This is a genomic window from Streptomyces sp. NPDC043870 (genome assembly GCF_056435785.1).
Window position 1 is genome coordinate 1 of sequence record NZ_JBWKDT010000026.1, and the last position, 115,343, is coordinate 115,343.

Annotated in this window: 96 protein-coding genes, 1 tRNA gene, 2 pseudogenes and 1 riboswitch (1 of these 100 running past the window's edge); of the genes and pseudogenes, 65 read left to right on the top strand and 34 right to left on the bottom strand. The window is 70.7% G+C overall.

What is annotated here, in order from left to right; all coding sequences use genetic code 11:
• Positions 1-248: 248 nt before the first annotated feature.
• Both AC0699_RS26885 and AC0699_RS26890 read right to left on the bottom strand, forming a co-directional pair.
• Positions 249-764, bottom strand: a complete 516-nt coding sequence (locus AC0699_RS26885; protein WP_478664948.1) for a hypothetical protein — start codon at positions 762-764, stop codon at positions 249-251.
• Positions 757-1,287, bottom strand: a complete 531-nt coding sequence (locus AC0699_RS26890) for a SigE family RNA polymerase sigma factor (protein WP_478664950.1) — start codon at positions 1,285-1,287, stop codon at positions 757-759. Before AC0699_RS26890 ends, AC0699_RS26885 begins: the two co-directional genes overlap by 8 nt.
• A 192-nt stretch (positions 1,288-1,479) precedes the next feature.
• Here AC0699_RS26890 and mfd point away from each other — a divergent pair, with 192 nt between their 5' ends.
• Together mfd and AC0699_RS26900 are read left to right on the top strand one after the other, a co-directional pair.
• Positions 1,480-5,034 carry a transcription-repair coupling factor gene (gene mfd, locus AC0699_RS26895; RefSeq protein ID WP_478664952.1) on the top strand — a complete coding sequence of 1,185 codons (3,555 nt, stop codon included), beginning with the start codon at positions 1,480-1,482 and terminating at the stop codon, positions 5,032-5,034.
• Positions 5,031-5,420: a cupin domain-containing protein gene (locus AC0699_RS26900; RefSeq protein ID WP_478664955.1), complete on the top strand. Its 390-nt coding sequence runs from the start codon at positions 5,031-5,033 to the stop codon at positions 5,418-5,420. The genes mfd and AC0699_RS26900 overlap by 4 nt, the downstream gene beginning before the upstream one ends.
• A gap of 196 nt (positions 5,421-5,616) precedes the next feature.
• Here AC0699_RS26900 and AC0699_RS26905 read toward each other — a convergent pair whose 3' ends face one another.
• Entirely contained in the window at positions 5,617-6,192 is a 576-nt protein-coding gene (locus tag AC0699_RS26905; RefSeq protein WP_478664957.1) for a TetR/AcrR family transcriptional regulator, read from the bottom strand.
• Between the two features lie 100 nt (positions 6,193-6,292).
• On the opposite strand from AC0699_RS26905, the gene AC0699_RS26910 reads away from it, so the two are divergent.
• From AC0699_RS26910 to AC0699_RS26920, 3 genes are all read left to right on the top strand, one after another.
• On the top strand, positions 6,293-7,159 hold the full coding sequence (locus AC0699_RS26910; protein WP_478664959.1) for an SCO6745 family protein: 867 nt from the start codon (positions 6,293-6,295) through the stop codon (positions 7,157-7,159).
• A 26-nt stretch (positions 7,160-7,185) separates the two neighbouring features.
• Complete coding sequence (locus AC0699_RS26915; protein WP_478664961.1) at positions 7,186-7,956, top strand: HNH endonuclease family protein; 771 nt, start codon at positions 7,186-7,188, stop codon at positions 7,954-7,956.
• A gap of 89 nt (positions 7,957-8,045) precedes the next feature.
• Positions 8,046-11,411, top strand: coding sequence for a hypothetical protein (locus AC0699_RS26920; protein WP_478664966.1), 3,366 nt, complete (start codon positions 8,046-8,048; stop codon positions 11,409-11,411).
• 158 nt (positions 11,412-11,569) lie between these two features.
• Here the strand turns inward: AC0699_RS26920 and AC0699_RS26925 are convergent, their stop codons facing one another.
• Positions 11,570-12,172, bottom strand: a complete 603-nt coding sequence (locus AC0699_RS26925; protein ID WP_478664969.1) for a Type-2Aa cytolytic delta-endotoxin — start codon at positions 12,170-12,172, stop codon at positions 11,570-11,572.
• A gap of 103 nt (positions 12,173-12,275) precedes the next feature.
• Between AC0699_RS26925 and AC0699_RS26930 the strand changes: the two genes are divergently transcribed.
• From AC0699_RS26930 to AC0699_RS26950, 5 genes are all read left to right on the top strand, one after another.
• Positions 12,276-13,040, top strand: a complete 765-nt coding sequence (locus tag AC0699_RS26930) for an N-acetyltransferase (RefSeq protein WP_478664972.1) — start codon at positions 12,276-12,278, stop codon at positions 13,038-13,040.
• 174 nt (positions 13,041-13,214) lie between these two features.
• Complete coding sequence (locus tag AC0699_RS26935; RefSeq protein ID WP_478664975.1) at positions 13,215-13,508, top strand: hypothetical protein; 294 nt, start codon at positions 13,215-13,217, stop codon at positions 13,506-13,508.
• Entirely contained in the window at positions 13,505-14,143 is a 639-nt protein-coding gene (locus AC0699_RS26940) for a BMP family ABC transporter substrate-binding protein (protein WP_478664976.1), read from the top strand. Before AC0699_RS26935 ends, AC0699_RS26940 begins: the two co-directional genes overlap by 4 nt.
• 235 nt (positions 14,144-14,378) lie before the next feature.
• Positions 14,379-25,046: a LamG-like jellyroll fold domain-containing protein gene (locus AC0699_RS26945; protein WP_478664978.1), complete on the top strand. Its 10,668-nt coding sequence runs from the start codon at positions 14,379-14,381 to the stop codon at positions 25,044-25,046.
• A gap of 6 nt (positions 25,047-25,052) precedes the next feature.
• Complete coding sequence (locus AC0699_RS26950) at positions 25,053-25,628, top strand: suppressor of fused domain protein (RefSeq protein WP_478664981.1); 576 nt, start codon at positions 25,053-25,055, stop codon at positions 25,626-25,628.
• A gap of 299 nt (positions 25,629-25,927) precedes the next feature.
• On the opposite strand, the pseudogene AC0699_RS26955 reads toward AC0699_RS26950, so the two are convergent.
• From AC0699_RS26955 to AC0699_RS26965, 3 genes and pseudogenes are all read right to left on the bottom strand, one after another.
• A pseudogene (locus tag AC0699_RS26955) lies at positions 25,928-26,331 on the bottom strand (XRE family transcriptional regulator); the annotation flags it as partial.
• A gap of 92 nt (positions 26,332-26,423) precedes the next feature.
• Positions 26,424-26,870, bottom strand: coding sequence for a lamin tail domain-containing protein (locus AC0699_RS26960; RefSeq protein ID WP_478664984.1), 447 nt, complete (start codon positions 26,868-26,870; stop codon positions 26,424-26,426).
• 226 nt (positions 26,871-27,096) lie between these two features.
• Positions 27,097-27,810: a hypothetical protein gene (locus AC0699_RS26965; protein WP_478664987.1), complete on the bottom strand. Its 714-nt coding sequence runs from the start codon at positions 27,808-27,810 to the stop codon at positions 27,097-27,099.
• Positions 27,811-27,987: 177 nt separating this feature from the next.
• Between AC0699_RS26965 and AC0699_RS26970 the strand changes: the two genes are divergently transcribed.
• From AC0699_RS26970 to AC0699_RS26980, 3 genes are all read left to right on the top strand, one after another.
• A complete protein-coding gene (locus tag AC0699_RS26970) occupies positions 27,988-30,021 on the top strand; it encodes an N-6 DNA methylase (protein ID WP_478664991.1) in 2,034 nt (677 codons plus the stop codon).
• Positions 30,022-30,149: 128 nt separating this feature from the next.
• Positions 30,150-30,800, top strand: coding sequence for a hypothetical protein (locus AC0699_RS26975; RefSeq protein ID WP_478664993.1), 651 nt, complete (start codon positions 30,150-30,152; stop codon positions 30,798-30,800).
• Entirely contained in the window at positions 30,797-32,320 is a 1,524-nt protein-coding gene (locus AC0699_RS26980) for a protein kinase domain-containing protein (RefSeq protein ID WP_478664996.1), read from the top strand. Before AC0699_RS26975 ends, AC0699_RS26980 begins: the two co-directional genes overlap by 4 nt.
• Before the next feature lie 127 nt (positions 32,321-32,447).
• Here the strand turns inward: AC0699_RS26980 and AC0699_RS26985 are convergent, their stop codons facing one another.
• Positions 32,448-33,341 carry a class I SAM-dependent methyltransferase gene (locus AC0699_RS26985; protein ID WP_478665000.1) on the bottom strand — a complete coding sequence of 298 codons (894 nt, stop codon included), beginning with the start codon at positions 33,339-33,341 and terminating at the stop codon, positions 32,448-32,450.
• A gap of 9 nt (positions 33,342-33,350) precedes the next feature.
• Positions 33,351-35,897, bottom strand: a complete 2,547-nt coding sequence (locus AC0699_RS26990; RefSeq protein ID WP_478665002.1) for a YfhO family protein — start codon at positions 35,895-35,897, stop codon at positions 33,351-33,353.
• 126 nt (positions 35,898-36,023) lie between these two features.
• Between AC0699_RS26990 and AC0699_RS26995 the strand changes: the two genes are divergently transcribed.
• The 14 genes from AC0699_RS26995 to AC0699_RS27060 all read left to right on the top strand — a co-directional run bounded on the left by AC0699_RS26995 (position 36,024) and on the right by AC0699_RS27060 (position 51,351).
• The gene (locus AC0699_RS26995) at positions 36,024-37,004 is read left to right on the top strand and encodes a glycosyltransferase family 2 protein (protein ID WP_478665004.1); all 981 of its coding nucleotides are present in this window, start codon (positions 36,024-36,026) and stop codon (positions 37,002-37,004) included.
• Complete coding sequence (locus tag AC0699_RS27000; RefSeq protein WP_478665006.1) at positions 37,001-37,441, top strand: GtrA family protein; 441 nt, start codon at positions 37,001-37,003, stop codon at positions 37,439-37,441. Before AC0699_RS26995 ends, AC0699_RS27000 begins: the two co-directional genes overlap by 4 nt.
• Positions 37,442-37,526: 85 nt before the next feature.
• A complete protein-coding gene (locus AC0699_RS27005; RefSeq protein ID WP_478665009.1) occupies positions 37,527-38,180 on the top strand; it encodes a SurA N-terminal domain-containing protein in 654 nt (217 codons plus the stop codon).
• Positions 38,181-38,210: 30 nt separating this feature from the next.
• Positions 38,211-39,209, top strand: a complete 999-nt coding sequence (locus AC0699_RS27010) for a nucleoside triphosphate pyrophosphohydrolase (RefSeq protein ID WP_478665012.1) — start codon at positions 38,211-38,213, stop codon at positions 39,207-39,209.
• Positions 39,210-39,274: 65 nt separating this feature from the next.
• Entirely contained in the window at positions 39,275-40,534 is a 1,260-nt protein-coding gene (locus AC0699_RS27015; RefSeq protein WP_478665014.1) for a cytochrome P450 family protein, read from the top strand.
• A gap of 162 nt (positions 40,535-40,696) precedes the next feature.
• Positions 40,697-41,653 (top strand): transglycosylase family protein, encoded by a 957-nt coding sequence (locus AC0699_RS27020; protein ID WP_478665017.1) that lies wholly within the window; start codon positions 40,697-40,699, stop codon positions 41,651-41,653.
• 257 nt (positions 41,654-41,910) lie between these two features.
• A riboswitch (cyclic di-AMP (ydaO/yuaA leader) is annotated at positions 41,911-42,075 on the top strand.
• Between the two features lie 3 nt (positions 42,076-42,078).
• Positions 42,079-42,741, top strand: a complete 663-nt coding sequence (locus AC0699_RS27025) for a transglycosylase family protein (protein ID WP_478665020.1) — start codon at positions 42,079-42,081, stop codon at positions 42,739-42,741.
• Between the two features lie 417 nt (positions 42,742-43,158).
• Positions 43,159-44,439 carry a phosphopyruvate hydratase gene (gene eno, locus AC0699_RS27030; RefSeq protein ID WP_478665022.1) on the top strand — a complete coding sequence of 427 codons (1,281 nt, stop codon included), beginning with the start codon at positions 43,159-43,161 and terminating at the stop codon, positions 44,437-44,439.
• Between the two features lie 155 nt (positions 44,440-44,594).
• Positions 44,595-45,068 carry an FtsB family cell division protein gene (locus AC0699_RS27035; RefSeq protein ID WP_478665025.1) on the top strand — a complete coding sequence of 158 codons (474 nt, stop codon included), beginning with the start codon at positions 44,595-44,597 and terminating at the stop codon, positions 45,066-45,068.
• A gap of 75 nt (positions 45,069-45,143) precedes the next feature.
• Positions 45,144-45,743 carry a DUF501 domain-containing protein gene (locus AC0699_RS27040; RefSeq protein ID WP_478665028.1) on the top strand — a complete coding sequence of 200 codons (600 nt, stop codon included), beginning with the start codon at positions 45,144-45,146 and terminating at the stop codon, positions 45,741-45,743.
• Positions 45,740-46,654 (top strand): Ppx/GppA phosphatase family protein, encoded by a 915-nt coding sequence (locus AC0699_RS27045; RefSeq protein WP_478665029.1) that lies wholly within the window; start codon positions 45,740-45,742, stop codon positions 46,652-46,654. Before AC0699_RS27040 ends, AC0699_RS27045 begins: the two co-directional genes overlap by 4 nt.
• Before the next feature lie 392 nt (positions 46,655-47,046).
• The gene (locus tag AC0699_RS27050) at positions 47,047-48,426 is read left to right on the top strand and encodes an NAD(P)/FAD-dependent oxidoreductase (protein ID WP_478665030.1); all 1,380 of its coding nucleotides are present in this window, start codon (positions 47,047-47,049) and stop codon (positions 48,424-48,426) included.
• Positions 48,427-48,644: 218 nt separating this feature from the next.
• Positions 48,645-49,979 carry a class I SAM-dependent methyltransferase gene (locus tag AC0699_RS27055; protein WP_478665033.1) on the top strand — a complete coding sequence of 445 codons (1,335 nt, stop codon included), beginning with the start codon at positions 48,645-48,647 and terminating at the stop codon, positions 49,977-49,979.
• A gap of 106 nt (positions 49,980-50,085) precedes the next feature.
• A complete protein-coding gene (locus AC0699_RS27060) occupies positions 50,086-51,351 on the top strand; it encodes a phospholipase D-like domain-containing protein (RefSeq protein ID WP_478665035.1) in 1,266 nt (421 codons plus the stop codon).
• 63 nt (positions 51,352-51,414) lie between these two features.
• Here the strand turns inward: AC0699_RS27060 and AC0699_RS27065 are convergent, their stop codons facing one another.
• Complete coding sequence (locus AC0699_RS27065) at positions 51,415-53,940, bottom strand: ABC transporter permease (RefSeq protein ID WP_478665038.1); 2,526 nt, start codon at positions 53,938-53,940, stop codon at positions 51,415-51,417.
• A gap of 107 nt (positions 53,941-54,047) precedes the next feature.
• Positions 54,048-54,818: an ABC transporter ATP-binding protein gene (locus AC0699_RS27070; RefSeq protein ID WP_478665041.1), complete on the bottom strand. Its 771-nt coding sequence runs from the start codon at positions 54,816-54,818 to the stop codon at positions 54,048-54,050.
• Positions 54,819-55,195: 377 nt separating this feature from the next.
• Between AC0699_RS27070 and AC0699_RS27075 the strand changes: the two genes are divergently transcribed.
• The 4 genes and pseudogenes from AC0699_RS27075 to AC0699_RS27090 all read left to right on the top strand — a co-directional run.
• Positions 55,196-55,277: transfer RNA gene (locus AC0699_RS27075), tRNA-Leu, on the top strand.
• Positions 55,278-55,416: 139 nt separating this feature from the next.
• On the top strand, positions 55,417-56,151 hold the full coding sequence (locus AC0699_RS27080; RefSeq protein WP_478665046.1) for a maleylpyruvate isomerase family mycothiol-dependent enzyme: 735 nt from the start codon (positions 55,417-55,419) through the stop codon (positions 56,149-56,151).
• A gap of 146 nt (positions 56,152-56,297) precedes the next feature.
• Positions 56,298-57,185 carry a Bax inhibitor-1/YccA family protein gene (locus AC0699_RS27085; RefSeq protein WP_478665050.1) on the top strand — a complete coding sequence of 296 codons (888 nt, stop codon included), beginning with the start codon at positions 56,298-56,300 and terminating at the stop codon, positions 57,183-57,185.
• Between the two features lie 140 nt (positions 57,186-57,325).
• Positions 57,326-58,165 (top strand): annotated as a pseudogene (locus AC0699_RS27090) (Bax inhibitor-1/YccA family protein); the annotation flags it as partial.
• A gap of 156 nt (positions 58,166-58,321) precedes the next feature.
• On the opposite strand, the gene AC0699_RS27095 reads toward AC0699_RS27090, so the two are convergent.
• The gene (locus AC0699_RS27095) at positions 58,322-58,552 is read right to left on the bottom strand and encodes a DUF4287 domain-containing protein (protein ID WP_290349703.1); all 231 of its coding nucleotides are present in this window, start codon (positions 58,550-58,552) and stop codon (positions 58,322-58,324) included.
• A gap of 99 nt (positions 58,553-58,651) precedes the next feature.
• On the opposite strand from AC0699_RS27095, the gene AC0699_RS27100 reads away from it, so the two are divergent.
• Positions 58,652-58,975, top strand: a complete 324-nt coding sequence (locus tag AC0699_RS27100) for a hypothetical protein (RefSeq protein ID WP_469767291.1) — start codon at positions 58,652-58,654, stop codon at positions 58,973-58,975.
• 38 nt (positions 58,976-59,013) lie between these two features.
• Here AC0699_RS27100 and AC0699_RS27105 read toward each other — a convergent pair whose 3' ends face one another.
• From AC0699_RS27105 to AC0699_RS27115, 3 genes are all read right to left on the bottom strand, one after another.
• Positions 59,014-59,847: a hypothetical protein gene (locus AC0699_RS27105; protein WP_478665193.1), complete on the bottom strand. Its 834-nt coding sequence runs from the start codon at positions 59,845-59,847 to the stop codon at positions 59,014-59,016.
• 306 nt (positions 59,848-60,153) lie between these two features.
• Positions 60,154-61,374, bottom strand: coding sequence for an acetyl-CoA C-acetyltransferase (locus AC0699_RS27110; RefSeq protein WP_478665054.1), 1,221 nt, complete (start codon positions 61,372-61,374; stop codon positions 60,154-60,156).
• 227 nt (positions 61,375-61,601) lie between these two features.
• A complete protein-coding gene (locus AC0699_RS27115; protein WP_478665196.1) occupies positions 61,602-62,609 on the bottom strand; it encodes an SGNH/GDSL hydrolase family protein in 1,008 nt (335 codons plus the stop codon).
• A gap of 142 nt (positions 62,610-62,751) precedes the next feature.
• Here AC0699_RS27115 and AC0699_RS27120 point away from each other — a divergent pair, with 142 nt between their 5' ends.
• Positions 62,752-64,140 (top strand): cystathionine beta-synthase, encoded by a 1,389-nt coding sequence (locus tag AC0699_RS27120; RefSeq protein WP_478665056.1) that lies wholly within the window; start codon positions 62,752-62,754, stop codon positions 64,138-64,140.
• Between the two features lie 170 nt (positions 64,141-64,310).
• On the opposite strand, the gene AC0699_RS27125 is transcribed toward AC0699_RS27120, so the two are convergent.
• Positions 64,311-65,249 carry a helix-turn-helix transcriptional regulator gene (locus tag AC0699_RS27125; RefSeq protein ID WP_478665058.1) on the bottom strand — a complete coding sequence of 313 codons (939 nt, stop codon included), beginning with the start codon at positions 65,247-65,249 and terminating at the stop codon, positions 64,311-64,313.
• A gap of 133 nt (positions 65,250-65,382) precedes the next feature.
• Here AC0699_RS27125 and AC0699_RS27130 point away from each other — a divergent pair, with 133 nt between their 5' ends.
• On the top strand, positions 65,383-66,144 hold the full coding sequence (locus AC0699_RS27130; RefSeq protein WP_478665061.1) for an SDR family oxidoreductase: 762 nt from the start codon (positions 65,383-65,385) through the stop codon (positions 66,142-66,144).
• 38 nt (positions 66,145-66,182) lie between these two features.
• Here AC0699_RS27130 and AC0699_RS27135 read toward each other — a convergent pair whose 3' ends face one another.
• The gene (locus AC0699_RS27135; protein WP_478665063.1) at positions 66,183-66,599 is read right to left on the bottom strand and encodes a hypothetical protein; all 417 of its coding nucleotides are present in this window, start codon (positions 66,597-66,599) and stop codon (positions 66,183-66,185) included.
• Between the two features lie 262 nt (positions 66,600-66,861).
• Between AC0699_RS27135 and AC0699_RS27140 the strand changes: the two genes are divergently transcribed.
• On the top strand, positions 66,862-67,704 hold the full coding sequence (locus tag AC0699_RS27140; RefSeq protein ID WP_453660726.1) for a MurR/RpiR family transcriptional regulator: 843 nt from the start codon (positions 66,862-66,864) through the stop codon (positions 67,702-67,704).
• 187 nt (positions 67,705-67,891) lie between these two features.
• Positions 67,892-68,455, top strand: coding sequence for a hypothetical protein (locus tag AC0699_RS27145; protein ID WP_478665068.1), 564 nt, complete (start codon positions 67,892-67,894; stop codon positions 68,453-68,455).
• Between the two features lie 51 nt (positions 68,456-68,506).
• Here the strand turns inward: AC0699_RS27145 and AC0699_RS27150 are convergent, their stop codons facing one another.
• The 7 genes from AC0699_RS27150 to AC0699_RS27180 all read right to left on the bottom strand — a co-directional run bounded on the left by AC0699_RS27150 (position 68,507) and on the right by AC0699_RS27180 (position 74,053).
• The gene (locus tag AC0699_RS27150) at positions 68,507-68,881 is read right to left on the bottom strand and encodes a roadblock/LC7 domain-containing protein (RefSeq protein ID WP_478665071.1); all 375 of its coding nucleotides are present in this window, start codon (positions 68,879-68,881) and stop codon (positions 68,507-68,509) included.
• A gap of 26 nt (positions 68,882-68,907) precedes the next feature.
• A complete protein-coding gene (locus AC0699_RS27155; RefSeq protein WP_478665073.1) occupies positions 68,908-69,333 on the bottom strand; it encodes a roadblock/LC7 domain-containing protein in 426 nt (141 codons plus the stop codon).
• Between the two features lie 38 nt (positions 69,334-69,371).
• On the bottom strand, positions 69,372-70,118 hold the full coding sequence (locus tag AC0699_RS27160) for a transcriptional regulator (RefSeq protein WP_478665199.1): 747 nt from the start codon (positions 70,116-70,118) through the stop codon (positions 69,372-69,374).
• An 11-nt stretch (positions 70,119-70,129) separates the two neighbouring features.
• Positions 70,130-70,540 (bottom strand): hypothetical protein, encoded by a 411-nt coding sequence (locus AC0699_RS27165; RefSeq protein ID WP_478665076.1) that lies wholly within the window; start codon positions 70,538-70,540, stop codon positions 70,130-70,132.
• Positions 70,541-70,718: 178 nt separating this feature from the next.
• Complete coding sequence (locus AC0699_RS27170) at positions 70,719-72,086, bottom strand: APC family permease (protein WP_478665079.1); 1,368 nt, start codon at positions 72,084-72,086, stop codon at positions 70,719-70,721.
• Between the two features lie 158 nt (positions 72,087-72,244).
• The gene (locus tag AC0699_RS27175) at positions 72,245-72,706 is read right to left on the bottom strand and encodes an SRPBCC family protein (protein ID WP_478665081.1); all 462 of its coding nucleotides are present in this window, start codon (positions 72,704-72,706) and stop codon (positions 72,245-72,247) included.
• A 36-nt stretch (positions 72,707-72,742) separates the two neighbouring features.
• Positions 72,743-74,053 (bottom strand): type III PLP-dependent enzyme domain-containing protein, encoded by a 1,311-nt coding sequence (locus AC0699_RS27180; RefSeq protein ID WP_478665084.1) that lies wholly within the window; start codon positions 74,051-74,053, stop codon positions 72,743-72,745.
• A gap of 105 nt (positions 74,054-74,158) precedes the next feature.
• Between AC0699_RS27180 and hutU the strand changes: the two genes are divergently transcribed.
• The 6 genes from hutU to AC0699_RS27210 all read left to right on the top strand — a co-directional run bounded on the left by hutU (position 74,159) and on the right by AC0699_RS27210 (position 80,021).
• Positions 74,159-75,820 (top strand): urocanate hydratase, encoded by a 1,662-nt coding sequence (gene hutU, locus AC0699_RS27185; protein WP_478665086.1) that lies wholly within the window; start codon positions 74,159-74,161, stop codon positions 75,818-75,820.
• A gap of 173 nt (positions 75,821-75,993) precedes the next feature.
• The gene (locus AC0699_RS27190; protein WP_478665089.1) at positions 75,994-77,199 is read left to right on the top strand and encodes an allantoate amidohydrolase; all 1,206 of its coding nucleotides are present in this window, start codon (positions 75,994-75,996) and stop codon (positions 77,197-77,199) included.
• Positions 77,190-78,542 carry a formimidoylglutamate deiminase gene (locus tag AC0699_RS27195; protein ID WP_478665092.1) on the top strand — a complete coding sequence of 451 codons (1,353 nt, stop codon included), beginning with the start codon at positions 77,190-77,192 and terminating at the stop codon, positions 78,540-78,542. The genes AC0699_RS27190 and AC0699_RS27195 overlap by 10 nt, the downstream gene beginning before the upstream one ends.
• A gap of 129 nt (positions 78,543-78,671) precedes the next feature.
• Positions 78,672-79,208, top strand: a complete 537-nt coding sequence (locus AC0699_RS27200) for a hypothetical protein (protein ID WP_478665093.1) — start codon at positions 78,672-78,674, stop codon at positions 79,206-79,208.
• 171 nt (positions 79,209-79,379) lie between these two features.
• Positions 79,380-79,733: a DUF6247 family protein gene (locus AC0699_RS27205; RefSeq protein ID WP_478665096.1), complete on the top strand. Its 354-nt coding sequence runs from the start codon at positions 79,380-79,382 to the stop codon at positions 79,731-79,733.
• Between the two features lie 81 nt (positions 79,734-79,814).
• Positions 79,815-80,021 carry a DUF397 domain-containing protein gene (locus tag AC0699_RS27210; protein WP_478665098.1) on the top strand — a complete coding sequence of 69 codons (207 nt, stop codon included), beginning with the start codon at positions 79,815-79,817 and terminating at the stop codon, positions 80,019-80,021.
• Here the strand turns inward: AC0699_RS27210 and AC0699_RS27215 are convergent.
• Positions 79,931-81,283 carry a hypothetical protein gene (locus AC0699_RS27215; protein WP_478665100.1) on the bottom strand — a complete coding sequence of 451 codons (1,353 nt, stop codon included), beginning with the start codon at positions 81,281-81,283 and terminating at the stop codon, positions 79,931-79,933. The genes AC0699_RS27210 and AC0699_RS27215 overlap by 91 nt on opposite strands.
• 125 nt (positions 81,284-81,408) lie before the next feature.
• Between AC0699_RS27215 and hutI the strand changes: the two genes are divergently transcribed.
• Positions 81,409-82,593 carry an imidazolonepropionase gene (gene hutI, locus AC0699_RS27220; protein WP_478665102.1) on the top strand — a complete coding sequence of 395 codons (1,185 nt, stop codon included), beginning with the start codon at positions 81,409-81,411 and terminating at the stop codon, positions 82,591-82,593.
• A gap of 68 nt (positions 82,594-82,661) precedes the next feature.
• On the opposite strand, the gene AC0699_RS27225 is transcribed toward hutI, so the two are convergent.
• Complete coding sequence (locus AC0699_RS27225; RefSeq protein ID WP_478665105.1) at positions 82,662-83,624, bottom strand: S53 family peptidase; 963 nt, start codon at positions 83,622-83,624, stop codon at positions 82,662-82,664.
• Positions 83,625-84,000: 376 nt separating this feature from the next.
• Between AC0699_RS27225 and AC0699_RS27230 the strand changes: the two genes are divergently transcribed.
• The 8 genes from AC0699_RS27230 to AC0699_RS27265 all read left to right on the top strand — a co-directional run bounded on the left by AC0699_RS27230 (position 84,001) and on the right by AC0699_RS27265 (position 92,362).
• Complete coding sequence (locus tag AC0699_RS27230) at positions 84,001-84,477, top strand: cysteine/serine endopeptidase inhibitor (RefSeq protein WP_478665107.1); 477 nt, start codon at positions 84,001-84,003, stop codon at positions 84,475-84,477.
• Positions 84,478-84,609: 132 nt separating this feature from the next.
• The gene (locus tag AC0699_RS27235; RefSeq protein WP_478665109.1) at positions 84,610-85,302 is read left to right on the top strand and encodes an aspartate/glutamate racemase family protein; all 693 of its coding nucleotides are present in this window, start codon (positions 84,610-84,612) and stop codon (positions 85,300-85,302) included.
• 171 nt (positions 85,303-85,473) lie between these two features.
• The gene (locus tag AC0699_RS27240; RefSeq protein WP_478665111.1) at positions 85,474-86,550 is read left to right on the top strand and encodes a GNAT family N-acetyltransferase; all 1,077 of its coding nucleotides are present in this window, start codon (positions 85,474-85,476) and stop codon (positions 86,548-86,550) included.
• Between the two features lie 146 nt (positions 86,551-86,696).
• Positions 86,697-87,971: a glycosyltransferase family 2 protein gene (locus AC0699_RS27245; RefSeq protein WP_478665114.1), complete on the top strand. Its 1,275-nt coding sequence runs from the start codon at positions 86,697-86,699 to the stop codon at positions 87,969-87,971.
• Between the two features lie 14 nt (positions 87,972-87,985).
• A complete protein-coding gene (locus AC0699_RS27250; protein WP_478665117.1) occupies positions 87,986-88,792 on the top strand; it encodes a polysaccharide deacetylase family protein in 807 nt (268 codons plus the stop codon).
• Positions 88,793-88,893: 101 nt separating this feature from the next.
• Positions 88,894-90,801 carry a hypothetical protein gene (locus AC0699_RS27255; RefSeq protein ID WP_478665120.1) on the top strand — a complete coding sequence of 636 codons (1,908 nt, stop codon included), beginning with the start codon at positions 88,894-88,896 and terminating at the stop codon, positions 90,799-90,801.
• Positions 90,798-91,253, top strand: coding sequence for a hypothetical protein (locus tag AC0699_RS27260; protein WP_478665123.1), 456 nt, complete (start codon positions 90,798-90,800; stop codon positions 91,251-91,253). The genes AC0699_RS27255 and AC0699_RS27260 overlap by 4 nt, the downstream gene beginning before the upstream one ends.
• Positions 91,253-92,362, top strand: a complete 1,110-nt coding sequence (locus AC0699_RS27265) for a glycoside hydrolase family 26 protein (protein WP_478665125.1) — start codon at positions 91,253-91,255, stop codon at positions 92,360-92,362. Before AC0699_RS27260 ends, AC0699_RS27265 begins: the two co-directional genes overlap by 1 nt.
• Positions 92,363-92,428: 66 nt before the next feature.
• On the opposite strand, the gene AC0699_RS27270 is transcribed toward AC0699_RS27265, so the two are convergent.
• From AC0699_RS27270 to AC0699_RS27280, 3 genes are all read right to left on the bottom strand, one after another.
• Positions 92,429-94,612, bottom strand: a complete 2,184-nt coding sequence (locus AC0699_RS27270; protein ID WP_478665127.1) for a lipopolysaccharide biosynthesis protein — start codon at positions 94,610-94,612, stop codon at positions 92,429-92,431.
• Positions 94,605-95,846, bottom strand: a complete 1,242-nt coding sequence (locus tag AC0699_RS27275) for a DegT/DnrJ/EryC1/StrS family aminotransferase (RefSeq protein ID WP_478665130.1) — start codon at positions 95,844-95,846, stop codon at positions 94,605-94,607. Before AC0699_RS27275 ends, AC0699_RS27270 begins: the two co-directional genes overlap by 8 nt.
• Before the next feature lie 89 nt (positions 95,847-95,935).
• On the bottom strand, positions 95,936-96,907 hold the full coding sequence (locus AC0699_RS27280) for an RNA polymerase sigma factor SigF (RefSeq protein WP_478665133.1): 972 nt from the start codon (positions 96,905-96,907) through the stop codon (positions 95,936-95,938).
• 240 nt (positions 96,908-97,147) lie between these two features.
• Between AC0699_RS27280 and AC0699_RS27285 the strand changes: the two genes are divergently transcribed.
• The 6 genes from AC0699_RS27285 to AC0699_RS27310 all read left to right on the top strand — a co-directional run bounded on the left by AC0699_RS27285 (position 97,148) and on the right by AC0699_RS27310 (position 102,656).
• Positions 97,148-97,516, top strand: a complete 369-nt coding sequence (locus AC0699_RS27285; RefSeq protein ID WP_478665201.1) for an STAS domain-containing protein — start codon at positions 97,148-97,150, stop codon at positions 97,514-97,516.
• A gap of 135 nt (positions 97,517-97,651) precedes the next feature.
• Positions 97,652-98,155, top strand: a complete 504-nt coding sequence (locus tag AC0699_RS27290; protein WP_478665136.1) for an ATP-binding protein — start codon at positions 97,652-97,654, stop codon at positions 98,153-98,155.
• 169 nt (positions 98,156-98,324) lie between these two features.
• On the top strand, positions 98,325-98,999 hold the full coding sequence (locus AC0699_RS27295) for a peptidase (RefSeq protein WP_478665138.1): 675 nt from the start codon (positions 98,325-98,327) through the stop codon (positions 98,997-98,999).
• 17 nt (positions 99,000-99,016) lie between these two features.
• The gene (locus AC0699_RS27300; RefSeq protein ID WP_478665141.1) at positions 99,017-99,853 is read left to right on the top strand and encodes a COG1470 family protein; all 837 of its coding nucleotides are present in this window, start codon (positions 99,017-99,019) and stop codon (positions 99,851-99,853) included.
• 473 nt (positions 99,854-100,326) lie between these two features.
• Positions 100,327-101,277, top strand: a complete 951-nt coding sequence (locus AC0699_RS27305; protein ID WP_478665142.1) for a hypothetical protein — start codon at positions 100,327-100,329, stop codon at positions 101,275-101,277.
• Between the two features lie 14 nt (positions 101,278-101,291).
• Complete coding sequence (locus AC0699_RS27310; RefSeq protein WP_478665144.1) at positions 101,292-102,656, top strand: hypothetical protein; 1,365 nt, start codon at positions 101,292-101,294, stop codon at positions 102,654-102,656.
• Positions 102,657-102,823: 167 nt separating this feature from the next.
• Here AC0699_RS27310 and AC0699_RS27315 read toward each other — a convergent pair whose 3' ends face one another.
• Positions 102,824-104,347: a peptide MFS transporter gene (locus AC0699_RS27315; protein ID WP_478665147.1), complete on the bottom strand. Its 1,524-nt coding sequence runs from the start codon at positions 104,345-104,347 to the stop codon at positions 102,824-102,826.
• Positions 104,348-104,817: 470 nt separating this feature from the next.
• On the opposite strand from AC0699_RS27315, the gene AC0699_RS27320 reads away from it, so the two are divergent.
• Positions 104,818-105,495: a response regulator transcription factor gene (locus tag AC0699_RS27320; protein WP_478665150.1), complete on the top strand. Its 678-nt coding sequence runs from the start codon at positions 104,818-104,820 to the stop codon at positions 105,493-105,495.
• A gap of 60 nt (positions 105,496-105,555) precedes the next feature.
• On the top strand, positions 105,556-106,821 hold the full coding sequence (locus tag AC0699_RS27325) for an ATP-binding protein (protein WP_478665155.1): 1,266 nt from the start codon (positions 105,556-105,558) through the stop codon (positions 106,819-106,821).
• 123 nt (positions 106,822-106,944) lie between these two features.
• Here AC0699_RS27325 and AC0699_RS27330 read toward each other — a convergent pair whose 3' ends face one another.
• Positions 106,945-107,460 (bottom strand): GtrA family protein, encoded by a 516-nt coding sequence (locus AC0699_RS27330; protein WP_478665159.1) that lies wholly within the window; start codon positions 107,458-107,460, stop codon positions 106,945-106,947.
• Between the two features lie 210 nt (positions 107,461-107,670).
• On the opposite strand from AC0699_RS27330, the gene AC0699_RS27335 reads away from it, so the two are divergent.
• Genes AC0699_RS27335 through AC0699_RS27345 form a run of 3 tightly spaced genes read left to right on the top strand, consistent with a single transcriptional unit; the run spans position 107,671 to position 110,532 of the window.
• Entirely contained in the window at positions 107,671-108,810 is a 1,140-nt protein-coding gene (locus AC0699_RS27335) for a 5-(carboxyamino)imidazole ribonucleotide synthase (RefSeq protein ID WP_478665162.1), read from the top strand.
• Between the two features lie 32 nt (positions 108,811-108,842).
• Complete coding sequence (purE, locus tag AC0699_RS27340) at positions 108,843-109,340, top strand: 5-(carboxyamino)imidazole ribonucleotide mutase (protein ID WP_478665203.1); 498 nt, start codon at positions 108,843-108,845, stop codon at positions 109,338-109,340.
• 10 nt (positions 109,341-109,350) lie between these two features.
• Positions 109,351-110,532 carry a dipeptidase gene (locus tag AC0699_RS27345; protein ID WP_478665165.1) on the top strand — a complete coding sequence of 394 codons (1,182 nt, stop codon included), beginning with the start codon at positions 109,351-109,353 and terminating at the stop codon, positions 110,530-110,532.
• 50 nt (positions 110,533-110,582) lie between these two features.
• Here AC0699_RS27345 and AC0699_RS27350 read toward each other — a convergent pair whose 3' ends face one another.
• Positions 110,583-111,446: a helix-turn-helix domain-containing protein gene (locus tag AC0699_RS27350; protein WP_478665167.1), complete on the bottom strand. Its 864-nt coding sequence runs from the start codon at positions 111,444-111,446 to the stop codon at positions 110,583-110,585.
• A 185-nt stretch (positions 111,447-111,631) separates the two neighbouring features.
• On the opposite strand from AC0699_RS27350, the gene AC0699_RS27355 reads away from it, so the two are divergent.
• On the top strand, positions 111,632-112,387 hold the full coding sequence (locus tag AC0699_RS27355) for a nuclear transport factor 2 family protein (RefSeq protein ID WP_478665169.1): 756 nt from the start codon (positions 111,632-111,634) through the stop codon (positions 112,385-112,387).
• A gap of 143 nt (positions 112,388-112,530) precedes the next feature.
• Entirely contained in the window at positions 112,531-112,959 is a 429-nt protein-coding gene (locus AC0699_RS27360; protein WP_478665171.1) for a PPOX class F420-dependent oxidoreductase, read from the top strand.
• 387 nt (positions 112,960-113,346) lie between these two features.
• Here the strand turns inward: AC0699_RS27360 and AC0699_RS27365 are convergent, their stop codons facing one another.
• Complete coding sequence (locus AC0699_RS27365) at positions 113,347-113,853, bottom strand: CGNR zinc finger domain-containing protein (RefSeq protein WP_478665172.1); 507 nt, start codon at positions 113,851-113,853, stop codon at positions 113,347-113,349.
• 96 nt (positions 113,854-113,949) lie between these two features.
• Here AC0699_RS27365 and AC0699_RS27370 point away from each other — a divergent pair, with 96 nt between their 5' ends.
• The gene (locus AC0699_RS27370) at positions 113,950-114,312 is read left to right on the top strand and encodes a VOC family protein (RefSeq protein ID WP_478665177.1); all 363 of its coding nucleotides are present in this window, start codon (positions 113,950-113,952) and stop codon (positions 114,310-114,312) included.
• A 39-nt stretch (positions 114,313-114,351) separates the two neighbouring features.
• Here the strand turns inward: AC0699_RS27370 and AC0699_RS27375 are convergent, their stop codons facing one another.
• Positions 114,352-115,343 carry the 3' portion of a UDP-glucose dehydrogenase family protein gene (locus AC0699_RS27375; RefSeq protein ID WP_478665180.1) on the bottom strand. Its footprint extends 349 nt past the window's final position, so the window shows 992 of its 1,341 coding nt (coding positions 350-1,341); its start codon lies beyond the right edge, outside the window; its stop codon occupies positions 114,352-114,354.

A 115,343-nucleotide genomic window follows, 5' to 3' on the forward strand; every position in this document is an offset into this window, starting at 1 on the left:
CCGCATTCACCCTCCCCCCCCACCCCCCCCCCCACCCCCCCCCCCCCCCCCCCCCCCCCCCCCCCCCCCCCCCCCCCCCCCCCCCCCCCCCCCCCCCCCCCCCCCCCCCCCCGGGGCCGGGTCATTCACGGGCGGCGCTCCAGAGGTACGTGCCCGCCCGCGGCGGTCCTGACGGTGCAACGGGCCCGCGGATGCTGCTGTTTCGCACCGGCCCGCGGCCACGACCCGGTCGCTCCCGCGGAACGCGGTCAGCGGTCGCCGGGGGTGGGGGAGCCGGTGGCGTCACCCGGCGGCGGGGCGCTGGGAGTGACGGACCAACCGCCGTTCCACGGTGGTGTCGTGGGAGGCACGGACGGCGTCCCCGTGGGCGGGACCGTCGCCGTGGGCGGGACCGACAACGACGGCGGCGTCGTCGGGGACACCCACGTGGGCGGCACGGTCGGGGTGGGGGGTGCGGTCGGGGAGCCACTCGGGCTGCCCGGGGACGGCGCCGGGGACCTCCCGTTGCCCGAGTCGACGGGTACGGGCGGCGCGGCCGGAGCCGTGGGGCCGTCCGAGGTCAGCTGCACCGCGGCGACCGTGGCACCGCCCGCCAGTACGCACACCGCGGACGCGGCCGCCACGGCGGCCCTGCGGGCTCTGCGGCGCGCGCCCAGGGCGGATACGTGGGCGGCCGAGGCGGGCACGGCCCGGGCCCCGCCCGCCGTGGCCGCCCGCTTGAGTGCCGCCGACAGCGGGGCTTCCTGCTCGTCGAAGTCAGACACCGTGCTCCTCCGGCATGATCGACTCGATCGGGTCGATCGGGTCGATCGAATCGTCGAGATGGGGCGCGAGTGCGGCTCTCGCGCGGGACAGATGCGATTTCACGGTTCCGGCGGCTATGCCCGTCTCGGCCGCCACCTGCTCCACGGGCAGATCACAGACGTAGTGCAGGACGGCCACCCGCCGCTGCCGCTCGGACAGCCGCCGCAGCGCCGCGACCAGCGCCACCGTGCCGGGACCCGGCTCCGGCGCGGCCGGAACCCGGCCCTCTTGATGCCGCCGCCAGGCCTCCGCCGACCGCCCGCGGCGACGCCACCGGCTGACCGCGAGCCGCCAGGCGACCGTCCTGATCCAGGCCTCGGGCCCGGCGTCGCGGCGCAGCTTCGAGCGCCGCCCCCAGGCCCGTACGAACGCCTCCTGGACGACGTCCTGCGCCTCATGGAGGTCCCCGGTCATCAGGTACACCTGCCCGATCAGCCGTTTCACGGAAAGCGCGTAGAACTCCTCGAACTCCTCGGTGGTCACTTCGCGGCTCCGTAGTACTGGTCGGCGGTGAGATCTCACGCGGTATACGCCCCGGGACAGCGCCCCGGTTTACCCGCGCACCGAAAATCCCGGCGGTTTACCCTGGAGACCCCCGGCCCGTTCGACGTGTCGGGCGGTTCGCGTTGCCCACCCCCCTGCTCGCCCCCTTGGACTCCGGACGGAACCCCCTTCATGAGCCTGCACGGTCTGCTCGACGCCGTAGTCAAGGACCCCGCCCTCGCCGAAGCGGTCCAAGCGGCCACGGACGGTAACCGGACCTATGTCGATCTGGTCGGCCCGCCGGCCGCACGGCCCTTCGCGGTGGCCGCGCTGGCCCGGGAGGCCGGGCGGCCGGTGCTCGCCGTGACCGCGACCGGACGCGAGGCCGAGGACCTCGCGGCGGCGCTGCGCTCGCTGCTCGACCCGGACAAGGTCGTCGAGTACCCGTCGTGGGAGACCCTGCCGCACGAGCGGCTCTCCCCCCGCTCCGACACCGTGGGCCGGCGGCTCGCCGTGCTGCGCCGCCTCGCCCACCCGAGCCAGGACGACCCCACCGCCGGTCCGGTCAGCGTCGTCGTCGCGCCCGTACGGTCCGTGCTGCAGCCGCAGGTGAAGGGCCTCGGGGACCTGGAGCCGGTGGCGCTGCGCACCGGACAGACGGCCGATCTGGAAGAGGTCGTGGACGGGCTCGCGGCCGCCGCGTACTCACGGGTGGAGCTGGTCGAGAAGCGCGGTGAGTTCGCTGTGCGCGGCGGCATCCTCGACGTGTTCCCGCCCACCGAGGAGCATCCGCTCCGGATCGAGTTCTGGGGCGACGACGTCGAGGAGATCCGTTACTTCAAGGTCGCCGACCAGCGTTCCCTGGAGGTCGCCGAACACGGTCTGTGGGCGCCGCCGTGCCGTGAGCTGCTGCTCACGGACGAAGTACGGGAGCGGGCGGCGGCCCTCGCCGAGGCCCACCCCGAGCTCGGCGAACTGCTCGGCAGGATCGCCGAGGGCATCGCGGTCGAAGGCATGGAGTCCCTCGCCCCGGTCCTCGTGGACGACATGGAGCTGCTGCTCGACGTCCTCCCGGCGGGCTCGATGGCCGTGGTGTGCGACCCGGAGCGGGTGCGTACGCGGGCGGCGGATCTCGTCGCGACGAGTCAGGAGTTCCTGCAGGCGTCCTGGGCGGCGAGCGCGGGCGGGGGCAAGGCCCCGATCGACGTCGGCGCGGCCTCGCTGTGGGGCATCGCTGATATCCGGGACCGGGCGCGCGAGCTCGGGATGATGTGGTGGTCGGTGTCGCCGTTCGCGGCCGACGAAGCCCTGACGTCCGACGCCGGCGCGGCGGGCGACTCCGACACGCTGAAGCTGGGCATGCACGCGCCGGAGATGTACCGCGGCGACACCGCCCGTGCCCTCGCCGACACCAAGGGCTGGCTCGCGGACGGCTGGCGCACGGTCTTCGTGACCGAGGGACACGGCCCCGCGGCCCGTACCGTCGAGGTCCTCGGCGGCGAGGGCATCGCGGCGCGTCTCGATGCCGATCTGGACGCGGTCTCCCCGTCCGTCGTCCATGTCGCCACCGGCTCCATTGACTACGGCTTCATCGACCCCGGCCTCAGGATCGCCGTCCTGACCGAGACCGACCTGACCGGCCAGAAGGCCGCGGGCAAGGACGGCGCCCGGATGCCGACCCGGCGCCGCAAGCAGATCGACCCGCTCACCCTGGAGGTCGGCGACTACATCGTGCACGAGCAGCACGGCGTGGGCCGCTACCTGGAGATGGTGCAGCGCACCGTCCAGGGCGCGACCCGCGAGTATCTGCTCGTCGAGTACGCCCCGGCCAAGCGCGGCCAGCCCGGCGACCGCCTGTACATCCCCACCGACCAGCTGGAGCAGGTCACCAAGTACGTGGGCGGTGAGGCGCCGACGCTACACCGGCTCGGCGGCGCGGACTGGACGAAGACGAAGGCACGCGCGAAGAAGGCGGTCAAGGAGATCGCCGCGGACCTGATCAAGCTGTACAGCGCCCGGATGGCGGCGCCCGGCCACGCCTTCGGCACGGACACCCCCTGGCAGCGCGAGCTGGAGGACGCCTTCCCGTACGTGGAGACGCCCGACCAGCTGTCGACCATCGCCGAGGTGAAGGAGGACATGGAGAAGTCGGTCCCCATGGACCGGCTGATCTGCGGCGACGTCGGCTACGGAAAGACGGAGATCGCGGTGCGGGCGGCCTTCAAGGCCGTTCAGGACGGGAAGCAGGTCGCGGTCCTCGTCCCCACGACGCTGCTGGTGCAGCAGCACTACGGCACCTTCTCCGAGCGGTACTCCCAATTCCCGGTCGTGACCCGGGCGTTGTCCCGTTTCCAGTCCGACGCGGAGGCGAAGGCGACGCTGGAGGGGCTGCGGGACGGTTCCGTCGACATCGTCATCGGCACGCACCGCCTCTTCTCCTCCGAGACCACGTTCAAGGACCTGGGCCTGGTCATCGTGGACGAGGAACAGCGGTTCGGTGTCGAGCACAAGGAGCAGCTGAAGAAGCTCCGCGCGAACGTCGACGTCCTCACCATGTCCGCCACTCCCATCCCGCGTACGCTCGAAATGGCGGTCACCGGCATCCGCGAGATGTCCACGATCACGACGCCCCCGGAGGAGCGGCACCCGGTCCTCACCTTCGTCGGTCCGTACGAGGAGAAGCAGCTCGGTGCGGCCATCCGCCGTGAACTGCTGCGCGAGGGCCAGGTCTTCTACATCCACAACCGGGTGGAGTCGATCGACCGGGCCGCGGCCCGGCTGCGCGACATCGTGCCCGAGGCCCGCATCGCGACCGCCCACGGCCAGATGCCCGAGTCGCAACTCGAGCAGGTCGTGGTCGACTTCTGGGAGAAGAAGTTCGACGTGCTCGTCTCGACCACGATCGTCGAGTCCGGCATCGACATCTCCAACGCGAACACCCTGATCGTGGAGCGCGGCGACAACTTCGGTCTCTCGCAGCTGCACCAGCTGCGCGGCCGCGTGGGCCGTGGCCGCGAGCGCGGCTACGCCTACTTCCTCTACCCGCCGGAGAAGCCGCTCACCGAGACCGCCCACGAGCGGCTCGCGACGATCGCCCAGCACACCGAGATGGGCGCGGGCATGTATGTCGCGATGAAGGACCTGGAGATCCGCGGCGCGGGCAATCTGCTCGGCGGCGAGCAGTCGGGCCATATCGCGGGCGTCGGATTCGACCTGTACATCCGCATGGTGGGCGAGGCGGTCGCCGACTACCGCGCCGCGGTCGAGGGCGGCGTGGAGGAGGAGCCCCCGCTCGAGGTCAAGATCGAGCTTCCCGTCGACGCGCACGTCCCGCACGACTACGCGCCGGGCGAGCGGCTGCGCCTTCAGGCCTACCGGGCGATCGCGTCCGCCAACTCGGAGGAGGACATCAGGGCCGTACGGGAGGAGCTCACCGACCGCTACGGCAAGCTGCCGGAGCCGGTCGAGAACCTGCTGCTGGTGGCCGGTCTGCGGATGCTCGCACGGGCGTGCGGGGTCGGCGAGATCGTCCTCCAGGGTCAGAACATCCGCTTCGCGCCGGTGGAGTTGAGGGAGTCGCAGGAGCTGCGGCTGAAGCGGCTCCATCCGCGCTCGGTGATCAAGCCGGCGGTGCACCAGGTGCTGGTGCCGCGCCCGACGACGGGCAAGATCGGCGGCAAGCCGGTGGTGGGCCGGGAACTGCTCGCGTGGACGGGTGAGTTCCTGACGACCATCCTGGGGTCATGACGACACGCTTCAGCACGATGAGGGTCGACGAGGCAGCAGAAGTCACGGCACCGGACGGTGCGGCGGTGCGGCCGCTGTGCGTTCTGCCGGGGGCCGCGAGTTTCGCGCAGTTCGAACTCGCGCCGGGGCAGGTGTCCAAGGCGGTGTCCCACGCCACCGTCCAGGAGGTCTGGTACGTCATATCCGGAGGCGGTGAGATGTGGCGGAGCCAGGACGGTCGCGAGGAGATCACCTCGCTCGGGTCCGGCATCTGTCTGACCATTCCGCTGGGCACGTCGTTCCAGTTCAGGGCCCGGCAGGACGGACTGCGAGTCGTTGCGGCAACGGTCCCGCCATGGCCGTCGGACAGCCCGGACGAGGCCCGGCCGGAACAGGGCCGCTGGTGACGTCGTCCTGCGGGCCGGTCGACGTCGGCTCCCGCGCCCACCACTGTGCGTGGCGGCGCCGCTGAGGCAATGCGGATGAGGGCTCCCGCTCCGTGAGACCGGCCGTCGGGCCCCGGGGATCGACCTTCGGGGCCCGGGGATCGACCGACCGGCCCCGGAGAACCGGCCGTCGGGCCCCGTCATCCGGTGTTCCCGGTCATCCGGATGTTCTCGCGCGCCGCTTTTCCGGACCGAACATGGTCCGGGTCAGCGACCGGAACGTCTCCTCTGCGTCCTGCCCGTCCAGCGGGCCGTCCAGGTTGTGGGAGAGCAGCAGCGTCGCGAAGCCGTGCGCCATCGACCAGGCCGCGATGAAGCCGGTGGCTGGGTCGTCGCCGTAGCCCTCCACCGCGGCACGGAGCCGGTTCCGCGTCCGCTCGCGCGCCGCGCGGAGCTCCTGGTCGTCCGGACGCAGGAGTTCCGGGCGGAACATGACCTGGAAGTGCGCCGGGTGCGCGGTGGCGAAGCGTACGTACCGGACGCCCAGGTCGCGCAGATCCTCCGCCTCGCCGAGGGCGGCGGACAGGAGGCCGTAGCCCTCGGCCGCGATGGCGGTCAGCAGGCCCGCGCGGTCCTTGAAGTGGTGCGCGGGCGCGGCATGGGAGACGCCCGCACGGCGGGCGAGGTCGCGCAGGGACAGTGCCGCCGGTCCTTCGGCGGCGATGACGTCGAGGGCCGCGGTGAGCACGGCCCGTCGCAGGTCCCCGTGGTGGTAGGTGCGCTCGGTGGTCATGGTCAGCAGGTTACGCGCAATCTAGGCATTGACAAGTTCGGTCGCGGAGCTCAATCTAGTCAGCGTCAAGATTCATGGTGGTCGCGGAGAGGGAATCCTCATGGGCATCGACAACGGACGCATTCGCCAGATGTGGCACCTCCTGGAGCCCCTGCACGCCGTCGTCTACTACGCGCCCGAGGTCTTCGAGGAGGCAAAGGCGCTCGGCTACGACACCGGTGAGCGCTGGCCCGGCTACTTCGCCCTGCGGGCCGCGCCCCTCGGCACACCCGGCGCCCGTCAGGTGGCTTCCGCGTTCTACAGCTTCAGCCCGCGCATGGTCGCCGAGCACATCCCCGCCGCCTGGGACGTCGCCGCACCGGACAGGGTGCTGGCGGCCCGGACGCGCGGCGTCGACCGGGCGTACCGCACGCTCATCGGTGAGCGGACGGACGGCCCCGATCTCGCCGAGGCCGCCGTGCTCGCCCGCCGGGCGGCCGAGGCCGTGCACACCGAGGGCCGCCCGCTCGCTGCCGCCAATGCCGCGCTGCCCTGGCCCGAGGAGCCGCACCTCGTGCTGTGGCAGGCCGCGACGATCCTGCGCGAGCACCGCGGCGACGGCCATCTCGCCGCCCTCATGACCGCGGGACTCGACCCTGTGGAGACGCTGGTGTCGTTCGCCGCGATCGGCGCGGCGCCGGCCGAGGTCTTCACCAGCCGCGGCTGGAGCGAGCACGAGTGGGCCGCCGCCCGCGAACGGCTCGTCGCACGGGGGCTGCTGGACGCCGACGGCGCGGCGACCGACGCGGGCCGCGCCCTGCGTGCCGAGGTCGAGCGCCGCACCGACGAACTGGCCGCCGCCCCCTGGCAGGCGCTCGGCGCTGAGGACACCACCCGGCTCGCCGACCTCCTCGGCCCGCTCTGGCTCGAGGTCCTCGGCTCAGGAATGCTGCCCCGCGAGACCACGCTCGGCATCGGCAAGGTGTGACGCCACCCAGGCCCTACGATCCTTGCGTGCCCGACTCGATACGTACGCCGCGCGCCCTCCTGACCGCCGTCGCCCTGGTCTCCGCCCTCCTCACAGGCTGCACACCGGACGACGGCGGCGGCGACTCTCCGCGCGACGGCAACGCCCGTGGGCCGTCGGCCGGTCGCGCGGTCAGCCCGCTCGACAACCCGGAGGGTACGAAGCCGGGTCTCTCGCCGCTCACGTCCGAGGCGGACAGGGCAGCGGCCAGGAAGCTGATCGAGGCGGTGGCGACGAAGGGCCGCGGCCCGAAGACGGGGTACTCGCGAAGGGAGTTCGGGTACGCGTGGATGGACACGGCCGACGGCGTACCCCTCGCCCGTAACGGCTGCGACACCCGGAACGACCTGCTCGCCCGCGACGGCCGCGGCCTGCGCTACCGCTCCGGATCCGACTGCGTCGTCGTCGAGCTGACCCTGGACGATCCGTACACGGGCCGGACCATCGAGTGGCGGAAGCAGAAGGCCGCCGCCGTACAGATCGACCATGTGGTGCCGCTGTCGTACGCCTGGCAGATGGGCGCCGCCCGCTGGGCCGACGCCACGAGGGAGCGGATCGCCAACGATCCGCTCAACCTGCTGCCGGTGGACGGACCGGCCAACAGCGCCAAGAGCGATTCGGGTCCCGCGTCCTGGCTGCCGCCGGACAAGGGGATCCGGTGCTCCTACGCGGTCCGCTTCGCGCAGGTGGCGGTGAAGTACGAGATGCCGGTGACCGCGGGGGACAAGCGAATGATGCTGCGGCAGTGCGGCGGTTGAGGCGGTGCGACGCCTGAGGCCGCCCTGTGCCGGGCGTCGCCCGGAAATGCGTTGTGCCGGTGGCGACGACCCCCGGCAGAATCGCCGTCATGTCACGCACCGTCGAACGTCTGCTCGCCGCCCTCGAGCCGCTTGCGCACGCCCGCCGTCTGGAGCACCTCGCCCGCAGCGCCCAGGCCCTCGCCCTCAGCGGCGAGTTGCCGTCCGTGCTGGTGGAGCTCGACGGCCTCGGGGCGTACGAGCGCCGGCTGGCGGCCCTGGCCGCACTGGTCGGGCGGCAGACGGAGTTCCTGGCCGCGCGCCTGGGCGACCGGGACCTCGTGGTGAGCGGGTACGCGCTGCGGGCCATCCACACTCTGCCGGTTCCGGACGCGGCGATCGAGGCGGCGTACACCGACGCCTCCTCGGTGACGCGGCGCAGGCTCACCCGCGCCGTGACGGCCGGCCGGCGCACCGCGCTGGCCGAGCGCCTCGTGGTGCGTCTGCGCGAGGAGTGGGGGGACGGGGAGGCGGCCCGGCTGCTGCCGGCGTGTTCGGCGGAGTTCGTGGCCAGGCTGCTGCCCGAACTCGCGCACGCCGTCGAGTGCTGGACGCGGCTCGCCCGCCGGCACCCCGGCCCGGTCCTCGACCATGCCGAACAGGACCTCGCCGCTACGCCACGCCATCTGCGCGCGGCCTGGTGGCAGCAGTACGCGCAGGCCGTCGCTGCCGTCGCTCCGGTCCGTCCGGAACGCGTGCTCGCGCTGCTGGAGCGGCACGGCCCCGGCACGCTGCCGTGGCCGCTGCGGGACCGGCTGGGCGTACTCGTCACCGCCGATGCCGAGCGCACCGTCCGCTGGCTGATCTCCCCGGACCGGGAGGAGCAGCGTCACGAGCCGGTGCTTTCACCGTCCGTGCTGCGGCGGCTCGTCCGGGCCGACCCGCCGTCCCTGCCCGCGCTCGGCCGTCAGTGGTTCCGGCGCACAGGCCACTTCGCCGCCTTGCTCAAGGCGATGCCGCCGAGCCGCCGGAGCGACTTCTACGACGCGGCGACGGCCGGCATCGAGCTCGAGAGCCATCTGCCCGACGTGGGTCTGCTGCCGCGCGAACGCCGGTGGGCCGAGGTCCGCCGCTGGGTGTCCCGGGGCCACGCGGTGGAATGGTTCTGGGCCGACGTCCTGGACGTGCTCGCGTACGGCCCCGTCGCCGAGGCGCGGCCCGAACTGCTCGCCGCGCTCCGGCGGCCCGACGCAGGCGACCGGGCAGTGGTCTGGCCGCTGCTGGTCGCCAATGCGGGACGCTCCGGCGACCGGGCCGCGGTGCAGGACCTGCTCGTCCTCATGCAGCGGCTGCGCAACGAGCAGGACCCGGTCCGTGTCGCGGCCCTCGAAGCCCTCGCCGACGTGCGCCCGGACCTTTTCACCGCCGAGAGTGCCGAGCAGCTCGACCGGATCGTGCAGGACGCACTGGAGGCCCGCGACAGCTCGTACCGCACCAGGGACGCCGTGCGCCGCCTGGCTGTCGCGATGCTGCGCGAGCACGCGGTGGACGGCGAACCCGCGCTCCTGGAGTGGGCGTTGCGCACGCTGGAGCGGATCGTGGCGCACACGGGCGTCGCCGATCTCGGGCCGCTCCACCGCACCCTGCGGCGCGGCCAGGAGCACCAGGTCTTCGAGGCCCTGCGCCCCTGGCTGGAGACGGCCGGGCACAAGGCCGACCACCGTCTGCTCTTCGCACTCACCGCAGCGCTGGGCACCCGGGCCCACCGCATGCCCGCACTCCAGGAGATGCTGGAGCAGGCCCTGAAGTCCGGGGACGACGCCGCGTTCGCGACAGCGGCCCGGCTGTGGCTGGACGCCCCGTCGACCCGCCGTGAGCGGGTGGCCCGGATCCTCGCGCTCGAACCGTCGGCGGCCGTTCTGCCGCCCGTCCAGCAGATCCTGACGGCGAGCCGTACCGACCTGCTGGACATCCTGATCGGCGAGACCCCGCCGTACGGGCGCTTCCTGAAGCACGGCACCCGCAGGCCGCTGCCCGTGTGCGCGTACGCCGACCGGTGGCTGCCCCGGCAGCAGGCGGCAGTGGGCGCCCTCGCCGCCGCCGCGGCCGCCGACGCGTCCCTGCCCGCCTATGAACGGGCCGCCGCCATCAGGGCGGCCGCTCCGCTGCGGGTGCACGGGCAGGCGCTGGCGCTGCAGTACGCCGGCTCGCCGGACGTGGTGCTCGCCGAAGCCGCGCTCGGCGCGCTGGCGTGGACGGAGAGCCCGGAGGACGCCCTGCCGACGCTGCTCGCCCACGCCGGGGGCGACCGCGCCCGGATCGCGGTGTACGCGGCAACCCGGGCCGCACGGTTCGCCACGCCGACCGAACTGGCCGGGCGGCTGCGCGAGTTGCTGAACGCGACGCAGGGTGTGAAGGTGACCAGCCGCAAGGAGGCTGTCCGGCTGGCGGCCCGGCATCTGCCACCGCGACGGGCCGCCGCGCTGCTGGCCGCTGCGTACCGCGCGCCGGACGCGCACCCGGACGTGCAGGCCGCCGTCGTCGCCTTCTCCACCGAGCTGCTCTCCGAGGAGGGGACGTGGGCGGTGCTCTCCGAGGCCACGCGCGGGGCCCCGCAGGTGCTTCAGTCGCTGGTACGGGCCGAACCCTGGGCCCTCACGGCAGCACACCGGCCCAGGTACGCGCGGCTGGTGGGCGAGGTGTGCCGTGCCACGGGCACGGAGGTGGCCGAGGCCGGGCTGCGGGCACTGCCCCGCTGGGCGGGGTACGCGCCCGAGTCGGCGGGCGCGCTGCCCCGTATCGTCACCGACCTCGACAGGCGGGCCGGCTGGCGGGGCGCCGCCCAGGCGGTCGGCGAACTGGCCGCCTCGGGGCTGCCGCACCCCCTCGGCGGTGCGGCTCCCGGAAGCCTGTTCCACGAAACGCTGGCCGGACTGCTCGCGGCCGTCGGAGCGGGGGAGTACGAGGCGCTCGCGGACCGCGATCTTCCGGCACGGCAGCGGGTGGCGGCTCTGCTGGGGGCGCTGCCCCCACGGCCCGGGGACGAGGCGCGGCCGGTTCTGGAGGCCGCCGCCGCGCAGCTGGCGGACGAGCCTTCCCTCGCCGCCGACCGTATCGATCTGCTCCGCCGGCTCGTGGACCTGGATGCCGGACTGCCCGACCTCACCGAGCGGTTGCGGGCACTGGCGGAGGCTTCACGCGACCGGCCCGTGCTGGCTGCCGCGACGGCGTCCCGGTTGCCGTGGAACGCGGGCGGGCGGGCACTCCGGGACCCGGAGACCCTGCTGGCCGCCGCCGAAGAGCTCGCGGCCGCGGGAGAGCCGGCCGCGGGGCTGCTCGCCGCCGGACTGGTGGAGACGCTCGGCTGCCGGCTCGGCTGGCCCGATCATTGGCGGGCCGCACTGCGCTCGCTGCGGCGGCACCCGGCCGCCGACGTACGGGACAAGGCGCTGGCGGTGACCGTCCAGCGCGAATGAGATGGCTGGCGGTGACCGTCCAGCGCGAATGAGACGGGACGTGAGACGGGAGTGGGCGCCGCTCGACCTGTTGCCGGTGGACGGACCGGCCAACAGTGCCAGGAGCGACTCGGGACCCGCTGCTCAGGGCGGGGACCCCAGGGCCCGCAGGACGGGCGTCAGGCCGCGGACCGCAGGTCCTGACGCACGGTCATCGCGTTGAGGCGGATCGTGTACGGCGCGGTGTCCTCGACGCTCAGGGAGCGGACCTTGCCCTTCTCCAGCGCGAAGGTCACATCGATGCAGAACGCCATGGCGTAGAGGAAACCCTCGGTCTCCTCGCCCTGCAGTGCGAACAGCAGGTTGTAGAAGTAGCTCGTGCTGCCGTCCCCGCTGTCCTGGCGGAAGGCGAAGTGCGGTGCGTCCTCCTGTTCGTCCAGGCCGGTGAAGGCGCGGGTGAGCGCGTGCTCGGCCTTCTCCCAGAAGGCCGGACTGGTGAACGGTTGTGAGAGTGCCTGGCGTACGGACTCCTTGAGCGACAGGACGATGACGGAGACCGGTGTCGTCTCCTGGAGGCCGAACGCGGGGACGATCTTGACGAGGGAAGTGGCGGGGAGGGTGTCCGCCGCCTTCCGTACGTTCCCGAAGTCGAAGGCCCCAGCGGCCGGATCGATCGCCCGATGGAACGTGTCCTCGATCGCCTGCAACTGGTCCGCGCAGGACGGTTCCACTTCGGCGACCCTCCTGAATCTGCTCTTCCCCATGGTGGGCTGGTCGGCCATGCGTGCTCCTCGATGTGTCGGCGGTGATCACTCAGGTCGGAGCCAGTATGGCCAGGGCCGAAAAGCGTTTGGGGGACCGGGAGCCCGTCGCTAACCTGCCCCGATGGACACGGACCGCACCCCGGAACTGACGATCACCACGCTCGCCGAGCGCCCCGGACTGCGGGACCCCATGTGGCGGATGCTCGACACCTGGCCGGAATTCATCCTGAAGGACCCCGTGGGCTGGGCGAACATGGGCCGTATCGTCGCCGAGCTGCCCGAGTTCGTCCTGGTTGCGACCGACCCCGAGGGCGTCGTCGTGGCCCGGGGGTTCAGTGTGCCGTTCGAGCTGGACGTGGACGGGCGGCGGGAGCTGCCGGACACCGGCTGGGACCAGGCGCTGCTGTGGGCCTTCCACGACCTGAGGCACGGCCGGACGCCGGACACCGTGAGCGCGATCGAGATCACCGTGACGAAGGACATGCTGGGCCGCGGGATCTCCGCCGTGATGGTCGCCGCGATGCGGGACAACGCCCGCGCGCACGGTTTCAAGGAGCTCGTCGCCCCGGTCCGGCCGAGCGCCAAGAACCTCGAGCCGGAGGCGCCGATGGCCGAGTACGCCTTCCGTACCCGTGAGGCGGACGGCCTTCCGCACGACCCGTGGCTGCGCGTCCACGTCCGCGCGGGCGCCACGATCGAGGCGGTCGCCCCGGCCTCCATGACGGTCTCCGGCTCCCTGGAGCAGTGGCGCACCTGGACCGGGCTGCCGTTCGACACGGACGGGCCGGTGACCGTGCCCGGAGCGCTGGTCCCGGTGCAGTGCTCCACCCGGCACGGATACGCCGTGTACGTCGAGCCCAATGTGTGGGTGCGGCACCGGCTCTGACGTACGACGGATCGGGGCGCCCCGGGGTCGATGGCGTCCGGGACGGGATGTACCGTACGGCGTCCCGTCTTCGTGTACGTGTGCGAGCTGCGCGTACGCACGCTCCCCGAGAGGTAGCCGATCGTGAAGCCCGACGTCGCCGCCGTGAGTGCGGTTCAACCGACGAGCGGAGCCGTGCCCGGATTGTTTCCCAGGGTCCTGCTGGCGGCGGTGCCGGTGGTGAGCCTCGGGATGCTGGGCGCGGTTCCTTCGTACGTCATCGCCGCCCGCCGGGGCACCCGCGCCGACTGGGCCGCCGTGGTCGTCTTCACCGCCGCCACCGTCGGCTGGCTGCTGCAGGCCGTGCTCACTCCGGTTCAGACCCACGGCTGGCAGTTCGCCGCGGACTTCCTGCTGCTGGGCCTCGCCACGGTCGGCGCCGCGCTCCACTGCCTGCTCGTCAGACCGCCGGCGGGTGAGACCCGATGAAGACCCGGCGTACCTGGCGTACCACTGCGAAGACCTCCGGTTCCGGCGTCGGTGCGCGCGTCGGCAAGTGGCTGGCCGCCGCGCCCGGCCTGCTGCGCGGCCGCGCGGCCTGGGCCGCGGGCAGCTCCGCCGTCATCGTGCTCGGGCTGGTCGGCGTCTGGCTGTTCGCCGGCGATGAGGAGTCCGGGCCGCCCGACCCCAGGGCCCGCCAGTACAAGGAATTCGACGCCTGTCTGCTGACGGGGGAGAAGGGCATCGCGGCCGGTACGCCGGCCGCACCGGTGTGGGAGGGCATGCAGCAGGCCTCCCTGGAGACCCGGGCCCGGGTCAACTATGTGCCGGTCATGGGGCCGCAGTCGGCGGAGAACGCCCGTCCGTTCTTCAACAGCCTCGTCCAGCGTCAGTGCGATGTCGTGCTGGCGGTCGGCGCGCCTCAGGTGGAGGTCACCAGGGCCGGGGCGAAGCAGCATCCCAAGGTGCGCTTCGTCGTGGTCGACGGAGCGTCGGGCGCGGCTGCGGGCTCCGGAGCAGCCGCCGGGAAGAGCGGGAATCTCACGGTGGCGAAGCAGGGGGACGGGCTCAAGTCATCGGTGGCGGACGTCATCAGGCAGGCCGTCAAAGCATCCGAATCATGACAAGCAAGCATCGGGTTCCATTCGGAAGGTAAAGATCCGCTAAAGAGGCCGATCTTGAGTGGAACTCTTGTGCGGTCATCGGGCAGGCTCACGAAGCTTTTGTAGGCTTCGTGTAAGTAAAGGCTTGCCCATGCGCGTTCGCTGGGTCCGCAGCCCTCGCTTGTTCCCGCCGGGTCGTACCGGCAGACGCAGAGCGAGGGCTACGGCTCTATCCGTCCTTGTTTCCTTCTCCTTCATGCTCACCACGGAGACAGCCGCGGCCACGGGGGCCACGCTGCCGGCGCTGAGCATGCCCGAGCTGTCCCTCTCCGGCCTGTGGGACTGGGCCAACAAGTCCCCGCTCGACACCCCCGACCAGCAGAACGGCACCGCGAGGGGCAAGAGCCACGTCGCCTCCTCCGACGCCACCAGCGCCGACGGCGGCTCCGGCCGTAAGCCCGGAAAGGGCAAGGGGGAGCTCGACGCGTACAAGCGCGCCGAGGACCGGACCAGTACGTCCACGACCGGCAAGGCCTCCGGCACGGCGAAGAGTTTCGACGCCAGGACCAGCAAGCGGGACGCCAAGAAGTCCACGGCGACGTCGGACTACTACGTCAACGCCGACGGGTCCACCACCATCCGGCACTATTCCGGCCGGACCAACTTCAAGGGTGACGACGGCACGTGGAAGCCGATCGACACCGAGCTGGTCAAGGACAAGGACGGCAGGCTTCAGGAGCGCGCCAACTCGCTCGACGTCGAGTTCGCCCCGAACGCCGCCGACCAGCAGCTCGTCTCCGTCGACTTCGGAGACGGCCGTAGCCTCGCGTACGCGCTCCGCGGCTCCGCGAAGGCGACGCCCACCGTGGCCGCCGACGGCACCGTCATCTATCCCGGTGTGCTGCCCGAGACCGATGTGCAGCTCGTGCCGCTCGCCGAGGGCCTCAAGGAGAACGTCGTCCTGCACAGCAAGGACGCCGCCAACTCCTGGGTCTTCCCGCTCGACGTCAAGGGCCTCACGCCCCGCGTCGCGGCCGACGGCGACGTGGAGTTCACCGACGCCGACGGCAAGGTGATCGCCAGCATCCCCCATGCCTACATGGAGGACTCGAAGATCGACCGGCGCTCCGGCGACGCCGCGCAGTCCAGGGCCGTCAGCTACGAGCTGATCACCGTGGACGGCGAGCCGGCGCTGCGGCTGACCGCCGACCGGGAGTGGCTGGACGCCCCCGAGCGGGTCTACCCGGTCACCGTCGACCCGACCATCGTGGCGAGCAACTCGACGTACACGCAGAACACGATCTCCGGTGACCACTCCACCGAGAACCAGATCAAGATCGGTTCGTACGACTCGGGCACCAACAAGGCGAACTCCTTCCTGCAGTTCTCCTCGCTCGGCACCACCCTCGCCGGGCAGAAGGTCTCCGCGGCGACCCTCAACGTCTGGGCGCTCTGGTCCGCGACCTGCACCGCACAGGACTTCTCGGTCCACCCGGTGACGCAGTCCTGGACCCCGACCGGCGTGACCAGCTACCCCGGCCCGACCTACGGAGCGGCCATCGGCTCGGCCACGCCCGCGCCCGGCGCCTCCTGCTCCAACACCGACGGCGGTACCGACGTCGGTGTGAAGATGCCGGTGACACTCGGCACGAGCTGGTTCACCCAGGTCGCCACCGGCGGTGCCAACTACGGTCTCGCGATCACCGCGCCGACCTCGGACGGGCTGCACTGGAAGAAGTTCCACTCGGACAACTCCGCGACCGCGGGCTGGCGCCCGTCGCTGGACCTGACCTACGCGCCGAACACCAAGCCGCAGGTCAACGCCCAGTACCCGCCGGAGAACTTCCAGGCCAACACCCTTCAGCCCGAGCTGCTCGTCTACGCGAGCGACGCCGACAAGTGGCCGCAGACGGCGCTGACGTACACCTACGAGGTGTACGACGCCGACAGCGAGAGCACCACTCCGGTCGCCACCTCCGGTGCTCTCACCAAGAGCAACTGGAAGATCCCGGCCGGCAAGCTGAAGTGGAGCAAGAACTACCTGTGGTACGTGGCCGTCAGCGACGGCTACGAGGAAGTGACGTACTCCAGCCGCTTCACCACCGCCGTGCCGCAGCCGCCGGTCACCTCGGGCCTGGCCATGAACACCGACGGCCACGAGTTCGACCCGAGCGACGGCAACTACACCACCGAGGACACCGACGCCGACGTGGAGGTGGTCGGCCCCTCGCTGGAGATCGACCGCTCCTACAACAGCCTCGACCCGCGCGTCGACAGTGCCTTCGGAGCCGGCTGGTCGACGGTCGTCGACATGAAGGCCGCCGAGGTCAAGGACGGCGCGGGCACGGTCACCAGTGTCGTGATCACCTACCCGGGCGGTGAGCAGGTCGCCTTCGGCCGCAACACCGACGGCACCTTCGTGCCCCCGCTCGGCCGGTACGCCCGGCTCCAGGCCGTGACCGGCGGATACGCGATGACGGACAAGGACTTCACGGAATACGCCTTCAAGCAGGCGACCGCGAAGGCCGGCACGTACGCGATATCCAGCATCAAGGACTACGCGGGCCGCACGGAGACGTTCGCCTACGACACGAACAAGCGGCTGTCGAAGATCACCAACGACACCTCCAAGCGGTCCCTGACCTTCGCCTGGGCGCTGCAGACCGGAGGCACCTACCACGTCTCGACGGTCAAGACCGACCCGGCCACCCCGGGTGACACGAGCACGGAGCAGCTCTGGACGTACGGCTACTCGGGCGATCAGCTCACCTCGGTCTGCCCGCCCGGCGATCCGACCAAGTGCACGACGTACACGTACGCCACCGGCAACCACTACCGCACCACGGTGCTGGACGCCGACCCGTTCGCGTACTGGCGGCTCGGTGAGACGTCCGGCACCGTCGCCAAGGACACGGTCGACACCAACCAGGGCAAGTACAACGGCACGTACCGCAATGTGACCCTGGGCAGCTCGTCCGTCCTCGCCGGCTCCACGCAGAAGACGGCCACCTTCAACGGCACCACCTCGTACGTCGAGATGCCGAGCGCCCCCGGCGCCACGCCGTCGTACATGACGGTGTCCCTGTGGTTCAAGACGACCACGGCCGGCGGTGTCCTCTTCTACTACGGTGACAAGCCGCTGAGCGACCCCAACCCGGTCGCCAACACGACGAAGAACACCCCCGCGGTGTACGTGGGCATGGACGGCAAGCTGCGCGGCTGCCTGGCCATGTCGCCCGGCTGCATGTCGACGATCACGTCCGGCGCCACCGTCACCGACGGCCAGTGGCACAACGCCGTCCTCACGGGTGTGGCCAACAGCCAGACGCTGTACCTCGACGGTGTCTCCCAGGGCAACCTCCCCGGCACGATCAACGACTGGGTGCAGCCCTACATCTCGCTCGGCGCCGGTGTGAACACCGACGGCTGGCCGTCCATGAACCCGAACGACCAGCTCGGGCACTACACGGGCCAGATGGCCGAGGTCGCCATCTACTCCGAGCCGCTCGACCCCTCGGTGATCACCACGCAGTACCAGACCGCCAAGCGGTCCGCGGGCCTGCTCAACAAGATCACCACGCCGGGCGGCAAGACCCAGTCGTCCGTCGTCTACGGCACCACCGACGACCTGGTCCTGCAGGCCACGGACGGCGACGGCGGCACCTGGAAGCTCAACCCGGCCACCGTCACCGGCTCCTCGCAGGTGTACCGGTCGGCCGTGATGGGCTCCGCCCCGGGCGGCTACTGGCGCCTGGACGACACCCTCGGCGCACCGCAGGCGGCTAACGAACTGAACACCGGCTTCGGTACGTACAACACCGTCACGCAAGGTGTGGCGGGTCCGTTCGGTGCGGGCGATGTGACGGCGGCGCAGTTCAACGGAACGTCGTCGTACGCGGAGATCCCGTTCAACCCGTGGCACGGCTCGGGAGAGCGCGCCGTCGAGCTGTGGTTCAAGACCAGTTCGCCCGGTGTGATCCTTTCCGACCAGTCGCAGCTGCCGACCGGCGCCACGCCGACCGGCTCGTGGAACCCGCTGCTGTATGTGGGCGCCGACGGAAAGCTGCACGGTCACTGGTGGAGCGTCTCGGGCTCCGGCAGCACCGCCTTCGGGTCAACGGCCGCCGTCAACGACAACACGTGGCACCACGCGGTCCTGTCGGCCTCCGGCAGCACCCAGACCCTGTACGTCGACGGCGTCAAGCAGGCCGACTACAGCGGTGCCGCCAAGGACCAGTCCAACACCCGCACCTTCGTCGGCGCGGGCTTCGGCAAGTACTGGTACAGCTCTCCCGGTGACGTGAGCTTCTTCAACGGCTCCATCGCCGAGGTCGCCGCGTACGGTCACCCGCTGAGCGCCGACGAGGTCGAGCAGCACTGGTCGGCGTACAAGGCGTCCTCCGGTGTCGCCCCGGTGCGCACGGTCACGCTCACCGACCCGACCAACAAGACGCTGAAGTACGTGTACGACGCGGAGATGGGCAACCGTCTGCTGGCCGCGATCGACACCAACGGCAAGCGGACGACGTACGGCTACGACACGGCGGGCTTCCAGCACACCGTGACCGACGCCAACGGCAACCGCAGCATCACCGGCCACGACATCCGCGGCAACACGGTCTCCCAGACCGACTGCCAGGACACTGCGGCCGGCAGGTGCGCCACGGAGTACTACACGTACTACCCGGACGCGACCACGGCGTTCCCGGCGATGGACCCGCGCAACGACCTGCTCCTCACCGAGCGGGACGCCCGATCGACGGGTCCGACGGACAACACCTATCTGACCAGCTACAGCTATGACGCGGGCGGAAACCTCCTCTCGGTGACCACCCCGCCGGTGGCCGGTCATCCGAACGGCCGGACTGCCTCCACCACCTACACCACCACCACCACCCCGGCGGCGGAGGGCGGCACGGCGAAGGCGCCGGCCGGTCTGGTAGACACGGTGACCACACCGGGCGGCAAGACGACCAAGAACGTCTACTTCGCCAACGGTGACCCCGCCGAGATCACCGACGCCAACGGCGCCAAGGTGAAGTACACGTACGACGCGCTCGGCCGGAAGATCACCGAGACCGAGATATCGGACGCCAAGCCCAGCGGGCTGACGACCACCTTCACCTACGACAAGAACGACCAGGTCGCCACCGAGACCAGCCCCGCGGTCACCAACCGCGTGACGGGTGCGGTGCACCAGGCCAAGTCGACCACGGTGTTCGACCCGGACGGCAACGTCCTCTCGCAGACCGTCGCCGACCTCACCGGTGGTGACGCCTCGCGTGTGACGTCGATGACGTACGACGCGTACAACCGCGTGGCGACGAGGACGGACCCGGGCGGCGACACCACGTCGTTCGAGTACGACGTCTACGGCAACAAGGTCAAGGAGACGGACCCCGCGGGGACCGTCAACACCTACACCTTCGACGCCGAAGGCCGTCCGCTCACCACCAACCTGCTGAACTACACCGGCGACCCGCACAACCCGTCGGCTCCGACCACGCTGGTCCAGGAGTCCCGGGCGTACGACCCGGCCGGCCGGCTCGCGTCGATCACCGACGCGATGGGCTGGGTGACGGCGTACACCTACACCGACGACGGTCTGTCGGCGAGTGTGGTGCGCAAGGACCCGGCGAACGGCAAGCAGTTCACCGAGCAGTCCAACGAGTACGACATGGCCGGGAACCTGATCAAGCAGGTGACCAACGACGGCCAGACCACCTCAACGTTCGCGGTGGACGCGGCGGACCGTGTCACGTCGTCCGTGCTGGACCCGACCGGTGTGAACCGCACCACGAAGGTCTCCTACGACCCGGACGACAACGCCATTTCGGAGTCGGAGACCGACCCGGCGACGGGTGACGTCAGCACGTCGGACACGACGTACGACAACCTCGGCAACGTCACGGGCCAGACGGTGCACGACGGCACCACCGCTCCGGTGGCGCGCTGGAAGCTCGACGAGACCAGCGGCCTGACGGCCAACGACTCCTCGGGCGGCAACCGCAAGGCCACTCTCGGCAGCGCGGTCACCCGCTCCACCGAGAAGGGCGGTTCGGCGGTCTTCAACGGGACGGCGAACGCCTACGGCACCACGGAGGGCCCCGCGGTCGACACCGGCGGCAGCTTCACCGTCTCGGCGTGGGTCAAGCTGAACTCGACCTCGTCGAACTACACGGCGGTCGGCCAGGACGGCACCTACCACTCGGGCTTCTACCTGGGCTATGTCCAGTCGGCGAACAAGTGGGCCATCCGCTTCCCGACCCGTGACGACGCCTCGGGTGTGCTCGGGGACCAGTTGGTGTACTCCACCGCTGCCCCGGTGACCGGCCAGTGGACCCATCTGACGTCCGTCTACGACCAGTCGACCGGCAAGATCTCGCTGTACGTCAACGGCGTCCTGCAGGGCACCGACGACCGTACGTCGGTCTGGGCAGCCAACGGCAAGCTGCAGATCGGCCGGGTCAAGTACGCGGGCGCGTACGACGGCTTCTGGCCGGGTGGCATCGCGGACGTGCAGGTCTACGGCGAGGCGCTGAGCGCGTCGCAGGTGTCCGCGGTGAACGGTGGGACGCTTCCGGCGGCGGGCAGTTCTGTCCGCTCCACCACGTGGAAGCTGGACCAGCGTGGTCTGCCGCTGTCGATGACCGACTCGAACGGCAACACGACGGACTACGGCTACGACGAGGCTGCCCAGCAGACCATCGTCACCGAGCCCGCCGTGAACGCGGAGCAGAACGGCGGGACCCCGGTCTCTGTCCGTCCTGTCTCGATGACCGGCTACAACACGTTCGGTGAGACCACCGAGGTGTCCGACCCGCTCGGCAATGTCTCGGTCACGGCCTACGACGCCGAGGGCCAGGAGTCCTCGACGACAATGCCGAACTACACCCCGCCGGGCGGCACCCCGATCACGGCCACGGCCTGGAACGAGTACAACAAGCTCGGCCAGGTCACGGCGGAGGTCGACCCGCTGGGCAACCGCACCACCTACTCGTACACGCAGCTCGGCGATCTGGCCTCGGTCACGGAGCCGGGTGGCGGTACGACGCAGTACACGTACGACACCAACGGCGACCAACTGTCGGCGACGCGGCCCAACGGGGCGCGTCAGGAGAGCACCTGGGACTACCTGGGCAATGAGCTCACCAGCACGGACATCGTGCGGCAGCCGACGCAGCGGGCGTTCACGGCGATCAACGAGTACAACGCTCCGGGCGGCGAGCTGTCCCGGACCGTGAGCCCGACGGGCGTCGCGGAGTCGTACAAGTACAACGCGATCGGCGAGACCACCGAGGTCACCGACAGCGCGGGCCAGAAGTCCACGTTCACCTACGACATGGACGGCCAGGTCCTCACCTCGAAGGACCCGGACAACACCAGCACCAAGAACACGTACGACGGTTTCGGCCAGCTGGTCTCCACCAGCGACCTGGACGCGACCGGAGCGACGCTGCGCACGATGAGCTCCACGTACGACCGTGCGGGCAACCCGGTGACGGTGACCGACTACCGCGGTCACACGACGACGCTGACGACGGACGCCTCGGGTCTGATCACCCAGGCCGTGCAGCCGGTCTCGGCGACCGAGTCGATCACCACGACCTTCGGCTACGACGCGGCGGGCAACCGGACGCGCTTCACCGACGGGCGCGGCAATCCGTTCATCACCACCTACAACAGCTGGGGGATGCCTGAATCCCTGATCGAGCCGTCCACGCCGGCACATCCGGCCGCTGCGGACCGCACCTTCACCACGGTGTACGACGCCAACGGGCGGCCCAAGGAGGCGCGCTCCCCGGGCGGCGTGGTCATCAGCAACGAGTACGACGTCAAGGGCCGTCTGATCCGTCAGGTCGGCTCGGGTGCGGAGGTCGCCACGACCGACCACACCTACGACTACGACGCCGATGACCGGATCACGGCCGTGGCCGGTGTGGGTGAGGACAAGAACACCTTCACCTACGACGACCGCGGACAGCTCCTGACCACGTCCGGCCCGTCGGGCAACTCCTCCTTCGCCTGGAACGGCGACGGTGCGATGACCTCGCGGACGGACGCCTCCGGCACGTCGACCTACGGGTACGACACCGCCGGCCGGCTCAGAACGGTCAACGACGGGGTCACCGGCTCCGCGATGACCTACAACTACGACGTCAACAGCAAGGTCTCGTCGATCGACTACGGCGCCGGGAAGTCCAAGCGGAACTTCCAGTACGACGCCCTGGAGCAGCTGACCGAGGACAAGCTCACCTCGCCCACCGGTGCGGTGCTTTCCAAGATCAACTACACCTGGGACGAGAACGGCAACGAGAAGTCGAAGACGACGAGCGGTGTCGTGGGCGCGTCCACGAACACGTACACGTACGACTGGGCGAACCGTCTGACGTCCTGGAACAACGGGACCGCGACGGAGGTCTACGGCTACGACGCGTCCGGCAACCGGACCCGCGTGGGCGGCGACACGTATACGTACGACGCCCGCAACCGGCTCACGTCGGACGGGCACAGCACGTACCTGTACACGGCTCGCGGCACGATGAGTCAGGTCACGGACGAGGGCGGTGTCTCGACCGCGGTCAGGGCCGATGCCTTCAACCGTGTGATCAGCGAGGGCGACCGGACGTACACGTACGACGGTATGGACCGTGTCCTGAACGCCAAGGACGAGACCGGCAGTGAGCTGTTCTCGTTCAAGTACAGCGGCGCCGGCAACGACGTGGCCTCGGACGGTGTCTCGTCCTACAGCCGCGACGCGGACGGTTCGCTGCTGGGTGTGAAGACGGGCACGACGGCGGTGCTGGCCCTGACGGACCTGCACATGGACGTGATCGGTCAGTTCACCGATTCCGGTGAGGCGCTGACAGGCTCGACCACGTACTCGCCGTTCGGCAAGGTCCTCCAGACGGCCGGCATGCTCGGCAGCCTGGGGTACCAGTCCGGCTGGACCGACCCTGAGACGGCCAAGGTCAACATGGCCGCGCGTTGGTACTCACCGCAGACCGGCCAGTTCAACAGCCGCGACACGGTGAGCAACAGCCCGCTGCCGGAGTCGGTGAACGCGAACCGGTACGCGTACGCCAACCAGAACCCGATGACGGGTGTGGACCCGACCGGTCACTGGTTCGACTTCATCAAGAAGGCCGTCAAGAAGGTCGCCAAGAAGGTCAAGAAGGTCGCGAAGTCGGCCTGGAAGAAGACCAAGAAGGCCGTCAAGCGGGTCGCGAAGGCCGTCCGCAAGGCCGTCAAGAAGGTCAAGCGTGCGGTCAGGAAGGTGGCCCGGAGGGCCTACCGGGCGGTCCGCAAGACCGTGCGGTACGTGCGCGACAGCGTCCGCAAGGTCAAGAGATACGTCAAACGCACGTACAAGCGGGTCAAGCGCTACGTCCACAAGGTCGTCAAGCACGTCAAGAAGGCCGTGCGGAAGGTCGCCAAGGCGGTCAAACACGTAGCCAAGAAGGTGGTCAAGGCAGCCAAAAAGGTCGGCAGAGCCGTCAAGAAGGCGGCCAAAGCCAGCGCCAATTGGGTCAAGCATCACGCCGCTGACATCGCCTCGATCGCTGCCGGTGTCGCTGTCTTTGCGGGCTGTACAGCCCTCACGGCCGGTGCGGGTGCGATCGCCTGCGGAGCTCTCGCAGGTGCCGTGGCCAACGGCGTCGGCTACATGATGAGTGACGGCCCGAAGACGCTCGGAGGCTTCCTCGGCTCCGTCGGCATGGGCCTGGCCACCGGTGCTGTCGGTGGCGCCGTGGGCGGCTTCGCCGCCGGAGCGGCCGGCCGACTCATGGCCGGCGTCGGTGGCAAGGTGGCCCAGGGCGCAGCCCAGGGCGCTGCGGGTGGCGCTGCGGAAAGCGCTGTCGGTTATGGCGTCTCCTGCGCCAACAGCGAGGAGGGCTGCAGCGTCAGCGGCGTGGCCAAGGCCACGGTGGTGGGCGCTGCGGTCGGCGGTATCTTCGGCGCGGCGGCCAGCAAGTTCGGCCGCAAGGGCTGCACCCCGCACAGCTTCACCGGTCCGACCGGTGTGCTGATGGCCAATGGCATGACCAAACCGATCGCCGAGATCAAGGTCGGGGACTACGTCCTGACGGCGGAGCCCGGCAAGAAGAAGAAGGAGAAGCACCGGGTCAAGGCGGTGATCGTCACCAAGACGGACCGTGACTACGTCGATGTCGTCGTGGCTACGAAGTCGGGTCCGAAGACGATCCAGACCACCAAGCACCACCAGTTCTACGAGGCCAGCCGCAATGCCTGGACCCAGGCCGGCGACCTCAAGGCGGGCCAGAAGCTGCAGAGCGACGCGGGTGCACCGACGACGATCCTCAAGGTCAAGTCGTACACGGCACTGCGCGTCACATACGACCTGAGCATCGAGGACCTGCACACGTACCACGTGGCGGCAGGCGACACGGCCATCCTTGTGCACAACAACAACGGTGGTTCCGGGGACGCCGCGTGCCCGATCGGGGCTGCGGCTGCGCCGGACGCGCGCGGTCAGTGGCGGAGTTCCGGCAACGGACGCTTCGCGGCCAACCCAGACCGGGTGCAGCCGGGTACGCCTGATGCCGACGGCATGGTCTCCGGTACCAACGCCGATGGGCACACCACCAGCCGCGCCGGCTTCCGCGTCGGTACGCTGAGGGACGCGTGGGACGACGCCCAGACGGTGACGACCCGCAACGGCCAGGCGGGTAAGCTCTGTGAGCGGCGTGGACCGAAATGCGTCGGTGTCGTCTTCGGAAACCCGCATAACGGCGACGGCCGGGCCGGTGAATGGGATGGTGGCCACTTCCCGGAGTCCTGGACCAACCGGAAATTCCCTTCGGGTACCACTAGGGAAGAGGTCATCGACGACTATCAGCGGGGAGTCCGCGTCGAATGCATTCCATGCAATCGCGGCGCGGGAAACAGAGAGGACGGTTAGCGGGTCGTGGCTGTACTGATCAACCACATGGAGTCGCGGCTCGGGAGGCTCCTCGGCGCCTGGTCGCCGGGCGAAGGTGCCCCGGAGGGGGCACCCAAGGTCGGGTATTTCGCCGGCGGAACCCTGGAGGGGGTTCAGTCGTACGCGACGATCGGCCTGCACCGGACGCCTCTGACGTCGCGTACGTCGGGTCGCCACCTGCATCTCGAACTGCTGGGATGCAACCGGCCCGTGTCCGACGACGAGCCGGGCCCGTTCCCGGACGTGCTGGAGTACGTCGCGGAGCGCCTGGTGGCCGGCGGTGAGGCGGTACTGCGCGGGGACGTCCTGCGCCTGCCGATGCCGCTGACGCCCGGCGGTACCATGACGGCCCTCTACGCGGCGATCCCGGTCTATTTCGACGACGACTTCGGTTCTGTCGTCATCGAGAACGGGTCGGATGTCGCTCTCGTGTGGTTGGTCCCCATCGGCGACCGTGAGGCGCATTACGTCGAGCGAGAAGGCTGGGAGGCGTTCGAGCGCAAGCTAGTGCAGGAGGACCCGGATCTTCTCGATCTGAACCGTCCGGAGATTCGTCTCTGAGATGACCGGAAGCGCCCCACTGCGGAATTCCGCGGCGGGGCGCTTTCCGTTTCGCGTCAGCCGGTCTTGGTCCAGTCGCCGCAGCCCGTGGTCTTGAAGCAGGCGTCCGAGGTCGAGATCTTCACGATCGCCGCGCCCGACCCGTTGTTGTTTCGCCGGCATTGCGTCCGTGCTGTGGCTCGCGTCCTGCACGCGTTCCCAGTAGCAGCCGTTGTCCTTGTTGCGCAGACGGTGTAGCGGCCCTTCGCCTTCACTCTTCGCCTGTCTCGGGTCCCATGGTTGCCAGTGCGCCGCTGCCTTCACGATGTGCGGGGCACGCCCCTGCTCCACAGCTCCTCCGCGTGCTCAGCGAACCTGTCGAACATGCCGCCGTCACCCTGTCGCCGCAGATGCAGCAACGGGAGTCGTGACCGACGAGCCTCGCCAGGTGCGGGGTGACGAGGGCGTCCTGGTCGAAGCGGAACACGGACAACGAGGCGTGATTCACGGCATCGTCCGCGCTGCTCAGGCGGGTCTCCAGGCCGTCCAGGAGGCCAAGGCGGTCGAGGTTCTCCAGCGTGATCCTGATTCGTGTGGAGACACTTAGCGCCACGTCCTCGATTGTCTCGCGCTGCCGGGTCACCTCCCCATCAGGGTCGCCCAGCAGGAACCGCACGCTGCACCCCGATTCGGCCTTCCGGCGCAGGGCGTCCACGAACGCCGGCTGACGGCTACGACGCGACGGGAAACCAGGGCGGGGAACCGCAACCGGGCCGGCCGGAGTGAGGCGCGGCCCGGAACGGGAACGGGAGAGCGTCAGCAGTACTTGGAGGAGCCGCTCGAACCCCACGAGCACGAGTCGGCCAGCGCCCCTGTGGACTTCCGCAGATACGCCGTGTCCCCGGTGTTGTTCCACACGTACCAGGACCGGCCCCAGTAGCGGTACCCGGCCGTGTTGGAGCCCTTGCCGGTGTGGACCTTGATGTAGGACTTCGCGCCGATCTTGCCGCTGAAGGTGTACGTGTAGCCGGTGACGTCGCGCAGCTTCCATCCCTGGATGGAGATCGCTGACGTGCTGGAGTTGTAGAGCTGCACCCACTCGCCGTTCAGCGACGTGTTCGATCCGGTGTCGGAGCCCGGCGAGTTGTAGTACACGCGGTAGATGCTCACTCCACCGGCGGCCTGGGCCGGAGTGGCGGTCAGCAGACCACCGGCGACAACAGCGGCCACAGCGGCGGCCGAGGCGGCGTAACGGAGCTTCAAGGACCCTCCCCAGAGTTGAACAGTGCTCGAACGACGGAGTCCGAACGACGGAGAGAGTACATCCGGGTGTGAAGGAAATGTGGGGAGAGTCTGAAGGGATGTCAAAGGGGGTCGTTTTTGATCGCCCTGGTGCGCGACTTGATCTGTTGCCTGCCCGGATGCGGGCAACGGACCGCACCGTCGGCGTCGTGCCGGCGGTGCGGCCCGCCCATGTCCCCGTGCGGCGTCAGCCGGTCTTCGTCCAGTCCTGGCAGCCCGTCGTCTTGAAGAACCCGTCGCTCGCGCCGATCTTCACGATCGCCGTCCCCTTCGCGTTCTCGTTCGCCAGGATCGAGTCCATGCTGTGGGCGGCGTCCTTCGAGCGCTCCCAGTAGCACATGTCGTCCGTGTTGCCCGTGGACTTGTACGTGCCGGGGGCGATGTCGACGCCCACCTTGAACATGCCGCCGTTGCCCTTCATCCCGGACTTCGGGCTGCCCTTGGCCTTCTCGTCGACGGCCTCCCAGTCCTTGCAGCCGGTGGACTTGAAGATCTTGTCGGTGGCCTTGAGGGTCACGTAACTCGTCCCGCTGACGTTGTCGTTGGCGAGGATCGAGTCCACCTCGCCCTTGGAGTCCTTGGCGCGCTCCCAGTAGCACATGCCGTCGTCGTTGCCACTGGTCCGGTACAGGCCGGGCTTGATGTCCTTGCCGACCTCGAAGTCGCCGTCGCCCTCGATCGCGGCGGCCTTCTTCTTCTCTTCCTTCGGCTGGGCGGCCTGCTGCTTGCCCTTGCTGTCCATGGCGGCCGAGGCCCCCGAGGTCGAGTCGCTGTCGCCGCCGCCCCCGCCCGCCGCCGAGGCGATCGCGATCACCGCGACCACCGCGCCGAGGCCGGTGAGCACCTTGTGGCGGGCGAACCAGTTGCGCTTCTGCTGCGGGGCGTGCATGGGCTGAGACATGGATGTGGCACCTTCCGGGCGCTGTGGTGACTGCGTGAACCGATGCGTCAATGACAGCAGAGGCTGTGAACCGAGTCAACACGCTTCACAAGTTTTGATTCGGCTTACGCTGTGAATAGATCTGCTGAATCTGCTCGGTATGCTCGTCTTTCACAGCGGACGAGGGGAGACGGTCAGGTGCCGGACGAGCACGAAGCAGAAGTCACCGCCGCCGGTATCGCCCGGCTCGCGGGAGTGGGCCGTGCCGCCGTCAGCAACTGGCGGCGCAGGCATGCCGACTTCCCCAAGCCCGTGGGCGGTACGGAGACCAGCCCGTCCTTCGCGCTCGCGGACGTCGAGCAGTGGCTGCGCGAGCAGGGCAAGCTCGCCGAAGTGCCGCGCCGGGAACGGGTCTGGCAGCAGCTCTCCGCGCACCCCGCGGGAGCCGTCACCGCGCTCGTCCACGCCGGGGATGTGCTGCTCCTCGTACGGGACAGGCCCACGGCCTGGCTGGAGCTGGCCGCCGCCCCGGACGAGCGGCTCGCCGAGATGCTGCCGCACGCCCTGGACCAGGTGCTCGCCGCCCGCTTCGGCGCGCAGCGCGCCGTGCCGACGCCGCCGGCGGTCGAGCTCGCCGCGTCCGTCCCGCTCATCCGCGGGGCTGCCGAACTCGCCGCGGAGCTCGGCGCGCGCCAGGCCTTCGAGTTCCTGCTCGGGCGGCATCTGGACGCCAATCCCCGCCAGTACACGCTCACTCCGCCCGGGCCCGCCGAGCTCATGGCCGCCCTGGCCGCGGCGGACTGCCCCGCCAGGATCGTGCTCGACCCGGCGTCCGGCACCGGGGGACTGCTGCGTGCCGTACAGCACCCCGCCGCCCTCTACGCCCAGGACGCCGACCCCGAGCTGGCCGCGCTCACCGCCCTGCGCCTCGCCCTGCACGGTGACGCCGACATCCGCGCGGCCGCCGCCGACACCCTGCGCGCCGACGCCTTCCCCGAACTCACCGCCGACGCGGTGCTCTGCCACCCGCCGTTCAACGAGCGCAACTGGGGTCATGACGAACTCGGCTACGACCCTCGCTGGGAGTACGGCTTCCCGGCCCGTACCGAGTCCGAACTGGCCTGGGTGCAGCACGCCCTCGCCCGTCTGCGCCCCGGTGGCACGGCCGTCCTGTTGATGCCCCCTGCTGTCGTCTCCCGCCGATCCGGGCGCCGTATCCGCGCCGATCTGCTGCGCCGCGGGGCGCTGCGCGCGGTGATCGCCCTGCCCGCGGGCGCCGCACCCCCCTACGGCATTCCGCTGCACCTGTGGGTGCTCCGCAGGCCCGGCGCCGACCAGCGCCCCGACCCCGAGCTGCTGTTCGTCGACACCACCTCGCTCGTGCCGGACGGCGGCCGCGACAAGCTGCCCTGGCCCGCCGTGCAGAGCGCCGTGCTCGACGCGTGGCGGGACCGGGCCGAACAGCCCGGCGTCAGCAGGGCCGTACCCGTCATCGAACTCCTCGACGACGACGTCGACCTCGCCCCCGCCCGCCATCTGTCCGTCCCGGCCGCCGCCGGCTCGGCGGCCGAACTGGAAGCCGTGCGCCGGAGCCTGGACGGCTCGCTGCGCCGCACCATGGAGCTGACACCCCCGCCCGCCACCCCCGCCGCGCCCGCGCGACCCGGCGCCCGCACCCTGACCACGGTCGGCGAACTCGCCCGCGCCGGGGCGCTTCAGCTGCGCACCGGCGGCGCCGGCACCTCGCCCTCCGGCGGTCCCGTCCTCACCGAGCACGACGTGATCGCGGGCGCCGCACCGTCCGGAACGCTCCCGGACGGGCCCGCCGAGGAACCGGTGCTCACCGAGGAAGGCGATGTCGTCGTCCCGATCCTGGGCGGCGGTTCCGTCGCACGCGTCGTCGACGCGGGGACGGCCGGCGCGGCGCTCGGCCGCAACCTTCAGCTGCTGCGGCCCGACCAGGCGGCTCTCGACCCCTGGTTCCTGGCCGGCTTCCTGCGCGGCACGGCGAACAACCGGCAGGCCAGCAGCTACGCCTCCACCGCGACCCGGCTCGACGTACGGCGCATCCAGCTGCCCCGGCTGCCCCTCGCCGAGCAGCAGCGGTACGGCGAACGCTTCCGTGCCCTCGCGGAGTTCGAGGACGCACTCCGCCTCGCGGGCCGGCTCGGCGGACAGCTGGCGCAGAGCCTGTACGACGGGCTGGCGGACGGGACCGTCCTGCCGGAGTGACCTGAGTGATCAGCGCAACAGCAGTTGTGCACAACCCTGAGCCGGGTGTCCGAGTCGGTGTATACGCTCTGACCCATTGAGCCAACTGAGCCAACTGCTCGATTCCGTACGCCTCTCAGGAGTGACCCATGCACGGTCATGCGCCGATGACGCCACCGCGCCCCGCCGTGTCGGCGGGCGTGATCGCCGTGCGCGTGATCATCTGCATCCTGATCGTGCTGACGCTCGGATTTCTCGCCTGGGTGGCCATGCTGCGCATCGCGATCATGCGGCGCAGGGGCCGGGACTGGGCCTTGTTCTGGGGCCAGCTGGTGCTGAACATCGGCTGCCTGGCCACCCTGGAGCAGCACTTCGCGGACCACTGGATATCGAACGTCGGCATGGCGGGGCTGCTGGTGCAGATGGTCGTCGTGACCGTCTACTACCTGATCGTCGACATCCACTTCCACCAGCGTCCGTACGCGATGCCGGTCGCGCCGATGCCGCCCGTACCGCCGGTCGCGCACTACGGTCCGCCGCACGCGTCGCCCGCACCCATGCCCACGCCCCCGCCCGCACCCGCGCCGGGGTACGGCTACCCACCACAGCCGGTGCAGCCCCCGCAGCCGCAGCGGGCCCACTCGCCCCAGCCACACCAGGCCCAGCCGCCCGAGCAGCAGCCGCAGCAGGCCCACTCGCCCCGGCCCCAGCCGCACCAGCCCCGCATCGACCAGGTCCGCGCCGAGCTCGACGAGCTGAGTGAGTACCTGCGCAACGACCGCGGGGAGCACCTCCGGTGACCGGACGGATCATCGCCGGGCGGTACGAGCTGTCCACGGTCATCGGCCAGGGCGGCATGGGCCAGGTCTGGACGGCGTACGACGGACGCCTCGACCGCCGTGTCGCCGTCAAGCTGCTCCGGCCCGACCACATGGCACCGGCCACGGCCGCCGACGAGATGCGCCGGCGTTTCGTGCGCGAGTGCCGGGTCACCGCCCAGGTCGCCCACCCCGGCCTGGTCACGGTCCACGACGCGGGCAGCGACAACGACGACCTGTACCTCGTCATGCAGTACGTCGAGGGCGCGGACCTCGCGGACCATCTCGCCGAGCACGACCCGTACCCCTGGCCGTGGGCCGTCTCCGTCGCCGCCCAGCTGTGCGCGGTGCTCGCCGCCGTGCACGCCGTGCCGATCGTCCACCGCGACCTCAAGCCGCGCAACGTGATGGTGAAGCCCGACGGCACGGTCACCGTCCTCGACCTCGGCGTCGCGTCCGTGATCGACACCGACACCACCCGGCTCACCCACACCGGCTCCCCGATCGGCAGCCCGGCCTACATGGCCCCCGAGCAGGCGATGGGCGGCGCCGTCGGCCCGTACACGGACCTGTACGCCCTCGGTGTGCTGCTGCACGAACTGCTCAGTGGCAACGTGCCGTTCGCCGGTTCCACCGCGCTCGGCGTGCTCCACCGCCATCTGTACGAGCCGCCCGTCCCGGTCCGCCGGCTACGGCCCGAGGTTCCCGAGCAGCTGGAAGCGCTGGTGCTGCGGCTGCTCGCCAAGGATCCGCAGCACCGCCCGTCGGGCGCGCAGGAGGTGTACGAGGCCCTCGCCCCGCTGCTGCCCGCGCGCGGGATGCCGTCCGGACCGCTCGACCCCACCCGTCCCTTCCTGCGCCCGCACGCGCCCTGGCCCGACCGGGTCACCAGCCCGCCCCCGGACCCCCGAGTGGCGGCCCCGGTGGCCGGCCGCCCGGACGTCGCCGCCGCGGTCGACGAGGTCAAGCGTCTCCTCGGCGAGGGCAGCATCACCCGGGCCGTGGACATCCTGGGCGGCATTCTCCCGGCGGCCGCCGCCGAGCACGGCGAGCACTCACCGGTGGTCAGGATCCTGCGCAAGCAGTACGCGACGACGCTGATGGACGACGGCCAGTACCGGCGTGCCCTGCCCGAGCTGCGCAGGCTGGCCGACGACCGGGCGGCCGAGGCGGGCATGGGCGATCCGCAGACGCTCCAGTTCCGCTACGACGCGGCACAGTGCCTGGAGCAGCTCGGCGAGACGGCGGCCGCGCTCGCCGAGTACCGCGCGCTCCAGCCGTACTTCGAGAACCCGCAGTCGTCGGGCGCCGACCAGGGCCGCGCCTTCGAGATCCGGCATCGCATCGGTCATCTGCTGCTCGCGGCGGGCGATCACACGGCAGGACACCAGCAGCTGCAGAGCCTGCTCCACGACACGGAGCGCCTGTACGGCCCCGGCCATCCGCTGCCCGTCGAGCTGCGGCGCTCCCTGGACCGGCAGCGCCAGTTCCGCCCGGGCTGACTTCGGGGGCTCCGCCCCCGAACACCCGCGCCTCGAACGCCGCCGAGGCTCATGTTGGGCCTGTCCGGCGTTGAGGCGCGGCCGAAGGCCGTACGGGGTCCGGGGTACGGGGGCGAAAGTCCCCGGCTCAGCCCGCCCGCAGGAACGCCGTGCCCGCGACGAGCCCCATGAGCTTCAGCCGGGAGCCGTTCGCGAGGCGCTTCCCCAGGGCCTCACTTACACCCGGACGAGTGTCGTCGCCATGGCCGTCGAGGATGACGACCGCGCCCTCAGCGGCGAGTTCCTCGGCCCACTCCAGATCGCGGAGGACCCCCTGCACGGACGGGTCACCGGCCAGAACGATCACTCCGTAGCGGACGTCGGAGACCGCGGCCCGCACCTCCTGGTCGCCGGAAGCGCCCCGCTGGATCCGGGCCTCGGCACCGGAACGGCTGCCGCACAGCGCCAGGTTGGCGCGTACGACGTCCTCGCGCACCGGGACCGGAGCCCCTGCCGGCACGGCGACGCCCGCCAGCGGGTCGACGATCGTCAGCCGGGGCTCGACGCCCGCGCGGTGCAGCATGCGCAGCAGCGCCGTCGCGAACAGCCCGTGCTGGGTTCCGATCTCCAGCACGTTCTCGTTCGGCGGGGCCAGCAGCGGAACGGTCGCCAGCTTGCCGCACACATCGGAGGTGGAGCCCGCGATCCGGCCGACGCCGAGGGCCTCCAGCGCGACCACCGTCCGGTAGGCGACGGTGAGATCGCGCCGGGCGTGATCACCGGATGCTTCGGTCACCGTGGTCACCTCGCGCACCAGCGTGTCCAGCTGGGTCGCGGTGGGCATCCGGTGGCCGTCCCGCCCGGAGTGGTCGAGCAGCAGCCCGAGTCCGTAGCTCTGACGCCGCAGGTCGGCCACTTCGTGGTGGAGGGCGTCGAGGTCGGCCTGCAGGGCCGTGGTGGCGCGCTCCAGGCGCTGCTCCACCAGCGTGAACGCCGGACGCAGCACCCGCTTCGCCAGCCGGTTGCTCAGGAGGGAGGGCATGGCGGGAGATTACGCCGCGTCTCCTGCTCCGGGGGCCACCGGCGGATGCTGTGCGGGTGAAGTCTTGGTGGCCTTCCGTTGACGTGTGCGTGCGGCGGGCAGCAGAGCGACCGTCACCAGTACGAGAAGGGCGGCCCCGCCGGTCGCCGCACCGGCCCGCAGCCCTGGGGTACGGAACGAGCAGTCGACGGTGTCGGTCGTCCCGTCGAGGGGGACGGCGACCAGTCCGAGGTGCCGACCGGCCGGCTTCCCGTTGCAGCTCCAGCCGGCGATCCGGGGCGCGGCGAGGACGGCCGTGCCGGTGGAGCCGGGCGGCAGCTGCGCGCGTACGCCGCTGTCGGTGACCTCGACGGACACCGCCCCGGTGGACTTCAGCTGGGCCACGGCGGCCGCCAGCCTGCCGCGGTCCAGACAGCCCGCGCTCCAGTCGCGCGGCTCCTTCGCGCCGAAGGTGATCCGGGACTCCGGTCCGCCCGACGTGCCGAGCGAGGTCATCGGGGCACGCCGCTTGGGCAGTCCGCCGGTGAACCTGACCGGCTTTCCGTCGCCGAGCCGTGCCGTACCCCGGTAGTCGGGCGCCCACAGGAAGACCTCGGCGCCGGCCGGGCAGACACCGCCGACGGGGTCTCCGTACACCGCGGCGCCGAGCAGCAGCTCCTGGTTGCGGAACGGCGAGTCGCCGTAGCGCGGCTCGGGTCCCCGCGGACGCACCGTCACCAGCGGCGGCACCTCGGCCCGGGTGACCCCCGGCCGCGCGCCGGGCGCCGTGCGGACCCGCGCGCCCACCGAGAAGACCGCGTCGGTGACCGGGTTGTCCAGGCTCTGTACGTTGCGGCCGCGTGAGGTCCAGCCGGCTCCGAGCGCGGCCATCGTGCGGGTGAGCACGGCAGGGGTGTGGCTGCTGTAGTACGCGCCTCCCTCGCCGCCCATCAGCATCGGGTCGTTGCCGGTGATCTGCTCGCGCCCTGGGTCCGTCCGGTACGCGGGCCAGCCGTCGGCCCGGGCCACCGTGGCGGCGCGTGCGTCGTGGGCCGCGCTCCACGCCGGATAGTCGTCGAGCCGGCCGAGGCGCTGCCGGTCGGTGTACGCGATGGTTGCCGCCGCCTGTCCGACCAGGGCCGCGGCGAGCAGCAGCGCCGCGGGCACGACGTACCGGCGGCCCTTGGACCGTGCCAGCATCAGCCCGCCCGCCGCCCCGGCGAGGCCGAGTGCGAACAGCGGGTACGTCCATCCGGTGACCACATCACTGGGCGCCGCGCGGAGCGCGATCACCGCGAGGACCCCGGTGCCGCCGAGCAGTGCCCGCCGGCCCGGCCACGCGTGCGCCACGCACACCCATGCCGCGATCACGAGAACGCCGGCGAGGACGAAGGACTGCCGGTACGGACTGCCGTTGGGCGTGGCGAAGATGTGCCAGGCCAGATGGGTGGGCCCCCACTGCATCGACAGCGCGACGGCCACCGCCAGCCCGGTCCACCACCGGCGCTCGCGCCGCGGCGCGCCCCGGTGGAAGACCAGGGCGCAGGCGAGCAGCAACGTGCCCGTGCCGAGGAAGAGGGCCGGAGTGGAGAAGGTGTAGGTCGCCGGGAGCGTGCGGGCGAACACATCGGTCCACCCGGCGGGCGCGAAAGTGCGGATCACGCCGGGGTGGGCGTGCTTCGAGCCGAGGAAGACCGGGAGCAGCACGGGCGTCGCGAGCGCGACACCGAGCAGGGTGGTCCCGGCGGCTCGTGTCACCACCCGTATCCGGTCCCGTACCGTCGTCTCGTTCTCGTCCAGGACCAGCCGCAGCACCAGCACCAGCGCGGCGCCGAGGGTCGCCATGTATGCGGTGTAGAAGTTCGCGGTCCAGGCCACGGCGACGATCAGTGCGCCGAGGACGGGACGCTGCCGCGTACGAGCCCACTCGCCGACCAGGCAGAGCAGCGGGAAGGCGATCAGCCCGTCCAGCCACATCGGGTTGTACGAGGCCTCGATGACGGACCAGCCGCAGAGCGCGTACGAGGCGCCGAGCACCCCCGCCATCCACCAGCGGTCACCGCCGCGGCGAAGGGTGAGCAGCAGCCAGGTCATCGCGGCCGCCGCGGCGGCCATCTTCAGCACGGTGATCACGTACACCGCGAGATCGATGTCCTCGCGCGGAAAGAGCCCGACGAGCACGGCGAACGGGCTGGTCAGATACGTCCCGAGGTCGGGGAGGAAGCTCGTGCCGTACCCGGACAGCCAGTTGAGCAGCAGCCCGCCCCCGGCGCGGCCGTGCAGCAGGTCCCACAGATGGGCATGGAACGGGACGAACTGATTCCCCAGGTCGTTGACGCTGCGTGTCTTCGTTCCGAACGGGAAGCTCCGGGCGACGGCGTCACCGGCGCACACGGCCACGATGGTGAGCAGGGAGGCGAGCGCGGTGGCGCGGCCGCGGAGGGCGGGGGCGTCCCGGGTGGTGTCCGGGTCCGCGGTGCCCGGGCCCGTGGCGTCGCCGTCTGCGGTGGCCCGCGCGGTGCGCGCGTCCGATGCGGTGTTGTCCACGGCCGGTGCGGTGTTGTCCAAGGTCGGCATGGTTCCTCGAATATGCCAGGCCATGGATCGCGAATACGAGTCACCATGAGGCCAGTTCACGCAATGGTCGCCTGCCCGCCATGTGCGGAATCCGCCCCCGACATTCACGTCGGTTGTTGTTCTTCCGTGCTGATCTCGATTGTTGTCCCGTGCTTCAACGAAGAGGAGATCATCAACCGCTTCCATGAGCATGTGACCAAGGAACTCGTTCTGCTCGGCCAGGAATTCGAACTGGTCTATGTGGACGACGGAAGCCAGGACCGTACGCTCGCTCTCCTCGAGCAGATCGCCGCGGCCGACTCCCGTACCCGCTATGTCTCCTTCAGCCGTAACTTCGGCAAGGAGGCCGCGATGCTGGCCGGACTGCAGCACGCCGGCGGTGACGCCGTGGTCATCATGGACGCCGATCTCCAGCATCCGCCCGAGCTGGTGCACCGCATGCTGCGCCTGCACGAGGAGGGATTCGACCAGGTCATCGCCCGCCGCACCCGAAAGGGCGACCGGGTCACCCGTACCGTCACGGCGCGCGCCTACTACTGGCTCATCAACAAGCTGGTGGATGTGGAACTCGTCGACGGCGTCGGTGACTTCCGGCTGCTGTCCCGCCGCGCCGTGGACGCCATCCTCGGACTGACCGAGTACAACCGCTTCTCCAAAGGCCTCTTCGCCTGGGTCGGATTCCGTACGACGACCTTCGAGTACGAAAATGCGGTGCGTGAGCAGGGCCGCTCCAAATGGAGCTTCGGCAAGCTGCTCAACTACGGTCTCGACGGGCTGCTCTCCTTCAACAACAAACCGCTGCGGGCCGCCCTCTATCTGGGGCTGCTGCTGCTGTCCGTCGCCATGGCGTATGCGATCTGGATCGTCGGTGTCGCCCTGGTGAACGGGGTGGATACCCCCGGCTATGTCACACTTCTCGTGGCAGTGGTCGCTCTCGCCGGCGTCCAGATGGTGATGCTCGGCGTGGTCGGTGAGTACGTCGGCCGTATCTACTACGAGGTGAAGCGCCGCCCGCACTATCTGGTGGCGGCGACCAACGCCGGACTGCCGCGGCAGCAGCCGCGGCGCAGCGCGGGAGAAGAGCAGGGGGAGCTCGTACGCCGATGACGATCCAGGCGCAGATGTTCCGGTTCGCCCTGGTCGGCGTGGTCAACACCGCGACGTACTACGGCTGCTACCTGCTGCTTCTGCCCTGGATGCCGTACGTCGCGGCACACGTCCTGGCGTTCCTGTTCAGCATGGTCGGCTCGTTCTTCCTCAACTCGTACTTCACGTACCGGACCCGTCCGACCTGGCGGAAGTTCCTGCTCTTCCCGCTCACCAACGCCGCGAACTTCGTGATCACGACCTGCGGTGTGTATCTGCTGGTCGACGTTCTCCACTTCGGGAGCCGCTACGCCCCGCTGATCGCGGCCGCCGCGGCCATTCCGATCACCTTCGTGGTGTCCCGCACGATCATGCTCCGGCCCGAGCCCGGTCGCCGCCTGGCCGGCGCACCCGAACCGGCCGGCGGGTCGTTGACCGAATCAGTGGCTTCGAAGTAGTGGCCTGCGCCACGCCGACTGCCTACCATCGATCATCGCAAGGTCTTTGTGCGCCGCGTCACAATCACCACGCCGGGAGGCCCCTTTGCACCGCCGCCGTCGCACCGCGCTCGCCCTCTCCGCCGCGCTCGTCGCCGCGGGCCCCCTGCTCGCCGCCTGTGGCAACGAGGCACATCCAGGCGCCGCGGCCGTCGTCGGCGGTGACCGGATCGAGGTGTCGGCGCTCCAGTCCGAGGTCAAGGACGTACGGACGGCTCAGCAGGCGTCGCCCGAGTCCGGGCAGCTGATCAAGAACACGGGGCAGCTGAGCCGCGCCAAGCTGCACGGCATGATCCTCGACCGGATCCTGGAGCACGCCGCGGACGAGGCGGGCGTCACCGTCTCCCGCAAGGAGATCCAGGAGGCGCGGGCGGCCGCGGTGCAGCAGTCCGGCGGTGAGGAGCAGCTCGCCGCGATGCTGCTCCAGCAGCGCGGTGTCGCCCCCGGCCAGATCGACCAGGCCGTCCGCGAGGAGGTCCTGCTGACCAAGCTCGCCCAGGCCCTCGGGGCCGACCTCGGCAGCCCGCAGGGACAGCAGAAGGTCGGCGCCGCGCTCACCGAGGCGTCGAAGGGCCTCGACATCGATGTGAACCCCCGCTACGGCACCTGGGACGACACGAAGATCCAGCTCGGCGACTACAAGGCCCCGTGGATCACCCAGGTCACCAAGGAGCCGCAGGCGGTCCAGGCCGGGGCCTGACCGGCTCCCCCGGGGACGTAGGGTCGAGGGGTGAACGCTGAAGCCCCCGTCGAGCCCGGCCGTATCGTCCTGCTCACCGCCAGCCACCGCGTCGCGCCCGGACTGCTGTCCTGGCCGGCCTGGCAGACGCTGCGCGCCGCGGACCGGGTGCTGTGCGCGGACCCCGGCAATCCGCAGCTGCCGTATCTGCGTGAGGCGGGCGTCGACGTCGAGATCGCCGCGCCGGCCGCCCAGGAACTGGTGGACGCGGCCGCCGGCGGCCGGACCGTCGTGGTCCTGCCGTCCGGCGAGGGCGACCAGCCCCTCACCGACGGCCTGGCCCGGATGGCCGGATCCGGCCGCGTCCGGATGCCCGATCTGGAGCTGCTCCCCGGCTCCTACGACCTGCCGGGCGCCCGTCTCCTCGACCTCGTCCAGGTCATGGACCGGATCCGCCGCGAGTGCCCGTGGTCCTCGCAGCAGACCCACAAGGGCCTCGCCAAGTACGGCATCGAGGAGGCCTACGAACTCGTCGAGGCCATCGAGGACGGAGACCGCGACGAGCTGCGCGAGGAGCTCGGCGACGTACTGCTCCAGGTCGTCTTCCACGCTCGCATCGCACAGGAGGGCCGCGCCGAGGACGGGGACGAGCCGTTCTCGATCGACGACGTGGCCGGCACGATCGTCGACAAGCTCATCCACCGCCACCCGCACGTCTTCGGCGACGCCCACGCCGAGACCCCGGAGGACGTCAAGGAGCACTGGCTCCGCACGAAGGCCATCGAGAAGCAGCGCGACTCGGTGACGGACGGCATCCCGCTGGGCCAGCCCGGGCTGGCGCTCGCGGCGAAGCTCGCCTCACGCGTGCGGACGGCCGGTCTGGACGTCGAGCTGCCGTCCGCCGCCGGTGACCACGGCATCGGCTACGAACTGCTGGCCATGGCCGTACGGGCCGAGGCCGAGGGCCACGACCCGGAGGCCGCGCTGCGGGCCGCGGCCCGCGCCTACCGGGACGCGATCCTGGCGGCGGAGGCCAAGCCGGCCGAGTGAACCCGCTTCTGTGGCGCCAGGAAGGCCCCCGGCCGGAACCCGGACGGTCCGGATAACGTCGAGGCGTGAGCAATACACCCGCCCCCGAACTCTTCACCTGGGAGTTCGCCACTGACCCCTACCCCGCCTACGCCTGGCTCCGCGAGCACGCCCCCGTACACAGGACCGCCCTCCCCAGCGGCGTCGAGGCGTGGCTCGTGACCCGGTACGCGGACGCGCGGCAGGCGCTCGCGGATCAGCGGCTCAGCAAGAATCCCGCGCATCATGACGAGCCGGCGCACGCGAAGGGAAAGACGGGGATCCCGGGTGAGCGCAAGGCGGAGCTGATGACGCATCTGCTGAACATCGATCCGCCCGACCACACCCGGCTGCGCCGCCTCGTGTCGAAGGCGTTCACCCCGCGCCGGGTCGCCGAATTCGCCCCGCGCGTACAGGAGCTGACGGACCGTCTCATCGACGGATTCGCCGCACGGGGGGAGGCGGACCTCATCCACGAGTTCGCGTTCCCGCTCCCCATCTACGCCATCTGCGACATGCTCGGCGTCCCGCGCGAGGACCAGGACGACTTCCGTGACTGGGCGGGGATGATGATCCGTCATGGCGGCGGGCCGCGGGGCGGGGTCGCCCGGTCGGTGAAGAAGATGCGCGGCTATCTGGCCGAGCTGATTCACCGCAAACGCGAAGGCCTGCGGCAAGAAGGGGCGGACGATCTGATCTCGGGGCTCATCAAGGCGTCCGACCACGGCGAGCACCTCACCGAGAACGAGGCCGCCGCCATGGCCTTCATCCTCCTCTTCGCCGGGTTCGAGACCACCGTCAATCTGATCGGCAACGGCGTGTATGCCCTGCTTCGTAACCCGGAGCAGCGCCACCGCCTCCAGGCTTCCCTCGCGGCCGGCGAGAGCGGGCTGCTCGCCACCGGGGTCGAGGAGCTGCTCCGGTACGACGGGCCCGTCGAGCTCGCCACCTGGCGGTTCGCGACCGAACCGCTCACGCTCGGCGGGCAGCACATCGCCGCGGGCGACCCCGTCCTCGTCGTCCTCGCCTCCGCCGACCGTGACCCCGACCGGTTCCCCGATGCCGACACGCTCGATCTGGGGCGCCGGGACAATCAGCACCTCGGGTACGGACACGGCATCCACTACTGCCTCGGCGCGCCGCTGGCGCGCCTGGAGGGGCAGACCGCGCTCGCGACGCTGCTGACACGACTGCCCGACTTGCGGCTTGCGGTCGATCCTTCCGAATTGCGGTGGCGCGGAGGTCTCATTATGCGTGGATTGCGCACTCTGCCCGTTGAGTTCACGCCCCCGCGGAGCCTCCACTGAACTGACGCTCCGTCATGACTGTGACTTTTACGTGATCTCCGCTGCATCGACTTGTGACTGACGCGCGAGTGCGGCTACGTTCACCCCGACTCGGGGTCTTCGCTGATTCAACCGACTCGGCGGACTCAGGAGTTTTCTGTTGTCACACGGAAGGCACACCGCATGCGCTCCGGGAACGGTCGACACCGCCGACCCCGTCAGGCCCCCGCTCTCATCGTCGCGGCAGGGGTGACCGGATCGGCCATCGCCATCCCGCTGCTCGGCGCGGGCTCCGCCTCCGCCGCCGACTCCGCCACCTGGAACCGCGTCGCCGACTGCGAGAGCGGCGGCATGTGGAGCGCCGACCTCGGCAACGGCTACTACGGCGGCCTGCAGCTCACCCAGGAGACCTGGGAGGCCTACGGCGGCACGGCGTACGCGCCGCGCGCCGACCTCGCCAGCCGTGCCCAGCAGGTGTCGGTCGCCGAGATGGTGTTCGCCGCCCAGGGACCGGCGGCCTGGCCGAACTGCTCGGAGATCGCCGGTCTCGTGCAGGACGGTGCCGAGCCCGGGAGCGGCGCCGCTTCCACTCCCGCCGCACAGGGCGGCGGCGCCGAGAGCCCGTCGTTCGGTGACGGGGCGGACGTGGCGCCGGAGCCGGACGCCGACGCCGATGCCAAGCCTTCAGCCCCGGCTTCGTCCGCCCCGGGTGCCAAGCCGTCCACCCCGACTGCCGCGCCGTCCGCCCCGGCCGGCTCCGCGAGCGGTTCCGGCAAGGACTCCGACGCGGCGGGCGACGGTGACGCCGCCGCCGACGCGGGCAAGGACGAGGGGTCCGGCAAGCACCGTGGCGCCCCCGCCGACAACGAGGACGAGATGGACAATTCGGGCGATGAGCGCGAATCTGGTCGTCATGCCTCACGAGGTGACGGATCGGCACGAGAGGGTGCCGCTACGGGAGATGAGTACACCGTCCTCCCCGGCGACAGCCTGTCGTCGATCGCGGACGCGGAAAAGGTGCCCGGCGGCTGGCCCGCGCTCTACGAGGCGAACCGGGGGGTCGTCGGCTCCGACGCCGACCTCATCCTGCCTGGCCAGAGCCTCGATCTGGGTCTGGATCAGGGGCAGTTGAAGAAGTAGTTCGACATCTTATGTCCGGTTCTGTGTAAGTGAGACATGAGTCTCTTCCGGTCAACTGGTGTGTCTTGTCGGTCAACTCCGGTCATCACGCCTCTCACCTGCAAAAACGGACATCTCTGCGAGTCAAATAAGCGTGTTTTCTCCCCGATGTTCGTCTTTGAACATCGGGGAGAAGTGCGTTTACGGTCTGAACCGCTCGCCATCGCGGGCCCCGACGACCGCACGCCGAATCCTGCCGGCGGCCGACGGGAACAGTCGACGCGCAAGCGCCGAAGGCAGGAGCGGGGGACCCAGGTAAGTGCCGGACCGGCCCGATGAGGGAGGGAACGGCTTGGGGTGAAGCCGCGCGCAAGTCGCGTGGCCGGGCAACTCACTTGGCCCGAACCCGACAGCTCACCTCGTAGGCGTCGGTGAGGGGAAACTCCATGCTGCTTTCCGGCAAGGGCAAGCACCGTCGCCCGACCGTCTTCCGTCGGTCCGCCCGCATCGCCTCGCTCGCCGGTGTCACCGGTGCCGCGATCGCCGCTCCGCTGATCGCCACCGGCACCGCGTCCGCCGCCACCGCCTCCGAGTGGGACACCGTCGCCCAGTGCGAGTCCGGCGGCAACTGGTCCATCAACACCGGCAACGGCTTCTACGGCGGCCTGCAGTTCTCGGCCTCCACCTGGGCCGCGTACGGCGGCACCGCCTACGCCGCCACCGCCGACCAGGCGTCGAAGGCCCAGCAGATCGAGATCGCCGAGAAGGTCCTGGCGGGCCAGGGCAAGGGTGCCTGGCCGAACTGCGGCGTGGGCCTGTCCAATGCCGCCTACACCGGTGCCGCCCCGGCCGCCCCGAAGGCCGAGACTCCCGCCCCGAAGCGCGCCGAGGCCCCGACCACCCGCTCCGAGCGCTCCGCCGCCCCGGCCCCCGCGAAGGTCTTCAAGAAGGGCGACGGCGAGTACACGGTCAAGGCCGGCGACACCCTCAGCGCGATCGCCGAGGCCAAGAAGGTCGAGGGCGGCTGGAAGAAGCTGTTCGACCTGAACAAGGACGTCATCACCGACGCGGACGTCATTCACCCGGGCCAGAAGCTCCACCTGAGCTGACGACCCGGTTCCGCGGACCAGCCCCGGTCCGGGACTCCCCCGGCCCGGACCGGGCGCTTCCCTGGTCCCCGACGGACTCCGTAGTCCCCCACGGGCACCCGTAGCCCGGTGGACCCGGCGGACCACCGGTCGTACACACCCCCGTCCCCCCGCTCCCCGCCCGCGTCCCCCCGCTCCCCGGCCCGGCGCGCCTTCCCCCGTACGCTCCCCCGTAGCCCTGCGGGCACGGGAGGTGCCCCCAGCCGGGGTTTCTGTCTGTTTCGTGCCCTTTTTCGTCCCATGGGGCGGGCACCGGCTGGCCGATGCCCGCGAGCCGGATAGGCTCGTGTCGCAAGGCCAAAGCGACCCTGCACTGACCTGCGCTGCACCTGCTTCGCATACGTCACATTCAGCGTCACATCCCAGAAGGAGATGCTCGTGCCGTCCATCGACGTCGTCGTAGCCCGGGAAATCCTGGACTCCCGAGGCAACCCCACGGTCGAGGTCGAGGTCGGCCTCGACGACGGCAGCACCGGCCGTGCTGCCGTCCCGTCCGGTGCGTCCACCGGTGCGTTCGAGGCCCTCGAGCTCCGCGACGGTGACCAGAACCGTTACCAGGGCAAGGGTGTCGAGAAGGCCGTCCTCGCCGTCATCGAGCAGATCGGCCCGGAGCTCGTCGGGTACGACGCCACCGAGCAGCGTCTGATCGACCAGGCGATGTTCGACCTGGACGCCACCCCGGACAAGTCCTCCCTCGGCGCCAACGCCATCCTCGGTGTCTCCCTCGCCGTCGCGCACGCCGCTTCCGAGGCCTCCGACCTTCCGCTCTTCCGCTACCTGGGCGGCCCCAACGCGCACCTGCTCCCGGTGCCGATGATGAACATCCTGAACGGCGGCTCGCACGCCGACTCCAACGTGGACATCCAGGAGTTCATGATCGCCCCGATCGGCGCGGAGTCCTTCTCCGAGGCACTGCGCTGGGGCACCGAGGTCTACCACACCCTCAAGAAGGTCCTGAAGGAAAAGGGCCTGTCCACCGGCCTCGGCGACGAGGGCGGCTTCGCCCCCAACCTGGGCTCCAACCGTGAGGCCCTCGACCTCATCCTCGAGGCCGTCAAGCAGGCCGGCTACGCGCCCGGCAAGGACATCGCGCTCGCGCTCGACGTCGCCGCCTCCGAGTTCTACAAGGACGGCAAGTACGAGTTCGAGGGCAAGTCCCGCTCGGCCGCCGAGATGACCGAGTACTACGAGGAGCTCGTCGCCGCGTACCCGCTGGTCTCCATCGAGGACCCGCTCTTCGAGGACGACTGGGCCGGCTGGAAGGTCATCACCGACAAGCTCGGCTCCAAGGTGCAGCTGGTCGGCGACGACCTGTTCGTCACCAACCCCGAGCGCCTCGCCCGCGGCATCGAGGAGGGCACCGCCAACGCCCTGCTCGTCAAGGTCAACCAGATCGGTTCGCTGACCGAGACCCTGGACGCCGTCGAGCTGGCCCAGCGCAACGGCTTCAAGTGCATGATGTCCCACCGCTCCGGTGAGACCGAGGACGTCACGATCGCCGACCTGGCCGTCGCCACCAACTGCGGCCAGATCAAGACCGGCGCCCCGGCCCGCTCCGAGCGCGTCGCCAAGTACAACCAGCTGCTGCGCATCGAGGAGATCCTCGACGACGCGGCGGTGTACGCGGGCCGCAGCGCCTTCCCCCGCTTCAAGGGCTGACCGGCGTAAAGCACCAGCCTCCGTACGTCCCCGGCCGCGGTCCCGTACCGTGTCCGGGGACGTACGTACGTCAGGGGACGTAACCGCGAGGCCGTAAGCCATAGCCGTAAGTAACAGCCGTGAGCAACAGCCGTAAGTAATAGGGGAGGCGAGCGATGGCCGGGAAGGACCGGGACCGGTTCTCCACCGCGACCCGGCTGCGGCTGCTCGGCGAGCAGACCGCCGCCCGTGTCTACCGCTCGCAGAACCGCCGGCAGGCCCGCCGCTCCCGGCTGACCGGCCGGGCGGCCTTCCTCGCGCTGGTGGTCTGCACGATGATCGTCGCGCTCGCGTATCCGATGCGGCAGTACGTGTCGCAGCAGAACGAGATCGCCGAGCAGGAGAGGCTCGCGGCCGAGGCCCGCGAACGGGTCGAGGAGCTGCGCGACGAGAAGGCGCGGCTCCAGGACGACGCGCACATCATGAAGCTGGCCCGCGAGCATCTGCACATGGTCATGCCGGGCGAGACCGGCTTCATCGTGATCGACCCCCGGGCCGGCCAGGAGCGGCGCCCCGAGGAGGGCGAAGCGGACCACCCCTGGTACTCGAACGTCTGGGACGGCGTCGACCGCGCCGACGCGCCCCGCTGACCGTACGGCCGAGGCCACGAACTCAACGACGCAACAGCCGCAACAGACGAGACAGACGAAGAGACGTACGTATACATGGAAACGCCCCCGCCGACCACTGAGCACACCCCGCCCACCGAGGCGGACATCGCCGCGTTCAAGGACCAGCTCGGCCGCCCGCCGCGCGGTCTGCGGGCGATCGCCCACCGCTGCCCGTGCGGCCAGCCGGACGTGGTCGAGACGGCCCCGCGGCTGGAGGACGGTACGCCCTTCCCGACGCTGTACTACCTGACCTGCCCGCGTGCGGCCTCGGCCATCGGCACGCTGGAGGCGAACGGCGTCATGAAGGAGATGACCGAGCGGCTGCAGACCGACCCCGAACTGGCGGCGGCCTACCGCGCGGCGCACGAGGACTACATCGTCCGCCGGGACGCGATCGAGGAGCTGAAGGGCTTCCCGAGCGCGGGCGGTATGCCGGACCGGGTGAAGTGCCTGCACGTCCTCGTCGGCCACTCGCTCGCGGCGGGGCCCGGGGTGAACCCGCTCGGCGACGAGGCGATCGCGATGCTGCCGGAGTGGTGGGCGAAGGGCCCGTGCGTCAGCCCCGTCACGGAGGCCATGACCGGGCCCGGTTCCGGTGACGCCGGTGCCACCGGAACCGGCACCGGAACCGGCACCGGGGAGGACGCCCAGTGACCCGCGTCGCCGCCGTCGACTGCGGCACGAACTCGATCCGTCTCCTCATCGCCGACGTCGACCGGGCAACCGGTGAACTGACCGAGCTCGACCGGCGGATGACCATCGTCCGGCTCGGCCAGGGCGTCGACCGCACCGGCCGCCTCGCGCCCGAGGCGCTGGAGCGCACCTTTGCCGCCTGCCGTGACTACGCGGAGATCATCAAGGCGCACGGCGCGGAGAAGGTCCGCTTCGTCGCCACCTCCGCCTCCCGCGACGCCGAGAACCGCGAGGACTTCGTCCGTGGCGTCGTCGGCATCCTGGGCGTCGAGCCCGAGGTGATCAGCGGGGACGAGGAGGCCGAGTTCTCCTTCGTCGGCGCCACCATGGAGCTGCCGGGCCACGAGGAGCGCCTGGTCGTGGACATCGGCGGCGGTTCGACCGAGTTCGTCATCGGTCACGAGCACGTCGAGGCCGCGCGATCGGTGGACATCGGCTGCGTGCGGCTCACCGAGCGGCACATCCGGCACGATCCGCCGACGCCGGAGGAGATCGCCGCCGTACGCGCGGACATCGCGGCCGCGCTCGACCTCGCCGAGGAGACCGTCCCGATCCGCGAGGCGAGCACCCTGGTCGGCCTGGCCGGCACGGTGACCACCGTCGCCGGGATCGTGCACGAGCACACCGCGTACGACTCCCAGGCCATCCACCACTCCCGGATGTCCCGCGCCCAGGTCGCCGAGGTCACCGAGCGGCTGCTCCGCTCCACGCACGACGAGCGTGCCGCGATCCCCGTGATGCACCCCGGCAGGGTGGACGTCATCACCGCCGGAACGCTGGTGCTGCTGGAGATCATGGAGCGCACCGGCGTCCCGGAGGTCGTGGTCTCGGAGCACGACATCCTTGACGGGATCGCCTTCTCGATCGCCTGAGAGGGGGCCCCGGGGGGCCTGTTCCGGCCCCCTGGGGCGTGGTCCGCGAGAAACTTCGTGAAGTTCTTCACAAGGAAAAGGGCCCGGTCGACCGTCGAAAGTGCCTTCAGACGGCCCTCCGGGCCTCTTTTTGTGCCCAACTCGGCTCGTCCGCCCGCAGTCCGGCACGTTCCCGCCGCGTTGCGTCCACATGAAGCAGGGGACCGGTTCACCTTCCGGATCCGGCCGTGGGGCCAGCTCAGAAGGCCTCGGCAACGTTCCCCGATACATCGTGGTTCCCTGACCTCGCCATGACCTCGGTCACGTGGGCGGCGGAGTGTAGCAGAGGGTCGGCAAGTGCTTGTGAAGGGGCTCACGAGCGACCCCTCCGAGGGGGGTGGATACTCGATGGCATGAGCACCACGGAGCGTCCCAGGATCCTCGTAGTAGGCGGTGGGTACGTAGGCCTGTACGCAGCTCGTCGCATTCTGAAGAAGATGCGGTACGGGGAGGCGACCGTCACGGTCGTCGACCCGCGGTCGTACATGACTTACCAGCCCTTCCTTCCCGAAGCAGCCGCCGGCAGCATCTCGCCGCGGCACGTCGTCGTCCCGCTGCGACGCGTGCTGCCCAAGGCCGAGGTACTCACCGGCCGGGTCACCACCATCGATCAGGACCGCAAGGTCGCCACGGTCTCGCCGCTCGTCGGCGAGGCCTACGAGCTGCCCTTCGACTACCTGGTCATCGCGCTCGGCGCGGTCTCCCGCACCTTCCCGATACCCGGCCTCGCCGAGCAGGGCATCGGTATGAAGGGCATCGAGGAGGCCATCGGCCTGCGCAACCACGTCCTCGAGCAGCTCGACAAGGCCGACTCGACGACCGACGAGGAGGTCCGCCGCAAGGCGCTGACCTTCGTCTTCGTGGGCGGCGGCTTCGCCGGCGCGGAGACCATCGGTGAGGTCGAGGACCTGGCCCGCGACGCGGTCAAGTACTACAAGAGCATCAAGCGCGAGGACATGCGCTTCGTCCTCGTCGACGCCGCCGACAAGATCCTTCCCGAAGTCGGCCCGAAGCTCGGCAAGTACGGCAAGGAGCACCTCGAGGGCCGGGGTATCGAGATCTACCTCAACACCTCCATGGACTCCTGCGTCGACGGCCACGTGGTGCTGAAGAACGGCCTGGAGGTCGACTCCAACACCATCGTGTGGACCGCCGGTGTGAAGCCGAACCCGGCGCTGTCCCGCTACGGTCTGCCGCTCGGCCCCCGCGGCCACGTGGACACCCAGGCGACCCTCCAGGTCCAGGGCACCGACTACATCTGGGCCGCCGGCGACAACGCCCAGGTCCCGGACATGGCCTCGCGCCGCGCCGGTGTCGAGAACGCCTGGTGCCCGCCGAACGCCCAGCACGCGCTGCGCCAGTCGAAGGTCCTCGGCGACAACGTCATCTCCGGTATGCGGGGCTTCCCGCAGAAGGAGTACAGCCACGCCAACAAGGGTGCGGTCGCCGGTCTCGGCCTGCACAAGGGCGTCGCGATGATCGTCATGGGCAAGATGAAGATCAAGCTCAAGGGCCGGCTCGCCTGGTACATGCACCGCAGCTACCACGGTATGGCCATGCCGACCTGGAACCGCAAGATCCGTGTCTTCGCCGACTGGACGCTCGCGATGTTCCTCAAGCGCGAGGTCGTCTCGCTCGGCGCGATCGAGTCGCCGCGCGAGGAGTTCTACGAGGCCGCGAAGCCGGCCCCGGCGGCGGCCAAGGCCACCCCGGAGAAGGCCAAGGCTTCCTGACTCCGCTGTAGTACCCCGAAGGGGCCGTCCGCCATCCGTGGTGCGGACGGCCCCTTCGGGGTACCCGGACGCCCTTCGGAGTGCCCGGACGGCGAGAAAGATGGCGAAAGAATCTGTTTTGCCGTCCATTTGCGCGCTCAGGGGACTGCATCTTCGCGCCGACGGTGTTTACGTGGTGTTGGGCATTTCCGGTAACAGACATCACGGAGGTGTGCGCCATGGCCGATGCCGCTTCGCGGCTCACCACTCTCGCCGAGGAACTCACGGGAGCACCGCTCCCGGTCCGTATCCGCGCCTGGGACGGAAGTGAATCGGGGCCTCCCGACGCTCCCGTCCTCGTCATCCGGCACCGCCGCGCCCTGCGCAGGCTGCTGTGGAAACCGGGTGAACTCGGCCTGGCCCGCAGCTGGGTCGCCGGGGAGATCGACGTCGAAGGGGATCTGTACGAAGCCCTCGGCCGGCTCGCGGGCCTGATCTGGGAACGTACGGAACACGCCACGGGAGGCTCGCGGCCGGAGGCCGCCCGGCTGGCACAGTCGCTGCGCGACCCACAGCTGCGTGAGGCCGCCCGGGAGCTGCTGCGGCTGGCGGGCCCCCGCGTCTGGCTCCCGCCGCCCCCGCCCGCCGAGGAGGTACGCAAGCGCCGCGGCCCGCTGCACACCAAGGTGCGCGACCGGCAGGCGATCAGTCACCACTACGACGTGGGCAACGACTTCTACGAGCAGGTGCTCGGCCCCTCGATGGTCTACTCGTGCGCGTACTGGGAGGACGGCGGCAGTCTCGCGGACGCCCAGCGCGACAAGCTCGACCTGGTCTGCCGCAAGCTGGCGCTCAAGGAGGGGGACCGGCTGCTGGACGTGGGCTGCGGCTGGGGCTCGATGGCCATCCACGCGGCAAGGGAGTACGGCGCCCAGGTCACCGGTATCACGCTCTCGCGCGAACAGGCGGCGTACGCCCGTAAGCGGATCGCGGAGGAGGGCCTGACCGACCGGATCGAGATCCGCGTCCAGGACTACCGGGACGTCAGGGACGCCCCGTTCGACGCGATCTCGTCCATCGGCATGGCCGAACACGTCGGCTCCGTCCGCTACCGGGAGTACGCCGACGTCCTGTACGCGCTCCTGGTGCCGGGCGGCCGGCTGCTGAACCACCAGATCGCGCGCCGCCCCGAGGCGGACGAAGCGGCGTACCAGGTGGACGACTTCATCGACGCGTACGTCTTCCCGGACGGGGAGCTGGCGCCGCTGGGCAGGACCGTCTCGATCCTGGAGGAGGCCGGCTTCGAGGCCCGGGACGTCGAGTCGATCCGCGAGCACTACGCCCGCACGCTGCGCACCTGGGTGGCGAATCTGGAGGCGGACTGGAAGGGGGCGGTACGCCGCACCTCACCGGGCCGTGCGCGTATCTGGCGGCTCTACATGGCGGCGTCGGCGCTCGCCTTCGAGCGCAACCGGATCGGGGTCAACCAGATCCTGGCGGTGCGGACGCCGGAGTCGGGCGACTCGGGGATGCAGCTGCGGTCCCGTAAGTGGAGTGAGTCCGGCCGGCGTTGATACGTTCGGGCCGGACCGGCCGGGCGGGGTGCGCACACCAGGTGCGCACCCCGCCTTCCGCCGTCCGGATTGTCATGAATGCGCCATCCCTAGGGGGAACCCACAAGTGCACCGCCGCACCTCCTGGCTGCTCGGCACCGCCGCCGCAGCCGCGCTCCTCACGAGCGCAGTCCTGCCGGGCAGCGCCACGGCCCGTACCGCCGCCGGCGCGCAGGCCGCCGACGTCGCCGCCGTCACCACGACGGCCACCTTCAACGACCCCGCCGGCGACACGGCCGCCCAGAGCCGCATCCGCGACCACATCATCGGCCTCATCGACACCGCTGCCGCGGGCAGCACCATCACCGTGTCGATGTACACCTTCACCGAGAACCCGGTCACCGACGCCCTCGTCGCCGCCAAGGGACGCGGCGTCAACGTCAAGGTGATCCTCGACCACACCTCGTCGACGATGGTGGGCGGCGAGTACGCGCGCCTCGCCACCGGCCTCGGCACCGACCGCACCCAGCCGTCCTGGGTCTACGCCTGTCCCGCGAACCGCGGCTGCATCGGCACGCGCGTGCTGCCGGGCGACGACGGCGCGATCAACCACAACAAGTTCTTCCTGTTCTCCTCGGTGGGCGGGACGGACAAGGTCGTCGTCCAGGCCTCGGCCAACATGACGAACACCCAGCGCACCGATCTCTTCAACAACGCGGTGACGATCCCGGACGCCGGGCTGTACGACATCTACCAGGCGTACTTCGCCGACCTGCTGGCGTACGGCACGTCCGGGAGCGGCCTGGACCACTACTACGAGACCCCGATCAGCGCGACGAACCCCGCCTACAAGGCGTACTTCTTCCCCCGCAAGGAGACGTCCGGCACGACGTACAAGACCGACCCGGCCACCGACACGGTCAAGCTCATCCTCGACAAGGTCGACTGCTCGGCCGGCTCCGAGGTGCGGATGGCGGCCAACCTCTTCTACCGCGACCACGTCGCGAGCAAGCTCGTCTCCATGGTGAACGCGGGCTGCTCGGTCATCCTGGCGGCCGATGGCAACCCGAACGGCGGGGGCACCGGCACCCCGTCGATGGGTGCGACCGTCGAGGGCATCATCTCCGGCAAGCTCACCCAGCGCGTGGAGTGCTGGGAGACCCCGCCGACCGGGCGCACCGAGAAGATCGGGCTCCACTCCAAGTACCTGCTCGTCAACGGCAAGTACGACGGTGTCGCGGGCAAGAAGATCGTCTGGACCGGCAGCCACAACTACTCGTGGCAGGCCCTGCGCGCCAATGACGAGACGCTGCTGAAGATCGACAACGCGGCGCTGTACGACCAGTTCAAGGCGAACCACACGCAGTTGATGAGCTACTGCGCGGGCTCCTGACGCAAGCGGAAGGGCCGGGCCTCCCCGATTCGGGAAGCCCGGCCCCTTGTCGTACGGTTCCGGCTACTCGGCCTTGATGGCGTTCAGCATGTTCAGCCTCGCGGCGCTGCGGGCCGGCCACATGGCGGCCAGCACACCGACCAGTCCGGCGAGGACCAGGAAGATCCCGATCCGGTCCCAGGGCAGGACCAGCGCGTAGCCCGGGATCTTGTCCCGGAAGGTCTCGCCGATCGCCCAGCCGAGGAACGAACCGAGGCCGATGCCGACCACCGCGCCGAAGAGCGAGATGACCACGGCCTCCAGGCGGACCATGCGCTTGACGCGGGGGCGGTCCAGGCCGATCGCGCGCAGCATGCCGATCTCCTGCTGGCGTTCGAAGACGGACATCGCGAGCGTGTTGACCACACCCAGCACCGCGATGATCAGCGCCATCGCCAGCAGCCCGTAGAGGATGTTCAGCAGGGTGTTGATCTGGCCGCCGAACTCGGCGCGGATGTCCTGCTGATCCATCACCTTGATCGCCGGATTGCCGCCCAGTGCGTCGACCAGGGCCTTCTCGTTCGCCGCGGACTCACCGCCGTCCATCTTCACGAAGATCTGCGGAAGGTACGGCCTGACCTCGTGCGGGTCGGCGATCTTCGTGTCAAGGAGGACCTCGGAGAGGAACTCACTGCCCTTGTAGACCGCGCCGACCTTCAGCGTGCTCTTCTTCTCGTCGTTGAAGGTGAACGGGATGCTGTCGCCGACCTTCCAGCCCTTGCTCCTGGCCGTCTCCTCGGGGACCGCGATCTCGCCCTTGGCGAGTGCGTCCAGGCTGCCGTTCACGACCTCGACGTTGAGGACCTTCTCGATGGCGCCGGGCGTGACCGCCGAGGCCGATACGTAGTCGCCCTTGACCTGGAAGTAGACGGACTGCTGCGGCGAGACCGCCGAGACGCCCGGGGCCTTCTCCAGCGCGCTCAGCGCGGACTTGTCCAGGCCCCCGCCGCTCGCCATCGTGACCATGTAGTCGGCCTTGATGTTGTCCGTGGTCGTCTTCTCGATGGCCTTGCCGACCGTGACACCGAGCACCGTCAGACCGGTCACCAGGGTGAGCCCGATCGCCAGCGCCGAGGCGGTGGCGCCGGTGCGGCGCGGGTTGCGGACCGCGTTCTGGCCGGCGAGCTTGCCGGACACCCCGAAGGCACCGACGAGCAACGGCCGTACGAGCGCGATGACGGGCCGGGACAGCAGCGGGATCAGGATGATCACACCGATCAGGGCGAGGAACGCGCCCGCGCCGAGGTACATCCGGCCGTCGTCGCCGCCGACCGAGGCTCCCCAGAGGATTCCCGCCGCGCCGATACCGGCGATGACGGCACCGATGGAGTTGCGCAGCACCAGCGACTTGATGGTGGCCACGGCGTGGACGCTGTTCATCGCCGCCACCGGCGGGATCTTGGCGGCCCGGCGGCCGGGCAGCCAGGCGGCGAGCATCGTGATCAGTACACCGACCAAGAGCGCGGCGATCACCGGGCTCGCCCCGATGACCAGCGGTCCGGCCGGGATCTTCATGTCGAAGGCGGCCATCCCGGAGCGCAGTCCGACGGCCAGGCCGATGCCGATCAGAAAACCGACCGCGGAGGCGACGAGACCGACCACGGCGGCCTCCAGCAGCACCGAGCGGGTGATCTGCTTGCGGGAGGCGCCGACGGCGCGCATCAGCGCGATCTCCCTGGTGCGCTGGGCGACCAGCATCGTGAAGGTGTTGGAGATCAGGAAGACGCCGACGAACAGGGCGATGGCGGCGAAGCCGAGCAGGATCTGCGTGAGGGCGCTCATGCCCTGCTCGATCTGCTCCGCCTGTTCCTCGGCGAGCGCCTGGCCGGTCTTGGCCTCGGCCGTGTCCGCCAGCAGCGGCGTGACGGCCTTCAGGACCGCGTCGTCGTCGGCGCCCGCGGCGGCGGCGACGGTGGCCTCACTGAAGAAGCCCGGCTTGAGGTACTGCTTCTGGGCGACCTGGGTGTCGAAGAGGACGAGGCTGCCGCCGGCGTTCACGGCGCCGTCCTGGGTGGTGAAGACGCCGCTGAGGGTGTACTCCTTCACCGGCCCGTTGGTCGCGACCCGCACCCGGTCGCCGACCTGGTACTCCCCCTTCTCCGCGGAGTCCTTGTCCAGGGCGATCTGACCGTCCTTCACCGGGCCCGTGCCGTCGGTGAATTCGTACGCGGGGTCCTTGCCGTCCTTGCCGGGGGCGAAGTTGGAGCCCTTGTTGGACCAGCCGACGCCGATCAGCTTCCCGTCGGGGTCGGCGACGCCGGCGAAGCCACTGACGCGGCCCTGGACGGCGCCGACCCCGTCCAGCTTGCCGATCTTGTCGAGGGTCTTCTGGGGGATGCCGGGTTCCTTGGCGTCCTCCTCGGCGTACGACGTGACGGCCACGGCGACGTTGTCGTAGCTCTTGGCGGACTGGTTGCGGAAGGCGTTGGAGAGGGTGTCGGAGAAGACGAGGGTGCCGGAGACGAACGCCACGCCGAGCATCACGGCGAGCACGGTCATCAGCAGCCTGGCCTTGTGCGCGAGCACATTGCGCAAGGCGGTACGGAACATGGTGGTCTCAGTCCTGGGGTGAGGGCCGGAAGTCTTGGGTGCGGTCGCGGGTCCGCTGCGTCGCGGATCAGCCGGTGCGGCCGTGGGTCAGCCGGTGCGGTCGCGGGTCAGCTGGTCCGGCCCTTGGCGTCGAACTCCTTCATGCGGTCCAGCACGCCGTCCGCGGTCGGGTGGAGCATCTCGTCCACGATCCGTCCGTCCGCGAGGAAGATGACGCGGTCCGCGTACGAGGCCGCCACCGGGTCGTGCGTCACGATGACGACGGTCTGTCCCAGCTCCCGTACCGAGTTGCGCAGGAAGCCCAGGATCTCGGCGCCGGAGCGGGAGTCCAGGTTTCCGGTCGGCTCGTCACCGAAGATGATCTCGGGCTGCGAGGCGAGCGCGCGGGCGACGGCGACGCGCTGCTGCTGACCGCCGGACAGCTGGGCCGGCCGGTGGCTGAGCCGCCCGGACAGCCCGATCAGGTCGATGACCTGCTCCACCCACCGCTTGTCGGGCTTGCGGCCGGCGATGTCCATCGGGAGGGTGATGTTCTCCAGCGCCGTCAGGGTCGGCAGCAGGTTGAACGCCTGGAAGATGAAGCCGATTTTGTCGCGGCGCAGCTGCGTCAGGTGCTTGTCCTTGAGCGAACCCAGCTCGGTCTCGCCGAGCCGTACGGACCCGCTGCTGAAGCTGTCCAGACCGGCCACGCAGTGCATCAGCGTGGACTTGCCGGAGCCCGACGGGCCCATGATCGCGGTGAACTCGCCCTGGTGGAAGTCGACGGTGACCCGGTCCAGGGCGACCACCTGGGTCTCACCCTGTCCGTAGACCTTCGACAGATCCATTGCGCGGGCGGCCACCGCGGTGGCGCGGGCGGCGGTGGGTGTGGTGGTCACGAGACGGCTCTCCTGTCACAGCGCTTTTCGGGGACCACCCCATCGTGCTGCCCGCCCAGGTGCCGGATCGTCCGTCCCGGTGCCCGTTCCTGAGGCCCTCTTGGGTCTGACCGCGAGGCTCGATGGTCCTCCTTTGGTATGACGGCGCCCCTGGGACCCCCTCCGCGTGAGTCGCGGTAGAGGGGAGGCGACTTTCCGTCATTCCGGGGTGCGGGGTCGCGCGCCCGTGCGCCGGGTAACGGCATGTGCAAACTGCCGATTATTTGTGCTGACGCACCCTCAGACGTCAATAAAATAAGACAACATCGCGTCCGAGTACCGCCGTTCGGGGGATCCGCCCGGATAGGGTCGTGTGCGAACGCGGAGCCGCGTGCCCAGCCCGGATGGTGGAATGCAGACACGGCGAGCTTAAACCTCGCTGGCCTTCGGGCCGTGCCGGTTCGAGTCCGGCTCCGGGCACGTCTGTTGCTGGTGGCGCGAGCCGGAATCGTTGAATTCTTGAACGCCCGCTTGCGCTTCTGGTCGCAGTTGTGGTCGCGATTGTTTATCTCCTGAGGACTCCGTCCTCCCTGAGACGGAGGGAAGGCGATCCGCCGGCATGCTCGATGTCATCGGCGTCATCGGCGTCATCGACGAGCTCACCCGCTCCGGCGCCCGGTTCGCCGCCACCCTCGCCGCCCAGGGCGACTCCGGTCTGCGGGCCCCCTCGGCGCTGCCCGGCTGGACCCGTGGCCATGTCGCCGCCCATGTGGCCCGCAGTGCCGATGCCTATACGTGGCTGCTGGCCGTGGCCCGTACCGGTGCCGAGCCCGCACCGCGAGCCGGGGCCGGCGCGCTCGCCCTAGCCGTCGAAGCGGCTGCCGTCCTGCCCGCCGCCGAACTCCTCGCCGATGTGCGCACCTCTCTCGCCCGGCTCCTGGAGGACGCCTCGTCGATGCCCGCCGAGGCGTGGGACACGCTCGTCACGGCGCTCGCGGGCTGGCGTCATCCCGCCTGGTACACCCTCTACCGCTGCTGGCGCGAGCTGGAGACCCACCACGTCGACCTGGACGCCGGGTACCACACCGCCGACTGGCCCGCCACCTACGTGGCCTGGGCCCTCGACGACACCCTCGCCGCCCTGACCGCCCGCGGCTTCCCCGTCGCGCGTGTCGACGCCGTCGACCTCGGCCGGTCCTGGACCCCGGCACCCGCCGGTCCCACGATCGGCGGCAGCGGGCACACCCTCCTGGGCTGGCTCAGCGGCCGGGAGGCCGGCGCCACGCTCACCGGCGGACATTCCCTGCCGGAACCGCCCAATTGGCCCATGCCGCCATCCCCGGGCTGGGGCTGAGCACTTCGCGAGCCCGGTCACAGGGGCCGCGGGCCCCTTTCTCCTGTCACGATCCAGGAAAGATCCTCCCTCAGCACTAGGCCGTTGTCTTTGCCCCCGCATTACTCTTGTGTCAAGGCCGCGCTCGGTGGCCATGGAGGAGTGAGATGAGGAGCAGCAACCCGGTCTTCTCGCGACGGGGGTTCAGCCGCGACAACGGCTACGCGGGCTTCAACGCGGCGCAGCAGGCCGGGGGCCCCGCCGCAGGAACCAACCCGTACGCCCAGGGTGCCGGTAACCCGTACGCGACCAACCCCTACGCCCCGGCGGACGCCCAGCTGGGTGCCCCGCCCCAGGCGCCCGCCCGCACCAATGTGATGACGATCGACGACGTCGTGGCGCGCACCGCCATGACGCTCGGTACGGTCGTGCTCACCGCCGTCCTGTCCTGGGTGCTGCTGCCCGTCGACGAGGCCAACATCGGCAAGTCGTACGGCATCGCCATCGGCGCCGCGCTGGTGGCGCTGGTGCTGGGGCTCGTCCAGTCCTTCAAGCGCAAGGCCTCGCCCGCGCTGATCCTGGCGTACGCCGCGTTCGAGGGTGTCTTCCTCGGCGTGATCTCCAGCGCCGTCTCGACGTACATCGCGGACGGTGTGGTCGCCCAGGCCGTGCTCGGCACGATGGCCGTCTTCGGCGGTGTGCTGATCGCGTACAAGATGCGCTGGATCCGTGTCACGCGCCGGTTCTACGGCTTCGTGATGGCCGCGGCCATGGGCTTCCTGCTGCTGATGGCGGTCAACATGCTGTTCGCCGTCTTCGGCGGCGGTGACGGTCTCGGCTTCCGCAGCGGTGGCCTCGGCATCCTGTTCGGTGTCATCGGCATCATCCTGGGTGCCTGCTTCCTCGCCCTGGACTTCAAGCAGGTCGAGGACGGCATCACCTACGGCGCTCCGCGCGAGGAGTCCTGGCTGGCCGCCTTCGGCCTCACCATGACCCTGGTGTGGATCTACCTGGAGATGCTGCGTCTGCTGTCGATCCTGCAGGGCGACGACTGACGCACGTAGCGGACGTCGCGAGTAGGCGACGTGACGAAGGGCCCGTTCCGGCACTGCCGGGGCGGGCCCTTCCCGGTGTCGGGTGCACGTCCGTCTTACTCTTGTGCCAAGGCCTAGCAGGGGGGCCATGGAGGAGCGCGATGAGGAGCACCAATCCGGTCCTCTTGCGACGGGGGTTCAGCTACGGCAACGGCTACGCGGGCTTCAACACCGCGCCGCAGGCCGGGACCCCGGCCGTGAACCCCTACGCTCCGGCGGACGCACAGCGGGGCGTACCGCCGCAGGCGCCCGCCCGCACCGCTGTGATGACGATCGACGACGTCGTGGCGCGCACCGCCATGACGCTCGGTACGGTCGTGCTCACCGCCGTTCTGTCCTGGGCGCTGCTGCCCGTCGACGAGGCCGATATCGGCAGGTCTTACGAGATCGCCGCCGGCGCGGCGGTGGCGGCTTTCGCACTGGTCATCGTGCAGTCCTTCATGCGCAAGGCCTGGCCCGCGCTGATCCTGGCGTACGCGGCGTTCGAGGGTGTCTTCCTCGGCGTGATCTCCAGCGCCCTCTCGACGTACATCGCGGACGGTGTGGTCGCCCAGGCCGTGCTCGGCACGATGGCGGTCTTCGGCGGTGTGCTGGTCGCGTACAAGATGCGCTGGATCCGTGTCACGCGCCGGTTCCACGGCTTCGTGATCGCGGCGGCGCTCGGGTTCGTGCTGCTGATGGTGACCGACTTGCTGTTCGCCGTCTTCGCAGGTGGTGGCGGTCTCGGCTTCCGCAGCGGTGGCCTGGGCATCCTGTTCGGTGTCATCGGCATCATCCTGGGTGCCTGCTTCCTCGCCCTGGACTTCAAGGAGGTCGAGGACGACATCACCTTCGGTGCTCCGCGCGAGGAGTCGTGGCTGGCGGCCTTCGGCCTCACCCTGACCCTGGTGTGGCTCTACGTGGAGCTGCTGCGTCTGCTTGCGCTGGTGCTGGTCAGCGATGGCGACAGCGATGGCGATGGTGACGGCGGTGACGGCGGTGACGGTGGCGGTGGTGGCGGCGACTGACGGCAACGACTGACGGCAACGACGGATGACGAAGGGCCCGTTCCGGCACTGCCGGGGCGGGCCCTTCCCGGTGTCGGATGCACGTCCGTCCTAGAGCAGCTTGCGCGCCGCCCGCCTCAGGTCGTACTCATGGATGATCGCTTTCGCGTGTCCGTACGCGAGGTTGTGCTCGCTCCGGAGCCAGCTGACCTTCTCCTCGAAGCGGAAGAGGGAGGGGCCTTCATCGACGGTGCGGAGCCAGTCGGCGACTTCACGACCGGTGCAGTGAGGGATACGGGAGAGCAGATTGCGGTGGGTCTCTTCGGAGAAGACTTGGGACATCGGCGCCTCCGGACGCATTGCGCGTGTGGTCCTTCACGTCACCGTGCCTGAGTGTTCGCGTATTGGCAACAGTCCCGCACCGGCGCATAGGGTCGCGGCGTGCTTGATACGACACCTCTGACAGCAGCCGTGGAACGATTCGCCGACCGGTTGCGGGCGGCCCCGCAGAGCCGGTTGCAGCGGGGCGCCGCGGCCGAAGGTCTGGCACTGGCCAGGGAGTTGGCGGTACGTGCCCATCGGATCGAAGCGCCGGGAGAGGCGCCGCGGATCATGCCGGACGCGGGTGTCTTCGCGGTCGCGGACCAATTGGTGGTGGCCGGGACGGATTTGGCTGAAGCCCTGCGCACGGCAGCGGCCTCGCCGAAGGAGCTGGGCGAGGCCGTGGATCTCGTGGAGGGGGCGGCGAGGCGGGCGCAGCTGTGAGCCTGTGAGCCCCGTGCGAACGTGCGGGGCTCCGGGGCTCAGAGGGACGCGATGACGCGGTCCGCGAGGATGTAGACGTTCTCACCGGCGCCGCAGGAGAACGTCAGCGCGTAGGCGCCGGAGACACCCGAGCCGCCCAGCAGCACCGGCGTCTCGCCGGCGCGCAGCGCCTCGGCGAGCCGCTCGGCGGTCTCCCGGTGGCCGGGGGTCATGCAGAGCGTCGTGCCGTCGGCGAAGACGTACACATCGAGCGTGCCCAGCGGGCCCGGGCGTACGTCGGTGAGCGCGGTGCCGGTGTCGGCGAGCTCCTCCAGGCGGGACACGGTGCGCTCATGGTCGGTGACGACCGGTGTCTGCACCGGGACGAAGTCGGGGTGCGAGGGGTGCCGGCGGCGGGCCGCGGCCAGCTCCGGGGAGTCGTCGGCGAACTCGGCCGGCGGCTCGGCGAACTCGGCCAGGTCCGCGAGGTCGTCGAGCATCTCGGCGGCCTCCAGGTCCATCGACTCCAGACCGGCGAAGTCGGCCTGGCGCGGGATGAAGGGGCTGTCCTCGCCCAGGCCCGCCAGGCCGCCCAGCATCGTCGGGGCGTCGGCGGCGTCGCGGGCCTCCTGCGCGGCCCAGAAGGCGCGCGCCTCGGCCAGCTCGCGCTCGCGCTCCTCGGCGAGGGCCTCGGCAACGGCGGCCCGTATCTCGGCGGCGGGTGCGGTGCGGGCCTGCGGGACGGAGGCGAGGGAGCCGCTGCCGTGACGGCTCGCGGCGGCCAGCTCCGAACGCAGGGCGGTGACCTGCTTGCGCAGCCCAAGAGTGGTGTGCAGGGCAGCGGCGCCCACAGCCGCGGCAGCGGCCGTGGTCAGCAGCAGGGCGAGGGACATGGCGCTCACTGACATACTCCCGGTTTCAAAGGATTCCCCGACTTACTACATCAGCTTGTCGTGAGCCGATGCCTGGTGTCAGTGCATTACGTCACGAAATGGACAGGACTTTGGGCTGGATGTTTAACCCCAAAGCCCCTCTGACCTCGGTAAACGCACCTCCCCCAGGAGATAGGTCACATCCTGGGGGAGATTAGGTCACGGCTCGGACGCGGCGGGGTTGAGAAAGCCCTTTCGGAGGGACCGGGAGAAGCCCTCCGGGCCCCTCCCGCACCCCGGTCCGCCAGGGTCAGCTCAGGCGCTCGCTCAGCTCAGCCGCTCCACCACCATGGCCATGCCCTGGCCGCCGCCGACGCACATCGTCTCCAGGCCGAACTGCTTGTCGTGGAACTGAAGAGAGTTGATCAGCGTGCCGGTGATGCGGGCGCCGGTCATGCCGAAGGGGTGGCCCACGGCGATCGCACCGCCGTTGACGTTCAGCTTGTCCAGCGGGATGTCCAGGTCGCGGTAGGACGGGATGACCTGGGCCGCGAACGCCTCGTTGATCTCGACCAGGTCGATGTCACCGATGGTCAGGCCGGCGCGGGACAGCGCCTGCTTGCTCGCCTCGACCGGGCCGTAGCCCATGATCTCGGGGGAGAGGCCGGAGACACCGGTGGAGACGATCCGGGCCAGCGGGGTCAGGCCCAGCTCCCGCGCCTTGGTGTCGGACATGATCACCAGCGCGGCGGCGCCGTCGTTGAGCGGGCAGCAGTTCGCGGCGGTGACCAGACCGTCGGGGCGGAATACCGGCTTCAGGCCCTGGACGCCCTCCAGCGTGACGCCGGCGCGCGGGCCGTCGTCCTTGCTGACGACCGTGCCGTCCGGCAGCGTCACGGGGGTGATCTCGCGCTCCCAGAAGCCGTTCTTGATGGCTTCCTCGGCGAGGTTCTGCGACCGCACGCCGAACTCGTCCATGTCCTGGCGGGTCACGCCCTTCAGGCGCGCCAGGTTCTCCGCGGTCTGGCCCATCGCGATGTACGCGTCCGGGATCAGGCCGTCCTCGCGCGGGTCGTGCCAGCTCGAGCCCTCGCTCTCGGCGACGGCGGCGGTACGGGCCTCGGCCTCGGCGAAGAGCGGGTTGTGGGTGTCGGGCAGGCCGTCGGAGGTGCCCTTCACGGAGCGGGAGACCATCTCGACACCGGCCGAGATGAAGACGTCGCCCTCACCGGCCTTGATGGCGTGCAGCGCCATCCGGGAGGTCTGCAGCGACGAGGAGCAGTAGCGGGTGACCGTACAGCCGGGGAGGTGGTCCATCCCCATCTGCACGGCGACGATCCGGCCCAGGTTGTGGCCCTGCTCGCCGCCGGGGAGGCCGCAGCCGAGCATCAGGTCGTCGATGTCCTTCGGGTCCAGCTCGGGGACCTTGGCGAGCGCGGCCTCGATGATGGTCGCGGTCAGGTCGTCCGGCCGCAGGTCCTTCAGCGAGCCCTTGAAGGCCCGGCCGATGGGGGAGCGGGCGGCAGAAACGATCACGGCTTCGGGCATCTCGGCTCCAGTGAGGGAAGGTGCGTAGGGGCGACTGTCTGGAAGTTACCCCTACGTATCGCGTGGGTCACCGTACGGACCGTGTGATGAGGGCCTCTTTTCTAAGCGCTCGCTTACGCAGGCCCGGAGTCGGCAACGGTGGGCGGCCCGCGCCCGTCCGGGGGCCCCCACGCCGCAGGGCGTAGGGGGAGTCCGAGGGCGGACACACCCTCCCGCCCAGGCCCGGGTCAGTCGGCCTCGTGGACCTCGGCACGACTGGTCGCCGGGGCCGCGGGCTCCGGCTCCCCCGGCACCGGCAGCCGCCGCCGTCTGCGGTGCTTGAGCAACGCCCACGGGGCACGGGCGCCCGTGACCTCCGTACCTGCCTCGCTCGCCGCCTCCGCCGCCGCCTTGGCGACCGGCAGCATGCCCTCGTGACGGTCGGCGTCCAGCCGGTCCGTCTCCGGCCACAACCCGAGCGCCGCGCACAGCGTCGGCAGCACCGCCATCGCCGCCGTCGCGTACCCCTCGGCCGAGGGGTGGTAGTTGTCCGCGCCGAACATCTCGCGCGGGTTCGCCGCGAACTCGGGACCCAGCAGATCGCCCAGCGAGACCGTACGGCCGCCCTGCTCCACCACGCCGATCGTCTGCGCCGCCGCGAGCTGCCGGGAGACGCGGCGGGCCAGCCAGCGCAGCGGCTGGTACACCGGCTCGATGGTGCCGAGATCCGGGCAGGTGCCCACCACCACCTCCGCGCCGGCCGTACGCAGCCGGCGCACCGCTGCCGACAGGTACCGCACGGACTGGGTCGGCGGCATCCGGTGCGTCACATCGTTCGCCCCGATCATGATCACGCAGACGTCGGGGGCCCGGGCCGGGTCCTGGACCGCCTGTGAGACCTGCCGCTCCAGGTCGTCGGACATCGCCCCCGGCTGTGCCACGTTCCGCAGGTCCACCGGGCGCTCGGCCACCGCGGCCAGTCCGGAGGCCAGCAGCGCCCCCGGTGTCTGGCCCGCCCGGCGGACCCCCTGACCGGCTGCTGTCGAGTCGCCCAGGAGGACCAGCCGCAGCGGATCGGACAGCCCGAAAGCCGTGCCGTACAGCCCGTCCGAGCCGGGCGGATAGGGCGCGGTGCCGCCCCCCACGGATCTTTTTGCCAGCTGCACCTCGGCCAGCACAAGAGTCACCGCCGCGGCGCCGAGCAGGCCGATCCCCCCGCCGCCATATGCCGCGCCTGCCGCGATGCGCCGCGCCACCCTCGCCCTCGACACAGTCCCAGCCACCTCCTCGTAGCCGTGCAGTCGTACAAGAGCTAAGTGCCCCGCAAGGACCGTCGCCCAATCTCGCTCCCGTACGCATACGCTGGCGGAACCACTACGGAGATCCCGGAGACTTACGGTGCAATTCCACGACTCGATGATCAGTCTGGTTGGCAATACCCCGCTGGTGAAGCTCAACAGCGTGACCGCGGGCATTCAGGCGACGGTGCTCGCCAAGGTCGAGTACTTCAACCCCGGCGGATCGGTGAAGGACCGCATCGCCCTGCGCATGATCGAGGCCGCCGAGGAGAGCGGCGCGCTCAAGCCGGGCGGCACGATCGTCGAACCGACGAGCGGCAACACGGGCGTCGGCCTTGCCATCGTGGCCCAGCAGAAGGGCTACAAGTGCATCTTCGTCTGCCCGGACAAGGTGTCCACTGACAAGATCAATGTGCTGCGCGCCTACGGTGCCGAGGTCGTCGTCTGCCCGACGGCGGTCGACCCCGAGCACCCGGACTCGTACTACAACGTCTCGGACCGTCTGGTCCGGGAGACGCCGGGTGCCTGGAAGCCCGACCAGTACTCCAACCCCAACAACCCGCGCTCGCATTACGAGACCACCGGTCCCGAACTGTGGGAACAGACTGAGGGGAAAATCACCCATTTCGTCGCGGGCGTCGGCACCGGCGGCACCATCTCCGGCACCGGCAACTATCTGAAGGACGTCAGCGACGGGAAGGTGCGGATCATCGGCGCCGACCCCGAGGGGTCCGTCTACTCCGGCGGTTCCGGCCGGCCGTACCTGGTCGAGGGCGTCGGTGAGGACTTCTGGCCCACCGCCTACGACCAGAACGTCGCGGACGAGATCGTCGCCGTGTCCGACAAGGACTCCTTCCAGATGACGCGCCGCCTCGCCAAGGAGGAGGGCCTGCTGGTCGGCGGCTCCTGCGGCATGGCCGTCGTCGCGGCACTGCGCGTCGCCGAGGGGCTCGGTCCGGACGACGTCGTGGTCGTGCTGCTCCCGGACAGCGGGCGCGGCTACCTCTCGAAGATCTTCAACGACGAGTGGATGAACGACTACGGCTTCCTGGACCAGGCCGGCGACGAGCCGCGGGTCGCCGACGTCCTGGAGCACAAGGAGGGCGCGCTGCCCTCGCTGGTGCACATGCACCCCGAGGAGACCGTCGGCCAGGCCATCGACGTCCTGCGCGAGTACGGCGTCTCGCAGATGCCGATCGTCAAGCCGGGCGCCGGGCACCCGGACGTCATGGCCGCCGAGGTCATCGGCTCGGTCGTGGAGCGGGAGCTGCTGGACGCGCTGTTCACGCAGCGGGCATCGCTGAACGACCCGCTGGAGAAGCACATGAGCGCGCCGCTGCCGCAGGTCGGCTCCGGTGAGCCGGTGGGCGACCTGATGTCCGTGCTCGGTGCGGCGGACGCGGCGATCGTGCTGGTCGAGGGCAAGCCCACCGGCGTGGTGAGCCGTCAGGACCTGCTGTCGTTCCTGGCCAGGACCGGGGCCAAGTAGCCGCACGGCGGAAGAAGTGGTGCGCGGGGACCGCCGCACCCCCGGGAGACCCGGGGGGCGGGACGACGGCGGTCCCCGCGAGGGACGCGGTCCGGGTCAGGGCCGACTCCGCGTCCGGGCGCCCATGGAGGTCCGGGAGCCGCTCCGGAGGTCCTTGACGCCGACACCCCTCACTGTGCCGGACGCGTGTTAAGCGGGTGCTGCGCCAACGTGTCGCGCTGGTACCGCTTTTGCGAAGCCGAAGCCGAAGCCGAAGCCGAAACCGAAACCGAGCCGAGGAGCGCGATCCGCTCCGCCGTGGGCGAGCCGGGCTCCGGGGTGTAGACGACGAGCATCTGGTCCGGGTCGCCGGGCAGCGTGAGCGTCTCGTACGGGAGTGTCAGCTCGCCCACCTCCGGGTGGGTCATCCGCTTGATCCCGTGCGTCTTCTCCTTGACCTGGTGGTCCGCCCACAGCCGCCGGAAGTCCTCGCTCTTCAGGGACAGTTCGCCGACCAGCTCGCTCAGCCGCCGGTCCTCGGGATGGCGGCCCGCGACCAGGCGCAGCCACGCGACGGTCTCCGCGGCGACGGCGTCCCACTCCGGGTAGAGATCACCGGTCAGCTCGTCGAGGAAGACCTGCCGGGCGATGTTGCGGGCGGCGGGCTCCATGCGGGAGTACCCGCCGAGCGCGTCCCCCAGCGCGTTCCAGGCGAGGACGTCCAGGCGCCGGCCGAAGACGAAGGCCGGCGCGGAGCCGATGCTGTCGAGCAGCAGCCGCACCCCTGGGCGCACCGTCTGCGACGCCCGCGACGTACTGCTGCTCCTCCTCGGCTTCGGGTGGGCCATGTCCCGCAGGTGCGCCTGCTCGGTCTCGTCGAGGCGCAGTACGCGCCCGATCGAGTCCAGCACGGCGTCGGAGACTCCGCCGGACTTCGTCCGGGAGGTGCCTCCCGGCCCGCGGCCCTGCTCCAGGCGGATGTAGTAGTCGACGCTGACGCCCGCGAGCTGCGCGACCTCCTCGCGTCGCAGTCCTGGCACGCGGCGCCGCCCGTGCGAGGTCAGCCCCACCTCCTCGGGCTGGATCCGGGCGCGCCGTGAGCGCAGGAAATCTCCCAGGTCACCGTCCATGGGACGAGCCTAGGCCGGGAGAGGGGTGCGGAGCCTGGTACTGGCAGACCCAGGAAAAGCTCAGCCCTGGGTAGGCACGGGTGCGGCGCGGACAGTGGTGCGTGTCCACCACCGACCCCGTACGGGAGAAGCCATGAGCTACGAGAACCTCGCAGGACGCACCGCCGTCGTCACCGGCGCCGCCAGCGGTATGGGCGCCGCCACCGCCCGGCTGCTCGCCGCGCACGGTGCCCGGGTGGCGCTGCTGGCCCGCCGGAGCGAGCGGCTGCGGGAGCTGGCCGACAAGATCACCGCCGACGGGGGACAGGCCCTCGCCGTCACCGCCGATGTCACGGACGACGCGTCCGTCGCCGCCGCGGTCGAGCGGGTCCACGAGGAGTACGGGCCGGTCGACCTGGTCGTCAACGCCGCCGGGGTGATGCTGCCCCACGCGATCGACGAAGGCCGCATCGACGAGTGGCAGCGGACGCTCGAGACCAATGTGACGGGCGTCCTGCGGATGATCCGGGCGTTCAGCGGCGATCTGGTCGCCGCGGCCGCCGACGGCAAGCCGGCCGACCTGGTCAACATCTCCTCGATCGCCGCACACATCACCTTCCCGAACTACGCCGTGTACGGGACGTCGAAGGCGGCGCTCACCTATCTCTCGGAGTCGCTGCGCACCGAGCTGGGCCCGCGCGACGTACGCGTCACGAACATCGAGCCGGGTTTCGTCGAGTCGGAGCTGCGCGACCACATCACCGACCCCGAGCTGAACGGCCAGCTGGACGCGCTGCTCGCATCGGTCGAGATCGTCACGTCGGAAGAGGTCGCCGACCTCATCGCGTACACCGTCAGCCGCGCGCGCCACATCAACCTGCGGCAGGTGATCGTGCTTCCGACGCGGCAGGCCTGAGGCCCTGTGGCGGCACCCTCGACGCGGCGCGGGACGCCTCAGTCCTCCCAGTCGGATTTCGTCCGGCGGCCGAACCAGGGCCCGCCGCGGAAGGCGTACACCGCGTTGACGCCGACGATGCCGGCCCAGGTGACGACCAGGCCTTCGATACCGGCGTTCACCGCGCCGATCGCCGACAGCGGCACCGCGAGGACCATCGTGACGATCCCGAGGCCGAAGCGCTCGCCGAAGCCGGATCCGGTGCCGGGCTGCCCGGGGCGCGAGCCCCGGGCCTCGGTCGTCCGCCGCTCGGCCAGTCGGCGCCGGACGCCGCGGTCGATGGTGGCGTCCATGCGCTGCTCGACCTTCTCGAGGAACGACTCGATGAGCGCCGACTCGTACTCGCTGCCCAGCTCGCGGCGGGCGTGGAGAGTGGCGTCGAGCTCCTTCGTGAGCTCGTGGTCACGTGCGTCCATGCTCCCCACAGTAGGGAGCGCGGACCGGCCCGTCAGTGGGGCTGGCCCCCCTGTTGTCAGGCCAGTTCTCAGGCCTTCTCGGCGGGGCCGTTCGCCGCGGCCCCAGGCGTTCGCGACGTCCTCCGGGTCCTCGGGGAAGCGCTTGTCCACGGCGTCGACTCCGATCGTCGGGCGTCCCTTGCCCGGCCTGCATATAGTCATGCAGAGTTCTTGGTGGCTGAATACGCAGCCGGACGTTCGGTGAGACGACCTGGGGGACGGCATGAACGACAACAGCAGCCCTGCCGCAAGACTGCAGCAGCTCTTCGAGGGGCACCGGCTCACGCCCACACAGCGCCGTATCGCCCACTGCATGGTGCGCCGGGCGGGCGATGTGCCCTTCCTGTCCAGCGTCGAGCTGGCTGAGCTCGCCGGGGTCAGCCAGCCCTCCGTCACCCGCTTCGCCGTCGCGCTCGGCTTCGACGGCTACCCGGCGCTGCGCCGCCATCTGCGTGAGGTGGCGCCCGCCGAACCGGCCGCGGACAAGGACGCGTTCAACGAGTACCAGCAGGCGGTGCACGCCGAGATCGAGAATCTGCGGCACCTCGCCGAGATGCTGGCCGACCCGGCCCCCGTCGAGCAGGCCGGGCGGCTGCTCGCCGCCTCCCGCCCCCTTCCGGTCCTCGGCCTGCGCGCCGCCTCCTCGCAGGCCCGCGGCTTCGCGTACTTCGCGGCCAAGGTCCACCCGGACGTACGCCTCCTCGACGAGGGCGGCACGATGCTCGCCGACCGCATCGACGCCGCCCGCCGCGCGGGCGCGAGCGCGCTGCTGTGCTTCGCCCTGCCGCGCCATCCGAAGGAGGTCGTAGAGGCGCTGGCGTACGCCCGCTCGGCCGGACTGTCCGTCGTCACGGTCGCCGACTCGGCCTTCGCGCCGGTCGCCGCCCACAGCGATCTGCTGATCCCGGCGGCGGTCGGCACGGGCCTGGCCTTCGACACGGCGTGCGCGCCGATGCTGCTGGGCCGGGTGCTGCTGGAGGCGATGTGCGACGACCTCCCGGACGCGCAGGCGCGGCTGGAGGAGTTCGACGTGCGGGCGGCGGACCGGGGCCTGTTCATGGACTGACCGTGGCGGTCCGGGGCCTGTTCATGGACTGAACGTGGCGGTCCGGGGCCTGTTCATGGACTGACCGTGCCGGTCCGGGGCCTGCTCACGGACTGAACGTGCCGGTCCCGGGTCCTTCTCACTCGTTCCTCAGAAACCCGGGCTACTCTCCGCGCCCGAAGGGCATACGTGCGAGGGGAGCAGGGGCGTGGGTCGCGGAGGCCACACACTGGCGCGAGTTGCGGTGATCGTACGGGCCGGAGCGGCCCCGATGATGTGGCTCGGCGCCCTCGCCGCGGGCATCGGGCTGGTGCCCGAAGGGCTGACCGGGCGCAGGATCGGACTGTACGGCGGCGCCGCGCTGTTCCTGATCGCGGCGACCGTCGTGGCATCGGTCCGCAGGAGCAACTACCGGGCCCTGGAGGGTGCGGCCACCCGGGCCGCCCGGGGCGACTTCCTCCAGGACCGGGCCGTGACGGCACGCAACTGGCGTCGCGCCCACCGCTGGTGGCTGCTGTCGGCGTTCGCCGTCGCCCTCGGCAGCGCGTTCGCCGTCCCGGCGGCGGGAGGGCTGCTGCTGGCGGGAGCCGGTGCTGGACTGTGGCTGAAGGCGCGTGCCCTGGGCCGGCGGGAGCGCGCCGCGGAGACTCTCCTGTGGGTGCGCACCGACTGGGTGACGAAGGGCGGGCCCGCCGGCGCCCAGGTGAAGGGCTACCGCACCACCGGCCCCGCCGCCGGAGACGCGGCCCCGGGCGGGGCACGGCGCCACTGAGCGGTCGGCGGGGCATCGGCCGGGTGTCGGACCTTTCGGTCCGTCGGACCGTCAGACCTCCAGTTCTGCCTCGATCTTCTTCAGCTGGTGACGGGCCATCGCCAGGTTCGCGCGCTTGGTGTCCAGGGCGAGGTAGAGGAACAGCCCGTTGCCGCCGCGCGCCTTGAGCAGGCGGATCAGGTGGTACTGCGTGCCCAGCGTGATGAGGATGTCCTCGATCTGGTCCTGGATGCCGAGCATTTCCATGGCGCGCAGCTTCGCCCGCACCACGTCCGTGTTGCCGGCGGCGGCCACGGTCAGATCGAGTTGCTTGCTGCCGCCCAGGGTGCCGAGCGCCATGCCGCTCGTGTAGTCGACGAGCGCGACGCCGATGACGCCCTCGATCGAGGTCATCGCTTCTTTGAGCGTGGTTTCAACGTTGGCCATGGTGGTGCCTTTCCTTCTCGATGGACTCATCTGGGATGTGTGGTGTCGGGGTCCTGACGGACAGGTCGGTCATGACGGTCGAGCGCGCTCTCGACGAGCTCGCCTATGCGTGCCCCCGCGCGGCGGGCTTCGAGGTGCAGCCGCCCGACGTTGACCCGCGGTTCCGCGGTGACGGTGAGCACGGCCGCGGATCCGGCCGCGTATGTCGCCACGTATCCGCTGTCGCCGCGCACGAGCAGTTCCCGGAACCCGCCCTGGCCGGTGGCCTCGGTGAGCCGCACGGCCACGCCGAGGGCCGCAGCGGTGAGCGCGGCAACGGTCTCCGCTTCCGCTTCCGGGGTGTCACGGGCCAGGACGAGACCGTCCACGCTGGCCGCGAGGGCGCCGGTGAGCTGCGGTAACCGGGTCCTCAACCGGTGCAGTTCGTCGAGGACTCCGGTACTCGCGGTCATCAGCTGTCTCCTCTCGGCGCGCTGTCTCATCGCGCGCATCACAGCGTTGCCTCCAGGGCGTCACGGAGCCGGCGGAGCAGGGCGACGTCCGGGTCGACGTAGTCCTCCATGACCCGGGCGACATCGGGGGGCGGTACGGGGGCGACGGCGGCGGTGCGCGGGGTCTCGACGAGACCGGCCGCGGCCAGTCGGCGCACATCGATCAGGGTGTGGAATGCGGGGCGGCCCAGGGCCCTCGCGATGTCGGCGGGCGTGCGTACGCCGTCCGCCAGGTCGAGCACGGCACGCTGCCGCGGTGCGGCCCGTACGCCCGGCGGCCGGGGCGTGGGGACGACGGGCGCGGTGTCGGTCTCCGGATGCGCCCAGAGCCGGTCGAGCAGGGCCCGGCGCCGTAAGGTCTCCCGCTCGACGGCCTCGGCCGGTACGGGCCGTACGGGGCCGATCCAGTGGGCCACCCCGTAACGGAACCGGGAGGGGCCGCTGCTGGGCGCGAGGGCGAAGAACGCCGCGTCGTACAGCGCGCCGAGGTGGCAGATCTCCAGCTCGCCGCCGGTGAGCCGGCCGCTGTCCACCAGATGGCGGCCGACCCGGCCGAGTGCCCCGGCCTCGCGGAGGGCCTCCTGCCAGCCGTCCGAGCGCAGCCGGCCGGACGCGGTCAGCAGGACGTCGATACCGGGTGCGGCCGGGCTTTCGGCGTGCACCACCTGGCCGTCGACGAGGTACAGCGTCCCTCGGTCCCGTAACAGCGCCCCGGTGGCCCGCTCCGCGGAGAGCCGCAGCAGCATCGGGGAGACCGTCACTCCAGCACCAGCCGTTCGGTCAGGTCCCGCATCCGCAGCCGCGCGAGGGCGAGGTTGCCCTCCGCGCGGTCGAGCCATAGATGGAGCAGGACGCTGCTGTCAAAACTCGTCTCGACGAAGCGCAGGACGTGATAGCACGTGCGGGTGGTGACGACGAGATCCTCGACAGGCGGGTTCTTGCCGGGGTCCCCGCCCTGGCCCTCGACGACGCCCACCGGGGCGAAGGTGGGGTGCTCGGCCGCCATGCGCGCCAGCTCGGCGGTCTCGGCCGCCGCCGTCTCGTGGTCGTGGCCCGCCGCGTCCCCGACCGTGCCGAGTGCGAGTCCACTGGTCCAGTCGACGAGGGCAGCGCCGCGCACCCCGGGCAGCCGCATGGCGTGGAGCAGACACTCGTCGATTCCGGGCACGCGGAAATCCCCTCCAGCACGTGTGCGAACGGCTCGGACGTACGTCCGTAGTCGAGAGGTTACGCACCGGAGTGGTGCCAGGTGGGAGTTCTGGCATTCTCCATCGGAACATGCCTGCGGTCCGATAAGGTCCGCGCCGCCCGGTTCGGCCCCCGCCCCGATCAGCCCCCGGCCGTCCTCAGCCCCGGGTCGCTTCTTCCTCGTGGCGGACCTTCATCCACACCTTGTTGAAGGCCCAGAGAACGATCCCGATCGCCAGCAGCACCCCGGCCCGGATGTACACGTCCGCCGCCCGCTCCGACAGCGGGCTGGCCAGGACGACCGACGTGATCGCCCCGAGCACCGGCAGGGCAGTCGGCGTACGGAAGTGCTCGTGCTCGACGGGGTCCTTGCGCAGCACCAGCACCGCCACATTGACCACGGCGAAGACACAGAGCAGCAGGAAGGCCGTGGTGTCGCCGAGGCCTTCGATCTCGCCCGTGGACACCAGGCCGATGGCGATCAGGGTGACGAAGACGATCCCGGTGACGGGCGTCCGGCGGTTGCGGAGCACCCGGCCCATGCCGCGCGGCAGGACCTTCTCGTTGGCAAGGCCGTAACAGAGCCGCGAGGCCATCATGATGTTGATCAGCGCGGAGTTGGTGACCGCGAACAGGGCGATCAGGGCGAAGAGCTTCGGCGGGAAGGCGACGCCACCCGCCTTGACCACCTCCAGAAGCGGTCCGCTGGACTTCTCCAGCGTCGTGTAGTGGACGAGCAGCGAGGACACGAGCGCGACCAGCACGTAGATCGTGCCCGTGACGGCGACGCCGGTGAAGATCGCACGCGGGAAGGTGCGGACCGGGTCCTTCGTCTCCTCCGCCATGTTGACCGAGTCCTCGAAGCCGACGAAGGCGAAGAAGCCGAGCGCGGTGGCGCCCAGCACGCTCGTCATCAGCGCGAATCCCGTGCCCTCCGCCTCGAAGTCGCCCAGCCGGGAAGGCTCCCCGCCGCCGGAGAGCACCGCCCAGGCCCCGATCGCGAGGACCACCAGCAGGCCGGTCAGCTCGACGAGGGTCAGCACCACATTGGTCTTCACGGACTCCGACACACCGCGCAGAGCGAGTGAGGCGAGGGCGAGGATGAACAGGATCGCGACGGCGGTCGGCGGGATGGCGTCCGTGAACTCCTGGAAGTAGTCCCCGCTGAACGCGCGGGCCGCGGCGCTCGCGGAGGACAGCCCGGAGCACATCACCATGAAGGCGATGATGAACGTGAGGAAGGGGAGCTTGAACGCCTTCTGGGTGTAGAGCGCGGCGCCGGCCGCCTTCGGGTACTTGCCGACGAGTTCGACGTACGACGCCGCCGTCATGACCGCCACCAGGAAGCCGATCGCGAACGGCAGCCACAGTGCGCCGCCGACCTTGCCCGCGACCTTGCCCGTCGTGGCGTAGATGCCGGTGCCGAGGATGTCGCCGATCACGAACAGGATCAGCAGCTTCGGGCCGATGGCCCGTTTGAGTGACGGCTGTTGGCCCGGCGCTTCGGTGGTCGCGGACGTGGCCATGTGACACCTCTCCCGTTTGCCGGTGAAAAGGTTTCTGCCCGTCAGGTCGCCCGTGATGCCTGCCGTCCGGGCAGTTGGGCCGTACGAGGGGCAGGGCCTGTCCGGTGGGTCTTGCCGGGCCCGGTCCCCGGGCACTGACAAGATCCGAACGACAGGCCCTAGCCGCGGCCCTCCACCGCCGTGGCGACGTCGGCGAGATCCCGCTCGATCGCCTTGGCCACGGCCCGCTCACCCAGGCGGCCGAACACCTTGGCGAGAAGTCCCATCACGCCTCCCGGCGGCTCGGCCGTGAACGTCATCCGGACGGTCGTCGTCTCCGGTCCGTCGGCCCGCAGCGCGAACACGGACACGTAGTGGGCGCCGTGGTTGTCGGCCTCCACGACAAAGCGCTCCGGGGGCTCGCTCACCGTCACGTACATCTCCTCGGTGGCCTCCTTGCCCAGCATCCGCCGGGTCTCACGCCACCGCGTGCCGACACCGAAGCCGCCCTCCGTGAGCACCTCGACCTTCTGCACACCACTGAGCACGCGCTCCGCGCCCTTGAGGTCCGTCAGGGCCTCCCAGACCCGCCCGGAGGACGCGGCGATCCGGCGCTCGACGACGACACTTCTGCTGGTCATGGATCCATGGAACCACCGGGGTACGGCAGCCGCCCGCTACAGCAGCGCGTCCGCCAGGGCGCCCCCGGACTCCGCGACGATCTCGTCCACGGTCTGCGCGGCCCGCACGGTCACGAAGCGCACTCCGTCCGGGCCGGCGTGGAATCCGTGGATGCCGGGCCGGGCAAGGCTGTTGTACGCGTAGTGGTTGCTGAAGTAGTACGCGCCGGTGTCCAGGACCGCCACCACATCGCCCTGCTCCAGCCGAGGCAGCGCCCGCCCGGCGGCGAGCAGATCGCCCGCGAAGCAGGCCGGTCCGGCGATGTCCTGGACGACGGCGGGACCGGTCCTGGGCAAGCCCTTCGCGTCGTACGCGGCGATCCGCAGCGGCCACGACCCGGGGTCGTAGACGGTACGGGTGGCGATCTGGACGCCCGCGTGGGTGACCGCGATGGGCCGGGCGCCCGCGGTCTTGGCGTACTCGACGCGCGTGAGGACCGTGCCGTGCTTGGCGAGCAGCGCGCGGCCGAACTCGGTGACCAGTCCGTACCGCCCGTCGAACAGCCCGGGCACTTCTTCCCGCAGCAGCCGGGCGTACGTGGCGAAGGTGGGGGTCTCCTCGTCGGACGCGAAGTTGACCGGCAGCCCGCCGCCGATGTCGAGGGTGTCGATCTGCCGGCGCCCGGCGGCCGCGTTGATCTCCTCGGCGAGGTCGTACGCGGCCCGTACGCCCCGCGCCATCAGCTGAAGGGTCAGCCCCTGCGAGCCGGAGTGGGTGTGCAGCCGGGTCAGCCAGGGGCGGTCGGCATACGCGCGTACGACCCAGGCGCGGGCGCCCTCGTCGCGCAGTGCCACCCCGAACTTCGATGTCGCCGTGGCGGTCGACAGCGCTCCGATGGCGCCGGCGCCGATCTGGGCGTTGACCCGCAGGCCGAGCGGTGACCGGGTGGGACCGGACCTGACGAGGGCGTCGATCCGGTCGAGTTCCTGCGGGTTGTCGGCGTTGACGGCGATCCCGAGGCCGAGGGCCTCGCGCAGCTCGGCGGGGGTCTTGGCGGGGGAGTCGAGGACGATCCGGTCGGGCCGCATCCCGGCGGCGCGGACCAGGGCCAGCTCGCCGGGGCTGGCGACCTCCGCGCCGATGCCCTCCGAGTCCAGCAGCCGCAGCACGGGCACCAGCGGGGCGGCCTTCACCGCGAAGGCGTGCAGGACAGGGGCGGTGGTGATCTCCTGGAAGGCGGCCTTGAGGGCGGCGGCGGAGGCGCGGATGCCGGCGATGTCGAGGAGGGCGGTGACGGGCTCGGCCTCCGTGAGGAGACCTTGCTCTACGGCCGCGCGTACGGCCTGATCGCGACGGTCTGAAGCCATGGACGCCAGTCAATCACCCGTCTTCGCCCCATTGCCCTGTTGACTGGAATTATTCAGGGCGCCAGGATGTGAATAGATGATTCAACTTCGCGAGGAGGCATCGGCATGTCTGGACCCCGCCCCGTACGGGCACCGCGTGGCACGGAACTGAGCGCCCTTGGATGGCAGCAGGAAGCCGCGCTGCGCATGCTCCAGAACAACCTCGACCCGGAGGTCGCCGAGCATCCCGACAAGCTCGTCGTCTACGGCGGCACCGGCAAGGCGGCCCGCGACTGGCGCTCCTTCGACGCGATGGTGCGCACGCTGCGGACGCTGAAGCAGGACGAGACGATGCTCGTCCAGTCCGGCCGCCCGGTCGGCGTCATGCAGACCCACGAGTGGGCGCCGCGCGTGCTCATCGCCAACTCGAACCTGGTCGGCGACTGGGCGAACTGGGAGGAGTTCCGCCGCCTGGAGGCCCTCGGTCTCACGATGTACGGCCAGATGACCGCCGGCTCCTGGATCTACATCGGTACGCAGGGAATCCTGCAGGGCACCTACGAGACCTTCGCGGCGGTCGCCGCCAAGAAGTTCAACGGGACACTGGCCGGGACGATCACGCTGACCGCCGGTCTGGGCGGAATGGGCGGCGCCCAGCCGCTCGCCGTCACCATGAACGACGGCGTCGCCATCTGTATCGACTGCGACCCGCGCGCGATCGAGCGCCGTATCGAGCACCGGTACCTGGACGTGAGGGCCGACAGCCTGGAGCACGCCCTCCAGCTCGCCACCGAGGCCCGCGACCAGCGCAAGCCGCTCTCCATCGGCCTGCTCGGCAACGCCGCCGAACTGCTCCCGCGGATGCTCGCCGAGGGCGCCCCGATCGACATCGTGACGGACCAGACCTCCGCCCACGACCCGCTGTCGTACCTCCCGCTCGGCGTCGACTTCGACGACATGGCGTCGTACGCGGCGAAGGACCCGGCCGGGTTCACCACCCGGGCCCGCGAGTCGATGGCGAAGCACGTCGAGGCCATGGTCGGTTTCATGGACGCCGGTGCCGAGGTCTTCGACTACGGGAACTCGATCCGCGGCGAGGCCCAGCTGGCCGGCTACGACCGGGCGTTCGCGTTCCCCGGCTTCGTCCCCGCGTACATCCGTCCGCTGTTCTGCGAGGGCAAGGGCCCGTTCCGCTGGGCGGCGCTCTCGGGTGACGCGTCGGACATCGCGAAGACCGACCGCGCGATCCTGGACCTCTTCCCGGAGAACGAGTCCCTGGCGCGCTGGATCAAGATGGCCGGCGAGCGCGTCCACTTCCAGGGCCTGCCCGCCCGTATCTGCTGGCTGGGCTACGGCGAGCGGGACCGCGCGGGTGAGCGCTTCAACGACATGGTCGCCAGTGGCGAGCTGCAGGCTCCGCTCGCCATCGGCCGCGACCACCTCGACTGCGGTTCGGTGGCCTCCCCGTACCGCGAGACCGAGGCGATGCTCGACGGCTCCGACGCGATCGCCGACTGGCCACTGCTGAACGCGATGGTCAACGTGGCGTCCGGAGCGTCATGGGTGTCGATCCACCACGGTGGCGGCGTGGGGATGGGCCGCTCGATCCACGCGGGCCAGGTGACGGTTGCGGACGGCACGAAGCTGGCGGGCGAGAAGATCCGGCGGGTGCTGACGAACGACCCCGGGATGGGTGTCATCCGGCATGTCGACGCCGGGTACGACATCGCGGAGTCGGTCTCCGAGGACCGCGGCGTCCGCATCCCCATGCGGGAGGGCGACGCGTAATGGGTGTGGGCAATCGTCCCGAAGGGCGAGCGGAGCGAGATGGGGGCACCCCCAGGCGAAGCTCTGGGGGAGGGTGGGCACACCCCGACCACCGGCCTGCGGCCGCCAACGAAGCGGCTCCCACGGCGGGAGCTGGGGCACTCCCGGCAGGGGGCGGGGATTCGTTCCACGCCATGTGGGCGGACCTCGCGCCCGTCGGGCGCGACCCCGACACCAAGGGCTACCGCCGCTTCGCCTGGACCGGCGCCGACGCCGACTGCCGGACCTGGTTCCAGGAGCAGGCCGAGGCGCGCGGACTCAGCTATGAGACCGACCGCAACGGCAACCAGTGGGCCTGGCTCGGCGCCGCGACGTACGAGGACGTCGCCGCCGGGGACGCCGTCGTCACCGGATCCCACCTCGACTCCGTCCCCGACGGCGGCGCCTTCGACGGCCCACTCGGTGTCGTGTCCTCCTTCGCCGCGCTCGACGAGCTCCGCCGCAGGGGAGTGACGTTCGCCAAGCCCCTGGCCATCACCAACTTCGGTGATGAGGAAGGGGCCCGCTTCGGCCTCGCCTGCGTCGGCTCCCGGCTCGCCGCAGGACAGCTGACCAAGGCGCAGGCGTACGAGCTCCGGGACGGGGACGGCATCTCGTTGCCGGAGGCGATGGAGGCCGCCGGGTACGACCCGGACGCCATCGGCCCGGACCCCGACCGGCTCGGCCGCATCGGCGCGTTCGTCGAGCTGCACGTCGAGCAGGGCCGGGCCCTGGATCTGACGGGGAACGCCGTCGGCATCGCGAGTGCCATCTGGCCGCACGGCCGCTGGCGGTTCGACTTCCGCGGCGAGGCCAACCACGCCGGCACCACCCGCCTCGTCGACCGCCGCGACCCGATGCTGACGTACGCGGAGACCGTCCTCGCCGCGCGCCGCGAGGCGGAACTCGCCGGTGCCGTCGCCACGTTCGGCAAGATCTCCGTCGAGCCGAACGGTGTCAACGCCATCCCGTCCCTCGTCCGCGGCTGGCTCGACTCGCGCGCCGCCGACCAGGCCGCCCTCGACACGGTCGTCGCCGCGATCGAGCAGGCCGCGAAGGACCGCGCCCAGCGCGACGGCGTCGACCTGACGGTCGTACGGGAGTCGTTCACGCCGGTCGTCGAGTTCGGCCACGCCCTGCGGGACGAGATCGGCGCCCTGCTCGGCGGGCGGGCCCCGCTGCTCGGCACGGGCGCGGGACACGACGCGGGAATCCTGTCCGGGTCCGTTCCGACCGCCATGCTGTTCGTACGGAACCCGACAGGCGTCTCGCACTCCCCGGCCGAGTACGCGGGCGAGGACGACTGCGTCGCCGGGGTTCTCGCACTCGCCGACGTACTGGAGGGTCTCGCGTGCAGGTAACGACGTACTGGCTGGAACACGCCTGGCTCGGCACGCATGTCGAGCCGGGCGTGGCCCTCGACGTGCGCGACGGCCGGATCGCGGCGGTCCGGACCGGGGTGGAGACCCCGGAGCCGGGTGCCGAAGTGCTGCGCGGCCTCACGCTCCCCGGCCTCGCGAACGCCCACTCGCACGCCTTCCACCGGGCCCTGCGCGGGCTCGTCCAGGTCGGCTCGGGGACCTTCTGGACCTGGCGCGAGTTCATGTACCAGGTCGCGTCGCGGCTGACGCCGGAGTCGTACCACGCGCTGGCGCGCGCCGTGTACGCGGAGATGGCGCTGGCCGGGATCACGGCGGTGGGCGAGTTCCACTACGTGCACCACGCGCCGGGGGGTGGCCGCTACACCGACCCGAACGCGATGGGTGAGGCGCTGATCGCGGCGGCGGGGGATGCGGGGATCCGGATCACGCTGCTCGACACGGCGTACCTGTCGTCAGCCATCAAGAACAAGCACAGCGGAGAGCCCCCGAACCAGCACCAGCTCCGCTTCTCGGACGGTACGGCGGAAGCGTGGGCCGAGCGCGTGTCGCTGCTCAAGGAGCGGGACGGGGTTCGCATCGGCGCGGCGATCCACTCCGTACGGGCCGTCCCGGCGGCGCAGCTGGCGGCGGTGGGCTCGTGGGCGTCCTCCCGGAACGCCCCCCTCCATGTCCATCTCTCCGAGCAGACGGCGGAGAACGATGCCTGCCTCGCGGCGCACGGCTGCACCCCCACGCGGCTGCTGGCGGACCACGGCGTGCTCGGCCCGCGTACGACGGGCGTCCACAACACCCACCTGACGGACGAGGACATCGCCCTGATCGGCGGGAGCGGGACCGGCACGTGCATGTGCCCGACGACCGAGCGGGACCTGGCCGACGGCATCGGCCCCGCGGTCGCGCTCCAGGCCGCGGGCTCCCCGCTCTCCCTGGGCAGCGACAGCCACGCGGTGATCGACCTCCTGGAGGAGGCGCGCGCGATGGAGCTCAACGAACGCCTGCGCTCGCGCACCCGCGGCCACTGGACGGCGGCGGCCCTGCTGCGCGCCGCGTCGGAGGACGGCCACGCGGCGCTGGGCTGGGACGACGCGGGCCGCCTGGAGGCGGGCGCGCTCGCCGACTTCACCACCGTCGCGCTGGACTCGGTCCGGACGGCGGGGCCGGTGCCGAGGCTGGGGGCGGAGACGGCGGTGTTCGCGGCGACGGCGGCGGACGTGCGGCACACGGTGGTGGGCGGGCGGCATGTGGTGCGGGACGGTGCCCACACCCTCGTGCCGGACGTGCCGACGGCGCTGGCGGAAGCGATCGGGGCGCTGCGAGGCTGAGCTGGTGTGCGACTTGGGGGGCGTTCAGCCGTTCCGCCAAGTCGGCACTCTCACGGGGCAATACCGCCGAGCTACCAAGATCGTTGGGAGTCCGCACAGGCAAATCTGCCCAGCTTGAAAGGACTTCCTATGTCGACCTTCCGGACTCGGCCTCTCACCCGGCGTGCGACAGGCGTGACCATGGCCGCGCTCGCCGCCGTCCTCACCCAGGGCACCCCGGCGTCCGCCGACGGGACTGCGCCGGCCGCGGGAACGTACTGCACGCCGTGGGAGGGGCATTACGGCGCCGAGAAGTGGACGTACGCCGACGTCCGCGTGTGTCTCGTCGTCGATGAGCAGCACAAGGCCCAGGTCCGGGCCGAGACCGACAGGAACACCTACTACTGGGGCGGTGCCTGGTACAACGCCAGCAGCAACTACCCGGCCAGGTGGCGCGCCGAGGGCACGGTGAGCAACGCCAATGGCTTTGCGCTCCCGTACGACACCTACGTGGTCAGCCAGCCGTCTCGTACGGGGTCCAAAACCACGTTGGCTTCCGCCGCCATGACCGAGTGCGGTACGTACTCCGTGAGCATGAAGTTCCTGCAGAACGGGGCGTACTGGACGGACAGCAAGTCCATCGACTCGGGGGAGCGCACTCACCAGGTCGAGGTCCCCTGCGCCTGAACCGGTGTTCCACCGACTGCTGCCGCCCGCGTCGAACGGGGGCGGCAGCGGCGTCTCGCCGGCGGGCTCAGGAATAGCCGCCGCCGCCACCGAGATTACGAAGGCCAGAAGAAGAAGGGTGAAGCGGCCGACGCCGCCTGACCGAGCCAGTTTTCTGCCCAGGAGCCCGACATGACCGCGCAGCCCACCGAGCCGACAGGTGCACCACTCATCCGCATGCCGGAGAAGACCCCGGCTGCCCTCCGCGTTGCCGTCGCGCGGCTCGATCCTGACGCCCTACCGCGCTTCGATGCAGACTGGGCCACCGCCATCGACCAGGCCCGCGACGAGTACAGCCTCCTCCCAGGTCGCCACTTCACCGAGCACTGGTGGGCATGGGTCGCCGTAACTCGCTGGCCCGCCCGCGCGGGTCGACTCCGCGAGTGTGAACGTATCGTCGCCACGTCTGACGACCGAACCGCACGCCGCGCTGCCGCCGCCGAGATCGGCCGCATCCTCGCGGACGCGGAGGCCGCTGCCGCGTGAGTGACTGGACCTGGGAGTATCTCCCCGACGCCGAGCACGTCGTCGGCGGTCTCACCGAAGAACAGCGCCGCGAGATCGAGCATGTCGCTCAGCGCATTGCGGACGCCGTCGGTGTGCGCCGCATCGGCCGCGCTTTCGCCCTCCAGCCCCTTCTGCCCCACCATCCACGTCCGCGACTCCAAGAACCCCCAAGGTCCTCAGGTCACCGTCGGCTCCGCCGACTGGTCCGGCTTCCTGTCGTACGCCTCCGAGGCCTCCGACGCCTCCGAGTCCCGCCGCCCTCGGTAGCGCCGCACCAGCGCCCTCGCCCACGGCGCGGCCCCGAGCGCAACCAGCATCAACAGCAGCGGCACGCGCCACCACCACGAGAGGCTCGCCGGGGGCGGTGAAGGAGTGTCCGTCACCCAGGGCCGCGCGGTCTTCGACCAGGCCAGAAACGCGTCGCCGATCGGCATCAGCCCGAACGCGTACCGCTTCGCCCACGGGGTGTCGACCGGCAGGCCCAGCAGTTCGCTGAGGTTCGTCAGCCCCTCGGCGAGCGCGGCGTCCCCGTGCACCTGGGCCGCGCCCGCGGTGACCACGGAAGCCGACAGGCTGACGCCCAGCGGGAGCGGGCCGGAGTCGACGTCGGCCGGACCGTCGGTGCCGTCGGGGTACTCCCGCACGGTGGGGCCGAGGCCGAGCGTCGAGACGACGTACCGGTCGCGGAAGCGCAGGTACTGCTCACTGGCGAAGACCGGGTCGATGTCGACGAGGAAGCGCTGGATCATACTCTGCGAGGTCCCCCTCGCCACCTCGGCCGGAGCGCCGCTCTCCAGGTCGACGCGGTGCGGGAACAGTCCCGTACGCGGGTCGAGCCGATCGCGTACGCCCCGGAGCCAGCGGTCGGCCGTACCCGCGAATCGGGGCGGCAATAGCTTGTCGTGCAGCCGCAGCGATGCCATGGCCACCGTCGAGTCGACCGGCCACGCCTGGCCCGGGTAGGCGGCCAGATACGGCGTCTTCGAGGCCGACGCGTCGAACGCCGCACCGAGCGCCGCCGAGTCATCCGCGAACCGGCGCAGCTCGGCCGGGTCGCGGTCCGCGGCCGGTTGCAGGCTCAGCACCCCACCGCGCAGCCAGTTGGACCAGCCTCGGTAGAAAACGCCGTACGACGGGACGAGGTCCGCGCTGAACGGTGCCCGGCCCGCCGGCGAGTCCAGCCGCTCCAGTGCCCACCGCGCCTCCCGCAGCGCCTCGGACCGTTCCCCGGCCGGTGCGCGCATGCCGACCTCGACCCAGGTCAGGCCGTACAGCGCATGCAGGAAGAAGTAGCCCTCCGGGAACATTCCCTGCGCCTCGTCGCCCGCGCCGTCGTCCAGGGCCGCGCGCAGGAACGTCAACTGCCGCTGCACCCCGGGCGGTTCACCCACCGGACCGGCGGCGGTTGCGGGGACGACCAGACGCATCGCACCCACCAGCGCGCAGAGGCTGACGACAGCGGCGATCAGGCGGCGCGACCAGCGCAGAACCTGGCGACGCGGACGTATTGCTGATCGAGGTCCTGGCATGCGCACGACCCTATCCGCGCGCTGCGGGGGCGGCCGGGCAGCCACGGGATCCCCCTGTGCAAGCATGGGAGCGTCAAGGTCTGCTCCCTGGCCGTAGGGGGTCGGAACCCCACGGAGAGGAACCCATGAGCACCACCCTCGTCACCAACATCGGCAGCCTCGTCACCAACGACCCCGCCGTCGGCAACGGCCCCCTCGGCCTGATCGAGAACGCCGCCCTCGTCATCGACGGCGACACCGTCGCCTGGACCGGCCGCGCCGCCGACGCGCCCGCCGCCGACGAGTCGTACGACGCGGGCGGCCGGGCCGTGATCCCCGGGTTCGTCGACTCCCACTCGCACCTCGTTTTCGCCGGTGACCGCACCGCCGAGTTCAACGCGCGCATGTCCGGCCGTGCCTACTCCGCGGGCGGCATCCGGACCACCGTCGCCGCGACCCGCGCCGCCACCGACGCCGAGCTCGAAGCCAACCTCACCCGCTACCTGGACGAGGCGCTCCGCCAGGGGACCACGACCTTCGAGACCAAGTCCGGATACGGGCTGACCACGCATGACGAGGAGCGGGCCCTCCGGATCGCCGCCCGGCACACCGAGGAGGTCACCTACCTCGGTGCGCACGTCGTGTCGCCGGACTACGCCGACGACCCGGCGGCCTACGTCGCGCTCGTCACCGGCGAGATGCTCGACGCCTGCGCGCCCCACGCCCGCTGGGTCGACGTCTTCTGTGAGAAGGGCGCCTTCGACGGGGACCAGGCGCGCGAGATCCTCACCGCCGGCATGGCGAAGGGGCTCACCCCGCGCGTCCACGCCAACCAGCTCACCTACGGCCCCGGCATCCAGCTCGCCGTCGAACTGGACGCGGCGTCCGCCGACCACTGCACCCACCTCACGCAGGAGGACGTCGACGCCCTCGCGAGCGGCAACACGGTCGCGACCCTGCTCCCCGGCGCCGAGTTCTCCACCCGCGCCCAGTGGCCCGACGCCCGCCGCCTCCTCGACGCGGGTGTGACCGTGGCGCTGTCCACGGACTGCAACCCGGGCTCCTCCTTCACCTCGTCCACGCCGTTCTGCATCGCGCTGGCCGTACGGGACATGGGGATGACGCCGGACGAGGCCGTCTGGTCCGCCACGGCGGGCGGCGCGGCGGCCCTGCGCCGTACCGACATCGGCCGCCTGGCTCCCGGCGCCCGTGCCGACCTCGCCCTCCTCGACGCCCCGAGCCATGTCCACCTGGCGTACCGCCCGGGCGTTCCGCTGGTCACGGACGTGTGGCGGCGCGGCGAGCAGGTGGTCCGGCGCGCGCTGGTGTGACGCGCCCGAAATCATGAGGGTTGATCGGTTTCGGTTTGGTCGGCCGACGCGACACGCTCCGCTCGGCTCTATTCCCGCGTGTCGGCTCGCAGTCCGCGGACGCCGTGGGGTGTGCCGATACCGGTGACCAGGTCGTATCCCGGCATCGCGCAGTAGGCGCCGGCGCAGCCGATGACGATGTCGTGGAAGTCCCGGGGTCTCGCGTAGGGGTAGGTGTTGGGGCGGTCGGTCGGGCCGGGCCGGCCGGCCCGGGCGTACATGCCGGCGATCAGCGGGGCGGCGAGGCTGGTGCCGCCGATGACGTACCAGCCGGGGGGAAAGTCGGGGGCTGAGCTCGTGACGTACACGGCCAGGCCGGTGGCGGGGTCGGCGACTGCGGAGACATCCGGTGTGGCGCGGGTGGTGGGGCACAACAGGTCGTGCTGGAAGGACGGCTTGGGCTCGTACAGCGAGCAGCCGCCTCCGGAGCCGGCCCAGCCGCTTTCGGCCCAGCCGTCGCGGTGATGCGCGGGGATCAGCGTGGTGCCACCCACCGAGGTGACGTTCGGGGAGACGGAAGGGTAGAACGTCTGGCCTCCGGTGTTGCCTGATGCGAATGTGTAGGCGATGCCGGGACGGAAGAGAAAGTCGAGCTCCAGCTCGGCCGGTTGCTCGGGGAGGCCCCAGCTGCCGTTCACGACCGTTACGCCTGGCAGGGAACTGGCTACATCGACGGCCGCAAGGAGAGACTCGACGAATTGGGCTGAGGGAGCCTCGACGAGAGTGATCTCGCAGTCCGGGCAGACGGCACTGACGGCCTGGATGTCGAGCGCGGCCTCAGAAGTCCAGGCGGGGTTGGCGGCGGGGGGCTTGACGCCGGTCGAGTACACCTTCTGGAAGCACCCGTTGGCTGTCGTGCAGGGCGGCAGGTGGAAGGTGCGGCGGTAGACCCCCAGGTCCTGCTCGGCAGTGGGGTATTCGAAGGCGACGACGACGGCGACCCTTCGCCCGCTCCCGCCGTGCCGGCGCAACTCGTAGGCGCTTCCGTCCATTGCAGCATGTGGGCGGCGCCCGCTCCCGCCGCGCCGGCTCAGCTCGTAGGCGCTTTGATTCCCGATGGACGACCGACACGCGATCGCCCATCGGACGGCGTAGCTCCTCAGCCCCGGTGGCTGCCCTTGGGGCAGCAGAAACCCGGACCGGGCGGGAGCACCCGATCGGTGGCGACGTTCACCGGCGAAACATCGCGAGGGACGTGATCGGGACCACCGGCTGGGCGCCCGGGACCGCGCCGTTCCCCTGTGAGGCGCCAACTCCCTCGTGAATTCGGGCCAGTTGTGGCACCTGGGCTTGCAGCACGGCTGCGGTCTAGACCACGCTCGATGCCGCGCCCGGAGGGGCGGAACGTCGAGTGAAGGAGAACGACTCGTGAGTGCACAGAGCCGATTACGCAGGGGGACCTGTGTCCTTGCCGCCGCCGCGGTCGGCATCGCCGTCGGCGCGGGAACGGCCCACGCCGGTGTCCCCGTCGGGCAGCCGATGACCGGCAAGATGACCTACTACACCGACAAGGGCTACGGCGCCTGCGGAACGCTCATCGACCCGACCGCGCAGGACCTGGTCGCGGTGTCCGCGGCGTGGTGGACGACCCCCAATCCCAACAACGACCCGCTCTGCAGCGGCATATCCGTGGAAGTCAGCTACAACGGCCGGACCATAACTGTCCCGGTCAGGGACAAGTGCCCGTCCTGCGCATCGACCCATGTCGACCTCAGTGCCACCGCCTTCGAGAAGCTGGCCCCGCTGGGCACGGGCGTGGTCGACGGCATCTCCTGGAAGTTCGTCGGATCCGGTCTGCGTGGTGGTGGGACCTCCTCGTCGTCGGTGTCCCTGACCGGGAACTGACGCCGGCGCGCCACGTCGGGGGTAGCGCCGAGGCCGCCGGCGCTGTCCCCTGCGCCCCTGCGCCCCTGCGCAACCTGGGCCGGCCGGCATCGCCCCGCGCGCAGCGCACGGCGCGCGTGTCACAGTGACCCCATGAAGACCATAGGCCTGATCGGCGGCATGAGCTGGGAGTCCAGTGCCGAGTACTACCGTCTCCTCAACGAACTCGTACGCGAGCAGGCGGGCGGACTGCACTCCGCCCGCTGCATCCTGCACTCCGTCGACTTCGCCGACATCGAGGAGCTGCAGGTAGCGGGGGAGTGGGAGAAGGCCGGGGAGATCCTCGCCGAGGCCGCCCGCGGACTCGAAGCGGCAGGCGCGGATCTTCTTCTCATCTGCACCAACACCATGCACAAGGTCGCCGACCAGGTCGCCGCCGCCGTGGACGTGCCGCTGCTGCACCTCGGGGACGCGACCGCCGAGGCGGTGAAGGAAGCGAAGGTCGAGCGCGTCGGGCTGCTCGGGACGGCGTTCACCATGGAGCAGGACTTCTACCGCGACCGGCTGGCCGGGCACGGTCTCGATGTGCTCGTCCCGGACGACGCGGGGCGGGCCGAGGTGCACCGCGTCATTTACGAGGAGCTGTGCCTCGGGGTCGTCCGGGAGGAGTCACGGCGGGCGTACCAGCAGGTCATCGACGAGTTGGTGGGCCGGGGCGCCGAAGGTGTCATCCTCGGCTGCACCGAGATCGAGCTGCTGATCCGCCCCGAGGACAGCCCCGTACCGGTCTTCGCGACGACCCGGCTGCACGCGGAAGCGGCGGTGCGCGAGGCCCTTCGCGCCTGACCGGTCGCGCCTGACCGATCGCCCCATTCGCCCCGCCTTTCACAGAGCTTCACGCCACTTCACCGTTTGGTCACAGCTTGACCTTCGCTCCCTATCCCGGGGGGATTTCGGCCGGTACCGTCCTGTCCGGGGAAGCTCAAGGGGGAAGACCGGGGGGTCGAGTTGAGCGGTGTGCACATTCGTGTCGTGAAGCCCGGGGAGCTGGACGAGGGGGAGACCGAGTCCTGGCGCGAACTGCGCGCCAAGTCCGGAGCCCCCGCCAATCCGTTCATGGAGCCCGAGTTCACCCTGGCCGTCGCGGGGGTGCGACCCGGGGCCAGGATCGCGGTCATCGAGGACGACGGGCTCCCGGCCGGGTTCTTCCCGTACGAGAAGGGGCCGTTCGGGCACGGCCGGGCCATCGGGCTCGGTGTGTCCGACTGCCAGGGCGCGGTGCTGCGGACCGGACTGCGGCTCGGGGCGCGCGAGCTGCTCCGCGCCTGCGCGCTGTCCGCCTGGGAGTTCGACAACCTGGAGGCGGGGCAGAGCCTCTTCGTGCCCGACAGCGTCGAGGAGTTCGGCTCGCCCGTCATCGACGTCGGCGAGGGGTACGCGGCCTACGAGGAGCGGCTGCGCGCCCAGTCGCCCAAGTTCTACAGGACCACGACCGCCAAGGAGCGCAAGCTCGGGCGGCAGACGGGGGAGACGCGGTTCGTCTTCGACGAGCGCGATCCCGCCGCGCTGCGGACCCTCATGGAGTGGAAGTCCGCGCAGTATCGCAGGACGGGCCGCCGCGACCGCTTCGCACAGGAGTGGATCAGCACGCTCGTGCGGCACCTGCACGAGACCCGTACGCCCGGCTGCTCCGGAGTCCTCTCCGTGCTGTACGCCGCGGACCGGCCCGTCGCCGCGCACTTCGGGCTGCGCTCGCGCACCGTGCTGTCGTGCTGGTTCCCGTCGTACGACACCGAGTTCGCGAAGTACTCGCCGGGGCTGATCCTGCATCTGCGGATGGCCGAGGCCGCCGCGGCCGAAGGCATCGGCATGCTCGACCTCGGCCGCGGCGCCGCCGAGTACAAGGACGCACTCAAGACCGGTGAACTCCGCGTCCACGAAGGCTCCTCGACCCGGCCGGGGGCGCGGGCGGCGCTCTACTGGCTGAGCCGTGAGCCCACCCGCCGCGCCCACAGCTACGTACGGAACCGGCCACGCCTCGCCGGATACGCGCAGAGGGCGCTCAACCGGGTCGGCCGACTGCGGGGCAACTGACTGGCAACCGGCCCGGTGGCCGACCCGGCGATCTGCCGGGTTTCGGCCGGGTTCCGGCCGGGTTTGGCCGGCCGGGCAATCGGCCCGGTGACCGACCGGAAATCGGCCGGGTCGCTGAACGGCTCACACCGCTTGGGGGGACGCACATGTTCCAGGTCGCCGAACTCGACCTCGACACGCTCGACGACAGACCGGACGGCGCCGGCGTGCTCGCGCTGCGCCCCGGCCCCGGTGGGCCGCCCGTCACCACCGGCGAGGTGTTCGTCCTCGTACGCCTCCGCGGCCGCCCGGTCGCCACCCTGACCGGCACCGTTCCCGAAGGCGCCGACCCGGCCGAGGCGCTCGCCGCGCTCGCCCGGGAGCGCCTCGCCGGGACACGGGCCCCGGCGCCGGAGCTCCTCGGCGATCTGCCCCGTACGAGCGTCGTCGTCGGCACCCGTGAACGCGCCGACCGGCTCGCCCCCGCTCTCGACTCGCTCCTCGCCCAGGACCACCCCGACTTCGAGATCGTCGTCGTCGACAACGCGCCGGTCACCGACGCCACCCGCGACCTGGTCGAGCACAAGTACGGCGACCGGGTCCGCTATGTGTGCGAACCCGTGCCGGGACTGTCCGCCGCGCACAACCGCGGTGTCGCCGCCGCCGACGGGGCGGTGATCGCCTTCACCGACGACGATGTCGTCGCCGACCCGCACTGGCTCACCGCGCTCGCCGCGCCGTTCGCCGACGACCCCAGGATCGGCTGCGCGACCGGGCTGATCCTTCCGGCGCGGCTGACCACGCCCGCGCAGATCCTCCTCGAAAGCCACGGCGGCTTCGCCAAGGGCTTCGCACCCCGCACCTACGACCCGGCGCGCCCGCCCGCCGACGAGCCGCTGTTCCCGTTCACGGCAGGGCGCTTCGGGTCCGGCGCCAACATGGCCTTCCGTACCCGGGTCCTCAGATCCGTCGGCGGGTTCGACCCGGCCACCGGCACCGGCACCCCCGCACGCGGCGGCGACGACCTGTACGCGTTCGCACGGATCCTGGCCGACGGCCACCGGCTGCGGTACACCCCGGACGCGCTGATCTGGCACCACCACCGGGAGACCCCGCAGGACCTGCGGAACCAGGCGTACGGATACGGCGCCGGGCTGACCGCGTATCTCACCGCGCTCCTCGCCCGCCGCCCCGCGCTGCTCCCGGCCCTGCTCGCCCGGGTGCCGCGCGGCCTCGCCCACGCCCGGGCGATGACCGCCCACCGGGACGCGGACGACCGCACGGATGTTCCCGGGCAGCACGGCACCCACAGCTACCCCTGGCCGCGCAGCCTCTCCCGGCTGGAGCGGCGCGGGATGCTGTACGGCCCGATCGGGTATGCGAGAGCCCGTCGTCGGGTACGCGGACTCCCGCCCCCCTGGGACACCCGGGGGGAGCGATGAGAGGCGGTGGGCCCATGCCCCGGACAGCCCCGCGCATTCCCGTGCTGCTCTACCACGCCGTGATGGACGATCCACCCGACTGGATCGCCGAATTCACCGTCAGCCCCAAGGAGTTCGGCCTGCAGCTCGACGCGATCGTCGCCAGCGGCCGCACCCCGATCCGTATCAGCGCCCTCTCCGACCATCTCGCCGGCCGTGGTGAGCCCCTGCCGCCCCGGCCGGTCGTCCTCACCTTCGACGACGGCTTCGCCGATCTGCCGGGTCCCACCGCCGAGGCGCTCGCCTCCCGCGAGCTGCCCGCCACGGCGTACCTGACCACCGGCGCGATCACCCCCGGCCTGCACAGTCTGCTGCCGCCCGCCCCGATGATGACCCTCGCGCAGGCACCGCAGCTGGAGCAGTACGGCATCGAGGTCGGCGGGCACACGGTGACCCACCCGCAGCTGGACACACTCGGCGCGCGGCGGCTGCGCCACGAACTGCGGCACTCCAAGGCCGTCCTGGAGGACACCCTCGGTCACGACGTGCGGCACCTCGCCTATCCGCACGGCTACAACAGCGGCGCCGTGCGCCGAGCCGCGCGCGCCGCCGGCTACGAGTCCGCCGTCGCCGTACGCCACGCACTGAGCTCGGAGACGGACGAGGCGTACCGCATCGCCCGGCTCATCCTGCGCCGCAGCCATACGGCCGCCGACATCGAGGCATGGATGGAGGGCACGGGCGCGCGGGTCGCACCGTACCCGGACTCGCTGCCGACGATGGGCTGGCGGCTCTACCGGAGGGCGCGGGCGGCCGTGAAAGGCCCGGAATTCGCCGGGTGAAGATGTACGAGAGCCACCCAAAACCGAACCAGATTCATATACTTCGCTGAAAGGGACAGCGGCGTGACGGCCGCGACCACATCCGTGGGGGGAGCCGCACTGTGCAGCAACGCGTGCCCACACCGGTCACCGGGAGCAGCGCGCTGCCGCCCGCGAAGCAGACCGAAGACCGTGAACCGCCGGCCGACGCCGCCACCCGGCCCCCGCGCAGGCGCCGCTCCCTGCCAGATCTCACGTGGCTGCCGCTGCTCGCCGGCATCGGCCTGTGGACGTACGCCCTGCCGCGCACCGGGTTCCGCACCATGGGTGACTACGGACTTCTCGACGCCCTGCCGGCCGCCTTCTACGCCTCTCTCCTGGTCCTGACCGGCGGCTTCCTGATCAGTCTGCGGCGCGCCGGGACCGCGCCCTGGTGGCCGGCCGCCTACTGCGTGGGGCTGCTGTTCGCCCTCAAGGCACCGCCCGCCGTGCTGTACGACTCGGTGCGCTACCCCTGGGCCTCGAAGCACGACGCCGTGATCACCATGCTCCTCGCCAACGGGGAACTACGGCCGAACGCCGCACTGTCCGGCAACATGTCGGCGTACGACCAGTGGCCCGGGTTCTTCAGCCTCAACGCCGCCCTCGTCCGCACGTTCGGAGTCGAGAGCGCCGCCGCGTACCTCAACTGGGCACCGATCGTGCTCGGTCTGCTGCTCATGCCGGTACTGATCCTGATCTACCGGACCTTCACCGAGGACTGGCGGCTGGTGTGGACCGCCGTCTGGATCTTCCAGCTCGCCAACTGGGTCGGCCAGGACTATCTGGCACCGCAGGGCTTCGCGTACATCCTGCATCTGACCGTACTTGCCGTGGTGCTGCGCCATTTCGTGCTGCCCGGCTCGGCCGGCAAGCTGCGCGACCGCACCTGTCTCGACCCGGTGGCGACCACCGTGCCGCCGCCCACGGGGCTGCGCCAGCGCGCCGTTTGCGTGCTGATCCTCGCCCCGCTGATCGCCGCGATCAACGCCTCGCACCAGCTCACGCCGGTCATGCTGTGTGCCTCGCTGTTCGCGCTCGCCCTCACGCGCCGCTACCGCAACTTCGGGCTCCTGGCCGTCGCCGGACTGCTGATGCTGATCTGGGACCTGACCATGGGGCGGCCGCTGTTCGTCGAGACGCTCAGCACCCTGCGCGAGTCGCTGGGTGAGCTGACCCGGAACTCCCGCGCCGGGTACGCCGGTCAGCTCACCGGACCCGGGCCCGAACTCGCGGGCCGCGCCAATGTGCTGATGGTGCTCGCGGTCGCCGCGCTCGCCGCTGTCGCCGTGATCGCGCGCCGCCGTCTCACCCGCAGTGCACTGCCACTGCTGCTGGTGTCCGTGGCGCCGCTGCCGCTGTTCGTCGTCAACGACTACGGCGGCGAAATGCTCTTCCGCGTCTATCTGTTCGGTCTGCCGGGCGCGGCCTTCTTCGCCGCCGCCGCGCTGGTGCCCGCCGCCGGCGCCGTCCGGGGCGCGTCGGCCCGGGCGAGAACCGTGCGCCGGCGCATCGCCGCCGTCGCGCTGCCCGTGTCCCTGATCGCGCTGGTGGCCGGGTTCCTGCCGTCGTACTACGGCAAGGAGAGGATGAACTACACCCCGCCCGTCGAGACCGCGATGGTCACCCGGGCCATCGACGGGGCCCCGGACGGCACGCTCATCCTCGCCGCCACCGGGTCCTTCCCGCAGTCCCTGCACCGCTACGACGAGCTGGAGCACTGGTTCTTCGCCGAGCAGGAGCTGCCCGAGAACGAGAAGATGCTCGCCGACCCGGCCGGATATCTGGCCGAGGGCATCCCGCCGGGCTCGAAGGCCTACGTCATCCTCACCCGCACTCAGGACCTCTACACGGCGGGTGAGGGCCTGCTGCCGTACGGCGGCTTCGACACGCTGCGCACCAAACTGTCCGCATCACCGCTCTTCACCGTCGTCGAGGAGCATCCTTACGGCGTTGTACTCGAGTACCGATCGCGAGGCGTCACCACATGAACATGCCCGTGAACATGACCGCGACCATGAACCGGACACAGCTCAGAGTGGGTGTCGCGGCCTCCGGATGGCTGGCGCTCGCGGCGACCCTGCTGCCCGGCGGCTCACCCCTGCGCTGGATACCGGTCCTCCTCTTCGTCTCCTTCGGCCCGGGCCTCGCCCTGCTGTATCCACAGCCGGGCGGACTGCGGCCCGCCGCGCGCCTGGAGGCGTTCGCACTGGCCGCGCCCATCAGCCTCTCCCTCGGGGTACTCACCGCCACCTCGCTGTTCCTCGTCGAGGCCTTCTCGGCGATCGCGTTCCTGGTGCCGCTCGCCGCGTTCGCCACGGTCGTCTCCGCGCTGCCGGGACTGCCGCTGCCCGCCGCCACCCGCGGCGCCGCACAGGGCACGCGTGCTTCCTCCGGCGCAGAACGTGCCCGGACAGGCCCTGAACCCGGCGGCGGTGGCTGATGAGTGGACGCCACTCAGGGTCCTACCGCCGCGGCTACGCCGCCGTCGTCCTCGTCGCGGTCGCCGCCGTTCTCGCCGGACTCGGGATCTGGGCCACCGCCGACGACGGAACAGCGGACGAGGGCTTACCCAGGAACGCCGTCTCCGGGGAGGCGATCACCGGTCCGTGCGCTCCCGACGCCAAGCTGGCCCCGCGCTGCGGCGCCTGGTGGGGTGCGTACATCCCGTACGACAGGACCGGATCGCTCACCGCACCGGTACGCGCGTTCGAGAAGAAGATCGGGCGCAGGCTCGACCTCGTGTACACGTACCACGACATGTCGGGGAACGAGCTCGACGGACAGCTGCTCACCCCCCACGAGCAGGAGCTGGGCAGGGACCGGATGCTCATGCTCGCCTGGGAGTCGACGGTGTGGAAGGAACCGCACCACGAGAACTACACCGAGACCCAGCTCGGCTGGAAGAACATCGCGTCCGGGGCGTACGACTCCGAGATCATCGACCCGCAGATCCGTCGCATCAAGGCGTACGGGAAGCGGGTCTTCCTCTCCTTCGACCAGGAGGTCGACGCCCGGATCAAGGAGGGCGCGGGAAGCCCCGAGGAGTACGTCGCCGCCTACCGCCATCTCCGGGACCGCTTCGAGGAGCTCGGCGCCCACAACGTCGTATGGGTGTGGACGGTCTCCGGATATCTGGGCAGCGCCGATCTGATGAAGCAGCTGTATCCCGGCGACGACTACGTCGACTGGCTCGCCATGGACCAGTACAACTACTTCACCTGCCACAACACCACGGACTGGAAGGACTTCGACCGCAGCCAGCGGCCCACCTACGACTGGCTCGTCGCGAACATCTCCGACAAGAAGCCGCTGATGCTGGCCGAGTTCGCGACCGTCCCCGATCCTGCCGACCCGGACCGCCAGCGCGACTGGTACACCGCCATCCCCCAAGTCGCCAGGACCCTGCCGAAGGTGAAGGCGATGGTGCACTGGAACCGTGCGGTGCCGGGCCCGGGCTGCGATCTGACGGTCAACGACGGTCCAGGCCTGGAGGGTTACCGCCGGGCGGGCCAGGACGCCTACTTCAACCAGCGCGTACCCTCCTTTTGAGGCTCGGTTCGCCTCCGGGGCGCTCTAGCGTGCGTCGACGGTCGATCGTGCTCGGTCCTTCGTTCCTCAGGACCTCTGCGCGTTCTCCCTTTCGACGCCCGCGCGCCCCTTCGGCTCACTCGCCCGGGCGTAGGCCACCGCCGCGACCGCCGCCGCGAAGAAGCCGGTGAGCACGGGCAGGGCGGCCGCGGCGAACGCGGCCTGGGCCGCCCAGCCCGCCACCGCCAGTACCCACACCGCGCCCACCGTGACCCGGCCGGGCGCGCCGAGGGCGCGCAGTGCGGTGGCGGCCAGGCCCAGGCAGAGCAGCTGCAGCACGACCGGCAGGACCGCGAGGATGCCGGCGGTGCCGTCCAGCCCCGCCGCACCGGCGAGAAGGTCCGCGAGCGCCGTGTGTCCGGGCCCGGCGGCGGGGTGCGGCCTGATCCCCAGCAGCAGCGGCGCGGTGTGCAGCGCGGCGACGGTGGTCAGCAGCCCCGCGGCGAGCAGTACGGGGCGCAGCCGGTGCAGCGACACCGCCGCGCTGCACACGACGATCAGCAGCACGCCGGCGGTGACCGTGACCGGGGGAAGGGCGCGCAGCAGCTCGGTGCCGGACAGCCGCCCGGCGGTGACGTCCTCGGCCCGGGACAGCGGGATCCAGAACAGCCCGGCCGCGAGGCCGAGCAGCAGCCACAGCCAGGTGGTCAGCCAGGACTCGTCCTCGCGTCCGGACGCCTGCTCGGGGACGTACACGGGGATCCCGAAGGCCGGGGTCGCCGTCTCGTGCACACCCCGCAGATACACGGTCTCGCGCGTCCAGTCGGAGTCCTCCGCGCCCGCCGCCCGCCGCTCGGCGGCCTTTCGGGCCCAGGTCGTGCCGTACTCCTCGGCGCCGGTCCGGCGCCGTCGCAGCAGCCGGGCGGCACGGGACGGCCCCGGTTCGCGCCCCGTCAGCGCCGCCCGTACGCCCGGTGCCGAGGCGACGGCCATCAGCGACATGGAGAGCAGCATGGCGAGACCCGCACCGGAGATCCCGGCCGGGCCGAGCAGCACCGCCGCGCTGCCCAGCACCAGCGTGCACATCGCGCCCTGGAGCACGGCGAGCACGCCCGTACGCCCCTGGACGCGCAGCACTCCGATGTACAGCTCGACGACGACGCGGGGCAGCGCGGCGGCGGCCAGCAGCCGCAGCACCGTCGTGCCGTGCTCGGCGTAGTCCGGGCCGAAGGGGGCGAGGATCTGCGGGGCGAGGACGACGAGGACGACGACGACCGGAACGAGCAGCACCGCCATCCGCCGCAGCGCGCCGCGCACCCCGTCGGCGAGGCCGTCCGGGCTGTGCGAGGCGTGTGCGGTGAGGGAGGAGGCCATGTTGATGGCCATGAACTCCATCGTGCCGCCGACGGTGTAGGCGATGTAGAAGAAGCCGTTGTGCGCGGCGTCGAAGCGGACGGCGACCATCACCGGCAACAGATTGATCATCGCCAGGGAGAACAGCGCGCCGACGGAGTCCCCGGCGAGGAACCGTCCGATGTCCCGCATCCGCGGCGGCTCGCGGTCGCGGTCGGCGGCGGCCTGCCGGGGGATGAGCCGGCGGAAGACCAGCCAGCCGAGGGGCAGCACGGACAGGCCGATCGCCGCCGCCCACGACACGAAGACGCCGAGCACCGGCATGGCGGTGGCGAACGCGGCGAGCAGCAGCAGCTTGCCGATGGAGAACACGGCGTTGCCCACCGGCACCCACACCGCCTTGCGCAGCCCGGTCAGCACCCCGTCCTGCAGCGTCAGCAGCGCCCACGCGACGCACGATGCGGTGAACACGAGCCCGGCGGTGAGGCCGCGCAGCGGAGCGTACGAGGGCCCCCAGAGATCCAGCGTGACCAGGAACGCGGCACAGGCGACGCACACCACGAGCGAGCTGACCGCGTACGCCCGCCACACCAGCGGTCCGGTGGCCCGCCCGGCCCGCGGTACGTACCGCACCACCGCGCCGATCATCGTGGTCGCGGTGACCGACGCGAGCAGCCGCATCGCCGCGATCGCCGCCGAGCCCTGTCCGACGGCCTCCTCCGTGTAGTACCGCGCGGCCACCAGCCAGAACCCCAGCCCCAGCGCGGCCGAGACCCCCGTGGACAGCATCAGCGCATAGGCGTTGCGGAACATGGAGTCCCCGTCGGCCCCGCCGGCCGTCGCGGCGCCGACCGCGGCCGGCGCGGCTGGGGCCTTCCCGGCCGCGTCCGGTCCGCGCAGTCGGGTCGTATCAGCCACCGGTCCCGCCCCGGGGCGGGACGTCGGCCGGGCGTACGCCCGACTCCCGCAGTACGGCGATGATGCGGTCCGCCTTCAGCGGATCCGCCGGGAGGGCGTGGCGGGCGAACCAGCGGGCCGGTTCGGGGGACGGGGACAGGTCCGTGAAGAGCTCGCCCGCGTAGTCGTCGAGCGGCGGATCGTAGAGGTAGCCCGTGGTGATGCGGTGCCGGGCGAGCGCGGCGATCGCGGCGTCGCGGTCGGCGACCAGCAGCGGGACCCGGAACAGCGGTTGTACCCCGCCGGGTCCGGGGCCGGGCTGCCCGGGTTTGGGTGAACCCCACGGGGTCGCCAACAGCCGTCGCGTACCGGCGAGATGTGCGTCGAGACGCTCGTCGAGCCGGTCCAGCAGCTGGGCCGTGCGTCTGTGCCGCAGCCGTCCCGCGGTGATGCGGTAGTCGTGCATGTCGACCCGTACCCAGGAGTGGAAGGGGGCGAGCGCGGGCGCCGCCGACACCGCCTGCTTCAGCTCGCCCGCCCGCAACGGCATCCGGATCTCCTCGCGCTCCTCCATGCCGAGCAGCCGCATCACCGCCCGCGCCGCCCGCACGAGCCGCAGTCCGCGCACGCCCGCCTCCGCGTACGGCCGTACGGCGTAGGCGAGTTCGGCGAGCAGCCGGGACGGTGCGAGGAGGTCGTCGCGGGCCTCCTCCAGGGCGCCGCGCAGCGACGGGTCGGCGAGGGCCAGAAAACCCCCGGTCTTCGCCGCCGTGTGCTTGGAGAGGCTGAAGACCGACGCGTCACCGTACGAACCGACCGGGCGCCCGCCCACCCGCGACCCGATCGCGTGCGCCGCGTCCTCCAGCAGCGGGATGCCCGACGCGTCGCAGCGGGCCCGCAGTTCGGGCGCCGGGTCGGGATTCCCGTACAGATTCGTGGTGATGACCGCGGCCAGTCCGCCCCACACCGGGTCGGGGACGGCCGCGACGTCGATGGAGCCGTCGCGCGGGTCCAGCGGCGCCTGGACGGGCCGGAGTCCGGCGGCGAGCACCACGAAGAAGATGACGTCGTCGTTGACGGGCGACATCAGCACCCGCCCACCGGGCCGGCACCAGTGGCGCAGTGCCACATACAGCCCGAGACGGCACGACGGTACGTAGAGACATTCCCTGCCGAGGCGGTCGCGCATCCGCGCTTCCAATCTCCCCAGCGGCTCCCCAACAGCCATATTGTCCCCCCTGAGCCCCGGGCTCAATGTGGCCCATACCGGACCGCACCGTCAATAAGGCGGAAGGGCCCGTCCCTTGACGGAACGGACCCTTCGGGTGGGGACGATCACGACGGTCACTCCTCGACCGTGAGTCCCTTCCTGAGCCTGTTCAGGGTGCGGGAGAGCAGCCGCGACACGTGCATCTGCGAGATGCCGAGCTCGTCGCCGATCTCCGACTGGGTCATGCCGGCGACGAAACGGAGGGAGAGGATCTGGCGGTCGCGCGGCGGCAGCGAGGCGATGAGGGGCTTCAGCGACTCGATGTACTCGATGCCTTCGAGGCCATGGTCCTCGTACCCGATGCGGTCCGCGAGGGCGCCCTCGGACTCGTCCTCCTCCGGCTGGGCGTCCAGCGAGCTCGCGGTGTACGCGTTGCTCGCCGCCATGCCCTCGACGACCTCGTCGTTGCTGAGGCCGAGCCGCTCGGCGAGCTCGCCGACGGTGGGTGAGCGGTCGAGCTGCTGGGCGAGTTCGTCGCCGGCCTTCGCGAGATCGAGGCGGAGCTCCTGCAACCGCCGCGGCACGCGCACGGACCAGGACGTGTCGCGGAAGAAGCGCTTGATCTCGCCGACGATGGTCGGCATCGCGAAGGTCGGGAACTCGACGCCCCTGCTGAGCTCGAAGCGGTCGATGGCCTTGATGAGGCCGATCGTGCCCACCTGGATGATGTCCTCCATCGGCTCGCTGCGGGAGCGGAACCGGGAGGCGGCGAACTTGACCAGGGCGAGGTTGAGTTCGACCAGCGTGTTGCGGACGTACGCGTACTCGTGGGTGCCTTCCTCGAGGACCTCGAGGCGGGCGAAGAGCGTCTTCGACAGGGCCCGGGCGTCCACCGGTCCGACTTCGTCGAACGGCGGGATCTCCGGGAGAGCGAGCTGTCCGAGCTGCTCGGAGTGCTCGGAGTGTTCGGAGTGTTCGAGCTGTCCGTTGCGCCCGTCGTTCCCGTGGTGCTCGTGGATCTCGTCGTGCTCGGGGGATTCGAGGTGATCGTGCAGACGTGTCGACGGCGCGTAGGGGGTTCGCGATTCGTCGAGCCGGGGTGACATGGTCTCCTCCATCGTTCTCGGCATATGGCTGCCGATGCCAATACCTGTTGCTGCGGTGTGCGGCGCCTCCGAAGCCGGCCGTGTTGGTGGTGTCCCTACTAGCCCTACCCGGTCTTTACCGAACGTTGCAAGTGTCAAATGTCATACATGTCTGTTTTATGGGGGAGTTCGGGTACCAGCCGGCGTACGAAAGGCGTAATGTTCTACGGACGTCAATCGGCATCGGCGAAGAGGACGGGCATGGACCGCGGGACGGTCGGCAGCGCGAATCGGGGCCGGCTTCGGGTCGAGGTGCGAACCGAAGGCCGGAGTGAAGTCGTGACGCCGGCGGGTGAGCTCGATCACCACACGGCCGATCTGTTGCGTGCGCCACTCGATGACGCACTGGATCAAGGTCGTACACGCTTGGTCGTCGACTGCTCACACCTTGAGTTCTGTGATTCCACCGGACTCAATGTGCTGCTCGGTGCCCGGCTCAAGGCCGAGGCGGCCGGGGGAGGGGTTCATTTGGCCGGGATGCTGCCCGTCGTGGCCAGGGTCTTCGAGATCACCGGCGCGGAGGCGGTCTTCACCGTTCACGACTCGCTCGGAGCGGCACTGACCGACTGACCGCAGCGTCCGGACCGACCACGTGGGTGTTGCCGCGACGCGTCCGGGCAGAAGACCCCCCGCAGACTGCACGGAACCCCGCACGCTCTGTACTGACCCAATTGCGAACCGGTGAATCGGTGAGGTGAAGCGCTGATGAGCACCACCCGGCAGCATCCGCCGGGCGACCGCGGCCCCGAGCCGGGCGGTGCCCGCGCCGACGACGCCGACGGTGGAACCGTCGTCCCCGACGGCCGGGTGCGCACCCTCGCGCTGGAGAGCGCCAGCGGCATCGTCCCGCTCGCCCGCGACTTCACCCGGCAGGCCCTCTACGACTGGGGCTGGCTGCCCGCCGCCTCCGCCGACCGCAGGGCGGCCGCCGAGGACGTCCTGCTCGTCGTCTCCGAGCTGGTCACCAACGCCTGTCTGCACGCGGAGGGCCCCGAGCGGCTGCGGGTCTCCAGTGACGCGAAGGTGCTGCGCCTGGAGGTCTCCGACCGTGGCACGGGCCAGCCGGCGCCGCGCACCCCGCACCGGGCCGGCCGGCCCGGTGGGCACGGGATGTTCATCGTGCAGCGGCTCTGCCTGGACTGGGGAGTCGTGCGGACGCCGGGGATGCCCGGCAAGACGGTGTGGGCGGAGCTGGCCGCGCCCTCTTAGCGTCCTGTGCGGTGGCGGTACGACCCCGCGGTTTTGAAGCTGTTGTGGAGCACGGCGATCCGCCGTGCTCTTTGTCTTCCCTCCATCAGGGCCCAGGCGTACCTTGAGCGCCCAATCTGATGTGTCGTCAGTAACATTCGGCGACCTTCCGGCATGAGGGGAACTCGAGGTGTCGTACCAGAAGCGGACAGCTCTCACGCTGGCAGCGGCGGTGGCGGGCTCGGTGGTGCTGATGGCCGCACCCGCCGCCCATGCCGAAGTCGTGGACGTCAACTACCAGTGCCAGACGCCGATCGGGCCCAAGGGCGCCGTGTCGCCGATCGACATCAAGGGCGTCAGGAGCGGCAGCGGCTACAAGCTCACCATGTCCTTCCAGAAAGGGGTGTCGTCCAGCCCGGTCGAGCTGGGCAAGGGCGCGATGAACCCGAGCGCGCTCATCGAGCTCGGCGGCGTGGAGGACGGCACGGTCCCGGTGTCCGGACCGCCGAACGCGGAGGCGATCCCCGCCAACACCCCCATCAAAATCAACGACTTGACGGGTACGTACACCCCGAAGAAGAGCGGCAAGGTCACCTTCACCGCCGGGGTGCTCACCATCAAGGCACTCGGTACGACCACGACCTGCACCCCCAAGAACAATCCGAAGCCGTCACTGGAACTCGACGTCCAGGGCTCGGGCGGCGGGGGCGGTTCGCAGACGGCCACGGGCTCGGGCGAGCTGCCCAGGACCGGGCCGCTCGACTCGGCGCTCGCGCTCGGCACGCTCGGCGGCACCGTGCTGCTCACGGGAGCGGCGGGCGTCCTGTGGCTGACCCGCCGCAGCGACGCGCGGTCCACGAGCTGACACAACCGGGGAGCGCCGTGATCACCGCTGCCGCCGCCGCACTGCTGTACGTGCTCTCCACAGCCGCGCCCGCCGCGACGGCCGCCGAGCCGGGCTGGACGGCGGAGCCCGCGACGGGCGGCAGACCGTACGTCTACGTGGAGGGCCCGCCGGGCACGGTGCTGGAGGACCGGCTGTCCGTGACCAACCGCGGTACCGAGCCGCTGACCGTACGGCTGCGTGCGGCCGGGACCAGCTGGATCGCCCTCGCCGGGGACCCGGTGACCGTCCCGCCCCGCACCCGCGCCGATGTGCCGTTCGCCGTCACCGTGCCGGCGTCCGCGGTGCCCGGCGACCACCCCGCCCGCGTCGTCGCCTCGGCCGGCGGCCGCGAGACGGTCGTACGCGTCCATGTACGGGTCAGCGGCCCGACGCTCGCCGCGCTCACCGTGGAGGACGTCCGGGTGGAAGGAGGCCGCATCCACTACGCCCTGGTCAACCGCGGCAACACGGTCCTCGCGCCGCGCCTGGCCGTCCGCGCGGAGGGCCTCATCGGCGAACTGATGCGGCGCCCTGCCCGCCCGCTGCCTGTGGAACTCCGCCCAGGACAGCGCGTCGAACTGACCGAACCCTGGGCCGATACGCCCGCCCTCGACTCCGTCGACGTCACCCTCCGTGCAACGGCCCCGGGGGCCGCCCAGGCCGAGGCGACGGCCTCCGCGGTCTACGTGCCGTGGGCCGGGGTGACGGGCGGGGCGCTCGCGCTCGGGGCGGCGGCCGGGGCAACGCTGCTGTGGCGCACGCGCCGTCGGCCGCCGACGGCCGAACCGACCACTACCCAACGGAACTTGGCGAAGGCAGGAGCCCAAAGGTGAACGGCGGCAAGTTTCCCCTCCGCGCCCGCTGCCGAACTGTGGACAGGGCCCCAGGCGGCTCCCGTACGGCCTTCGGCCGTGTCCTCGAACGCCGGACGGGCTGGATTCCGGGGCTCCGCCTAGGGTGTGTTGCGAAAGTAGCGCCGTCCGCCCGGAGGGCGGGGCCCGCGGCGTCTGGTGCGTGCGATCGCAAGGCGGAGGATCGTCCTCGTACTGGACGTACTTGGATGAGTCCGACAACGCAGCGAGTGTGCGTGCCAGGCGTCGCGGGCCAGGCGGGACTTTCGCAACACGCCCTAGCGGACTCGGCCCCGCCGGCGGCTGAGGCGCGGGGTCCGGGGCGGCGCCCCGGCGGCGCCCCCACGCGGCGGAGCCGCACATCGACACAACGGGAAGGGGCCGGGAGGGGAGAAGCCCTCCGCGGGCGCGTCGCGGCGGCCCTCGTCGCACTCCTCGCCGCGGCCTTCAGCCTCGTGGCCATCGCCCCGCCCGCCCTCGCCGCGGACACCAAGCCCACTGTCAGCCTCTCCGCCCAGCAGGCGGGCAAAGGCGGCGACCTCACCGTCAGCGGCGCCGGATGGCGACCGGGCGCGCTGCTGATGATGCTCATCTGCGGACAGGCCACACCCGACCGTGGCGTGATCGGCGGCACCAACTCCTGCGCCAACGCCGACGGCCGCGCCGTCACCACCGACGCCAAGGGCGCGTTCAGCAAGAAGATGCCGGTCGCGGAGCCGCCGAAGCCCTGCCCGTGCGTCGTGCACGTGGCGACCGTCACCGGTGAACAGGCCCTCGTGGACGCCCCGTTCACCGTCGCGGGTCACCCGACCGCCCCGCTTCCCCGGTCCACCGGAGGCGGGAAGCTCGCCGTGCTCGCGGCCGTCGACCTGCGGGGATCGAGCGGCCTGCTCGTGTGGTTCGGCGCCCCGCCGAGCCGCGAGCTGGTCTTCACCGTCGGCAATCTCGGCTCCGCCCCGGTCCAGAACCCCGTCTTCGAGGTCGGCACCGCCCATGGCGTGTTCGCCCCGCAGTGGGAGGAGCGGCAGTGGCGCGGCACCATCCAGCCGGGGAAGAAGGCGCAGATCAAGCTGCCCGTCCAGCTGTCTGCGGGGGCGCACGGCGACTACCAGGTCTCGGTGAGGTACGGCTCGAAGGTGCTCGTCGAGCAGCCGTGGGGCGTGGGCAGGCCCTGGGGCGTGACGCTCTTCTGGGTGCTGCTGGCCGTGGTCGTCCCGGCCGCGCTGTTCCGGATCGGGATGGCGGTCGTCGACCGCGTACGACCACGTCGCGGCGCCTCCCCTCCCGGCCGTCACCGCAACGCACCGCGCACCGAGCCGGTGCCACCCACCGCCACGGCCCTGCCGTGGTTCACCCCGGACTCCGCACCGTCAGAGAACCGACCCACGACGAAGGGACACACGTGAGCACGCAACGGAGGATGAGCGCGGCAGGGGTCGCGCTGATGCTCTGCGGCGCGGGGATCCTGCTGACCGCGGGACCGGCCCACGCCGCCGAGGTGTCGTACAAGACGGAGTGCATCCCCCCGCCGATCTCCGGTCTGCCGCCCGTCCAGGGCACCACTGAGGTGCAGATCACCGCGCCCGCGGAGGCCAAGGTCGGCGACGAGATCGAGGTGGTCTGGAAGACCGTCCAGGCCGCGTCCAAGAACCCCGACGTCCTGGACCTGGAGAAGGACACGGTCAAACCGACGGGCACCCTCAAGGTCGCCGGGGCGCAGACGGCCGATCTGGCGATGGAGGGACCGCGGCAGAACCCGCCGATCCCCAAGAACAGCCCGATGGTGCTGCCCGACATGAAGGGCAAGCTGAAGCTGACGGCTGCCGGCGAGATCACGCTGACCCCGGGCGCGTACAACATCAATGTCTCCAAGCCGATCTCGACGGACACCAAGTGCTCGCCGAAGGAGACGGTCCAGCCGGGCGCGACCGTCAAGGTGACGGACGGCGGAGGGACTTCGGGCGGTACGACGACGGGCGGCTCCACGAGCGCTGGCAGTGACTCCGGCGGATCGACGGCGGGCGGCACGAGCAGCTCCGGCGGCTCCACGAGCGGTGGCAGTGACTCCGGCGGATCGACCGCGGGCGGTACGAGCAGCTCCGGCGGCTCCAGCGGCGGCACGACAGGCGGCGGTGGCGGCCAGACCGACTTCGAGGGCAAGGAGGTCCAGGTCGCCTACTCCTGCAAGACGCCCATCGGAGACAAGGAGGCCGTCTCCCCGGTGAAGATCAACGCCAAGAAGAACGGCGGGAACTACGACCTCACCGTGAAGTTCTCCAAGTCCGTCATGGACAGCCCCGCCGAGATCCCGGCCGACTCCGTCAAGCCGTCCATGGAGGTGAAGCTCGGCGGCGCCGACAAGGGCTTCGTCCATGTCGAGGGCCCCACGAACAAGGAGCCCATCAAGGCCGGCGACCCGATCGAGATCCCGGATCTGACCGGTACGTACAAGCCGGGCGCCAGCGGAAAGTCCACGCTCAGCCCGGGCGTCCTCACGGTCAAGGCCCTCGGTACGACGACGACCTGCACCCCGCCCGCGAATGTCGGGGTCTCCCTCGAGCTCGACACCTCCGCCCAGCCGGGCGGCGCGAGTGGCGGCTCCGGCGGCTCGGCCTCCGGATCCGCGGGCGGCGGCGACGCCTCGGGCGGCGGCCTCGCCGAAACCGGCGCCGAGGACGGCGGGGCCCTGCACGCCCTCGCCCTCGTCGCGGGCACGGTGATCCTGCTGGGCGGCGCGGTGTTCACGTTCACACCGTGGCGGCGGCTGCGCGGCACGACCCGCTGATCACGACCCGCTGGTCACGACCCGCTGGTCACGACCTGCTGGTCACGACCCGCTGATCACGACCCGCTGATCACGACCTGCTGGTCACGTCTCTCCGAGAACGGCGAAGGGCCGCCGCACCACACCGGTGCGGCGGCCCTTCGTACACGGAGTGCGTACGGACCAGGTCAGTGGACGTTGCCCATGAGCGCCTGGACCTTCTTGCGGTACATCCAGATCGCCACACCCGCGACAGCGGCGAGCAGGGCCTGCAGGCCGATGATGCCCGTACCGTTCAGGTCGACACCGGCGAGCGAGAGAAGACCCGTGGTGCAGTCGCCCGCGGTGACGGCCAGGAACCACACACCCAGCATCCGGCTCGAGTACTTCTGCGGAGCCATCTTCGTGGTCACCGACAGACCCACCGGGGACAGGCACAGCTCGGCGATCGTCTGGATCATGTAGATCGAGACGAGCCACATCGGGCTGACCTTGGAGCCGTCGCCCGCCATGCCCATCGGCACGATGAAGACGAAGAACGAGGCGCCGACGAGGACCAGGGCCATCGCGAACTTCACGATGGTGTTGGGCTCCTTGTTGCGGCGCGCAAGCGCCAGCCACATCCAGGCGAAGACCGGGGCCAGCGCCATGATGAACAGCGGGTTCAGCGACTGGAACCAGGTGGCCGGGAAGGCCATGCCGAGCAGGTTGTCGGCGGTCTTGCTGTCGGCGAAGAGGGAGAGGGTCGAGCCACCCTGGTCGTAGATCATCCAGAAGACGGCCGCGGCGACGAAGAACCAGATGTAGCCGGAGACCTTGGACTGCTCGACCTTGTCCAGATCCTTGTCGCGCTTGATGCGGACCAGCACGGCGACCGGGATGAGCAGACCGGCGAGGGTGATCGGGACGAGCGCCCAGTTAAGGGTGTACATGCCGGCGGCGACGACGACGCTGTAGAAGGCGGCGACGAGCGCGGTGCCGAGGACGACCTTGGTGAGGACGGCCTTGCGCTCCTGAGCGGTGAGCGGGTTCGGGACGACGCTGCTCTTCGGGCTCAGGTTGCGGGTGCCGATCAGGAACTGGGCCAGGCCCAGCGCCATGCCGACCGCGGCGAGCAGGAAGCCGAAGTGCCAGTTGTGCTTCTCACCGACGGTGCCGATGACCAGCGGCGCGGCGAAGGCACCGAGGTTGATGCCGATGTAGAAGATCGTGAAGCCACCGTCACGGCGCGGGTCGTCAGGACCGTCGTAGAGGTGGCCCACCATCGTGGAGATGTTGGCCTTCAGCAGACCGGATCCGGCCGCGACGAGCGCGAGACCGACGAAGAACATCGCCTGACCGGGGACGGCGAGCGAGAGGTGGCCCGCCATGATGACGAAGCCCGCGATGGTGACGGTCTTGCGGGCGCCCCAGACGCGGTCGCCGAACCAGCCGCCCGGCATGGCCATGAGGTAGACCATCGAGACATAGACGGAGTAGATGGCCGTGGCCGTGACCGCGGTCATCGCGAGGCCGCCGCCCTGGCTGCCCGTCGCGGCGTCTGCGCCGCCGGAGACCAGGTACAGAACCAGAAGGGCCCGCATGCCGTAGTAGGAGAAGCGCTCCCACATCTCGGTCATGAAGAGGGTGGCCAGGCCGCGGGGGTGGCCGAAGAAGGTCCTTTCGGAGCCAGCGGGGCTGGTCACCGAGTCCTTCGTCAGGCTGGACGCCATGGTCGATCCTTGCTGCTCGGGACGCGTCCGCCTGGTAAGCGGGTACTCGCGCCCGGTGGGGGGCGGCCGGCACCGGCGGGGAGGGCCCCGCCCCACGCCCGAGGGGCCCGTCGTTCGTTGGTGAACGAAGACGAGGGACACGTCCGCACCGGGATCCACGCCCCGCGCGCGGCGACGCGCGAGAGGCCCGGCCCACAGTTCATTCACTGTCGGCACCGGCTGATGGCCGGCTCCGCACAGAAAAGAGACCCTTGGTGCAAAAGCAGCCAAAGGTCCCCGAGTAGTGCTAAAGGCGTCTCGCCACCATACGACACGACAGTGGGGCATATGAAAGGGCTTGAGACAAGGATCACAGGCCCACGTGGAACCGTCTGCCCAGTTTCGAAGGTGATGAACAGGATCTCATCCCAGACCGGCAGGGCTTGTGGATCACGCCTCGGCGTGTCCGCGCCGCGGACTACCATCACCCCATGACCCGTGTACTGCTCGCCGAGGACGACGCATCCATCTCCGAGCCGCTGGCGCGTGCCCTGCGCCGGGAGGGGTACGAGGTCGAGGTCCGCGAGGACGGTCCGAGCGCGCTCGACGCCGGGCTCCAGGGCGGCATCGACCTGGTGGTGCTGGACCTCGGGCTGCCCGGGATGGACGGCCTCGAAGTGGCGCGGCGGCTCCGTGCCGACGGGCACAGCGTGCCGATCCTGGTGCTGACGGCCCGGGCCGACGAGGTGGACACGGTGGTCGGCCTGGACGCCGGCGCCGACGACTACGTGACCAAGCCGTTCCGGCTCGCCGAGCTGCTGGCCCGGGTCCGGGCGCTGCTCCGGCGCGGCGCCACGGAGCCGGCCGCGGCGCCCGCGACCCATGGCGTGCGGATCGACGTCGAATCGCACCGCGCCTGGATGGGCGACGAGGAGCTGCAGCTCACGGCGAAGGAGTTCGACCTGCTGCGCGTCCTGGTGCGGGACGCCGGCCGGGTCGTCACCCGTGACCAGCTGATGCGCGAGGTGTGGGACACCACGTGGTGGTCGTCCACCAAGACACTGGACATGCACATCTCCTGGCTCCGCAAGAAGCTGGGCGACGACGCGGCGAACCCGCGCTACATCGCGACCGTCCGAGGCGTCGGCTTCCGCTTCGAGAAGAGCTGAGCAGCAAGGACTGCGGGGGCCCCGCCCCCGCATCCCCGCAAAACCCGCCCGGAGGGCACCGTGCGCCGCCGACTCATCAACTCCACCCTGGCCGTGGTGCTCGTCGTCATCGCCGTCTTCGGCGTCTCCCTCGTCATCGTCGAGACACGCACCATCAGCAGCAGCGCCCAGGAGAGCGTGGACTCGGAGGCGCTGCGGCTGGTCAGCGTCATCGAGGCCAAGGTGCTCGAGCACGAGAAGGTCGACGACGGGGTGCTCGCCGATCAGATCGGGCCCGACCGGTACGCGGTGATCCGGATTCCGGGGAGGCCGGCGGTCGAGATCGGGCAACAGCCCTCCGGGAGCGTGATCCGGGGCACCGCCACCGGTGAGCAGGGAGAGTCGGTCACCGTCGAGGAGTCCCGCTCCATCGTCACCCGTGAAGTCGGCCGCACATTGATGATCATCGGCGCCGTCGCCCTGCTCGCCGTCGTCGCCGCCGTACTTCTGGCCGTGCGACAGGCCAACAAACTCGCGTCACCGCTGACCGACCTCGCGGAGACCGCGGAGCGGCTCGGCTCCGGTGACCCCCGGCCCCGGCACAAGCGGTACGGCGTCCCCGAGCTCGACCGGGTCGCCGACGTCCTGGACTCCAGCGCCGAACGGATCGCGCGCATGCTCACCGCCGAGCGCCGGCTCGCCGCGGACGCCTCCCACCAGCTCCGTACGCCGCTGACCGCGCTCTCCATGCGGCTCGAGGAGATCTCCGCGACCGACGACCCGGACACGGTCAAGGAGGAGGCGATCATCGCGCTGACCCAGGTGGAGCGACTCACCGACGTCGTGCAGCGGCTGCTCACGAATTCCCGCGACCCGCGCACCGGCTCGGCCGTCGCCTTCGACCTCGGCGAGGTCGTCAAGCAGCAGATCGAGGAGTGGCGCCCCGCGTACCGCAGCGCGGGCCGGGCGATCGTCTGCTCGGGCAAACAGGGCCTGCGGGCCGTGGGCACACCGGGCGCCGTCGCCCAGGTGCTGGCGGCGCTGATCGAGAACTCGCTGATGCACGGCGGCGGCACCGTGGCCCTGCGCACCCGGGTCACCGGCAACCAGGCCGTGGTCGAGGTGACCGACGAGGGCCCCGGCGTACCAGCCGATCTCGGAGCCCGGATCTTCGAGCGGACCATCAGCGGACGCAACTCGACGGGGATCGGGCTGGCCGTCGCCCGCGATCTGGCGGAGGCGGACGGCGGGCGGCTGGAGCTGCTGCAGCAGCAGCCTCCGGTGTTCGCCCTGTTCCTGAGCCGGGAGGCGCGGCGGCTCAGGGAGCCGGAACGCACGATCCGCTGAGGACGGCAACGCACGATCCGCCGATGCGAGCCGGAACGCGCGATCAGCTGACGCGAGCCGGAACGCGCGATCCGCCGACGCGAAAGCCCGCAGCCCGGGAGCAGCTCCCGGCCACGGGGCGCGTCAGCTGCGGACCCGGTGGGGCTGCTTCTGCTCCGCCGCGCGCTGCTCCAGGAACGATTCCGCCGTCTGTACGGCCTCGCGGGCGGGCAGTGCCCGGAACACCCACGTGCGGTACGACCAGAAGCGGAACAGTGTCGCGACGCCGATCCCGAAGCACTTGAAGAAGTTGCTCTGCAGCGGGCTGTCCCAGTCGAAGCCGTACGTCGCCGTGTACAGCACGCCGTTCTCGATCACCGCTCCGGCCGCGCTGAACAGCAGGAACAGCGTCAGCTCCTTGGTACGGCCGCTCTTGTCGCGATCCCGGTACGTGAAGTAGCGGAAGCCCACGTAGTTGAAGAGGATCGCTATGAACGTCGCCAGCAGGCTGGCCCGCACCACCGGAATGTCGGTGGTCTGCCGCAGCAGATTGAAGACTGCCATATTGACGAGCAGCCCCATGGCGCCGACAGCGCCGAACTTGGCGACCTCGCGCGCGAGCCGGTTCAGTCGCCCACGCAGGGCGCCCCGTTCGCTCATGGTGATCGTTCAGCCCCGTCCGGTCGGCCGATTCGACGATGCGGAGAGCATCGCGTCGGAGAACATCGCGTTGGAAACATCAACCCGACCATGCTAACCAGCACCCCCCTGACTTGCCTGTGGACAACTGCGAAGGTGTCGCGGAGCTGTGGCATCGTACGAAAACGCACACCGGACAGGGCCGTACGGAGCTCCGGATACCCTGAGAGGGTGACGTTCCCGGTAGTCGGCATGGTCGGCGGCGGTCAGCTCGCCCGTATGACCCACGAGGCGGGTATCCCCCTCGGCCTCAAGTTCAAGCTCCTCAGTGACACCCCTCAGGATTCCGCGGCCCAGGTGGTGAGCGATGTCGTCATCGGCGACTACCGCGACCTGGACACGCTGCGTGAGTTCGCGCGCGGCTGTGATGTGATCACCTTTGATCATGAGCATGTCCCGTTCGAGCACCTCCGGGCCCTGGAGGCGGACGGCATCGCCGTCCGGCCGGGGCCCGACGCCTTGGTGCACGCCCAGAACAAGGGTGTGATGCGCGCGAAGCTCATGGAGATCGGGGTGCCCTGCCCCCGGCATCGCATCGTGGCGGACCCCGCCGATGTGACGGCGTTCGCCCAGGAGGTGGGGGGCTTCCCCGTGATCCTCAAGACGGTGCAGGGCGGCTACGACGGCAAGGGCGTCTGGTTCGTCCGTACGGAAGACGATGCCGAGGCCCCCTTCAGAGCCGGTGTGCCCGTGCTCGCCGAGGAGAAGGTCGACTTCCGCCGTGAGCTGGCGGCGAACATCGTCCGCTCCCCGCACGGCCAGGCCGTCGCCTACCCCGTCGTGGAGTCCCGGCAGGTCGACGGAGTCTGCGACACGGTGATCGCCCCCGCGCCCGGTCTGGACGGGGAGCTGGCCGGCCAGGCGCAGCAGCTCGCCCTGCGCATCGCGAAGGAGCTCGATGTCGTCGGCCATCTGGCGGTCGAGCTGTTCGAGACCACCGACGGGCGAATCCTCGTCAACGAACTCGCGATGCGCCCGCACAACTCCGGCCACTGGACCCAGGACGGGGCCGTGACCTCCCAGTTCGCCAACCACGTCCGGGCCGTACTCGACCTGCCGCTGGGCGATCCGCGCCCGCGCGCGAAGTGGACCGTCATGTGCAATGTGCTGGGCGGCGACTACCCCGACATGTACTCGGCCTATCTGCACTGCATGGCACGGGATCCGCAGCTCAAGATTCATATGTATGGCAAGGACGTGAAGCCCGGCCGCAAGGTGGGGCATGTCAACACATACGGCGACGACCTCGACGACGTGCTGGAGCGCGCCCGTCACGCCGCCGGCTACCTGAGAGGAACAATCGTCGAGTGAACAGCACCAGCCGTCCTGTCGTAGGCATCGTGATGGGGTCCGACTCCGACTGGCCGGTCATGGAGGCCGCGGCACAGGCCCTCGACGAGTTCGAGATCGCGTACGAGGTCGACGTCGTCTCCGCGCACCGCATGCCGCACGAGATGATCGCGTACGGCGAGGACGCCGCCGCGCGCGGCCTGAAGGCGATCATCGCGGGCGCGGGCGGCGCGGCGCATCTGCCGGGCATGCTCGCCTCGGTCACCCCGCTGCCGGTGATCGGCGTTCCGGTGCCGCTGAAGTACCTCGACGGCATGGACTCGCTGCTGTCGATCGTGCAGATGCCGGCGGGCGTGCCGGTGGCGACGGTGTCGGTGGGCGGCGCGCGCAACGCGGGTCTGCTGGCGGCCCGGATCCTCGCGACCCAGGACCCCGACCTGCTGGCCCGGATGCGGGAGTTCCAGCAGGAGCTCAACGACCAGGCGACCGAGAAAGGCAAGCGGCTGCGCGCCAAGGTCGAGGGCTCCCCGGCCTTCGGCTTCGGCAAGTAGGGCGGCGGCTGTGGACTTCCTCGCCGAGGCCCGTTCCCTCCTCGAGTCCTTCCCGGTGGCCGACGGCCACAACGACCTTCCGTGGGCGCTGCGCGAGCGGGTCCGCTACGACCTGGACCGGCTCGACATCGCGAGCGACCTGACCGGCAGCCTGCACACCGACATCCCCCGGCTGCGGGCCGGCGGGGTCGGGGCGCAGTTCTGGTCCGTGTACGTACGCAGCGACATGACCGGCGACGAGGCGGTCAGCGCCACGCTGGAGCAGATCGACGCCGTCGGCCAGCTGCTCGCCCGCTACCCGGCGGACCTGGCGCGGGCCAAAACAGCGGACGACATGGAGGCGGCGCGCAAGGAGGGCCGTATCGCCTCCCTGATGGGAGCGGAGGGCGGCCACTCCATCAACAACTCGCTCGCCACGCTGCGCGCGCTGCACGCGCTGGGTGTCCGCTACATGACGCTGACGCACAACGACAACAACGACTGGGCGGACTCGGCGACCGACGAGCCCGGCGTGGGCGGACTGTCGCCGTTCGGCCACGAAGTCGTCCGGGAGATGAACCGCACCGGCATGCTGGTCGACCTCTCGCACGTCGCCGCGACGACGATGCAGGACGCGATGGACACGTCGGTGGCGCCGGTGATCTTCTCCCACTCGTCGGCGCGGGCGATCTGCGACCACCCGCGCAACATTCCGGACGACGTGCTGGAGCGTCTCCCGGCGAACGGGGGCGTGGCGATGGCCACGTTCGTCCCCAAGTTCATCCTGCCGGAGGCGGTGGCCTGGACCCGGTCGGCGGACGAGAACATGCGGACGCACGGGCTGCACCCCCTGGACACCACCCCGGGGGCGATGGAGATCCACCGCGCCTTCGAGGCGGCGCATCCGCGCCCGGTCGCCACGGCCTCGACGGTCGCCGACCACCTCGACCACATGCGCGAGGCCGCCGGCATCGACCACATCGGCATCGGCGGCGACTACGACGGCACGGCCTTCGTCCCCGCCGGCCTGGAGGACGTCGCGGGCTACCCCAACCTGATCGCGGAGCTGCTGCGCCGCGGCTGGTCGTCGGCCGACCTGGCGAAGCTGACGTGGCAGAACGCGGTACGGGTGCTGCGCGACGCGGAATCGGTGGCCCGCGACCTCCGTTCGACGCGGCCCGCGTCGAACGCGACGCTGGACTCCCTGGCCTGACGGCCACCTGCCCGGCGGTGGCAGCCGCAGCCGCAGCCGGGCAGTGCCGGTCAGCGGGTGGTCCCGCGTGCGGAACGCCGGAACGCGATGGGCGTCCGGCCGGTGCGCTGGTGGAAGAACTTGGTGAAGTTGGTGGCGCTGGAGAAGCCGAGCTGGGCGGCGATCCGGGCGACGGACAGCTCTCCGTGCGCGAGCAGGCGCTTGGCCTCCAGGACGACCCTGCGGTCGATGAACTCCTTCGCCCCGACGCCGGCGGCGGTGCGCGTGGCCCGGGAAAGCGTACGGGGGGAGTACCCGAGCGCACGCGCGTAGTCGTCGAGGCGGCGGGTGCGTACGAAGTCGCGCTCGACGGCATCGCGGAAGCGCAGATACGCCGAGCCCGGCTCCGGCGCAAGGTCCTCGGCGGGAGCGGACAGGTGGGCGAGCCGCAGGAGGACCACGGCCAGCAAGTGCCGCAGCACGGCGACATGGATGTCGACCGGCATCCGGAGCGCCCCGTGGAACTCGCGGTCCAGGTGCTGCACGGCGTCCTGCAGCGCACCCGCGTCGTCGCCGCTCGGAGTCCGTACGACGGGCGCGAACGGGTCGTCCAGGGAGGCGGCAGCCGCGGTCGTCGCGTCGGGGAAGTCGCTCTCGAAGAGGACCAGTGTGCCCTCGGCCCCGCTGACGTCACCCCATTGGTTCACCTGTCCCGGCCGGACCCACAGCCAGGAGCCGGGTGTGAGCCGGTACTCGGCGAAGTCCACGGTCTGCCGCAGAGCGCCGTCGGTCAGGGTGAGCAGGACGTGGAAGCCGTGCCGGCTCGGTTTCGTGAGGTGACCGGGGTCGACGCGTCGCCTCAGCTCGGCCACGGCGAGCACCTCGGCCCCTGCCGGGGTGCCGACGGGCGGTGTGAAAGCGAGCTCGGGGATCATGCGCGAGCCTCTGCACGGTTGTCGACCATCATGACCGGGGGTGGGGGTCTCTCTCGGGGCGCTGTCCATTTTTGACCACAGTGGTTCTGACTTCTACCTCCTGGGCTCGACGGTCGAGGGCAAGGCTGGAGGCGCAAGCGGCGGACACCGGGTCCGCCACCCCGGCACCATTGGATGCGCCCGTCATGAACCACAAGGATCTGGTCCTCAAAGCCGTAGGCGAACTGTTCGACGACAAGGACCCCTCGGCGGTGGACCGCTGGGTCTCGCCCTCCTACACCCAGCACAGTGCACTCGCCGCCGACGGTCGGGAGGCCCTGCGGCAGCTGGTCTCCTCGCTGTCCGACGACTTCCGCTACGAGTGCGTCCGGGCCATCGCCGACGGCGATCTGGTCGCCACGCACGGGATCTACCACGGATTCGGTCCCGCGCCGCTGGTCGCCTTCGACCTGTACCGCGTGGAGGACGGCAAGCTGGTCGAGCACTGGGACGCCCTGGTGCCGCTGGTCGAGAAGACCGTCAGCGGCCGCACCCAGACGGACGGTCCGACCCGCGTCGTCGAACTGGACAAGACCGAGGCGAACCGCAAGCTGGTCGCGGAGTACGCCGAGAGGGTGCTCAAGGGCGCCGACTTCTCCGTCGTTCCCGAATTCACTTCCACCGAGACCTACCTGCAGCACAATCCCGAGGCGGGCGACGGTCTGGAGGGGTTCGCCGTGGCAGCGGCCGCATGGGCTGCACAGGGCAAGAGCGTGGTCTACACGGACATCCACCGGGTCATCGCCGAGGGGAACTTCGTCCTGGTGCAGGCCGAGGGTGAATTCGGCGTGCCGGTGGCGTACTACGACCTGTTCCGCCTGGCGGATGGAAAGATCGTCGAGCACTGGGACGCCATTCCGGAAATCCCGGCCGAACTGCCGCACGAGAACGGTCTGTTCTGACTCACGTCCCGGGTCGGGGCCCGACGCAGGCCGGGGCCGGGGAACGGGTTGATACCAGGGCTTCCCGGTTGATACCAGGGCTTCCCGGCCCTTTGCCCGGCCGTCCTCCGCCAGGAAACCTCTCGCCAAGGAACACAGCACTCATGGCCACACCGATGACCGACGCCGAGTGGCGCGCCTTCGTCAGCGCGGGCACCCGGACCGCGAAGATCGCCACGACCCGGGCCGACGGACGGCCGCATGTGGCACCCGTCTGGTTCCTGCTGGACGGCGACGAACTCGTCTTCAACACCAGCAGGAACTCCGTCAAGGGCCGCACACTGATCCGTGACGGCCGGCTCGCCCTCTGCGTGGACGACGACCGTCCGCCGTTCTCCTTCGTCGTCGTCGACGGCAGCGCCCGGGTCAGCGAGGACGCCCAGGAGGTGGGCGCCTGGGCGTCCCGGATCGCCGCACGCTACGTGGGAGAGGAGCGCGCCGCGGAGCACGGCGCCCGCAACAGCGCGCCGGGGATCCTCCTGGTGCGGGTGACGGCCGACAAGATCGTGGCGATCAGAGGGGTGGCCGACTGAGGTGAACCGCCTCATGCGACGTCAGTGACGTCTGCCCGGGACCTCCTCTCCCGGGCCGGCCCCCTCACCGGGCACATCGAGCGACCACCAGCCCGTGGCGGCATGCCCTGGCTGAGTGAGTCCGGAGTCCCGCCTGCGGGGCCCTGGCCGGCGGACGGCGCTCCTTCGAATCACCGTCTAGGCCGTGTTTGAGAACTAGCGCCGTCCGCCCGCAGGGCGGGGCTCGAGGCGTCTGGTGCGTGCAATCGCAAGGCGGAGGATCATCCACGTACTGGACGTACTCGGATGACTCCGACAACGCAGCGTGGGGGCACCTCCCGTGCCCGAAGGGCTACGGGGGAGTGCGTGCCAGGCGTCGCGTACCAGGCGGGAGTTCTCAAACACGGCCTAGCCGGAGCGCCGCGCCCGGTACGCCCGCATCTTCGCGCGGCTGCCGCACACCGCCATCGAGCACCACCGGCTGCGGCCGGCCGGGCTCCGGTCGTAGTACGCCCACCGGCAGTCCTCGGCCTCGCATGCCTTCAGCCGTACCCAGGTCCCCTCGGCCGCCGCGATCGCGATGGCCGCCGCCACCCGCGACACGAGCGAGGCCGGGTCCGCGGGCCGGAGCGCCGCCGCTCCCGCCCCGTCCACGCCCACCAGCAGCGGCGCACCCGCGAGCAGCCGGTCCAGCGCGCCCACGTCTCCCGGCGCGCGGTGCCCGGCGTGCGCCAGGCACGCGGCGCGCAGCGCCTCGCGCAGCTCCTTCGCCGCCCCGGCGTCCTCCGCCACGAGCCCGAAGGCGTCCCGGCCGTCCGCCGTGTCGAGGGAGTCGGCACCGGTCTCGATGTTCAGCGTGTTGACCAGGGACTCGATCAGCGCGAGCCCTCCGGGTGCCGGCGCCCTGTCATTCATGGTTGCGACGTTACCTCCGGTGCGCCACTATGAGGTAACTCGTTACCGGTAAGCGCGCGTCACCGGTAACCTCGCAGCCGTACGAAAGGAAGCACCATGGCCATCGCCACCGTGGGAGCCGTCGTCCTGGACTGCCCCGACCCCCGCGCACTCGCCGCCTTCTACGCAGAAATCCTGGGCGCCCAGGTGGAGGCCGACGACGACAGCTGGGTCGACCTCAAGGGGTACGAGGGCACGCCGCTGGCCTTCCAGGCCGCCCCCGGCCACGTACCGCCGCAGTGGCCCGCGTCCGACGCCTCACAGCAGTTCCACCTCGACCTGGCCGTCGAGGACCTGGACACGGCGGAGGCCCAGGTGCTCGCCCTGGGTGCGAAGCCGCTCGACACGGAGGACCGCTCACGCAGCTGGCGGGTCTACGCCGACCCGGCCGGCCACCCGTTCTGTCTCTGCGCCTGCTGACGCTCGCGCGAGCACTACACGTACGACACGTACGAGACGTCAGGCGCGGGGCCGGCCCATCGCCCGGTACGTCCAGCCCGCCTCGCGCCACTTCGTACCGTCCAGCGCGTTCCGCCCGTCCAGCACGATCCGGCGGGACGCCACCGCACCCAGCGCCGCCGGGTCCAGCTCGCGGAACTCGCGCCACTCCGTCAGGTGCAGCACCACGTCCGCCCCGCGCACCGCCTCCAGCGCGCTCTCCGCGTACCCGAGCGTCGGGAAGACGCGGCGCGCGTTCTCCATGCCCTTCGGGTCGTAGACCGTGACCTGGCCGCCCTGGAGATGGATCTGCCCGGCGACGTTCAGCGCCGGCGAGTCCCGTACGTCGTCCGAGTCCGGCTTGAACGTGGCACCGAGCACCGCGACCCGCGTCCCCAGGAAGGAACCGCCGCCCACGGCCTCACGCGCCAGCTCCACCATGTGCCCGCGGCGCCGCATGTTGATCGAGTCGACCTCGCGCAGGAACGTCAGCGCCTGGTCCGCGCCGAGCTCACCCGCGCGCGCCATGAACGCCCGGATGTCCTTCGGCAGACAGCCGCCGCCGAAGCCGATACCGGCCCGCAGGAACTTCGCACCGATCCGCTCGTCGTGGCCGATCGCCTCCGCGAGCTTCGCCACATCGCCGCCGGCCGCCTCGCACACCTCCGCCATGGCGTTGATGAACGAGATCTTCGTCGCCAGGAACGAATTCGCGGAGGTCTTCACCAGCTCCGCCGTCGGGAAGTCCGTCACGACGAACGGCGAGCCCTCACCGACGGGCGTCGCGTACACCTCGCGCAGCACCTTCTCCGCGCGCTCGCTCGCCACACCCGCCACGATCCGGTCCGGGTGCAGCGTGTCCTGGACGGCGAAGCCCTCGCGCAGGAACTCCGGGTTCCACGCCAGCTCCACACCCTCCGGTGCCCGCTCGGCGAGCAGTCCGGCCAGCCGGTCGGCCGACCCCACCGGCACGGTCGACTTGCCGACGACGAGCGCCCCGCCCTTCACGCGCG

What these genes read in the sequence shown, in the direction of transcription:
- mfd (WP_478664952.1), top strand. Translation starts at nt 1,480, where the DNA reads ATGAGCCTGCACGGTCTGCTCGACGCCGTAGTCAAGGACCCCGCCCTC.
- AC0699_RS26900 (WP_478664955.1), top strand. Translation starts at nt 5,031, where the DNA reads ATGACGACACGCTTCAGCACGATGAGGGTCGACGAGGCAGCAGAAGTC.
- AC0699_RS26905 (WP_478664957.1), bottom strand. Translation starts at nt 6,192, where the DNA reads ATGACCACCGAGCGCACCTACCACCACGGGGACCTGCGACGGGCCGTG.
- AC0699_RS26910 (WP_478664959.1), top strand. Translation starts at nt 6,293, where the DNA reads ATGGGCATCGACAACGGACGCATTCGCCAGATGTGGCACCTCCTGGAG.
- AC0699_RS26920 (WP_478664966.1), top strand. Translation starts at nt 8,046, where the DNA reads ATGTCACGCACCGTCGAACGTCTGCTCGCCGCCCTCGAGCCGCTTGCG.
- AC0699_RS26925 (WP_478664969.1), bottom strand. Translation starts at nt 12,172, where the DNA reads ATGGCCGACCAGCCCACCATGGGGAAGAGCAGATTCAGGAGGGTCGCC.
- AC0699_RS26930 (WP_478664972.1), top strand. Translation starts at nt 12,276, where the DNA reads ATGGACACGGACCGCACCCCGGAACTGACGATCACCACGCTCGCCGAG.
- AC0699_RS26940 (WP_478664976.1), top strand. Translation starts at nt 13,505, where the DNA reads ATGAAGACCCGGCGTACCTGGCGTACCACTGCGAAGACCTCCGGTTCC.
- AC0699_RS26945 (WP_478664978.1), top strand. Translation starts at nt 14,379, where the DNA reads ATGCTCACCACGGAGACAGCCGCGGCCACGGGGGCCACGCTGCCGGCG.
- AC0699_RS26965 (WP_478664987.1), bottom strand. Translation starts at nt 27,810, where the DNA reads ATGTCTCAGCCCATGCACGCCCCGCAGCAGAAGCGCAACTGGTTCGCC.
- AC0699_RS26975 (WP_478664993.1), top strand. Translation starts at nt 30,150, where the DNA reads ATGCACGGTCATGCGCCGATGACGCCACCGCGCCCCGCCGTGTCGGCG.
- AC0699_RS26985 (WP_478665000.1), bottom strand. Translation starts at nt 33,341, where the DNA reads ATGCCCTCCCTCCTGAGCAACCGGCTGGCGAAGCGGGTGCTGCGTCCG.
- AC0699_RS26990 (WP_478665002.1), bottom strand. Translation starts at nt 35,897, where the DNA reads ATGCCGACCTTGGACAACACCGCACCGGCCGTGGACAACACCGCATCG.
- AC0699_RS27000 (WP_478665006.1), top strand. Translation starts at nt 37,001, where the DNA reads ATGACGATCCAGGCGCAGATGTTCCGGTTCGCCCTGGTCGGCGTGGTC.
- AC0699_RS27020 (WP_478665017.1), top strand. Translation starts at nt 40,697, where the DNA reads ATGCGCTCCGGGAACGGTCGACACCGCCGACCCCGTCAGGCCCCCGCT.
- AC0699_RS27025 (WP_478665020.1), top strand. Translation starts at nt 42,079, where the DNA reads ATGCTGCTTTCCGGCAAGGGCAAGCACCGTCGCCCGACCGTCTTCCGT.
- AC0699_RS27035 (WP_478665025.1), top strand. Translation starts at nt 44,595, where the DNA reads ATGGCCGGGAAGGACCGGGACCGGTTCTCCACCGCGACCCGGCTGCGG.
- AC0699_RS27040 (WP_478665028.1), top strand. Translation starts at nt 45,144, where the DNA reads ATGGAAACGCCCCCGCCGACCACTGAGCACACCCCGCCCACCGAGGCG.
- AC0699_RS27050 (WP_478665030.1), top strand. Translation starts at nt 47,047, where the DNA reads ATGAGCACCACGGAGCGTCCCAGGATCCTCGTAGTAGGCGGTGGGTAC.
- AC0699_RS27055 (WP_478665033.1), top strand. Translation starts at nt 48,645, where the DNA reads ATGGCCGATGCCGCTTCGCGGCTCACCACTCTCGCCGAGGAACTCACG.
- AC0699_RS27065 (WP_478665038.1), bottom strand. Translation starts at nt 53,940, where the DNA reads ATGTTCCGTACCGCCTTGCGCAATGTGCTCGCGCACAAGGCCAGGCTG.
- AC0699_RS27080 (WP_478665046.1), top strand. Translation starts at nt 55,417, where the DNA reads ATGCTCGATGTCATCGGCGTCATCGGCGTCATCGACGAGCTCACCCGC.
- AC0699_RS27085 (WP_478665050.1), top strand. Translation starts at nt 56,298, where the DNA reads ATGAGGAGCAGCAACCCGGTCTTCTCGCGACGGGGGTTCAGCCGCGAC.
- AC0699_RS27095 (WP_290349703.1), bottom strand. Translation starts at nt 58,552, where the DNA reads ATGTCCCAAGTCTTCTCCGAAGAGACCCACCGCAATCTGCTCTCCCGT.
- AC0699_RS27105 (WP_478665193.1), bottom strand. Translation starts at nt 59,847, where the DNA reads ATGTCCCTCGCCCTGCTGCTGACCACGGCCGCTGCCGCGGCTGTGGGC.
- AC0699_RS27110 (WP_478665054.1), bottom strand. Translation starts at nt 61,374, where the DNA reads ATGCCCGAAGCCGTGATCGTTTCTGCCGCCCGCTCCCCCATCGGCCGG.
- AC0699_RS27125 (WP_478665058.1), bottom strand. Translation starts at nt 65,249, where the DNA reads ATGGACGGTGACCTGGGAGATTTCCTGCGCTCACGGCGCGCCCGGATC.
- AC0699_RS27130 (WP_478665061.1), top strand. Translation starts at nt 65,383, where the DNA reads ATGAGCTACGAGAACCTCGCAGGACGCACCGCCGTCGTCACCGGCGCC.
- AC0699_RS27135 (WP_478665063.1), bottom strand. Translation starts at nt 66,599, where the DNA reads ATGGACGCACGTGACCACGAGCTCACGAAGGAGCTCGACGCCACTCTC.
- AC0699_RS27140 (WP_453660726.1), top strand. Translation starts at nt 66,862, where the DNA reads ATGAACGACAACAGCAGCCCTGCCGCAAGACTGCAGCAGCTCTTCGAG.
- AC0699_RS27150 (WP_478665071.1), bottom strand. Translation starts at nt 68,881, where the DNA reads ATGGCCAACGTTGAAACCACGCTCAAAGAAGCGATGACCTCGATCGAG.
- AC0699_RS27155 (WP_478665073.1), bottom strand. Translation starts at nt 69,333, where the DNA reads ATGACCGCGAGTACCGGAGTCCTCGACGAACTGCACCGGTTGAGGACC.
- AC0699_RS27160 (WP_478665199.1), bottom strand. Translation starts at nt 70,118, where the DNA reads ATGCTGCTGCGGCTCTCCGCGGAGCGGGCCACCGGGGCGCTGTTACGG.
- AC0699_RS27170 (WP_478665079.1), bottom strand. Translation starts at nt 72,086, where the DNA reads ATGGCCACGTCCGCGACCACCGAAGCGCCGGGCCAACAGCCGTCACTC.
- AC0699_RS27175 (WP_478665081.1), bottom strand. Translation starts at nt 72,706, where the DNA reads ATGACCAGCAGAAGTGTCGTCGTCGAGCGCCGGATCGCCGCGTCCTCC.
- AC0699_RS27180 (WP_478665084.1), bottom strand. Translation starts at nt 74,053, where the DNA reads ATGGCTTCAGACCGTCGCGATCAGGCCGTACGCGCGGCCGTAGAGCAA.
- hutU (WP_478665086.1), top strand. Translation starts at nt 74,159, where the DNA reads ATGTCTGGACCCCGCCCCGTACGGGCACCGCGTGGCACGGAACTGAGC.
- AC0699_RS27190 (WP_478665089.1), top strand. Translation starts at nt 75,994, where the DNA reads ATGTGGGCGGACCTCGCGCCCGTCGGGCGCGACCCCGACACCAAGGGC.
- AC0699_RS27200 (WP_478665093.1), top strand. Translation starts at nt 78,672, where the DNA reads ATGTCGACCTTCCGGACTCGGCCTCTCACCCGGCGTGCGACAGGCGTG.
- AC0699_RS27205 (WP_478665096.1), top strand. Translation starts at nt 79,380, where the DNA reads ATGACCGCGCAGCCCACCGAGCCGACAGGTGCACCACTCATCCGCATG.
- AC0699_RS27210 (WP_478665098.1), top strand. Translation starts at nt 79,815, where the DNA reads ATGTCGCTCAGCGCATTGCGGACGCCGTCGGTGTGCGCCGCATCGGCC.
- AC0699_RS27215 (WP_478665100.1), bottom strand. Translation starts at nt 81,283, where the DNA reads ATGCCAGGACCTCGATCAGCAATACGTCCGCGTCGCCAGGTTCTGCGC.
- hutI (WP_478665102.1), top strand. Translation starts at nt 81,409, where the DNA reads ATGAGCACCACCCTCGTCACCAACATCGGCAGCCTCGTCACCAACGAC.
- AC0699_RS27225 (WP_478665105.1), bottom strand. Translation starts at nt 83,624, where the DNA reads ATGGACGGAAGCGCCTACGAGTTGCGCCGGCACGGCGGGAGCGGGCGA.
- AC0699_RS27235 (WP_478665109.1), top strand. Translation starts at nt 84,610, where the DNA reads ATGAAGACCATAGGCCTGATCGGCGGCATGAGCTGGGAGTCCAGTGCC.
- AC0699_RS27245 (WP_478665114.1), top strand. Translation starts at nt 86,697, where the DNA reads ATGTTCCAGGTCGCCGAACTCGACCTCGACACGCTCGACGACAGACCG.
- AC0699_RS27250 (WP_478665117.1), top strand. Translation starts at nt 87,986, where the DNA reads ATGCCCCGGACAGCCCCGCGCATTCCCGTGCTGCTCTACCACGCCGTG.
- AC0699_RS27260 (WP_478665123.1), top strand. Translation starts at nt 90,798, where the DNA reads ATGAACATGCCCGTGAACATGACCGCGACCATGAACCGGACACAGCTC.
- AC0699_RS27265 (WP_478665125.1), top strand. Translation starts at nt 91,253, where the DNA reads ATGAGTGGACGCCACTCAGGGTCCTACCGCCGCGGCTACGCCGCCGTC.
- AC0699_RS27280 (WP_478665133.1), bottom strand. Translation starts at nt 96,907, where the DNA reads ATGTCACCCCGGCTCGACGAATCGCGAACCCCCTACGCGCCGTCGACA.
- AC0699_RS27285 (WP_478665201.1), top strand. Translation starts at nt 97,148, where the DNA reads ATGGACCGCGGGACGGTCGGCAGCGCGAATCGGGGCCGGCTTCGGGTC.
- AC0699_RS27290 (WP_478665136.1), top strand. Translation starts at nt 97,652, where the DNA reads ATGAGCACCACCCGGCAGCATCCGCCGGGCGACCGCGGCCCCGAGCCG.
- AC0699_RS27310 (WP_478665144.1), top strand. Translation starts at nt 101,292, where the DNA reads ATGAGCGCGGCAGGGGTCGCGCTGATGCTCTGCGGCGCGGGGATCCTG.
- AC0699_RS27315 (WP_478665147.1), bottom strand. Translation starts at nt 104,347, where the DNA reads ATGGCGTCCAGCCTGACGAAGGACTCGGTGACCAGCCCCGCTGGCTCC.
- AC0699_RS27320 (WP_478665150.1), top strand. Translation starts at nt 104,818, where the DNA reads ATGACCCGTGTACTGCTCGCCGAGGACGACGCATCCATCTCCGAGCCG.
- AC0699_RS27330 (WP_478665159.1), bottom strand. Translation starts at nt 107,460, where the DNA reads ATGAGCGAACGGGGCGCCCTGCGTGGGCGACTGAACCGGCTCGCGCGC.
- purE (WP_478665203.1), top strand. Translation starts at nt 108,843, where the DNA reads ATGGGGTCCGACTCCGACTGGCCGGTCATGGAGGCCGCGGCACAGGCC.
- AC0699_RS27350 (WP_478665167.1), bottom strand. Translation starts at nt 111,446, where the DNA reads ATGATCCCCGAGCTCGCTTTCACACCGCCCGTCGGCACCCCGGCAGGG.
- AC0699_RS27355 (WP_478665169.1), top strand. Translation starts at nt 111,632, where the DNA reads ATGAACCACAAGGATCTGGTCCTCAAAGCCGTAGGCGAACTGTTCGAC.
- AC0699_RS27360 (WP_478665171.1), top strand. Translation starts at nt 112,531, where the DNA reads ATGGCCACACCGATGACCGACGCCGAGTGGCGCGCCTTCGTCAGCGCG.
- AC0699_RS27365 (WP_478665172.1), bottom strand. Translation starts at nt 113,853, where the DNA reads ATGAATGACAGGGCGCCGGCACCCGGAGGGCTCGCGCTGATCGAGTCC.
- AC0699_RS27370 (WP_478665177.1), top strand. Translation starts at nt 113,950, where the DNA reads ATGGCCATCGCCACCGTGGGAGCCGTCGTCCTGGACTGCCCCGACCCC.